This is a genomic window from Paraburkholderia hiiakae (assembly GCF_904848665.1).
GTDB classification, from domain to species: Bacteria; Pseudomonadota; Gammaproteobacteria; order Burkholderiales; family Burkholderiaceae; genus Paraburkholderia; species Paraburkholderia hiiakae.
Map to the genome: position 1 here is coordinate 288,358 of NZ_CAJHCQ010000002.1, position 112,570 is coordinate 400,927.

The window sequence follows — 112,570 nt, forward strand, 5'->3', positions numbered from 1 at the left end:
CGGTCAAGCCTGCCACGCTCTACGTGAACAAAGCCGACATTCGCGGCGACCTGCACGGCAACGCCACGTGGGGCGCGTCGCAAGCGGCCATCGCGAAGGCGGTGACGGAAGCGATGCTCGACGGCACGCTGCCGCCGCAAGCGGAGAACGAATGGTGCATTGTCACGGCGAACTGGGTGAACTGGTCGTGCGACGACCTCGACGCCGTGTACGAGAACAATTACGTGGCCTGCAAAACGGCCATCCGCGCAGCAATGAACGGACTGCCCAAGCTCGACGACATTGCGAAGATCAAGGATCAGATCAGCAATCCGTTCTACACGCCGAAGGCCAAGGCGGCTTGAGCCGCGCAATGCGTTACAGGTGACTACGATGCAATACGTGCAACTTGGCCGCTCGGGCCTGAAGGTGTCGCGCCTGTGTCTCGGCACGATGAACATGGGCACGCCCGAGTGGAAGCCCTGGATTTACAACGAAGAGCAGAGCGAACCGATCGTACGCCGCGCGCTCGAAGCGGGCGTGAATTTTATCGACCTCGCGGACTTTTATTCGACGGGCGTGGGTGAGGAAGTGGTGGGGCGCATCGTGCGGCGCCTCGCGAAGCGCGACGAACTCGTGCTCACGACCAAGGTCGGCTATCCGATCGGCAATGGCGCGAACAACCAGGGCCACTCGCGCAAGCACATCATGGAAGGTATCGATGGTTCGCTGCGCCGGCTGCAAACCGATTACGTCGACGTCTACATGCTGCACTACTTCGACGTGAATACGCCCGTCGAAGAAACCATGGATGCGCTCAACGATATCGTGCGCGCCGGCAAGGCGCGCTATATCGGCGTTTCGACGATGTTCACGTGGCAGTTCGCCAAAATTCTGCAGGCGTGCGAACGCTATAACTTCGCACGCCCGATCAATATGCAGCTGCAGCTCAACTGTGCGTATCGCGAGGAAGAGCGCGAGATGATTCCGTTCTGCCAGGACCAGGGCGTGGGCGTTTCGGTGTTCAGCCCGCTTGCGCGCGGCCTGCTTTCCGGCGACGCGAAGTCGGTGCGCAACCAGACCGACTTCTTCACCGGTCAGATGTACGACGATGAAGCCTCGCGCGATATCGCGCGTTCGGTGGCGGAGGTCGCGTTGGCGCGCGGCGTGTCGTGCGCGCAGATCGCGCAGGCCTGGGTGCTGGGGCACGCGGGTATCTCGTCGATGCTCGTGGGCGCGGACACTGTCGCGCAGTTCGAGAGCGCGCTCGCCGCGCTCGACACGCAACTCAGCGCCGACGAGCTTTACGAACTCGAGCGTAACTACACGCCGTGCGACGTGATCAACGACTACGTGAGCGCACGCATTCCGCGCGTGCCGCGCGCGTCGCGACGCCTGGAGATCGCAGCATGATCGAAGGACTCAAGGAAACGCGCCTGTGGCGCACGTCGAGCTTCATCGACGGCGAGTGGGTCGCCAGCGAAGTGACCTATCCGGTCATCGACCCGGCCACCGGCGCACCGCTCGCGCAAGTGGCGCGCGCCGGTGCGCGCGAAGCGCTGCAGGCCGTGGCGGCGGCCTCGCACGCGTTCCCCGCATGGCGCGATGCCACGGCGGCGGAGCGTAGCGCGAAGGTGCGCCGTTGGGGCGAGTTGATGCAGGCGCATCGCGAAGACCTCGCGCGCATCATGACGGCCGAGCAGGGCAAGCCCTATGCGGAAGCGCTGGGTGAGGTGGCGTACGCGGCGAGCTTTCTCACGTGGTTCGCGGAGGAAGCGCGACGCGCCTACGGCGACGTGATTCCCGCGCCGAAGAAGGGCGCCCGTATCGTCGTGACGAAGGAGGCCGTGGGTGTGGTCGGTGCGATCACGCCGTGGAATTTCCCGCTCGCGATGGTCACGCGTAAAGCGGGTCCCGCGCTCGCCGCGGGTTGCACGATGGTGCTCAAGCCTTCGGAAGAGACGCCGCTTTCGGCGTTCGCGCTCGCCGAACTCGCGGTCGAGGCGGGCATTCCGCGCGGCGTGTTCAACGTCGTTTCAGGCGATGCGCCTGCCATCGGCGACACGCTCATGGCCTCGAAGGCCGTGCGCAAGATCTCGTTCACGGGGTCGACGCGCGTGGGCAAGCTGCTCATGCGTGCGGCGGCCGATACGGTGAAGAAGGTCTCGCTCGAACTGGGCGGCAATGCGCCTTTCATCGTATTCGACGACGCCGATCTCGATGCCGCTGTGGAAGGCGCGATGGCCTCGAAATTCCGCAACACGGGGCAGACCTGCATATGCGTGAACCGCTTCTACGTGCAGGCCGGCGTGCACGACGCATTCGTCGAGAAGCTGGTTGCGGCTGTGCGAGCGTTGCGCGTGGCGGGCGGCATGGAGGCGGGCGCCACGCAAGGGCCGCTCATCAACGGCGCGGCGTTGCGCAAGGTCGAGGCGCACGTGAGCGACGCGCTCGAGAAGGGCGGCGCCATTGTGTGCGGCGGCCACGCGCATGCGCTGGGTGGCACGTTTTACGAGCCCACGGTCATCACGGGCGCGCACGGCGGCATGATGCTCGCGCATGAGGAGACGTTCGGACCCGTGGCCGCGGTGTTCCGCTTCGAAACCGAGGAGGAAGCGATCCAGGCGGCGAACGATACCGAGTTCGGCCTTTCCGCGTACTTCTACGCGCGCGATATCGGCCGCGTGTGGCGTGTGGCGGGCGCGCTGGAAAGCGGCATGGTGGGCATCAACGAAGGCATTCTCTCGACGGAGGTCGCGCCCTTTGGCGGCGTGAAGGAGTCGGGGCTCGGGCGCGAAGGTTCGAAGTACGGGCTCGATGAGTACCTCGAAACGAAGTATCTGATGATGGGCGGGCTCGGCTGATTTTCCGCGCCGTTACCACGCAGTTAGCACGCTTGTCAGATTTCGGCGAAAGCCGCCGCGCGAGAGCGCGGCGGCTTTTTTGTCCCAAAGCAGGCGCCTGGCTCCTGGAAAGTGATCGAATCGGCAGCGGTGAGCGATTTGAACACCGCTGACGAGCGCGAAACTGGGCGTACCCCAATTACCCCTGCGAAGCCTGTGCCCGGCGACCTGTTGAAATGCCTGGCCATGCCGACAATGCAATATCGGCCAAACGCCTCAATGTCTCAGAGCAAGCTCCATCACATGCTTGCGCGGACATGCCCTGCACGACGGCTGCGTAAAAGCGTGCGAGTGCGACGGTGTCGGTCCCGGTTGCAAGTTCTCCCTCGGCGAGCGCGCGGTCAAAGCGTTTCTTGATCAACTGTATTGCGAGATCGCGCCGTGCAGCGACTTCGCGCGCTGCGGCCTCGCTTTTGTCGCCATGCTGAAGAACGGCAGTTGACACCATGCACCCCCGTGGCTTGCCGGGGTCAGTAAAACCCGCCGCGGCATCGTGCAAGTAGAACGCTATAGCGTCATAAGCCGATAGATGCCCTTGCAGCGCGCCAAGTCGATTTTGGTTCTCACGCTCACTGTTACGGTCGAGTGCCTGTTTAAACAGATCGTCCTTTGAACCGAACGTCGCGTAGAGCGACGGAGGCGTGATGCCCATGGCCTCGGTTAGGTCGGCTATCGATGTGCCCTCGTATCCTCGCTCCCAAAACAGTCGCGCTGCGATATCGAGCCCGACATCGCGGTCCAGCGTCCTGGGCCGGCCACGCTTTCGAGGTGATTCACTCATTTTGTATCGAAGCCTATAAAAATCATTGACAGCGCTCTTCGCCGCTCAATATTATAGCGATCACTAGCCAATTGGTTGACAACGGAGTGATCAATGTCTGGAAAACTTTCAAACAAGGTTGCCCTTATCACGGGAGGCTCGCGTGGGATCGGCCGTGCAGCAGCGCTGGCCTTTGCACGAGAAGGTGCCGCGCTGATCGGTGTGCACTATGGCGCCAACATCGATGCGGCCGCGGCAACGATCCGGGAGATCGAGCGCCTCGGTGCAAAAGCGGTCGCTATCAAGGCCGATCTGAGAGGCGGTAAGGAAGCGACGGACAGCCTTTGGGAACAGTTCTCAAGGGCTGCTGTCGCCGCTACCGGTGAGCCTCGGCTTGACATTCTTGTCAACAATGCTGGTGTGGCACCTGCCGTTTCTCTAGCGCAGACCAGTGAGTCCACCTTTGATGAGTTGTTGACGATCAACTTTAAGGCGCCGTTCTTCTTGATCCAGGCCGTTGCCGATCATATCCGCGATAACGGACGGATCATCAACATTTCGACGGGCTTTACGCGTGTCGCGGCGCCGACACATCCCGCCTACGCGGCGTCGAAAGGCGCAATTCAAACACTAACGCTGGCGCTTGCACCCGAGTTCGGTCGTCGCGGCATCACGGTCAATACGGTAATGCCGGGCGTCACGGAGACCGACATGAATGCGGACTGGATCACGATTCCCGAAGCACGCGCCGGCGCGGAAGCCCTGTCGGTGTTCTCGCGTGTCGGTCAACCCGCCGACGTGGCAGACATCATCGCCTTCGTCGCGTCGCCCGACGCCCGATGGATCACGGGACAGGTCATCGACGCGACGGGTGGTGCCCGGCTCTAAAACTTGGGGTTGCCGCGGAGCGGAACGCCCCGTTGAGTGCGATAGTAGATTTTGGCGGTGCCGTTGCGAATTCGTTGAGTTTTAGTGCGTGAAGGGAGGACCTGCGCACGTCCTGACTGGACGCGTCGCCGGCTACGGGCTCGGTGCGGTGTACGGCCACGGCGTTAAGGGGTTACGCTACCCGGAGCCACTGAACGGATGACATGAAAACGAAGACCCGCAAGTTGAGAACGTATGGGCCTTTCGTCTTTTGCAGAGAGGGGGGCATGAACGTGAACGGTGCGATCAGCAGAATCGGAGCGATCCTGGCTATGGTCGTCATGAGTAGTAGCCCGAACCATGCGAACGCGCAAACGGGCGTCGACACTCGGGCCGGCGCGACTGTGCAAAGGGCAGCGTACTCGACGTCGCGGCTTCAGAACAGGCCGGATAGTGCGGTGACTCGTGACGTCCGCAACGCCCTCTGGCGCACACCGAACCTGGATGCTTCAGGGATTCGGGTCAGGGCGCGCCTCGGCGTCGTTACGCTCACGGGATGGGTGCCGGACCGAAGGCAGATCGCGCTCGCCGGCAACGTGTCAAGGTCAGTGCGCGGAGTCAGGTCAGTGTCGAATCAATTGACCTTGCGAAACAGGCGTTAAACAACGTCTCGCGAAAATGAGGCCGTGCATCATGGGTAGTTCTGTCGCGGTAGAGTCGAGATGACAAACAAACGGCAATTCAGGTAGGTTTGGTTATGCCGGCAAGGAGTAAAACGGCCTCGCATGAGTGTAACTACGCCACCGTCTTACTTTTGGCCGCTGGTGTTCAAATTTTGGCAGCGGTCGTGGTCGATCGCTGACCGCTCATGCAGGCCGTTACCCGGCGAGACTGCCGGAAGGGACGCTTAGGCCTGACAAATTGTTCCGCACCCATTCTTCGAGCGAACAAGCCCCGAGACCTCGCTGTGCGTTGAACGTCTGGCCCATGTCCCACGCCACGCCGCGCCCCTGAGCGAACACGACACGGTACTTGCGCAGCCCGTCCTGTGGCGCTTCAGCCAGTTGCCGCTCCAGTTCCGGAACGGTCCATTCGTTGCGATGAACCTTGACACCTAACACGCCGTCGACCGTATCGGCCACTTCGCGATACGTGATCGTGTCGCCGGCGATGTGCACGACCCGGTTCGCGATGCGTGGCTCAGCGAACACGATTTCTGCCGTCAATGCGGCGATGTCATCGGCCGTCGTCACGGTCACGGCATTGTCCCAGCTTCCCAACGCGTTCACGGTATTTGCCGCCAGATCGACGACGCCGAAGGATTGCTCGAACAGGAAGCTCGTGAACATGCCTGTCGAAACGATTACCCATTCGGTGCGCGACTGTGCCCGAAGAAGGTCGCGCACGTCGAGCTGTTCGTCAAACAGGTCCTGCGCGCTGCCCCTGCCGATGATGTCGTAGTCGACGCCGAACTGCCACGGGAAGTACCGCTTGACGCCGGCATCCAATGCCGCGCGCGCGATCTTGCGTTGCACGCCCGGGCCGCCTACGAATCCTGTACATGAGATAACGGTATCGAACCGGCTGAAGAGGGTGGCGAGTTCGTCGCTCGTTTGCACAGAGAGGTCGGCCTCGACGAGTTCGATACCCAGCGAGCGTAGTTCGGCCACGTCCTTCTGTTTTGCCGGTTCGCTGGACGCGATCGTCGACGCTCGAAGCAGTACCGCGATAGTTACGTTGGTTGCATGTCCGGCACGTCGAGAGAGCGTGCGCAGCATAGCCATGCCGAGTTCGCCGGCGCCCAGAACCAGAATTGAGGTGTCGTTCAACATATGCGTGAGCCATTGGGAAAAAGCGTTGCGGGAATGGGCCGTCGCCGATCGCGTCATAGCGTATGCAAGAGCGGCCCTCGAACGATTCGCAGTGTAGTGGCGCGAACGCTGCCCATTGTTCGCGGAGCCTGAATACACAACGCAACAGGCAAGAACGGCACCATTTGGCCGCACGATCCAAACGGCCGTATCGGACGGCACCGGATTGGTAACATGGAGGCCGATGTCTGCCAGATCAGGCAGACGCATTCGCCGCGCGGGCCGCACATGGACAAACTTCAAGCGATGACCACGTTTGTACGGGTCGTTGAGGGACGAAGCTTCAGCAAAGCTGCGGAGACCTTATCGATGCCTCGTTCGTCGGTTACGACGATCGTGAAGAATCTGGAAGCCCATCTGGGCACGCCACTACTGCGCAGAAGCACGAGAAGCCTGAGTCTTACCGAGGCGGGCGCGCGGTACTTCGCGTCGTGTCAGGCCATCCTCGCGGAGGTCGCCAACGCGGAGAGCCAGTTATCGGCCACGGTCACGGCGCCGCGCGGACGGGTGCGAGTCGATATGCCCGGTGTCATCGGGCGATCGATCGTGTTGCCGCGGTTGCATGAGTTCGAGACCCGCTATCCGGACATCGAACTGGTGCTCGGCCTGAGCGACCGGCCATCGGACCTCATTTACGAAGGCATCGATTGCGCGATTCGCACCGGTGCGCTCGCGGACTCGACGCTGGTCGCGCGCAGGCTCGGCCAGCTTGCGTGGCTGACCTGCGCATCGCCTCGATATCTCAAGCGCTACGGCGAGCCGGATTCCGTGGCCGCGCTCGGCGCTCACCATGTCATCAACTACCTGTCGAATGCGAGCGGGCGGCCTCTGGAATGGCGCTTCAGCGTGGACGGCGAAGACGTGGCAATGACGATGCGCAGCCGTTTCTCCATCAATGAAACGGAGGCCTACGTGCAATGCGGTCTGGAGGGCCTCGGCCTGATCCAGCTATCCGAATTCGCGGTGTCCGCGTATCTTCGGAGCGGGCGGCTGAAGGAGGTACTCGCAGAGGCGAGATGTTCTCCCGTGCCGGTCTCCATTGTCTATCCGCAGGGCCGCGCCACGGTCGCGATCAGAACGTTTGTCGACTGGATCATCGAAATCGCAAAGTCCGGTTTGACGCAGTGACCTGGCGTTGGCGGATCGATGCAGAAGGGAGCAGTTGCAACGGCGGATCGAGTTGAGACCGTCGCTGAGCGTCGCCTCGAAGCGCACCGCGCCGCAATGGCACTCGCCAGCGTATTTGTTCGTATCACTAATCATGTAGTTTGCTATTCGAATCAAGCGCGCTGCGCAAAGTCGCAGCGTCAACCGGCCCGTGCGTTGATGTCGAGAACCGCGTCGGCGAACGCTGCTGGCGCCTCCTGCGGAAGGTTGTGGCCTGCATTCGGCACGATGCGGTTCTCATGACGTCCCGTGAACCGCTTTGAACTGGCCTCTCTTCCCGCGGGTGGGTGGACGCCATCGGCATCTCCCTCGAGCGTGATCGTTGGCACGGTGATCGGCGGCATGGCGGCGAGGCGTCGTTCGATCTCGTCGAACCGAGGGTCGCCTTCGACCAGGCCGAAACGGTGCCGATAAGAATGGACGACCACGTCGACGAAATCGGGACTATCGAACGACGCCGCCGAGCGGGCGTAGGTGTCGTCGTCGAATCGCCAGGTCGGTGACCAGAGTGACCACAAGAGCCGGCAGAACGCGCGCCGGTTTTCAGTCAAGCCAGCCCGGCCGCGCTCGCCGTGCAGGTAGTACTGGTACCACAGCCGGTGTTCCTGTTCGGGGTCGGCTGGCTGCAATGCGGCGCCGATATTCTGGATGTTGTAGCCGTTGACCGAAACCAGCCCCCGCGCTCTCGACGGGTAGAGCGCCGCCACGATGCATGCCGCCCGGCCGCCCCAGTCGTATCCCCCGAGGATGGCCTGGTCGATCCGAAGGCCATCGAGTAGCGCTAGCAGATCCGCGCCGAGCGCTGCCTGCTGGCCCGAGCGAAGCGTCGTAGGTGAAAGGAAACGCGTTGGGCCGTATCCGCGCAGGTAGGGTGTGATGACGCGCGCGCCATGGGATATCAGGCGTGGCGTCACTTCGTCGTACGCGTGGGTGTCATAGGGGAAGCCGTGTAGGAGGACGACCGGCCATCCGTTCGCGTCGCCGTGTTCGTGGAAGGCGATGTCGAGCAGTTCGGTTTCGATATGTTTAAGCATGGGGCGCTCCTTCGCGCTCAGTTCAATGATGACGCACGCGTAGCAAACGGCGTGCTCGATGCCATGTCAAAGCCCGAGACAAACCGCACCGGCCGCGACGACCACGCAGGCGAGCCAGCGCGTTCCACTCACGGCTTCCCGCAAAAACAGTCGCCCGATCAGAACCGCGAATACCACACTGGTCTCGCGCAACGCCGACACCGCGCCCATCGCACCTGACTGCAGCGCCCAGATCACGATGCCATACGCCGCGATGGACACGAGGCCACCGGCCAGCGACGAGGCGATCGACAGTGGCTCGGCACGGACCGGCGTCCATAACGGCGCGAACCCGCGCGCCGTGACGAACAGTAACGGCATCGCCCAGTAGAACAGGAACATCCATGCGGTGTAACTGAGCGGCTGGCCGTTGGACACGCGCACGCCTATGCCGTCGATCACGGTATAGAGCGCGATCGTAGCGCCGGTCGTCAGCGCCGCCAGCGCACCCGCGCGCGACACGCAACGCCCCTGCAGTGCGATCGCGATGATGCCGCCCGAAATCATCACGATCCCGAGCACGTGCAAGGGGCCGATCGCCTCGTGTGCAAAGAGCGCCGCGCCGAGCGTGACGAGCAGCGGCGACGAGCCTCGCGCAATCGGATACGCCAACGCCAGATCGCTGCGGCGATACGACCGCACGAGGCTCACGTTGTAGAAGATATGCACGAGCCCCGAAGCGACGATGTAGGGCCACGCGGCGCTAGCCGGCCAGGGCGTGGACAGGACGCCGAACGTGGCAACCACCGCGATGGCGATGCTCATCCAGGTCATGGACAGAAACCGGTCGCGGTTGCCGTGGAGCATCGCGTTCCAGCTTGCGTGGAGCAGCGCTGCGAAGAGCACGATACCGCCGGTATAACTGAGCATGAGGGCGCGGGGCAGGTTTCATGAATGGTCTATCAAGAAGAATATCTATCTTGCGACGGGCGAGCAAACCAGATAAATTGATCAGTCACGTTAGATAAACTATTTCGAATGAAGCCGGTGTTGCCCCCACTCAATGCCCTGCGGGCCTTCGAGGCCGCAGGTCGGCTCGGCAGCTTCAAGGAAGCCGCCGCAGAGCTGCACGTGACGCCGGGGGCGGTGAGCCAGCACGTGCGCCTGCTGGAGGAGTGGCTTGGCGCGTCTCTGTTCGAGCGGCACAACCGGCGTGTGGCGCTCACGGCGGCGGCAAAGGCATATCTGGAGGAAATCGGCCCGTTGTTCGAACAGCTCTCGCAGGCAACCGCGCGGTACGGCATGCCGCGAACGGTCTCCCGGACGCTATCCGTGAGCGCACCCGCGACATTCACATTGCGCTGGCTGGTGCCGAGGCTGGCGAGATTCCGGGCCGAACATCCCGACGTCGACGTTAAGGTGGAAACGTCGAACGAGCCGCTGGAGAGTTTGAAGGATGACTACGACGCCATCATCCGGGGTGGTCCGGACACGTTCTACGGCTATTCGATGCGGCCTTTCTTGTCCGAGGAGCGCCTTCCGGTGTGTAGTCCTACGCTTTTGCAGCGCGTGCCGCTCCGCGCGCCTCGCGACTTGCGAGAACACACCTTGTTGCACACCTCGAGTCTTCCGCGGCTTTGGCCTGACTGGCTGGCGAGCGCGCGGGTTCCCGAGCTGAGGCCGGCCGCCGCTTTGACGTTCGACCATTTCTATTTGACCTTGCAGGCAGCGATCGACGGAATCGGCATCGCGATGGGCCCAACTGCGTTGGTAGCCGACGATCTCGCCGCTGGCCGGCTCGTCGCACCGTTCGCGCTTCCGCGCCTGCCGTCGCGCAGCTATTGCACTTACGTTGCGGACGAGAAGTCTGGCGATGAGTTGGTCGCGTTGTTCCGTTCGTGGCTCGAGCGGGAGGGGATGGGTTCATGAACGCGCAGGGGCGCCGCTCGATGCAGGGAAAAGTCGGTTATCGCGGCGATCCGCCGCCGGAATCGGCGTCGCAAATATGCGACGCCTGGCAGACTTTTTCCGCGCATGCGCTACGGGATAGGCGCTCCATTTCTCTGCCAACCGGGGAAAAGCGCGTGGCAGCCGTTCGATCGTTGACGCACCCGATTGGGGTTGGGGCCGATGTGACCATAAGCTAATGGCTACAATCGGTGCTCCTACTCCATGATGCGATCGATATCAAGCGAATGATTCAGCCGCATTTTCCCTGCCCTGTGCCGCACATTACATTCATATAATCTGGCGCGCGCTCGCGTTTGGCGCGCGAATGCTTAGTAGCGGATGGCGTAGTGCACCGGCTCGTTCGTGGGCCCACAACAAGACTGTGACAACAGGAGAAACTGCATGAAGGCTCTTCAAGTATTCAAGCTGGCCGCGGCGACGGCTCTCGTGGCTGCGTCCCTGCACGCCTATGCGCAGGACGACGCGGCGAGCGGCGCGACCGCGGGTGCCCAGCAACAGGCCACCCCGTCGCACGCACTGTCGAAGCAGGAGAAGGCTGCTAACCGCGCGCTCAGCCGCAAGGTCCGCTCCGCGCTCGCCAAGGACAAGAAGATCGACGTTGCCAGGATCACCGTGCGCGTGCGTGACGGCGCCGTGGTTCTGCAGGGCTCGGTGCCTGAGCAGGCGCAGATCGAACACGCCACCGAAGTCGCCACGGGCGTGCAAGGCGTAACGTCGGTCAAGAACGCACTGACGATCCGCCCGAACGAGTCCTGATCGTCTCCCACGACTGCCATGCGCCCGCCCGGGCGCATGGGCTGACACCCGGAGACAAGTCTCCGGGATCTTCCTTGACCCGTGTGCGAGTGCCGTGAAAGCGGCGATGGTTGGCTCCTATATTTCCACATTAATCAAAATGTAAAATGATGGACAAGGAGATGGCTCGTTGGGCTTCGAAAGTTCTGGGAGCCGTGGCGGACGCACGGACTGTTGACCGGCCCCCTGCCAACGGGGAGATGCAAGGTGATCTCGATGCGCATGCAACGAAAGTGGCGCACGGCGATCACGCGTGGGGCAAGGAAGGCAACGGATTGTCCGAAATGTAAGTGCGAAAGCCATGCCTCGCAAAATGCGATGTATATCGAAACCCGTCGAATATCCGTTCCGGGGCGATTTACATGAATTTCCTGCAATGCGTGAATCACGCAACCTTCGATTGGCGACGCGAATTCATTACTGCTAATGCCAAAAAGCGAAATAAATCGTTGCGCACAATGCGCTTAATTATCTGCGATCGTTTTCCTACACTTGTTATGAACTGGTAGTGGTCTGCTTTACACGTACCACTGCGAACAGTTACGCGATTTTGATCGCCGCGAGCCGCGCGTATAACGACCCCCAAGGAGAAATATGAGTGGACCGTTTGCGCCGGAATTCCAGTCCAATCAATGGAGGAGCGAATTATGAACAAGACAACCAGCACATTGATCGCGGCCGTTGCCGCATTCACGCTGTCCGCCGGTGCGTATGCACAGGCCAACAATACGCTGGCAACCCCGAGCGTTGTATCGCCCGCTGCTGCCAATACCAATGCAACGAGCGGCTACGGCACGCCAGGCGCCACCAACTCGGACAGCGGCATGAGCGCCGCGTCGCCGAATAGCACGAACAATAGCGCAACGTCGCTCACTAACGCGCCCGGCAGTAACAACACGCTGGCGACCCCGACCACGGCGTCGCCGGCTGCCAAATAACAGCAGCCTCTCGCCGTAAGAAAGACCGCTGCCCTCATGGGCAGCGGTCTTTTGTTTTCCCCCTGGTCCCACGGGCAGAGCGCAGCCTCGCCCGGACCGCGGGAAAAGGTGGTCGGGTTGCGAGTCTTCGTCGTCCAGCGCTCAAGTCTGTCCCCAAGCTGCCGTAATAGCAGACTTCGGAATATTCTCGATGCATCGTGACACATCCCGGGACTCAGCCTTCACTGGATCTTGCTGCGCTTATCGAAACCGTCCAGCGGAACGAGCGCGCGTCGAAGTCCTTCCAGGACGTGGAACTGCGCCTGATCGGCGCGCACGACTGGTCCGCCTTTCTCGAAGGGATATTCGTCTATCTGCCCGAGGTGTTTCGGCTCGCTTCCTCCGGGATCTGGCTCGACGCCCGCACGCCGCTCCTGCGCGACCTGCTGGAAGCCGGCTGCCCGCGCGCCGACCTCGAAGCGAACCTGAGATCCGGGCTGCAGGGCGGCCTCGCGCTGTCGCGCCTGTGCGCGGGCAACCAGCCGTGGCTTGGCCTCGTGAGCGAAATGAGCGATCTCGAGCCCGCGGTGAGCGAGACCTTCTTCGGCGCGCGAGCGGCGCAGACGGCGACTGGTAGTGCGATCGTCTTGCCGCTTCTGAACCGCACCCATGTGCTCGGCTACCTGTGCCTCGCAAGCGATGACCCCGCGCGCTTCGACGCCAGCATGGGCACCGACCTGCTCATGCGCTTCAGCAGCGTGGCGGCGGCGAGTCTCGACAACGTCGCTCACCGCGAGCATCTACGCAAGACCGGCGTGACCGACCCGCTCACGGGCCTCTCGAACCGCCGCTATTTCGACGAGCGTCTGCATCACGAGATTCGACGCGCGAGCTCGCACGCGGCGCCCATGTCGTGCCTCTTCATCGACATCGATCATTTCAAGCAGATCAACGACACGCACGGCCACGCAACCGGCGATCTCGCACTGGGCGCCATCGGCACTTGCCTTAAGCAGCAGGTGCGCGTGGGCGATACCGTGTCGCGTTACGGCGGCGAAGAGTTCGTCGCGCTGCTGATGTGCGAGCTGCCCGACGCGCTGGCTGTTGCGGAGCGAATCCGGCATGCGGTCGAGGCGCTCGACGTGCTCGACGACGAGGGCGAGCGCATTGCGCTCAGCGTGTCGATTGGCGTGGCGGCGTATCAAATGAACGCGCTCGCCGCGAGCCCCGAGGTGCTGGCGCGCTCGCTGCTGGACGAGGCCGATCAGGCCATGTACCGGGCCAAGCACCAGGGGCGCAACCGCGTTTCCCTGCTAGAGGCGTAAAGGCATCGACGTTCGCAAACGTGACATCGACACTCGCGGCGACATGGGCATGACCCGAGGCCGCGCTGAAACGTAAGTTTTCAAAATCCTGCACTATTTGCGGTAGCAGTGGTTTCAGACGCCCGTTGAGCTGTACAGCGACCAGGCAAAGCGAAATCATGTCTACCGACCTTTTGATGACCGTTGCCTGTCTGGCCTGCGCGATCGCGATGTTTCTGATCGGCCGGCCCCGTTCGGACGCGGTGGCGCTCATCATGATCGTCGCGCTCTCGCTCTCGGGCATCGTGAGCGTGAACGAGGCGCTGGCCGGTTTCTCCGACCCGAACATCGTTCTCATCGCGGCCCTCTTCGTGCTCGGCGACGGGCTGGCGCGCACGGGCGTCGCCCAGCGCGTGGGCGACTATCTCATCGCGCGCGGCGGGTCCAACGAGCGCCGCCTCGTCGTGTTGATCATGGCCGTTGTTGGCGTCATGGGCTCGGTCATGAGCTCGACGGCCGTCGTGGCGATCTTCATTCCCATCGTCATTCGCATTGCGCGGCAGTCGGGCGTGTCGCGCGCGCGCATGCTCATGCCGGTCAGCATGGCCGCGCTCACCAGCGGCATGCTCACGCTCGTCGCCACGACGCCGAATCTCGTCATCAACAGCGCGCTCGTCTATCACGGCTACCAGGGCTTCAGTTTTTTCGGCATCACGCCGCTGGGCCTGCCGATTCTCGCCGCGAGCATTGCCTGGATGCTGTTCGCAAGGCGCTTTCTGAACGGCACCGGCGGCGCAGAGGCGAGCACGCGCCCGTCGCTGAACGACTGGGTCGCGCGCTATTCACTCGAAGGGCGCGCATTTCGCCTGGAGGTGGGCCCGGATTCCCCGCTCGTGGGGCAGACGCTCGGCCACACCGGGCTCGACGACGACCCCGTGGCGCACGTCGTCGCGATCGAGCGGCGCACACGCATGGGCGCGACGGTGCTGCCCGCGACCGCGGACAGCAGCATTGCGCCCGGCGATGTGCTGCTGCTCGATGTGGAGTCCGCGAGCTTCGACGTAGAGACGTTTTGCGTGCGCTATGCGCTCGCGGTGCGCCGCATGTCGGGCGCGTACTTCACGGACCAGACCCACGACGTGGGCATGGCCGAGGTCATCGTGCCGCCGGACTCGTCGCTCGTGGGCAACGTCGCGCGCAGTTCCGCCGCGCTGCGCCGGCACGGCGTGACGGTCGTCGGCCTGCGGCGCGCCGACGCCGCGCTCGTGCAGGATCTCCAGGCCACGCAGCTGAAAGTGGGCGACACGCTGCTGGTGGTGGGGCCGTGGATCGATATCTTCTCGATGCAGTCTGTCGAGCGCGATATCGTGTGTCTCGCCATGCCGGTCGAAAGCGACGCCTACGTGCCCGTGCCGCACAAGGCGCTGCACGCGCTCGCCATCATGGCGCTCGTCATCGCGATGATGCTCACGCCGCGCGTGCCGAACGTGCTCGCGGGCCTGATCGGGTGTCTGCTGATGGGCGCGTTCGGCTGCGTGAGCCTCGACAGCGCGTATCGCGCGATTCACTGGCGCAGCCTCGTGCTGATCGTCGGCATGCTGCCGTTTTCCATCGCGCTGCAACGCACGGGCGGCATCGACATTGCCGCCGACGCCGTGCTGCGCGTGGCCGGCAACTGGGGCGCGCATGGCCTGCTGGGCGCCGTTTTCCTGCTGACGCTCGTGATCGGCACCGTGATTTCCGGCACGGCGACGGCGGTGCTGATGGCGCCCGTGGTGCTCGCGATGGCGGCGCACCTGCATGCGTCGCCGTATCCGTTCGCGATGACGACGGCGGTTGCTGCCTCTGCGGCCTATATGTCGCCGATATCGACACCTGTGAACGCGCTCGTCAGTACGGCGGGCGGCTATCGGTTTCGGGAATTTTTCAAGGTGGGCTCGCCGGCCGCACTCGGTGCGCTCGCGATCACCGTACTGCTGGTGCCGCTCATCTGGCCGGTTTTCCCGCGCTAGCGCGAGGGTAGGCAGGCCGCCCGTACGCGAGGCATTGACCGGACATGGCGAATTTCTTGACGAGAGCGTGGGCCCTCCGCTGGATCAAGCGGCTTTTCCTTTTCGTGCTGATCGCATTCGTGTGCATTGCCGGCGTGCGGTTGTACGACGCGCAGCGCAAGCCGCCGTTGAGCCTGTGGCACACGTATGTGCCGGAAGACATGCACGCGCACGAAATCGATCATGCGACGTGGGAGGAATACATCGCGAACGAGAACCGCCTGTTCGACGCGGTCAAGAAGAACGTGACCGACAAACTACCGGCAGACGAACGCGTGCCCGCCAATCGCTATTTCTCGGGCAGCCCGATTTATCCCGGACACTTTCGCACCGACTGGAACCGCTCGTACACACTCATGCCGCAGGGCTCGCCGCGCGGTGTGGCCGTGCTGCTGCATGGACTGACCGATTCACCGTACAGCCTGCGGCACATCGCGCAGCGCTATCAGCAAGATGGCTTCGCCGTGGTAGGGGTGCGCTTGCCGGGGCACGGCACCGTGCCCTCGGGTCTGACCGAAGTGACGGCCGAAGATTGGGAGGCGGCCACGCGTCTCGCCGTGCGCGAAGCGCGGCGCCTCGTGCCGGCGCCGGCGCCCCTGCATATCGTGGGGTATTCGAACGGCGGCGCACTCGCACTGCAATACTCGCTCGAGGTGCTGGATGACCCGAGCCTGCCGAAAGCGGATCGCCTGATCCTGCTTTCGCCGATGATCGGCATTACGGCCTTCGCGCGCTTTGTGGGGCTCGCGGCGTTGCCTGCGATCCTGCCTGCGTTTGCGAAAGCCGCGTGGCTCGACATCGTGCCGGAATTCAATCCGTTCAAGTACAACTCGTTTCCGGTGAACGGCGCGCGCCAGTCATGGCGGGTCACGCGCAAGATCCAGCAGGAAGTGGCGGACGCGGCGCGCAACGGCAAACTGGCCGCGCTGCCGCCCACGCTCACCTTCCAGTCCGTGCTCGACTCCACGGTCAGCACGAGCGCGATCATCAGTTCGTTGTATTCGCAACTGCCTGCGAATGGCAGCGAGCTTGTGCTCATCGACATCAACCGCACAGCGCAATGGAGCCCGCTGCTGCGCGCTTCGATGCGTGACGCGTTGCACCGTCTCTCGCCAGTGCCGCCGCTGCGCTACCGGCTGACCGTGCTCACCAACGCCTCCGCCACCTCGCCGCAAGTGGTCGAAGAGAGCACGGCGCCGAACGAGACAACGGCGAAAGTCGAACCCACGGGGCTCGACTATCCACCTGACGTCTATTCGCTTTCACACGTGGCCCTGCCGTTTCCGGTGACCGATTCGCTGTACGGCCGCACCCCCGATCCCAACGACGACGTGGGCATCCAACTGGGTGCCCAATCCGTACGCGGCGAAACCGGGGCGCTGATCGTGGGGACTGGGTTCCTCACGCGGCTCTTGTGGAACCCCTTCTACGGGTACATCGTCGAGCGCATCGACTACCTGGCGAGCCATGGGCCGTGAAACGCGTGATCGACACGCGCCGGGCCCGACCTCGGCCCGCCTTGGGCTTATGCGCGCGGTGCCAATTCGACTTGCGCGGTCATCTGCTCGCCGTCGCGCGCAACGACGATCGACACGTTGCTGCGTGCCCGCGCAATCATGCTTTGCAACTGCTCGACGTTGTCCACCTCGATGCCGTTGACCGCGATGATCACGTCGCCGGCGCTGATGCCAGCCGCCTTGGCCGGTCCGCCCGCTTTCACGACGAGCACGCCGCCGTCCACGCCGACTTGCTGCGCTTCGTCGCTGGTGAGCGCTCGCACGGCCACGCCAAGACGCGGATGCGAATTGTGGGCCAACGTGGTGCCGTTGCCGCCGCCCTGCACGATCTGATCCTTGATGTGCATGGCTTCGTCGATGGGAATGGCGAACGAGAGGCCCTGGAAGCCGCCCGTGCGCGAATAGATCATCGAATTGATGCCGATGACTTCGCCGTTCAGGTTGAAGAGCGGGCCGCCCGAATTGCCCGGGTTGACGGGCACGTCGGTCTGGATGAGGTGCGTCGGGCTATCTTCCGAGAGCTGGCGCGACTTCGCGCTGATGATGCCCGAGGTCACGGTGTTGTCGAGACCATAAGGCGAGCCGATTGCGACAACCCAGTCGCCCACCTTGCTGTTCGCCGGATTGCCGATCTTCACCGTGGGGAAACCCGTGCCGGCGATTTTCAGCACGGCCACGTCGCCCGCCTTGTCGGTGCCGATGACGCGCGCGGGGAGCTTGCGGCCGTCCGTGAGCTTGACCGTCACGTCGTCCGCGCCTTCGACGACGTGATTGTTGGTCAGGATGTAGCCATCCTGGCTCACGATGAAGCCCGATCCCAAGGCGCCCGAATGGCCGTCTTCGGAGTCCGGGTTTTCCTTGACGACCTCGACATGGACCACAGCCGGACCGTACTGCGCGACGATCGCCGAGAAGTTCGGCGCCGTGCTCTTGACGTCGTCTGTCTTGGGCACGGGTGCGGACAACGTCGTTTTCGTGATGCCGCTTTCGTCTGCGCTGGCGTGCTGATGGCTGACGACCCAGGCGCCGGCAAGCGCCACCGCTACACCGGCGATCAGGCCCCGGCGCCGATATTTGATGGTACTCATTGCTATGGTCTTCGAAGAGGTTGATGAAGGTGCGCGTAAGGTACTTTTTGCTGCTTAAACGTGACTTAAAGGAAAGAAGGATCTTTTGACCGCTCGAAGAGTCGATGTGCACGCAACGAAAATGGGGACGCGGTTCGCTGTGGTTCGGAATCCTCGCCAGCCAGCGCGCAAGTCTTCTTCAAAGCGGCTAGTCTTTCGAAGTGGCGCCCGATCGCGCCCCGAAGAGGCTTTATTGGGGGCCGGATAAGACGCGGCGGGACGTTGATAGATTGCTAACGTCTCATCAACGCAACGTGGTTCGTCATCCAAACCATTTCCATGAAACAGGATCTCGTCACGTTCACCTGCGTGGCCGTCATCGCCGTCATCACGGGATGGGTGCTGTATATCGGGCGCCCGGTGCTGGTGCCGATCGCATTCGCGATCATCACGTCGTACGTGATCTACGGGCTCGCCGAAATCCTGCGGCGCGTGCCCCACGTGGGCACGCGCATTCGCACGGGCGTGCGCTACTGGAGTGCCGCCGCGCTCATACTCGTTGCCGTGTGGCTCGCAACCGAACTGCTGCTATCGGACACGGACCGCATGCTCGCCGTGGCGCCCAAGTACGAAGCCACGCTGCTCGCGTTGCTCGCTAAAATCACCGCGCTGTTCCATCTGGAAACCGAGGCTTCGTGGGGCGCATTCCGGCGCGAGTTGCTCGCAACCGTCAACGTGCAGTCGCTTCTCACGTCGCTCCTCGGTTCGCTCTCTTCGCTCATGGCAACGACGCTCGTCGTCTTGTTGTACACGGCGTTCTTCATGGTCGAGATGGGGCGGTTCCGCCGCAAGCTCTCTGCGGTCATGCGCGGCAAGGCCGACATGGAGCCCGTGATCGACGCCATCAACGCGAAGATCGGCACGTATCTGGCGTTGAAGGCGCTGCTCGGTGTGGTGCTCGGTATTCTCAGCTGGATCTGTATGCATCTGGTTGGGCTGGAGTTCGCGCCGCTCATTGCCATTCTCATCGTGTTGCTCAACTTCGTGCCGTATGCGGGCTCGCTCATCTCCGTTGCGCTTCCCGCCTTGCTCGCCGCGCTTCAATTCGGCCAGTGGAACGAGACGATCACATTGCTCATTGCGCTTTCGGCGATCAACTTCGTGATGGGCAATGTGCTCGACCCGTGGTTGATGGCGGGGTCGCTGAACCTGAGCCCCGCGGTCATCCTCATGAGCCTCGCCGCATGGACGGCGATCTGGGGCATTCCCGGCGCATTTCTCGCCGTGCCGGCGACCGTGGCGCTCACGATCATCTTCTCCGCGTTCAGTTCCACACGGCCCCTGGCCTTGCTGTTGACGCAAGACGATGTGATTAGGCATGCAGAATAAACGCGTAGCTTACTTTAACAGGTGATCTATGGCTTCCAGAATCAACCGCCGCGGCAACGCAATCGGCCCGGTTTCCGCGTGCCTGTGCGACAAGGCGCTCGCAGCGTTCGCAAATCGCCGCATCAGCGCCGATCTTGCCCGGCGCGGCTTTTTGATCGGCATGGGCGCATCCTTGTTGAGCGCCGTCTTACCTGAGTTCAGCAGTGCGCAGCAGCCCGGCGCCGCGGCGCCCGCCCAGCCCACGACCTTCACGAACTTTCGCCTGTTCGACGGCAAGTCGGCCGCGCTGCAGGACGGCATGTATCTCGTGGTTGATGGCAACCGCATCTCGCAGTTGCGCCGGGGCTCGCCTGACGCCCAGAACGCGTCGGGTGGCCGCGTGATCGACTGCGGCGGCAAGGTGATGATGCCTGGTCTCATCGACATGCACTGGCATTCGCTGCTCGCCGCGCTCCCTATCGCCGCCATCATGCAGTCCGACTTGAGTTTCGTGTACCTGGCCGCGGGTGCAGAGGCCCAGCGCACGCTTTTGCGAGGATTCACGACCATTCGCGATGTTGGGGGGCCCGCGTTCGCCTTGAAGCAAGCCATCGACGCCGGCATGCTGAGCGGCCCGCGCATTTATCCTTGCGGCGCGATGATCACCACGACGGGCGGGCACGGGGACTTTCGTCTGCTGACTGACGTGCCGCGCACGAGCAGCCAGATCAGCGAGATCGAGCGAACCGGTGCTGCCGCCATTGCCGACTCGGCTGACGAAGTGCGCCTGCGTGTGCGCGAGCAGTTCATGATGGGCGCTACGCAGATCAAGATCGTGGGTTGCGGCGGCGTCTCCACGCCGCGCAGCCCGCTCGACATGCTCACGTTCACCGAGCCGCAACTCAGGGCCGCAGTGGAAACGGCATCCGACTGGGGCACCTACGTGCTCGTGCATGCCTACACGCCGGAATCGGTGAAGCGTTGCGTTGCCGCCGGCGCGCAATGCGTCGAGCACGGACACCTGATCGACGACCGGACTGCCGAACTCCTGGCGAAGAACGGCACATGGTTGAGTACGCAACCGTTTACCAGCGAAGAGGATGTTGCGCCGTTGGCGCCGTCGAGCCGGGAGAAGTTTCTCGAGGTGACCGCCGGGACCGACAACATGTACAAGCTCGCGCACAAGCACGGTCTCAAGGTGGCGTTCGGCACGGATCTGATCTTCTCTCAGGCGCTGGCCACGCGGCAAGGCACGATGCTCGGGCACATGACGCGCTGGTATTCGAACGCCGAGGCATTGCGCATGGCCACGGCCACGAATGGGCAATTACTCGCGCTGGCGGGCGAGCGTAACCCGTATCCGCACAAGCTTGGCGTGCTGGAAGAGGGTGCGTATGCGGATCTGCTGGTCGTGGCTGGCGACCCGCTCCAGGATATGACGCTGCTAGCCAACCCCGATCAGAACCTGAACCTGATCATGAAGGATGGGCGGGTTTTCAAGGATGCGTTGAAGGCGTGACGCTGTGGGGCGCGCGCCCCGCGCGTCACCAAAGCCCGTAAGAGACCCCGGCATCGCGATCGCGACGTGTCTCTGCCTCAACGGACGCTGGTGAAATCGTCGTTCGCGTGCGGCGAACGCAGAACCAGTCCAGCAGGCGAAATGGAAGCCAGGTGGTCGCGGGGGCGTTGCGAAACCCCCGCGGATCGCGTATCGGCCACACGATTTCTGTATCAAGATGTCACGGCGTGGGGCCCCATCAACCGGGCGTATTGGCCTGCGTGGCGCAGCCATCATGGCATGGCCCTACAACCCGCGGCGGGGGTCGAAATCCCGTCTGTCCAAATCCGCCATCTGGCCGATTACGCCGGTTGAACTTCGCGGCGAAGTAGCTCATATTCAAAACGACTATTTGTTACAACCGTCCAACGATCCGCGAAATACAGTAGCAACTACAGCGAATCCTTCGAATCCGTGTCGCCTGGTTGCCTGGGCTGCGACGCGCACCAGCCGCCGGTAGCAAACCCGAAACTATCCTGTCAACGCTTCCATGCCTGCAATGTTCAACGAACCTGGCCGAGCCAAGTCTGGTCCGTGGGGATGTCCATACTGCGGGACCGGTTTTAAGGCGCCACTGATGATTTGCCCTCAGTGCGGCGCGAAGCAACTTTCCGCTGGCCCGCGCATGTCGCCGGCGAGCGAATCCGCCGCGCCCGAATGGCACGATGGTTTCGCGCGCCACGCGCGCACGGAGTGGAACCCTCCGGCATTCAGTTTCAGCGGCGCGCCGCGCGACAGCGATTACGAACTGCGCGATGAAGCGCCCGCCGCGCCACGTTCGTGGTTGCCCTTCTATGCCATCGGCAGCGTGGTTTCGATCGCGTTCCTGCTGACCGCGTACTTCATTTCGCATCGAGCCGAGCGGGAGCCGACCCCGGGCGCCCAGATCGTCGAGGGAGCGATCCTCGGGCCGCAGGCCGCATCGGCCGTGCACGGCACGTTGCCGCAAACGGTGCGCAGCGTGTCGCCGGTGGCCAGCGTGAAGCCGCCCCCTGTATGGGCGCATGCCGCGCCGCCGGCTATCACCGCTCAAGCGCCACTGCCACATCAAGCGCCGCAGGCGCGTACCGCAATGGCGCATACGGAGACCGCGCCGCCGAGCGTTGCTGCGCGAAAGACCAGTGCTGAAGAGCGCGCACTCGCTGCCGCGACGATCAAGGCAGAAAGGGCCAACGAAGAGAAGGCCAACGCAGCGAAGGCCGCCACATACGCGCGCGCCGACGTCGCGCGAAATCTGGCAAGCGCGCGTGCGAGCCTCGACAAGAACAGCCTTGGGCCTGCGCGCAGCGCGATCAATTCCGCGCTCGCGGAACAACCGGGCAACGGCACCGCGCTGCAAATGCAGGCCGAATTGACTTCGCGAGAAGATCAGCGCGATTCGTTACTTGGCTACGCACGGCTCTGCGCACGCGACGGGCGGTGGGTGTGCGCCTGGCATAACGCGGGGCACGCATTGACCGTCGATTCATCGAGCGGCGAAGCGCGGGAGATCCTCTCGCGTTCGATCGCGGCGCAGGGCGCGGGCAACATGGCACAGGGCGCAGGTACCGCGCCCACGGTGAGGCAGGTGGATGATTCGGGTCCGCCGGGCCCGCCGATCGATCCCAACTGACGACTTCCGCAGCGTAGGTCTGGATGCGTGACGCCAGTCATGCACCCGGATTAGCTGCGCATCGCGTGGGGCTCGCTGGGTTGCTCGCGGCGTTGTTCGCTATGGTGCTCGACCAGCCAGTTGCTGAAGTTGCGAACGCGTAGTGTGTCCTGCACTTCGGGCCGCACGTCGAGCCAGTATCCCGAAGGTCCCACCACTTCCACCTCGCTCAGTTGTACGAGCGTGCCGTTCTCCAGTTCGGGCGCGATCATGTGCCGGTCGGCAACGGCAATGCCAAGACCGGCCACTGCCGCGTGTATCACCTGATCGAGCGTGCTGAACTCCAGTTCCCCGCGCGGCGCGATCTGCACGTCGAGCGCCGCGGCTTCGAGCCACGCTTCCCAGATCAGCAGACGCCTGTCGATATCGAGGATGTAGAGCCACGGATGCTGCGCGAGGATCTCGCGCAGCGCGTTTTGATCGGCGGCGGCCCGGGTGAACTCGCGCGCCGAGCCGACGAGCACGTGATGCTCGCGCATGAGCAGCGTGCTCTGCCCACCCGGCAGCGGTTCCATCCCGAAGCGGATCTGGCAATCCTCGTTGCGCTCCGTGCCGTGCAGCGGCCCGTATTCGTTGGTGATGGAGATGCGCAGATCGGGGTGGCGCACCTGAAAGTCGCGCAGGCGCGGCGTGAGCCAGCGCGTGGCGAGCGTGGGCGCGGCGTTCAGACTGAGCAGGCTGTTCGAAGGATCGGCGCGGATCGTGTCGAGCGTGTGGGCGATGCTGTCAAACGCGGCCTGGAGCGTAGGCAGCAGACGCTTGCCCGCGGCCGTGATTTCGAGCCGGTGATGATGCCGCATGAAGAGCGGCGTGCCGAGATAGTCTTCGAGCAGGCGAATCTGGCGGCTGATCGCCCCCTGGGTCACGTGAAGATTCTGTGCGGCCCTGGTGAAGCTGAGCGTGCGGCTCGCCTCCTCGAATGAACGCAGTGCCGATAAAGAGGGAAGGCGGCGCATGCAAGCCTCGCGATGCAGAGCGCCGACGCATGTTCATTCGCGCCGGCGCATTTTCAATGATAAGGACTACGATAGGAATGTTAGAACGCGTGCGTGATACCCACGCGGGCAACGGCCTGGTTGTCGGTGCCCGACGGGTTGAAGCCCGTGATCTGTGCGTTCTCTGCCGCGCCCGCCGCGTGCTGGTACACGCCCATCGCATAAACCGACGTGCGCTTGGACAGCGCGTACTGGCCGATCAGGTTGACCTGGTGATACTTCGGCGAGCTGTCGGTGGCGTGGTCCTGGCCCACGGTATAGGTGTAGCCCGCGCCCACCGTGAAAGCGGGCGTCACGGCGTAGGTGCCGGCCACTTCGAAGTTCTGGAAGTGCAGGTCGCCGCTGCCGGTGGCCGAGGAGAAGTCCACGTTCGAGTAGTTCGTCATCAGCTTGAGGCTGCCGATCACATACGACGCGCCGGCCGAGAGGATGCCCTGGTAGCGCGCGTTGGCGAGCGCGTCGCCGAACACCGAGTTGACGAAGCTGCCGCCGCTGCCGTAACCCGCCACCGCCGTGATCGGATCGTTCACGCGCAGGTAGCCCACGCCCGCGCTGAACGAGCCGAGCGTGTAAGCCGCCGCCGCGCTATATGAGGCATTGTTCGAGAACTGGCCCGCCTGGCCGCCAAACGAGTAGTGGCCTTCGAACTGGAAGCCGGCGAGCACGGGGCTCACGTATTTCACGGCGTTGTTGACAGGGAACCCGTTGTCGAGGTTGTCCATGTCGTTCGGGTGTGCGAAATACCAGCCGCCGTAGTTGCCGTTGAGCGAATACGGTTCGATCAGATCGACGGTGGCGTCCCATTGCTTGCCGAAGGTGACCTGGCCATATTGATCCGATTTGAAGCCGACATAGGCGTTACGCGAAAACGCCAGACCTCCTCCGAGTCCCCCCGTCGCGGCATTGAAGCCGCTTTCGAGCCGGAAGATCGCGGAGTAGCCGCCGCCCAGGTCTTCGGAGCCGCGCAGACCCCAGCGGCTGCCAGCGGGCACGCCGCTTTGCATCTGCACGAGCTTGCTGCCCGTGCCCGGCACGAGCTGGCCGTTTGCTCCGTTCGCCACATTGCTGGCATAGTCCACGCCGAGGTCGATGAGCCCGTACAGCGTTACGCTGCTTTGCGCGTGCGCGCCCGCTGCGGCGAGCGCCAGCGGCAGCGCCGCGAGAATCTTCTTTTTCATTTAAGTCTCCTTATCATGCAGCCGCGTTGCGCGGCTGTCGTCTTCTAGCTCAAATCGGGTTGGTTTTGTTTATCTCGTGCGGAGCATTGCGCTTACGCGCCGAGCGACTTCTGCACCTTCGCCGCTACCTCTGCAGGCACCCAGGTCTTCCACATCTCAGGGTGCTGCTTGAGGAACTTGAGCGCTTCGTCCTGGGCATCGACCTTATGCTCGGTCATGTCGAGGATCGTCGTGTTCAGGAAGTCGATGGGGAAGCTCACCTTCGAGAAGAAGGCCATCACGTCGGGCTCAGCCTGATAGAACGGTGTCGAAACGCCGATCTTCAACTGCGAGACCAGATACGACGAGGCGCATTGCTGCGCGCTGTTGGCGTCGCGCAGCGTCTTCCAGCACGCTTCGTTGAACGGTGGCATTTTGAGCTGAACGAACTTGTACTTCGCCATCAGCGCGGCCGGCTCCCAGTAGTAGGTGAGAATCGGCTTGCCGCGCGCGTAGGCCGAGGAGATGGCCGCGTCGAGCGCCGCGCCCGTGCCGGGGCGGAAGTTCGTGTAGGTGTCGTCGAGCTTGAGCAGCTTGAGCAAGCGCGTATTCACGCGCTCGCAGTCCCAGCCCGAGGGGCAGTTGAGGAAGCGGCCGCGATCGGGTTCCTCGTCGTCCACGAAAAGGCCCTTGTATTTGGGCAGGTCGCTCACGGATTGAAGGTCGGGCGCGCTTGCCTTGATACCGCGCTTCGCGTCGCCGTGCACGACGTAGTCCGGTACGTACCAGCCTTCCTTCGTGCCGCCCGGCAGCGTGTCGCCCACGAGCTTGACCGAGCCCGCCTTGACCGCGCCCGCGATGATCTCCGAGCGGCCCGTCCACTGCTCGGCCCAGACCTGCAGGTCGTTGCGCGAGAGCGCCGTTTCGGTGGCCGCCGTGCTGCCGGGCACGGTGTCGGTCTGGCAGCTATAGCCGTTCTTGAGGATGTAGCGCAGCACTTCGCTCGTGAAGTTGCCGCTTTCCCACGTGATGCCCGCGAAGCGCACGGGCTTGCCACTGCTGCACCAGGTGTCCGCGGCGTGCGCCGGCAACGCGGCGAGGGCGAGCGGCGCCGCGAGGCAGGCCGCGCGCAGGAGGGACGTCAAGCTTTTCATTGCATGTCTCCGTTTTATTGAAATGATCAGGAATGCTTTATATGGAGGCTGGCACCTCGTTCATGCCATGGCCCGTTGTGCTTCAGTCGTAACGGCTGTCGTGTGCGCGTGTGGCGGCGAGCATGGCTTCGTCGAGTTCGATGCCAAGGCCCGGCGCATCGCTCAGCTCGATCCAGCCATTCGCGTCGATGTCGATCACGTGCTTGATCGGGAAGTCGCGCCGCGCAGGCGTCCATTCGGGCGGGTCGTACGGAAACTCGACGAACGGCGCTTGCGCCGCTCCCGCCACGACATGGAGGTTCGCTGCGAGGCCAATGCCGTTGCCCCACGTATGCGGCGTGAACACCTTGCCGTGCGCTTCGATTTGCGCCGCGAGCCGTCGCGCGCCTTCCATGCCGAGCGTGCAGACGACATCGGGCTGATAGACATCGAGACAGTCGTGGGCGAGGAGTGCCGCGAATTCGTGCGCGTCGCGCGTCATCTCGCCGCCTGCGATACGTATGCCGAGTCCTTCCGTTCGCATGCGCAACTGCGCGTGGCCCGCGTAGTCGCCGCGATGCAGCGGTTCTTCGACCCAGTACACGCGATACTTTTCGATCTGCCGGATCACGGCGAGCGCTTCGTCGGCGTGCCACGGCGCCTGGGTGTCCCAGGGCATGCGCCAGCCCTGATTGCAATCCACCATGAGTTCGATGGCGTCGCCCGCCGCTTCGCGCACGGCGGCGAGCGCGGCGAGATCGTCGGCGAGGGTCGGTCGGCCAAAGCGCACCTTGAGCGCCGGGAAGCCGCGCGCGACGGCATGCTCGGCCCACTGCGCCATGCCTTCGAGCGAGCGATGCACGCCCGAAGACGCGTACGCCCGCACCCGCTTCGAACGGCCGCCGGCCATTTGCCAACAAGGCTCGCCGCGTATTTTGCCGGCGAGGTCCCAAAGCGCGACGTCGAGCGGCCAAAGGCGGCCTGCATGGAAGCTGAGATTGTCGAGCACCGCCGAGTGCCGCGCCAGATCGAGCGGGTCTGCGCCGATGAAGAGGTCGCGGTAGTCGTCAAAGCCGTACATTGCGTCGCCGGAGCCGATGCCCACGCGGCCTTCGTCGTCTTCCACGCGCACGATCGTCGCCGGGAAGGCGTGTCGCGGGCGGCTGTCCCACGAGGCGGGGAACGGCGGGTCGAGCGGCAGCCGGTGCTGGCTCACGGTGATACGGGCGATGCGGTTCGTCATGGCGCGTGGGGCGCCGCCCGTAAGGGCGCGACATTGCGCAACTTTCGTATGAAGGTACGCATGCGGCGCGCCGTGGGGCGGGCGATTGTCTCCTTGGCCTTGTCAGGCGTTACGGCATCCTAGAGGGTCAATTTCACGCACTCAATGAAGTCAATTGAAGTAAATGACAGCCTTCATTTCCGCGAATTGGGCGCGATAATGACGCAGCCGCCGCGCCGTGCCGCGGCGTGCTTTTCTCCTTCGGGAAAACCATGAATGGCTGGATGCCTACGCTCTCACGCAGCAGCGAACCCAAGTACCGGGCGATCGCCCAGGCCTATGCGCAGGCCATTCACGGCGGCCAGATGCTGCCCGGGGAAAAGCTGCCCGCACACCGGCTGCTCGCGAAGAAGCTCCATGTCACGACCGGCACGGTGAGCCGCGCGTATGCGGAGCTGGAGCGCGGCGGCCTGGTGGTGGCGCGCGTGGGCGACGGCACCTATGTGGCCGAGCCCGACGCCGACGGCGCGCGCATGCAGGACCGTACGCGCCCCGCACCCGAGTCCAGCGAGCGCGCTGCGGCGATCACGCCGGGTGTGCCGGGCGTCTATGCACCGGGGCGCCTGATCGATCTCGGCCAGAACGTGCCGATGCCGACCGACGAAGCCTTCCTGCTGACACAGACCTTGCGCGAACTGGCCGCCGACGAGCGGCTGGCGGGCGAGCTGCTGCTTTACCAGCCCGAAGGCGGCCGCCGCTCGCACCGCGAGGCGGGTGCGCGCTGGCTCGCGCGCATGGGCTGCACGGTGGCCGCGGAGCGCGTGCTGGTCACGCAGGGCGCGCAGCACGGCCTTGCCTGTGTGTTGCGCGCGGTGCTGCGTCCAGGCGACACGATTTTCGCCGAGGCGTTGAGCTATCCTGGCATCGTCGCGCTCGCACGGCAGTTGCGGCTGAATCTCGTCGGCATCGAAATCGACGAGGAAGGCATCGTGCCCGCCGCGCTCGAGCGCGCGTGCGGCCTGCTCGCGCCGCGCGCGCTCTTTTGCGTGCCGACGCTGCACAACCCGACCACGGCGACGCTCTCCGAAGCGCGCCGCGCGATGATCGCCGAGATCGCCGTGCGCCATCACCTCGTTGTGATCGAGGATCTCGTGCCCGCCGCCTTGCTCGATGCGCCGCCCACACCGCTCGCGGCGCGTCTGCCCGAGCATGGCATCGTCATCAGCAGTCTTTCGAAGGCGGTCGCGCCGGGCTTGCGCATTGGCTATGTGCAGGCGCCGCAGGACTGGGTCGGCAAGATCCTCGCGGTGATACGCAGCGATTGCTGGATGACCTCGCCGCTCGCCGCGGAGATTGCGGCGCGCTGGATCGTGGACGGCGAGATCGATCGCCTCGTCGCGCAGCAGCGCGCGCAGGTGGACGCGCGCCACGCGATCGCCGCCGAGGTGCTGGCGGACTGGACGTATCGGACCGATCCGGCAAGCCCGCATCTCTGGCTGCCGCTCGCCGAACCCTGGCGCGCCGCCGAATTCTCGGCGGCGCTGCGTCAGGCCGGCGTGCTCGCGAAAACGGCGGACAGCTTCGTGATCGGGCGCGGATCGGCGCCGCACGCGGTGCGCTTGAGCCTGGGTGGCGCGCGCAGCCACGAGGCGCTGCGCGAGGGGCTGGAGTTGCTGGCGCGCACGTTGCGCAACGGGCCGGAAGGGCTTTATTCGGCGTAACGTCGCGCGGCTTAGCGTTGCGAGCTTTTACTCCGCGATGAACGAGACCGTGCGCTTGCGCCGTTCATCGACCGACAGCGAGAACACATCGGGCCGCGCATAGTGCCCCACGACATCGAAATCGTAGCGGGCGCGCGTGAGTTCATCGGTATCGATCTCCGCGACGATGAGCGCGGTTTCACCACGCAACGGTCCCGCCAGCACGTCGCCGAGCGGCCCGACGATCAAGCTGCCGCCATTGATGAGCGGCCGGTTCTCGTCCCAGCCCGGCACCTCGACGCCGAGTGCCGCAGGCGAGGGCTGCACCTGGCACGCGCTGATCACGAAGCAGCGCCCTTCGTGCGCAATGTGGCGCATGGAGCACTGCCAGATGTCGCGCTCGTCCACGGTGGGCGCGCACCAGATCTGCACGCCCTTCGCGTACATCGCCGTGCGCAACAGCGGCATATGGTTTTCCCAGCAGATCGCGGCGCCCGCCAGGCCGGATTCCGTGCGAACGGTGGGCAGCGTCGAGCCGTCGCCTTGCCCCCAGATGAGCCGCTCGGTGCCGGTGGGCATGAGCTTGCGGTGCTTCGCCGCGAGCCCCTCGTCCGGGTTGAAGAACAGCGCGGTGCAAAAGAGCGTGCTGCCATCGCGCTCGATCACGCCGATCACGAGCGACGCGCCGCAACGCGTCGAAAGCTCGGCGAGCGCTTCGGTTTCCGCGCCGGGCACGTCGATCGCGTTCTCGTAGTAGCGCGCGAATGCCTCGCGGCCTTCGGGCAGGCGGTAGCCGAGGCGCGTGCCGAATATTTCACCCTTCGGATAACCGCCGAGCAACGCCTCGGGCATCACCACGAGCTTCGCGCCCGAAGCACGGATCTGCGCTTCGAACGAGAGAATCTGTTCCAGCGTTTGCGCTTTGCCGGCGGCGGACGAACCGATCTGCAGCGCGGCGACTTTCGACTTGGCCATGACGGCGTGCTCCCAGGGGTTTGGACAGCTCACATCTTTCCACGGCGATAAAATCGCGAGAACGTATATCGATACTATGTGATATGAACCAGTTTGATATCGCAGGCGTGGACCTGAATCTGCTGAAGATCTTCGAGGCGCTGTTCGAGGAGGGCGGGGCGAGCCGCGCCGCGATTCGCCTCGACATGACACAGTCCGCCGTGAGCGCGGCGCTCAGGCGCCTGCGTGTGCTCTATGCGGACACGCTCTTTGTACGTACCGGACGCGGGCTCGCACCGACCTCGCGCGCGCAGGAGCTCAAGCCCGTGATCAGCGAAGCGCTCGACCGTTGCCGCCATAGCCTCGCGATCGCCTCGCCCGGCGCGACCACGTTTCATGGGCGCGCGGTTTCGATCGGGCTCTCCGACGACTTCGAGGTGGCCATTGGCCGGCGCATCATCGAAACGCTGGAAGCGAGCGCGCCAGGCCTGCGCATTATCTTTCGCCAGACGCACAGCCAGATCGTCGCCGACGCGCTCGCGAATCAGGACATGGATCTCGCGGTCGCGGCGGGCGGTTTTGCTTCGCGCGGGCTGAGCCACCGGGTGCTGGGCGAGGGCAGCTATGCGTGCCTCGTGGACGACGCGCCGCGCACGCCACGGCGCTTGACGCTTGGCGACTACGTGTCGAGAGGGCACATTCTGGTGTCGTCGGGCGGCGTGGTCGGGATCGTCGACGAGGGGCTCGCCGCGCGCGGCCTGAAGCGTAATGTGGTGGCCTCTACGACGCATTTCGCCGCGTTGCCTTTCCTGCTCAAGGGCACCCGCAGCGTCGCCACCATTCCGCGCCACGCGGCCGAGGCGATCGCGCGCGTGGCGGGTCTGAAACTGCTTGCGTGTCCGATCGATCTGCCGCGCTATCCGGTGGAACTCGGGTGGCGCAACAGTTCGCTGCGCGACGCCGCCATCGTCAAGGTTCAAGCCGCCATCATTGCGTGCTTTCCGGCTAAACACTGATCGACACCCACGCGGCATTCGCGTTGAATGATCGGGCACGAGATTTGCATCCAACCATTGATTTCCCATACGGCGATAGCAACGATAACGACGATATCGACGGACTCGACAAGGAGATTCTCCGCATGCGCGCAATGCCTTTCCCCGACGGCTACACGATCGAGTCACATTTGCAAGAACCGCGCGACCTGCGCCGAGTGCCTATTCATCCCGATCACTGGTATCCCCTCGCCTGGTCGCGCGAACTCAAGCCTGGCAAGACGCTGGGCACGCATTTCGCAGGCGAGCCCATCGTGCTCTTTCGCACCGCGTCGGGCGCGGTGTACGCGCTCGAAGACCGCTGCGCCCACCGCCAGGTGCCGCTGCATGCGGGCGTGGTGGACGGCGAGTCGCTTCGCTGCGGCTACCACGGCTGGACCTACGATTGTTCGGGGCAATGCGTGGACGTGCCCTACCTCGGCCGCGAGCGCCTGCCCAACGGCGTGCGCGCCTATCCGTGCCGCGAGGCGCACGGCATGATCTTTGTTTTTCCCGGCAACGCCACGCTCGCCGAAGACCGTCCGCTGCCCGTGCTGGATTCGGTCACGGACAAGGCCTACAAGACGCGCCGCTTCGGTCAGGAGGTGAAGTGCCACTACTCGTTCATGCACGAGAATCTGATGGACATGAATCACCAGTTTCTCCACCGCCGCCAGATGGGCCAGATGCGGGCGCGCTCGCTCGGCCGGCGGCGCGGCGAGAACTTCATCGAAGTGGATTACACGTTCGCGCGTATGGCGGGCAAGCAGCCCGCGGGTGAGGCGCTCGTGTTCGGCGCGAGCAAGAACCGCGCGGACCCGGCCGATCAGAGCGTGATGACCATCCGCACGCAATATCCGTATCAAACGCTGAAAATCCGCTCGGGCGACAACTCGCTCCTCATGGACCTGTGGATCATTTATGTTCCGCTCGACGCGCAGCAGCGCACGAACCGGACCTTCGGACTCCTTTCGGTGCGCAGGCCTGCCGTGCCGTTCCTGCTCGACGCGGCGTGGCCGCTGCTGGTGTGGTTCACGGAGCGCATCTTCAAGGAAGATCGCACCATCGTGGAACTCGAACAGGCCGCGCACGACAACCAGGGCGCCGACTGGAATCACGAAGTCTTTCCCGTCATCAACGAATTGCGCGACCTGCTGCGCGAATGCGGCGCGCGCACCGTGATCCCCATTCGCGAGGTTAGCGAAGTCTGACGCGAGCGCGTCAGGCGGTTTTGCTGGCGCGCGGTTTCGCAGGCGCTTTTTTCTTCGCTTTGCCCTGGTTGAATTCGATCGCCGCGCGAATGAGCGCCTTCAGCGCGCGCTTGTCGACCTTGTCACCCTCGAGAAAGTCGATGGCGCGTCGCGCGTTGCCGTCGAGTCCGGCGTTGAAGAGCTTGTTCGGGTCGGCCAGGCTCGCGCCGTACAGGAACGTGAGCTTGACCTTGCCTTTGTGCGCATTGCCCACGGCAATCATGCCGTCCCGATACCACACGGGGCTGCCCATGTATTTCCATTCCTCGACGATCGCCGGGTCGGCTTCGAGAATGGCCTCGCGCATGGCGGTGAAGGTTTCGCGGCGCCAGTCGGTGAGTTCCGCGATTAGCTGGTCAATACGTTCCGATGGGGTCATTCGCGCTCCGTGCCTTGCATGTCTTCCCGTCGCCGGGCGATCAGGATCGTAATGTAGCACTCAGCGCATCAGGCGACGTGCGCAATGACCATGGGAAGCACGAAGGGCAGGACGAGCGCGGAAATCGTGCCGTTCATCGCCATGCCGAGCCCGGCGAACGCACCCGCTTCCTCGCTGATCTGGAACGCGCGGGCCGTGCCGATGCCGTGCGCCGCGACGCCAATGGCGAAACCGCGCGCGTCGTCGCGCCGGATGCCGAGCACGCCGAGGACGAAGGTCCCCATCACGGCGCCGGAAATGCCGGTGGCGATCACGATTGCGGCGGTCAACGCGGGCATGCCGCCCACTTTCGCGGAAATCAGCATTCCAATGGCGGCGGTGACCGACTTAGGGGCGAGCGAGGCGACCGTTGCGGGCTGGCAGCCGAACAGCACGGCGATCGCCACGGCCGAAACGACGGCCACGCAACTGCCGGCGAGCAGGCCGAACACAAGCGGAACGAAAGCTTCGCGCAGTTTGTGTAGTTGACGATGGAGCGGCACAGCGAGCGCCACGATCGCCGGGCCGAGCAGAAAATGAATGAGGCGCGCGTGCTCGAAGTACGCCTGGTAGGGAATGCCAGCTAACTTCAGCAGGCCGGTGAGCAGCAAGACCGCGATCGCGACGGGGTTTGCCAGCGGATTGCGGCGGCAGCGTTGGTGTATCCAGCATGCGAGCAGATAGACGCCAATCGTTGCGGCGATAGCGGGCACATCCGAACTTGTGAGCCACACGCCCATGAAGGCAGGTGCCGTATGTTCTGGCATGGTTGGTCTCCTCGCGCATAACGGGTGCAAATCCGCCGAAGCCGCCTATTGTTCGACCTTCGCGGACCGCATCGATTGTTTCGTTTTCCTTTCGAGTAACGCGCAGGTCACGAGTCCGCCTGCGGCGATCGAAAGCGCGGTGCTCACCACGATGGCAACAGCGATTGCGAATAGTTGACCTTTCAACACGCCGGCGAGCGCGAATACGCCTGTGCCAGCGGGGATGAACAAAAGCGAAAGATGATTCAGCAACCCAAGTGCCGGGCCCTCGATGTGGCGCTCGACCTGAGGCGCCGCTGAAAGCAGACAGAGGAGCAGCACGAGGCCGATGACCGGACCGGGAATGGGCACGCGCACGATCCAGGCGATCCATTCTCCTGCGCCTTGTAGCGTGACGAGCAGCGCGAACGTGCGCACGAATGCCAGGTCCGCCTTGACTGGCGCCGGGGCATCCATTGGGGCATGGGCGGAGGGGCGCATCGGGAAGCTCCGAAGGAACGCATCGAACGCAACGACACGCAGGCAGTATCCGCCCAGCCCGTGTGGACAAACATGGACGGGATCTGAAGAAATCGTTAAGTGTTGGTCGACGCGCCCGTTTCGATCCGGGCGCCGGCGCGCGGAGTAAAAGGGCGCCGAAGGTGCGCCAGATGTCCCGGGACAAATGCGAATAGACGTGCCGCAACCGCCAGCGACCCGGTTCAACAGAGGAGCGCATTTGCGCTCGCTCAGAATCCTGGACTTGTTTTGCAGATTTGTACGCGAACGCGGGATACGCTGGATGCCCGAAAACATGACGGGCAACTTATGACGTGGAACACGCTCGACGTACCGCTCGAAACCGGTTGGCAATGCACGCTTATTCCGGGGACGCAGTATTACGACTTGACGGGTTGGGGGCGCGGCTACCGGAATATGTCGGCCCGTCAGCTTTACCCAAACGCGGAGCGGGAGAACTTCTCCTATTCGTGGAATGCGCGGCCTCTGAGCGAAGTGGACAAGAGCGAGCTGTGGGAAAAGGACCGGCTCAGGCAACTCGCGGACGATACGGCCGCCTTTGCCCGACATTTCCGCCCGAACTGGGACTTGCTTACGATTACGGGTGAAAAGGCGCTGCGCGACGTTCAGGCGTTCCTTCGCGACAGCCTGAAACTGGCGCACTGGAACCTGCCGACTGACAACGCCGGAGTCAGGAAACAGCTATGCGATGCGGTGGTCTCCGGCCAGCTTGTGCCGGTGGTGAATCGCGAATACCGGGGCGTACCGCGCGTTGGACCGCCAGCCCACGCGCCGCAGCATTGGCCCGCAACGGGCGGGGGCGGTGGTTATGGGTACCCGCCAAAGGTCTTAACCGGCAGTGAATTCCAGGCGCTCAAGCGGGCCAATGGCGAGCTGCCCGCACTGGATTCGGTTGCCGGGGGCGTCGTGGGTGCGAGGCTGAGTCCGTTGCCTGACCTGGGCGCCCCGGCCACGGATGGCGATGGTTTTGGCTTGCTCGGCGGCGGTGAATCGGCGGCGGCCGCGTTGCTCGGCAGCGGTGACGCTGATTCAGATTATGGCGGCGCGTTTGATGGCGATCGGTTTAGCGACGATACGGGCAATAGCTCGACACCGCTAGGCGGAGGACAGGCGTTCGGATATAGCGGAGACGACGCTGGAGCATTTGGCGACGACCTGCAAACCGCGTGGCTCCCCTCTACAGGCGGCCCGCCGAATCAATGGGTTGAAAATGCATCAGGTAAGCAACAATGGCGCTTATACGACGGAGACGGTAACGCAGCAGTTGATATTGACTTCGGCCATGACCACGGTTTCGGCATTCCTCATGCCCATAACTGGGATGATGGCGTCAGAGATAACGGCAATGCTTTTTCTCTGCTTCCTTATTGACAGATATAGCTATGGACAAGCTGAAAGAGTTTGAATATTTCCACGACTGGAATCTTGAGGTCATCGCAACTCGCGATCGGCACAAACTTATTGTTGTGCTGGAATGTGGTGGGCAGCGTGCGGCACTTAGCTTCAACAAAACTAGCCGCTGTACCATTGAGCATTTCGGCGTAGCAAACAATATTGTCTTTGAGGTTAAGGTACTTAAATCAGGAGATGCCAATTACGATCTCGCGCTGTCCATGCTCTCGAAAAGCGAGCGTTTTTCGAAAATACCGGGACGCCAAATTGCGATGATCGTCGCGACAGCGGGTGCAGAATTGGCTGTCGAGTTTGATTCAATAGAAATTACGCTAGAATCGCCTAACGTAGGCTGAATTTCTAAGGCCGACTCTTGAGGGTCGGTTTTTTTTTGTGTCTGCCTGGCGTTCCTCAATCGCGCTGCCCCGCCGCACACGCTCCCATCATCGGGCCGCGGGCCTCAAGCAAACGAGTCCTACTGGGTTGCATAGAATATTGGCGGTCACTCTCACATCCATGCCGACACCGACCCACGCGAGACCGCACGGACACGACCGACCGCACGCCGCAGCGCAGACATGGGCGCTCGCGGTGGCTCAACTCGTTTCGTGGGGGACGATCTACTACGCATTCTCGCTTTTCGTCGTGCCCATGGAGAGCGCGATGGGCTGGAGCCGCACGGCGACGAACGCCGCGCTTTCAGTGGGTTTGCTGGTCTCGGGGTTCGCGGCCTACCCGGTCGGCACGCTGATCGACCGCGGCCATGGCCGGCGCGTCATGGTGGGCGGTACGCTGCTCGCTTCGGCGATGCTCGTGGTGTGGTCGCAGGCGCGCAATCTGCCGACGCTCGTCGCCGTGTGGTGCGGGCTGGGCGTAGCGATCGCGGCGACGCTCTACGACCCCGTGTTTGCAGTCGTGACGCGGGACTTCCCGCGCAGTTACGCGAGGAAAATCACGCTCATCACGCTCGTGGCGGGTTTCGCGAGCACCGTGTTCATTCCGCTCACACAAGGCTTGATCGGCGAGTTCGGCTGGCGGGGCGCGTTGCTCGCGCTTGCGCTCGTCAATCTGCTCGTCTGCCTGCCGGTGCACGGATTCGCGATTCATCGCGGCGAGCCGGGTGAGGATACCGCGAGGCAGAAAGCGGCGCGCGAGGTCAGCCGCGCCTCGGCGCGCAACGCCTTGCGCTCGCCCGTATTCTGGGCGCTGGCCGTTTGCTTCACGGCGTACTACTCCACGTTCGTCGCGCTCACGTTCCATCTGATCCCGTTGATGCGCGAGCGTGCCGTTGCGGGCACAACGGTCATTGTGACCATGGCGGCGATCGGGCCGGCACAGGTGCTTGCGCGTGTCGTGTGGTTCGCCGTCGGAAGACGCGCGCCACCGGGGCTCGTCGCCATCGTGGTGACGGCGGCATTTCCGTGCTCCGTCGTGATTCTGATGTGCGCAGGGACGTCGGCTGGGTGGTTGCTGCTATTCGCCATCGTCTACGGCGGCGCCAACGGCATGATGACTATCTTGCGCGGGACGATCGTGCAGGCGCTGCTCTGGACCGAAGGCTACGGCACGGTGAGCGGCCTGCTCTCGATGCCCGCGAACATCGCCAAAGGCATTGCGCCCATCGCGGGCGCGGCGATCTGGGCGATACGCGCTAGCTACGCGCCGGTGGAGTGGGTTGTGCTGATCGTCTCGTTGATATCGATGGCGGCTTGCGTGGTTGCCGTTCGCATGGCTGCGCCCCGCGTCAGCGATACAGAATCTGCCGCTTCAGGTCGCCCGAAATGACGCGCGCGGCCGGGGATAACTGCTGGAGCATTGCCGCGCTGCACACGTTCGTGTGGAAGTTGCGTTCGAGCACGCGATCGATTTCCACCGTCTGTCCGTCGCGGTGATAACGGGCGGTATAGGTTACGTCGCCGCTGCGCGTGTCGACGTCGGGCGGAATCGCGATGATAGTCGCGTCGGCCGGCAACGTTACCCGGTAGTGCTCGTGGAGCGCGGTGCCGCCGCAGGGGCCGTCGAGCGGCTGGCCGGCTTGCCTCAGCACATAGTCGGCAAAGCTTCTGATGGAGCCGTAGTTCGGCATGGTGGGGACGGCGAGCGCGGCGGGGCCCGGCATGATCGCCATATTGTCGATCGTGCTCTTCAGGTCGAAGCGCAGCGCGCCAGGCGCATCGCGCTTCATGGCGGCGACGTGCAGCGTGCCGTTGAGGCCGCTTTGCCGCAGCAGGTCATAGGCGATGCGCCCAGAGGTGTACTGCGCAAGCTGGCGGCCAGGACCGATGCGTGCCTGCCCGCTGAGTGTGATGGAGCCGGTGAGTTCGGCATCGCCGTCGTCGTGCACAGCGATGGCGTAGTCGGTCGCGGAGGTGCTGTTCGTGCCGTTCTGCGGCGGCGTGTGAAGCATCTCGCCGGTCGCTGTGTCGAGTGCCGGCTTGTCGCTCACGGCGAAAGGCAGGATTCCGAACGGTGCGAAGCCGTTGGTGGTATCGGCGAACACGCCGAACTCGGGCAGCCATGTAATGGCGTGGTTGAAGAGGATCCACGCCGGCGCGTTGGGCAGACGGTAGCTGTTGCCGAGGTTCACGAGCACGCTATCGGCATGGATTCCCTTGGCCGCGAGCAGCGCGATGAACAAGGTGACGTGATCCTTGCAGTCGCCATAGCCATTGCGCAGGACGCTGTCCGCGCTGTGGGGCACGACCGGGCCTGTGCCCACCCATGCCAGGAGGTAGCGGATATTGCGGCTGACCCAGTCGTAGATCAGCATGGCCTGCGCTCGCCGGTCGGAGACATTGGCCGTGATCTCGTCGGCGCGGCTCTGGATCGCGGGCGTAACCTGCGCTTGCGGGCGGGCGCCGTGCTCGTAGGCTTGGCCGACTTCGGCGTAATCGGCGAAATTCGTCGCGACGAAATACGGGCCGGCGTCGATCGCGGCGACGGAGTCGCCCTGGGCCGCGAGCGGACCCGAGGGCGGCGTGCGATAGCGATACACGCGAACGCGCCGCGCGCCGTTCACCGTGTCGCCGTCGGCTTGCAGGCCGTGCGCCTCGATGCGCACCGCCATGCCGGCGGGGGTATCGAGTGTCTCCTTCACGTCATCGAAGGCCTCGGTTGGCGGGTAGTCCACGATTTCGGCGAATTTGCCCGGAAACATCGTTTCGCGGTCCTGCAACGTGTAGCGAAGGCGCACGGTGTCGCCTACCGAGGTCGCGGGAAAGGCCACGATCCGCAGGTGCTCCGCGCTGAACAGCGGCGCGCTCACGGTTGCCGGGGCCGGCCGGTCGAATACCGCGCTGCCCAGGTCGGCGCTCACGCGCTGCCCGCCCGGATGCTGGGTCTCGGCCTCGTCGATCGTGAGGGATTGCGTGTCGGCGTTGTAGGGCACCGCGTATTCTGAAAAGCGGCGCAGCGCGGCGTCGCTCGATAGCACGACGCTCACCGTGACCCGTGTGGTGGCGTGGCCAGCATCGTCCACCGAAATGGCGCGCTCGAACTGGCTGACCCGGTATTCGGGAGCGTCGGCAGCCGGGGCGCTGGCCGCATGAGCCTGCGTCAAGCCGGTGAGTGCGACGCCAATGCATTGCATGAGAAGCAGTCGGCTGTGGGTTTTCACGCTAACCCCGTTATCGGTTTATTGGGCTAGCGCAGAGCATAGCAGCACGGTTCTGCCGATGCCGGGTTTCGCAAGCCGCGTGAGCGACGACGAAGCCGCGCAACTGGCGACGTTCGAGCGCAGCGGCGGGGCCGTGCAAGCTTCGCGCGGCCCCTTCAGCGACCTTCAGTGATCGTGCTTCACCTGCGCCATCACTGGCTGGCTCGCTTTGCGGCTCAGCATCAACGTCACCACCGCGGAAAGCGCGAGCGTCGCGCCCACGACGTACAAGCCCGCGGCATAACTCCCCGTCTGAGTTTTCAGCCAGCCGATCGCGACGGGGCCCACGAACCCGCCGAGATTGCCGATCGAATTGATCATGGCGATCCCTGCTGCCGCCCCAGCGCCGGAGAGAAACATGCTCGGCATGGCCCAGAGCGGCGCCTTCGCGGCGCTGATGCCGATATTCACCACCCCGAGCGCCAGCACGATCATCAGCGCGGTGCTGGCCTGCCCCGCGAAGAGGAAGCCCACACAGGCGAGCACACAGGGAATCACGACGTGCCAGGTGCGCTCTGTGGTGCGGTCGGAGTGCCGTGCCCAGAGAATCATGGCGACGACTGCGACGACGCTCGGAATGGCATTGAGCAGTCCGGTCTCAAACGAACTGAAACCATATTGCCGGATGATGAGCGGCGCCCACAGACCCAGCGTGTAAAGGCCCGCCGAGGTGCCGAAGTAGATCAGCGCGAGCGCCAGCACGCGCGGGTCGCGCAGGGCGCTCAGCGCGCCTGCCGTGTGGCCCGTGTGGCTCTCTCGCGCCCGCGCTTCATCGGCGAGCTTTGCCATGAGCCAGTCGCGCTCCTGCGGCTTCAGCCAGCGCGCTTTGGAAGGTGTATCGGTGAGGACCTTCAGGACCACGAAACCCAGCAGCACGGCGGGAACCGCTTCGATCACGTAAAGCAGTTGCCAGTTGGCGAGACCGAACATGCGCGGCAGTTGCATGAGCGCGCCCGAAACGGGGGAGCCGAGCGCCGTGGAGATCGGCGCGGCCGCCATGAACCATGCGGCGGCTGCGGCGCGTTGTTTGATCGGGAACCAGAGGCTGAGATAGAGGATGATGCCGGGGAAAAAGCCCGCTTCCGCCACGCCAAGCAGAAAACGCAGTGTGTAGAAACTCGTAGGCCCGGTCACGAATGCGGAGGCCGCCGAGACAATACCCCACGTGACCATGACGCGCGCGATCCAGATGCGCGCGCCTACGCGGTGCAAAATGAGGTTCGAAGGCACCTCGAACAGAAAGTAGCCGATGAAGAAGAGTCCGCCGCCCAGGCCGAACGCCGCGGGCGAAAGGCCAATCGCCTTATTCATCGTCATTGCCGCGAAGCCTACGTTGACCCGGTCGAGAAAGCTCACGAAATAGAGCAGCATGACGAACGGGATGATGCGCCACATGAGTTTGCGCGTGACAATTACTTCGGTGTCCGAATTCACGTGTCTCCTCCTTGGAGGGTTGACGAGGGCGCGCGTGTATTTATTGTGTCACGCCCCCGTGTCAGCTTGCTTTAGCGGCGCGGTAGCGCTCAGGCAGCGATGGCCGCCTTCTCGACGAGTTCGCACACCGCGGCCGTGACCTGCGCGGTAGTCGCCTTGCCGCCAAGATCGCCGGTGTGCAGCGCGGGGTTGGCCGTCACGGTCTCAATGGCCTGCATCACGTGAGCGGCGGCTTCGGTTTCGCCGAGGTGTTCGAGCAGCATCACGACCGACCAGAACGTGCCGATGGGATTGGCGAGCCCCTTGCCCATGATGTCGAAGGCGGAGCCGTGGATCGGCTCGAACATCGACGGATAACGCCGCTCGGGGTCGATGTTGCCCGTGGGCGCAATGCCGAGACTGCCTGCGAGCGCGGCGGCGAGGTCGCTGAGGATGTCGGCGTGCAGGTTGGTCGCGACGATCGTGTCGAGCGAGGCGGGGCGGTTGACCATGCGCGCCGTGGCGGCGTCCACCAGCTCCTTGTCCCACTTCACGTCCGGGAACTCCTTCGAGACTTGCAGCGCAATCTCGTCCCACATGACCATGGCATGGCGTTGCGCGTTGCTCTTGGTGATGACTGTGAGCAGCTTGCGGGGCCGCGACTGTGCAAGCCGGAACGCAAAGCGCAGGATGCGCTCGACACCGGCGCGCGTGAGGATCGAGACATCGGTTGCGGCTTCGAGCGGATGGCCCTGGTGCACGCGGCCACCCACGCCCGAATATTCGCCTTCCGAGTTCTCGCGCACGATCACCCAGTTCAGGTCTTCGGGGTTGCAGCGCTTCAAAGGCGCGTCGATGCCGGAAAGGATGCGCGTGGGGCGCACGTTGGCGTACTGATCGAAGCCCTGGCAGATCTTCAGACGCAAGCCCCAGAGCGTGATGTGGTCGGGTACGTCGGGGTCGCCCGCGGAGCCGAACAGAATGGCGTCCTTGCTGCGAATGGCGTCGAGGCCATCGGCGGGCATCATCACGCCGTGCTGGCGGTAGTAGTCGGCACCCCAGTCGAAGTTCTCGAACTCGAACGCGAAGCGCTGCGTGGTTTTCGCAAGGGCTTCCAGCACCTCCTTGCCCGCGGGCACGACTTCCTTGCCGATGCCGTCGCCGGGAATGGTTGCGATGCGATAGGTCTTCATGTCTCGTTCCTTTGGAGTGTGGCCAGTGTGAGTTCACTTTACCCAACTTCCGGTTCAAAAACCGGTGCTAGACTCAAAGCATCTTTAACCTGAATTCACAAGTGGCGACCGTGACCGACACCGTTCAACCTGCCGATCTGGGCTTTTTCTCCACGCTCGCCTCCTCGGGCAGCCTGAGCGCCGCCGCGCGCGAACTGGGCCTCACGCCCGCTGCCGTGAGCAAGCGGCTCGCGCAAATGGAGGAGCGCGCCGGGGTGCCGCTCGTGAACCGCACGACCCGCCGCATGATGCTGACGCCCGAAGGCGAGGTGTACCTGGAGCACGCGCGGCGCATTCTCGACGAGATCGACGAACTGGGCGAACTGCTGGGCGGCTCGAAAAAGCACCCTAAGGGGTTGCTGCGCGTGAACGCCACACTGGGCTTTGGGCGCAGCCATATCGGGCCGGCGCTTTCGCGTTTCGTCGTGCAGTATCCGCAGGTTTCCGTGCAGCTTCAGCTGTCGGTCATGCCGCCGCCGCTCACGGAAGATTCATACGATGTCTGCATCCGCTTCGGCGAGCCGCCCGATACGCGCGTGATCGCACGGCGTCTCGCGGCGAACCGGCGTTTGCTCTGCGCTTCGCCCGCCTATCTCGCGAACCGGGGCGCGCCCGCCACGCCGCACGATCTCGCGAAGCACAACTGCATCAGCATTCGCCAGGGCGACGAAGCGTATGGCGTGTGGCGGCTTTCGAGCGAGCGCGGCAACCCGCGTAAATCGGAAGCAATCCGAATCAATGGCAATCTCACGACCAACGACGGCGAGATCGCTGTGAAGTGGGCGCTGGACGGTCACGGCATCCTGATGCGCGCGGAGTGGGATATCAACGAATATCTGGCGGACGGGCGGCTCGTGGTCGTGCTGCCCGAGTACGAAACGCCGGGCGCGGACATCTACGCCGTGTATGCGCAGCGGCATCAGCTTTCCACACGCATTCGGGCGTTTGTCGACTTCCTTGCTATCGAACTGGGGAAGTCGCAGCGATATCCAGTACCCCGAAATGATTGATCCCGCTTCATTTCGCCACCGTCGCAATCACAGCGGCGAGGCGATGCGCAGCCTCTTTCATTTGAGCGCTGCTAAAGCCACCAAAGCCCAGGATCAGCCCCGGGCGCGCGGTGCCCGTGGCGAACATGGGCGACGCCGCGCGCACGGCGACCCACTCGTTCGCTGCGAGCCGCACAACCTGGTGATCGTCCAACCTCGCGGCGAGCCAGAGCACGAGATGCATGCCCTGATCGCCGGGCTCGATCCACGCTAAATCCTGGGGCAAAAGCGCTTCGAGCGTCTCGATCAGGCTGAGCCGCTGCTCCGCATAGACGTTGCGAACCTTGCGGACGTGACGTTCCAGGTGTCCCTCCGTCATGAAGGCGGCGAGAACGTGTTGATCGGCAGTGGGCGGATGACGGTCCACGAGCACGCGCGCGCCGCAGAACGCATCGACGAGATGGGGCGGCACGACGACATAGCCGAGCCGCAGTGACGGAAAGAGGATCTTGCTGAAGGTGCCGAGATACACCACGCGATCCGGCGCCAGCCCCTGCAGCGCGGGAAACGGATAGCCCTCGTAGCGCAACTCGCTGTCGTAGTCATCCTCGACGACCCACGCATGGGCCGAGCGCGCCCACGCGAGCAACGCCGCGCGCCGCGCCATGCTCAGCGGCATGCCGAGCGGATATTGATGCGAAGGCGTGACGAACGCCACGCGGGCCTTTGGCGCCATGCGAATGCCCGCCTCAACGTCGAGACCTTCGGCGTCCACGGGCACGCGGACCATGGCGTCGCGGTAGGGCAGGCTCTCGAGGATGGCGGTGACGCCACGGTAGGCCGGGTTCTCGACCCATGCCTGGTCGCGCGGCCCGAGCAACACCTGGCTTGCGAGGAAGAGCCCCTGCTGGGTGCCGCTGGTCACGATGATCTGATCCGCTTCGCACCGCACGGACCGGGATTTGCGCACATAGTCGGCGATGGCTTCGCGCAGCGCCAGTGCGCCAAGCGGATCGGCATAGCCGGTGGGCGAGGCCGGACCCCGCGCGCGTAAGCGGTTGCCGAGCCGCCGCCAGATATCGCCGGGCGCGGTCATGCCCGTTGGCACCGAAATGGCAAACGGCACCGGAGGAAGCGGCTTGAACTCGCGCCCGATTCTGGCGAACGCTTCGGCGCGTTCCGGCAGTCCGGCTTCCTCCGCCTGCCGTGAAGCCGCGCGGGGCTCGCGCGCGGGCGGCGGCTCGGCCAGCGCGAGCGCCACGCGCGTGCCGGCGCCGGCTTTCGATTCCAGAAAGCCTTCGGCTATCAGTTGTTCGTACGCCTCGACCACGGTGCCGCGCGCGACCTGGAGCGAAGCGGCGAGCGCGCGCGTGGAAGGCAACGCATCGGCGGGTCTCAGGTGCCCTTTGCGCACGGCTTCGCGCAGCGCCTCGGCCACCTGGCGGCTGAGATTGCCGGCCTCACGGTCCAGCGTGCCGAATGATGGCATTTCGACGATCTGCGCTGTTCTCGGCATGATTCTGGTTCACTGGAAATTAAATAAACTGGATCTACAGAATAAACCACTTTTGATGCAGACTCCGGTTGGTGGCAACGCTGGCCACGTCATCCATTCACCTTACGAGCAGGGACACACGCATGTACGTACCAGCCCATTTCGCCGAAAACCGCAAGGACGTCCTGCATGATTGCATTGCCCAACATCCGTTCGGCACGTTGGTCACGCAGGGGAAAAGCGGGCTCGACGCCAATCACATTCCCTTTGAACTTGCGGCGGCCGAAGGCGAACTGGGCGTGTTGCGCGCGCACGTCGCGCGGGCCAATCCGGTTTGGCAGGATGTGGCGAACGACGACGAAGTGCTCGTGATCTTCCGTGCGGGCGACGCGTATATCTCGCCGAACTGGTATCCGAGCAAGCACGAAGCGCACAAGCAGGTGCCGACGTGGAATTACGTGGTCGTTCATGCACATGGCCGCATCAAGATTCTCGATGACGAGCGCTACGTGCGCGGCGTAATCGCCCGCTTGACGCGCACGCACGAAGGCACGCAGCCCAAGCCATGGAAAATGGCCGATGCGCCCAAGGACTACACGGACACGCTCGTCAAGGCGATCGTCGGCGTGGAGATCGAGATCACGCGTCTGGTCGGCAAGAGCAAGCTCAGTCAGAACAAGGAAGAGCGCGATATTCGCGGCGCGGGCGAAGCACTCAAATCGAGCGGCGAGTCGCGCATTGGTGACGCCATGCTTGCCGCTGCCGACGAAAAGGCGCAATAGCGCACAAATGGGGGCCCCGTTATGGCAAACGATCCTCCGCTCGCACCAGGCTTCTCATTCGTCGATTCCGCGAGCACGCCATGGATGCCCTCACGCTTCGCTCACGGCGTGGAGGTGAAGAACCTCGGCAAGGCAGACGGCCGTGCCATGCAACTGGTCCGGTTCGCTGCAGGCGCAACGTTTCCCAGGCACCGCCATGCCGGCCCCGAGTTCATCTACGTGCTCGAAGGCGAGGCCGTGCAAAACGGCCGGCGGCTACCGGCGGGCTACGCGGGCGTCGCCGCACAGGGCACCGTCGACGTGGATTTCCATAGCGATACGGGCTGCGTCTTCCTGCTCGCCTACGACCTGGACCAGGCTTTCGACCAAGGCTGATTGCCGGGCGCTCTGGTGGGCAAACACGGGTAAACCACATTCCAGGCGCTTGAAGAAAATCTTCACAGGCCTATTCAACTAGTATTTAATAAACCGGCGCGGCAGTGAGCGACGGGTCACGCGCGTCGCCGTGACCTGACCCTGACGGTACGAGGCCGGAACGATGAATCCCCACGAATACGAAATCCACGATGCGCGCTTTCGCATGCTGCTGCAGCCCAATGCGCAGTTCGAGAAGCTCGCGGGCGGCTGCATGTGGGCGGAGGGGCCGGTGTGGTTTCCCGCCGGCGACTTTCTCGTCTGGAGCGACATTCCCAACAACCGGATGATGCGCTGGGTGCCCGGCATCGGCACGGGCGTGTTCCGCGCGAATTCGAATTTCAGCAACGGCAACACGCTCGATCGCGAATGCCGGCTGGTGACCTGCGAGCACGGCACGCGCCGTGTCACGCGCACGGAGCACGACGGGCGCATCACCGTGATTGCCGATCGCTTTGAGGGGCATCGGCTGAATTCGCCCAACGACGTGATCGTGCATTCGGACGGCTCGATCTGGTTCACCGACCCCGACTACGGCATTCTCGGCGACTACGAGGGCTATCGCGCGCCGAGCGAGATCGGCGGCTGCCATGTCTATCGCGTGGCGCCCGATACGGGCGTGGTGCAGCGCGTGGCCGACGACTTCACGAAGCCCAACGGCCTCGCATTCTCGCCGGATGAGTCGCGGCTTTACGTAGCCGACTCGGGTGCGTCGCATATCGAGAACGGCCCGCATCACATTCGCGTATTCGACGTGGATGCGCAAGGCGAGTTGCACAACGGCCGGGTGTTCGCGGAGGTGGCGCCGGGCGTGCCCGACGGTATGCGCGTGGACGAGCACGGCAACGTCTGGACGAGCGCGGGAGACGGCATCCACTGCTATGCGCCCGATGCAACATTGCTCGGCAAGATCCTCGTGCCGGAAACGGTCGCGAATCTCGTGTTCGGCGGCCCGAATCGCAATCGCCTGTTCATTGCAGCCAGCACATCGCTGTACGCGCTGTACGTTGGCGTGCGCGGCGCTTCCCAGGGAGACCGGCTATGACACTTCTCGACCCCGCTCAGCTTTCGGCCGCGCTCATTCTCCTCGATCGGCGCGACGACGTCGCCATCGCGCGCGGGCAGTTGATGCCCGGCTCGACACTCTATGGGGGCCACACGGTCGCGGGCATGATTCCGCCTGGCCACAAGGTTGCGCTGCGCGACATCGAGCAAGGCGAACCGGTGCGCCGCTACGGGCAGATCATCGGCTTCGCGAGCCGGCCGATCCGCCGTGGCGAACACGTGCATACCCAAAATCTTTCGATGGGCGATTTCGAGCGCGACTACGCGTTCGGCGTGGACGCGCACGAAACGGCCGCCGCCGCACAACCTGCCACGTTTCTTGGCATCCGGCGCGCGGATGGCCGCGTTGCCACGCGCAATTACATAGGCATCCTGACGTCTGTCAACTGCTCGGCTACGGTTGCGCGCGCGATTGCCGACCACTTCCGCCGCGATATCCACCCCGAAGCGCTTGAAGCATTCCCTAACGTGGATGGCGTGGTGGCGCTCACGCACGGCGAAGGATGTGCGCTCGCGGCGGAGGGCGAGCCCATCACAGTGTTGCGCCGCACGCTCGCGGGCTATGCGCGGCACGTCAACTTCTACGCAGTGCTGATCGTGGGTCTTGGCTGCGAGACAAACCAGATCGATGGTCTCGTGGAAGCCGAGCAACTGGAGCGCGGCGCGCGCCTCTCGACCATGACGATCCAGCAGACGGGCGGCACCGCGCGCACGGTTGCAGCGGGCATCGACCAGGTGCGTGCGCTGCTGGCCGATGCGAATCGCGTGACGCGCGAGCCGGTGGATGCGCGTCACTTGATGGTCGGCTTGCAGTGCGGCGGCTCGGACGGCTACTCCGGCATTTCCGCGAACCCGGCGCTCGGCGCAGCCGTCGACAGGCTGGTCACGCACGGCGGCACGGCAATCCTCTCCGAAACACCCGAAATCTACGGCGCCGAGCATTTGCTCACACGGCGCGCGGCGTCGCGCGAAGTGGGCGAAAAGCTGGTGGCGCGCATCCGCTGGTGGGAAGCGTATTGCGCGCGCATGGAAGCGAACATGAACAACAACCCGTCCGCCGGCAACAAGGCTGGCGGTCTCACGACGATTCTCGAAAAGTCGCTCGGCGCGGTGGCGAAAGGCGGCACGACGCGGCTCGTCGAAACCTACGAGTATGCGCAGCCCGTGCGCGCTCGGGGGCTCGTGTTCATGGATACGCCCGGCTACGACCCTGTGTCCGCCACCGGCCAGGTAGCGGGCGGCGCCAATCTCATCTGCTTCACGACGGGTCGCGGCTCCGCCTACGGCTGCGCGCCTTCGCCGTCGCTCAAGCTCGGCACGAACAGCGCGCTCTGGCGACGCCAGGAAGAGGACATCGACCTGAACTGCGGCCGCATTCTGGATGGCGAGCAAAGCGTGGACGAGACAGGCGCCGCGATCTTCGAACTGATGCTCGCGACGGCCTCCGGGCAACGCACGAAGAGCGAACTGCACGGCTACGGCCAGAACGAATTCGTGCCCTGGCATCTGGGGGCGGTCATGTAGCGCGGGAGCGATTCGGACCGGCGCCGCAACTCGATGGGTAAGCGACGCCATATTCAGAAGGAGTGCTTTCCATGAAGGAAAAATCGCGCTGGCTGGTCATTTTCTTCTGTTTTCTGGCAATTGCAGTGAACTACATCGACCGCGCCAATCTCGCGGTCGCCGCGCCGCACATCATGAAGGACCTTGGCATTGGTCCTGCTGCCATGGGGCTGCTGCTGAGCGGCTTCTTCTGGACTTACGCCGTGATGCAACTGCCCTACGGCTGGTTCGTCGACCGGGCCGGCGCGCGCATCGCGTTGCCATTCGCCGTGGGCTGGTGGTCGGTGTTCACCGCGGCCACCGCGGTCGCGGGAGGCTTCGCGGCGATGTTCGGCTGCCGGCTGATGCTCGGCGCGGGCGAGGCGGGCGCGTATCCATCGTGCGCAAAGCTCGTTAGCCAGTGGTTTTCGCGCGAACAACGCGCGCTCGCCACGAGCATATTCGACAGCGGCTCGCGTGTGGGCTCCGCGCTGTCGCTGCCGCTCGTCGCCGCGATCATGGCCGCATGGGGCTGGAAGGCGTCGTTTGTGATTACCGGTGCGCTCGGGCTCGTGTGGATCGTGGGCTGGGTCGCGCTGTATCGTGAGCCTGAGGCCCGCGCCGCACTCGATCAGCCGCGCGCCCCCGTGCCCGCCGCCGCCTCGATACGCTGGAGCGGGTTGTTCCGCTACCGCACCGTGTGGGGCATGATGCTGGGCTTCTTCTGCCTGAACTTCGTGATTTACTTCTTCATTACGTGGTTCCCGAGCTATCTCGTGGAAGCGCGCGGGTTCTCGCTCAAGTCGCTTGGCACGCTCGGCACTTTGCCCGCCATTGCCTCGATACCCGGAGGCTGGCTGGGCGGCTGGCTTTCCGACACACTGGTGAAGCGCGGCTGGAGCCTGACGGCCGCGCGCAAGACGTGCATTGTCGGCGGCATGCTGCTTTCGTCCGTAATCACGCTCACCGGCATTGTTCAGGATATCTATGTAATGCTCGCACTCTTCGCGATTGCTTATGGAAGCCTCGCGGCCGCCGCGGCCAGCATCTGGTCGCTGCCTGCCGACGTCGCGCCCACGCCACGGCACGTCGCTTCGCTGGCGGGCATCCAGAACTTCGCATCGAATCTCGCAGGTATCGCGCTTACGACGTTTACAGGTGTGATGCTGCAAATCACGCGCGGCTCCTTCACGATTCCGCTCGTTGTCGCCGGCGGGTTTTGCGTGCTCGGCGCGTTGAGCTATCTTGTGATTGTCGGACGTGTCGAGCCGCTGCAGGCGCCCGAGGCCAGCGGTGTCGACGAATCGGCTTACGCGCCGCGCGCCTGAGCGCCGCCTCTTACTCCGTTGCCATACAGGGTCACGTCCATGTCGAATGCCACTGCTGCAAAAAATTCAGAAGTCGTTATCGAGGCTCGTGCGCTGCATGCCTTCGTCGTCGCCATATGGTGCGCGGCCGGCAGCGAGGCGCGCGAGGCGACGCTGGTTGCCGACCATCTCGTCGAGGCGAATCTCGCGGGGCACGACTCACACGGTGTGGGCATGATCCCGCGCTATATGCTGGCGTGCCGCGAAGGCGAGCTCAAACTGAACGCGCACGCGCAGGTCGTGCGCGACGCGGGCGCGGTGCTCACGATCGAAGCCGCGCGCGGCTTCGGGCAAGTCACGGCGTTCGAAGCGATGGAGCACGGCATCGAGCGTGCGAAGTCGCTCGGCGTGTGCGCGCTCGGCCTGCGCAATGCCCATCACATCGGACGTATCGGGCACTGGGCGGAGCAATGCGCGCGCGCCGGGCTCGTGTCGTTCCACTTCGTCAACGTCGCGGGCGATCCGCTCGTCGCGCCGTTCGGCGGCATTGACCGGCGCTTCGGCACCAATCCGTTCTGCGCGGCATTTCCGCTCGAGGGGCGCACGCCGCTGGTGCTCGACTTCGCCACGAGCGCGATTGCCGCAGGCAAGGTGCGCGTGGCCTACAACAAAGGCGTGGATGTGCCGGCCGACGCGTTGATCGACAGCGACGGCCGCCCCACGCGCGACCCCGGCGCGCTGTTCAGCGATACGCAGCATGGCGCGCTGCGCGCATTCGGCGGCGCGGTGGCGGGGCACAAGGGTTCGGGGCTTGCCGCGATGTGCGAGATTCTGGCGGGCGCGCTCTCGGGCGGCTTCACGACGCGCGAGCAAACCATCGTCTCCACGCACGCGATCGTCAATTGCATGATGTCGGTGATCGTCGATCCGGCGGCGTTCGACGCGCCATCGCGCGAGTACGAAGCACTGGCGTTTGTCGAGTGGCTAAAGGCCACGCGGCGCGCGGCGGGTGTCGATGAGATCCTGCTGCCCGGCGAACGCGAGGACGCGACACGGCGTGCGCGCGAGGCGCACGGCATTCCGGTGGATGCGACGAGCTGGGCGCAGATTGTCGATGCCGCGCGAATGGCGGGCGTGACTGATGCACAAATCGCGGCGTGCGAGCGCAACTCGCGCTAACGACCTGCTAACGACGTGCCGCTCACTCGTCGCACTTCACCTCGTTGCTGGGCGCGACGATGATCACGGGATAGGTTCCGCGATCGAGTTCCACGCGCACGACGATAGCGGTGGTAGCAGGGTCGCTATTGTCGTACACGCTCACCTTCTCGTTCTTCAATAGCGTGACGCCCGTGCAGCCGGACGCGTGGCTGTCGTCGTCGGCGACCTTGCATTGAATCTCGTTGTCCTTGAGGTAGCGGATTCGGTCGCGCTCCGGCGTGGCCAGATAGTCGCGCACGCTTTGCGCCGAGCCCGCAACGCCGGTCACGTAACCGATTGCGCAATCGCGCTTCGAATTCGAATCGCCCGACGATGTTTGAGCAAGTGCGGGAGTGGCGGCCAGAGCGATGGCAGCGAGGACGCACGAGAGGGTGAGGCACTTCATGAGTGTTCTTTGGCCGCAAAAGTGGAATCGCCGATTTTAACGCTTTCGCCATTGCGCGATCAGGCCAGGCGCGCCGCTTGGCGGCTGGCAGGGAACCCGGTCCGGCGTATCGGCGTACCGCCAGCCTGGCGGTTGCGCCTGCCGCGGCTAGCGTAGCTCGCCTCAAGCGGCAAGCGCTGCATCGACCGCGGCCACGTATTGCTGGAAGCCGGCCTGCAACAGCACGGTTCGCACGCGCGCAAGCTCGGATCGCGCGGCTTCGTCGGCAGGCTCGTGCAGGGCGCGCGCGAGCGCGCGTCCGCGCGCCGCGAACAGGTCGGCCCAGGGCAGCGGTTCGCGCCGCGTGTAGTCCTCTAGTGCTCCCACATAGCGCAGCACGCCGGCCGGATCGCGAGCCGCCAGCATCGCTTCGATCGCGTCGCGGTAGAACCAGAGGTGGTTGTGGCCGACCGCGCCGAGGCGCAGAAGATCCTCGCCTTCTGCCAGGAGCCGCGTCCTTTCGTCATTTTCGTCGACTGCGAGGGAGAGGGCGCCCAGGGCCTTCGGCGCGCAGAACTGCGTGCCCACTTCGCGCGAGATCGCAAGCGCCTCACGAAGCGCTTTGAGGGCTTCGTCGCGGCATCCATCGGCGAGCCAGGCACGCCCCTGCATTTCCAGGTTCTGCGCTTCGAACCGGCGTGCGCCCAATTGCCGGATCACGCGCCTTTCCTGCTCCAGATGGACCTGTATCGCCTGCATATCGCCTAGCTCGTAGCTGGCGAACACGCCGAGCGTCTCGCCTAGCAATTGCGCGCGCGGCTGCCCGATCAGCTCAGCGGCGCGCACGGCGGCAACGGCGTCTTCACGCGCCTGCCGCGGGTCGTTCAGATAAATGCGGCTGAAGCCCTGCATCGACCGATTGGCGACTTCGATCTGGCCGCACCCGTGCTCGCGGCTCAACGTCACGCAATCGCTGAAATGGCGGAACGCGGTCCGCATCCGCCCTTGCGCGTACGCGGCGTCGGCGAGACCGCCTAGCGCGCGGGCCTCTGCCTCCGGCAGGCCGAGGCGCCGCGCATAATCGAGTCCGCGTTCGTGCTCGATGCTGCAGGCATCGATCTTTCCGAGCGGAAAATAGATGTTGCCGCGCAGATAGTGAAGGCTTGCGAGCTCGGCCACCCGGTCGTCGCGCTCCGCGATCCGCTGCGCAGCGTCGAGCAGGTCTAGCGCTTCGTCGAGACCTTCGCTCACACGCAGGCCTTCCGCGAGCCCGAGCTGGCAGCGGCACAGACTGGCGTCGTCGGGGGCGGCCGCCAGCGCCGCGCGCCAGGTAGTAATCGATCCCGCGATGTCGCCGAGGTCGCGCTGGAGCTCGCCCTTGCAACAGCTCAGGGTGTGGCGGTCCGCCTCGGTCTGCGCGATCTCGAGGCCACGCTCGGCGAGGCGCAGCGCGGCTTCGAGCAGGTGGGCCGTGCGCTGCGCGAGCGCGGCGGCCAGATAGGCCTGCGGCGCGCGTTCGTCGTCGGCGCGGTCGAGATGCTGGGCGTGCAGCGTGGGGTCGCCGTGCGCGAACCAGTCGGCCGCGCAGCGGTGCAGCTCGCGCCGGCGCGCGCGCAGCAGTGTCGAATAGGCGCTCTCCTGGATCAGTGCATGGGCGAACAGGAACTCCTCGCCTTCTGGCAACACGAGCGCATTGGCGAGCAGGCCGTCGCAGATGTAGCCGGGATCGTCGATGAGCCGCCGCAACAAGGCGATGTCGAAACGCTGGCCAATCACGGCGGCCGCCTGGAAGGCGAGGCGGTCGCGCCGCGCGAGCCGGTCCATCCGCGCGAGCACCAGGCTGCGGATCGAGGCGGGCACGGCGCTGCCGCTGCCTTCCTCGACGTTGCGCAATAGCTGCTCGAGGAACAGCGGGTTGCCGCCCGCGCGCTCGATGCAGGCGAGCGCGACACGCTGCGTCGCGTCGATGAAGTTGCCCGCGAGGCTCAGTGCCTCGTCCTGGCGCAATGGCCCGAGGTCGATCGTCGCGAACGGGGTGTTGCGGCAGCGCGCGCGCCACGTCGCATCGATCGGATCGCCTTCTACGCGCGAGGTCGTCACGAGCAGGCCCGGGCCGTTCGCGATGCCGGAGGCGAAGGCCGAGAGATAGTCGAGCACTTCGGGGTCGGCCCAATGCAGGTCTTCTACGACGATCAGCGTTGCGGCCTGCCTGCAGGCGTCGTCGGTCAGTCTCGCGGCGAGCGCCTGCTTGCCGCGCTTGCGCGCGCCGTGGTCCATCGCGTCGTAGAAGGCTCGCCACTCGTTGGCGAGCGGCAGGTCGAGGAGGTCGTGGAGAAACGCCTGCTGCTCGGCCTTGACGACGCCTTCATCGGCGAGACGCGCGGCGGCGGCCTGCCGCGCGTCGCTCGAAGCGCCGGCCGGCAGGCCGAGCAGGCTGCCGACGATCGTGTGCACGGGATCCTGCCCCTTGCCCACGCCGAAATCGAGCACAAGGCCCCGATGGATCTCGAAGCCCTGCGACTGCGCGTGGCGGCGCATCTCGTCGACGAGACGCGTCTTGCCAATGCCCGCTTCGCCACGCACATGAACGATGTGGCCGGCCCGCCTCGCGACGCACGCATGGACGATACCGTGAAACTGCTCGAGCTCGGCCTGGCGTCCGACGAAGCGGCTCTGACTCGCCTTCGCCGATTCGCTCGCCGGGTCGCTCGACATCGCGCGCAGCCGCCATGCGCGCACCGGCGTGTCGATGCCCTTGAAGCGCTGCTCGCCGAGCGCGTCGCAGACGGCGGCGTCGCCGAGCGCGCGCGCCACGTCATCGGAAAGCCAGGTCTCGCCGGCCGCCGCCGCGGCCTCGAGCCGCGCAGCCAGGTTCACCGGATTGCCGGTCACGGTGTAATCCCGCGCATCGACGCAGCCGAGCGCGCCGGCGACGACCTCACCGCTCGCGATGCCGATATGCGCCTGCAACGTCCGAGCCGCCTGCGCGCTCAGCTGCGTCAGCGCCTCATGGATGTCGAGCGCCGCGCGGGCCGCGCGCAGTGTGTCCGTCTCGTGCGCGCGGGGCGCGCCGAACAGCGCCATCACCGCGTCGCCGATGTGCCGGTCGGTCGTGCCGCCATAGGCAAGCACGATCCCGTCGACGAGCGCCGTGAAGCGGCCGATCAGCGCTCGCACCTCTTCCGGATCGAGGGTACGCGAGAGCGCGGTGAAGCCGCAGAGGTCCGCGAAGAGGATCGTGACCTGCCTGCGCTCGTCCGCGGGGATGTCCAGAGCGTCGGGTGCGTTCGGCGCCTGCGCCACCGGCAGAGCCGCTGCAGGCAGATCCCGCGCGGCGGCAGCGAGGATGCGTTTACGGTGGCCGAGCGACTGCACCCCGAGTTCCCTCAGGTCCGCGTCGGTCAGCTGCGCGAGCAGCGACAGATCGATATCGTTTGCCGCGAACGCTTGCGCGTACTGCTCAAGTCCCAGGGCGTGCAGCCATTGCTCGATATCCATGTTCGCCGCCTGGATCCAATGACGGTTGCCTGATGCGAACCGCCGCGAGCCTGTCGGGGATCGTGCCGATGAATATCCAGTGTAGACGCGCGCCACGGACCGCGTATGGCCTGCGTACGGCGTTTGACAGGCTTTCGATTGCGGACGGATACTGGATCGCTCCCCATCGCGCCTCGCGCATTCCACTGAGCATTCACGTGAAGCCGGGCAACACCGCTACCGTCGCCGACGCCCCGCCGCGCTCGCGTGTCGCGGCGCTGCCCGGCGATCTGGCGGCTGGGGCGGTATCGGCGCTTGTCATGCTGTGCTACGCGATGAGCCTCGGCACGATGATCTTCAGCGCCGATCTTGCCCGCTACGCGATGCTCGGCGTGCCCACTGCGCTCGTCAGCTGTGTCGTCACGGCGCTCGTGATTGCCTTGACAAGCTCAATGCGCCTGAACATCGGCGGCCCCGACAGCAATGCGGCTGCGTTTCTCGCGGGTGTGGCGGCAGGCGTTGCGAGCAGCGTGCGTGCGGACGGCGGCTCCCCGCAAACGCTCCTGCTCACCGTGCTGATCGCCATCGCGCTGTGTTCGCTCGTGACCGGCGTCGTGCTCTACGCGATCGGTTCTTCGAAGCGCAGCCGCTCGCTGCAGTTTCTGCCTTACCCAGTCCTCGGCGGTTTCCTTGCCGGCACCGGCTATCTGCTCCTCGCGGGCGCGTTCCGCGTCATGACGGGCGAGCCCCTGCACTGGCGCACGCTCGCGCTGTTGACACATCTTCATTGGCTCGCGTGGCTGCCCGCACTCGTCGTCGGCGTGCTGGCCACAGTCCTGATGCGCACCTGGAAGCACGTTGCAGCGCTGCCGCTCACGCTGGCCTTCGGGATCCTCCTTTTCTACGTTCTGCTGCGCGCCGCGGGCCTGTCGATTGACGAAGCGCGCGGCATGGGGCTGCTGCTGCCGCGCGTGGCGCTGCGGCTCACGGGGATTCCGGAGTTGCACTTGCGCGCGCAGCTCGCGCAGGGCGGCATCGACTGGACGGCGATCGCTGCCCACCTTCCGGAGAGCCTCGTGGTCACGTCGGTCTCGGCAATCACGATCCTGATGAATTCGACGGCAATCGGCGCGGCCACGGGCGAGGAAGTCGATCTCAACCGCGAGATGCGGGCCGCGGGCCTCGCCAATCTCGCGAGCGGGCTGTTAGGCGGAATGGTGGGTTATCAATCGTTCAATCGCTCGATGCTCAATGCGCGCGTTGGCGCGACGAGCCGGATGGCGGGCGTGTTCGCATCGCTCGCGTGCCTCGTCGTGCTGGCGGTGTCGCCCGGATTCGTCGCGCTCTTTCCCGTGCCGGTGCTGGTCGGCCTCCAGCTGTTCATGGGGCTGCGCCTCATCGTGCAGTGGGTTGTCGGCGCATGGACGAAGCTCGCCTGGTACGAGTACCTGCTCGTGCCCGTCATTCTCGGCACGATCGCCGCCTGGGGCGTGATTATCGGCGTAGGCGCAGGCGTGATCGCTGCGTGCATGATGTTCACGCTGCTCTACGGCCGGGTGAGTTGCATACGCATGGAGTTCGACCTTCGCACCCGGACATCGAATGTCGAGCGAAACATAGAGGATACCGAAGCGTTGCGCGGACTCGGCGCACAGGTGTGCGGTATGTGCCTGCAAGGGTTTCTTTTTTTCGGCACGGCCAATTCCATCCTTCAACGCATACGAGAGCGGCTCGCCGCGCGCGATCCCGTGCTGGTTCGATTCGTCGTGCTCGACTTCGCGTCGACTCAAGGCATAGACGCGTCGGTATCGATCAGCTTCGTCAAGCTGCGGCAGCTCTGCGCGACGATGGGCGCCGACTTGATTTTGACCGCGCTGCCGCCGCGCTCGCGCGATCTGCTGACGAAAACCGGTACGCTCAATCTGCGGATTCGTGAATTCGACACGCTCGATGCGGGCCTGGAATGGGTGGAAGACCAACTGCTCGGCGCTAGCGCGTTCGCGCCGAAGCTCGGTGACGACCTTAACGCGTTGCTCGCGCCGCATTTCACGGCCAGCGCGCTGAACACGCTCTCCAGCCGGCTCGAAGTGCACGATCTGCAAGCGGGCGAGGCGCTGTTTCTTCGTGGGGATCCGGGCGACGCGCTGTACATCATCGAGCGCGGGCGGCTCGCCGTTTCGCTGCCGCTCGGAACCGGGCGGTCGGTGCGGCTGCGCGTGTGTCTCCCGGGTACGGTCATCGGGGAAATGGCCATGTACACGCAGCAGCCTCGCAGCGCGGACGTGTTCGCCGAGGTGCCAACGCGGGTGCGCAGGTTGTCGCTGGCCGCGCTCGTTGCGCTCGAGCAGGACAATCCCCCAGCCGCTCAGCAGTTTCATCGCTTTCTGGTGAAGGTGATTGCATCGCGCCTCGCCCTCGCCACGGAGGCCCTGCGCGCGGCCTACTGAGCGGTGGGAGTCTGCCAGTCGCGTACGCGTTCAGTCACATCTTCATGCGGGTGATCATCAAGCGATATCCGGGACGTTTCCGGCAAGGACATACCGCCAACCAGTGCCAGCAGCGAGACAGCGATCAGGTAGAAAGCGGGAGAGATGTTGTTGCCCGTCGTTTCGATCAGCCAGGTGGCAACCAGCGGCGCCGTTCCGCCAAAGATCGTATAGGCCAGGTTGTACGTGATGGCTGAAGCGGTATAACGAGTCCGGGTCGGAAAGACCTCGGATAGCAGTGCCGCCGTGACTACACCCGACAACACCGCTCCGATCGCAAGCATGGCTGCGCCAACCAGGGCGGAGCGAAAATCCCCAGACCCTCCCAGCACGAAAGAAGGGTAAACAGCGGCGATCAGGATGGCGCATACCGTGAATACGGATTTTCGTCTTCCAACTGCGTCCGAGTAGAGGCCGGCAAGCGGGCAGATTGCCGCGGCGAATACCAGCGCAATCACCGTGATCAATAATGCGCTCGCCCGGCTCAGATGACCCACCACTTGCAGATACGTGGCGAAGTAGGTCGTAAATGTATAGAAGGAGAGCGCAGTCACGGACACAAAGGCCCCAAGGCGCAGAATCGCGCTTGCCTGGGTCTTGAGTGTTTCACGCAGTGGGGCGTGGGCCAGGTCGTGATCGTGTTCGACTGCGGCAAACGACGGTGTTTCGCCAAGGCGCGTGCGCAGATACAGTCCGACCAGGCCGATAGGTGCCGCAGCGATGAACGGGACTCTCCACCCCCAACTGCTCATCGCCTCTGCCGACAACATGGCGTCCAGTCCGGATGCCACAACGGCGGCGCTCGCGAATGACAGGAAGGTGGAGACCGGAAGAAAGCTTCCGTATCGCGCGCGCTGGTGCTTCGGCGCATGTTCCATCAGATACGCGCACGCGCCTGCGTACTCTCCGCCGGCGGAAAAACCTTGCACGCATCGTACTATCGCGAGCAGCGAGGGTGCGAGCATGCCGACCGATGCGTAGGTCGGCAGGAAGCCGATTACCGTCGTTGCACCTGCCATGATCAAAATGGTCAGCGCGAGCGTTTTCTTGCGACCTACCCTGTCTCCCACTACACCGAAGAAGATCCCGCCGAGCGGTCTGAATGCAAAAGCGACGGCGAAAACCGCGAAGGTCTTCATCAACGCGATCGCGGGGTCGCCATTCGGGAAGAATTGATGAGTCAGCAGCGTCGCCAAAAATCCGTAAACGGCAAAGTCGAACCATTCGACAAAATTGCCTACCGCAGCGGCGATGATCACCTTGCGAAGCGTCTTTGAGTCCACTTCTGGCTGATACGCTTTCATGTTCTGGCCGTCCCTTATGCGTTGAATAAGGTGTGCGTATCACCATGAATGGCAAAGCCACTTGAGGCGAGCGGTTTAACGCTGAAGTCGCACGGTATGTATTTGCACAGTTAATGCGACCATAAATGCCGTTCCTAGAACGAAGCCGACATGGTGACGCTCCTGAAGCGACATCCGACTGCGCTGTCGCGCGATGGCAAGACAAGGCCGCTTTTTGAATGGCTTTTTTCAGCGAAAGCAAGTTGGTTCCGGTCGATTGACAACTGCCTTTCGATTCATGGCGAGGGCGACTCGACACCGAGGTATCGCATTCGCCAGGCGCATGCCGTAGCCGATCCCGACAGGCAACCGATTCGCATACCTGATTTCATGCGAGCGCTAGCCTCAGATCGGTCGTAAGATAGCAGCGAGGTCAGTGAGTAGCGCGTCGACACGCAAGTCCGACTGCGCGGACTCGGATCTGTCTGCACCAAAAGACAGGTTATGGCACGCGCGGTAATGACGGCTCCAGCTGAAAATGTCAGACGAAACGCTCGAAACGGACTATCTCGTGGTCGGTGCGGGAGCCGCCGGGATGGCATTTGCCGACGCGTTGCTTACCCATTCCGACGCCACAGTGACCCTTGTCGATCGCCGCCACGCGCCCGGCGGACACTGGATCGACGCTTATCCCTACGTCCGCCTCCATCAGCCGTCCGCATTTTATGGGGTGAGTTCGGTGCCGCTTGGACGGGATATCGTCGATACGGCAGGGACGAATGCCGGCTACTACGAGCTGGCCGGGGCAGACGAGATTCGCGCTTACTTCGCGCACGTCATGCACGACCGCTTTCTGCCGGGCGGGCGCGTGCGCTACTTTCCCAGCAGTGAGTACCTTGGGGATGACCGTTTCGTGTCGCGGTTCGGGCAACGGTCATGGAAGGTTCGAGTGCGGCGCAAAATCGTAGACACGACCTATCTCGAAGGCGCGGTGCCCGCAACGAGCGCGCCCCCTTTCGAAGTGGCAGACGGCGTTTGCTGCGTGCCTGCGGGTGATATCGCGCGCATCACGCAGCGGCCTGAGCGTTTCGTTGTCATCGGTGCAGGCAAGACCGCCCTCGACACCTGCGTGTGGCTGCTCGAACAGAACGTGTCCCCGTCGTCCATCCGCTGGATCAAGCCCCGGGAGGCCTGGTGGATGAACCGCCGGTTCCAGCAGCCGCTGGCACAGCTTCCGGGTTCGTACCGCGGCATGGCGATTCAGCTCGAGGCCATGGCACAGGCCACTTCCATTGAAGATCTCTTTGCTCGGCTCGAAGCGGAGGAGGTCTTCCTTCGCGTTGACCGCGGCGTCGCACCCAGCATGTTTCGCGGAGCAGTGATCAGCGAGGGTGAACTGGAGCGCTTGCGCAAGATCGAGGATGTCGTTCGTCTCGGTCACGTACGCAGGATCGAGCGCGATGAGATCGTCCTCGACGGGGGAAGCATCCCGACAAGCGAAGCTTCGGTGCATATCCATTGTTCGGCGAGAGGGTTGGCGCGCCGTCCCCTGCGGCCGATCTTCGAGGCCGGTCGGGTGACAGTGCAGCCTTTCCTGTGGGGGTTCGTCTGCTACCAGTTCGCCATGCTTGGCGTGATTGAGGCCCTCGTGGCGAGCGACGAAGACAAGAACCGACTCTGTGCGCCGATCGCCTATTGGGATGAGAACGCGGACTACCTCAGCGCTTTCCTCTCGACTCTCGCGCACGAGCGCGCCCGGTTGGCCTGGCCGGCGCTGGCGGGCTGGGCAAAGGAAACCCGGCTTAATCCGTTCGGCGCAATCGGACACTATCGCGATGCGCCGGATGTTATCGACGCGCGCGAGCGCATCAAGCACCACGCGGCGACGGCGGCTGGCAACCTCGCACGGCTCCTCACGACGAACGCCCGTCAAGCGCAACAAGCCCCTCTCCGTTCGGAAGAGTGAAGTGCATATCGCTGATCGCTCTGGAGCGGGATATTTAGTTATCCGAATTGCTTCGCTTTAGCCTGCCTCGCGTGCCGCGCCGGCAGTCTGCCACTAACCCGCAAACCTGCAAGAAGTGCCAACCGGGATGCGGGTTCATGATACAAGATCAGGCAAACGCAAAAGGTCATCTAATGCTGTTTGCGTTAGACGGCGATCGAACCATGTCCCGGCGCGGTTTTCGAAGTGAGTGCTAGTCGCGCGCTGGCTATAACCGCTAAGATCGACGTGGAATTGACAGTGCCAAGCGACCATCAAACCAGAAACGCGCAATGGACCGAATCGACGCCATGAAGGTTTTCGTCGCCACGCTCGACGAGGGAAGTCTCGCGGGCGCGGGGCGCCGGCTGGGCCGCTCGCCCGCGGCGGTGAGCCGGGCCATTGCGTTTCTGGAGGAGCACACGGGCACGCCGCTCCTGTACCGCACCACTCGCACGCTCCGGCTGAGCGATGCCGGCGAGCGCTATGCGCTGGCGTGCCGGCGCATTCTCGCCGATCTCGAGGAGGCCGACCTGCTCGCCGCCGACGAGCGCTCCGCGCCGCGCGGGCTCCTCGGCGTAACGGCGGCGGTGGCCGTGGGCGAAGAGGTGCTGCGCCCGATGGTCGAGGAATTCATCGACCGCAACCCCGAGGTGTCGATCCGCCTGCACCTGCTCGACCGGCCCGCGAGCCTGATCGACGAGGGCATCGACGTGGCGTTGCGCATTGCGCATTTGCAGGACTCCACGCTCGTCGCCATTCCGGTGGGCGAGGTGCGGCGCGTGGTGGTCGCTTCGCCCGACTATCTCGCCACGCATCCGGCCATTAAGACGCCCGCCGATCTCGCGAGCCACCCGATCATTTCGATGACGCATTTCGGGCTCGACTCGTGGAGTTTCCCGGCGGCGCGCCAGACGGCGCTGCCCCAGGTCGTGCAGTTCTCGCCGCGCTTCATCGTGAACACGATCCGCGCGGCGCGGGCTTCGGCCGTGGCGGGGCATGGCGTCACGCGGCTTTTTTCCTACCACGTCGCCGAAGAGGTCGAGGCGGGCAGGCTCAAGATCGTCCTGCGCGACAGCGAGCATGCGCCGCTGCCCGCGCATCTCGTCACGCCGCACGGGCGCCTTTCGGTGCCCAAGGTGCGCGGTTTCGTCGATTTCGCCGCGCCCCGGCTGCGCGACTACTTCGAGCAGGCCCGGCGCATTACGGACGCCGATTGAGCGACATCGACCTGGGCGACATTCGCTCATTCATGCGCCGCGCGGAAGAATGACTTCCGTATCGCGGCGATTCTCTCGCCGTGCGATCTAACCTAAACTGGCTCCCATCTTCAGCAGGTGTTTCATTGCCTCGCTTGCAGGGAGTGGTAATGCATCAAGCCGTCTCGAATCCGTCCGCGCCTGCCGCCTGCAACGTCTGGCGGGGCACGCTCGCCGGGGCTAGCGCAAGCCTCATCGGCATTGGCCTCACGCGTTTCGCCTACAGGCCGCTATTGCCCGCCATCATCGGCCGCACGCTGTTTCCCGCCTCGACCGCCGTCTGCCTCGGCGTGGCGGCGCTCGTGCTCGCGCTGTGTGTCGATCTCCTCTCCGCGTTGAGGGCCAAGTGAATACCACCACCGTATCTTCTTCTCCCGCCGCTGCGCCGCGGCAGACAACGCCTCAGCCGCGCGGCTATTCGGAGCGCAATGCGCAGTACTGGCAGCGCAATCTCGTTGTGTGCGTGATCGGCTCGTTCACGACGCTCGTGAGCCTCAGCATGCTGCTGCCGTTCCTGCCGATCTATGTGCGGCAACTCGGCGTGACCTCGCAGTCCGCCGTCATTCAATGGTCGGGCGTTGCATTCGGCGCGACCTTCCTCGGCACGGCGGTTACCGCGCCAATCTGGGGGCGCCTCGCCGACCGCTATGGCCGCAAGCCCATGCTCGTGCGCGCGGCGATCGGCATGGCCGTGGTGATGTCGTTGATCGGCGTGGCGCACAATGTGTACGAGCTCGTCGCGCTGCGTCTGATCGCCGGTCTCGTGGGGGGCTATGCGTCGGCTTCCACCGTGATGGTCGGCACCCAGGCGCCGCGCGAGCGCGCGGGCTGGGCGCTCGGCATTCTGTCCACGGGCGCGCTCGCGGGCAATCTCATCGGGCCGCTGGTGGGCGGCGTGCTGCCAGGCTGGATCGGCATTCGTGGCACCTTTTTCGCCGGCGGCGCGATGATCGCCGCGGCGGCGCTGCTGACCATCTTCGTGGTGAAGGAAGAGTTTCATCCGGAAAGCGACGCGAAATCGCACGCCAGCAGTGCAGCGGCCGGTTCAGGCGGTAGCGCGCGCCGTCCCGACTATGCGGTCGTGGCCGCGCTGCTCGTGACCGCGATGATGGTGCTGCTCGCCAACATGTCGATCGAACCCGTCATCACGGTTTATATCGGCAGTCTGGGCGTGGGCGCGGCGCATCTCGCGCGCGTGGCGGGCGTGGTCATGGCATGCTCGGCGCTTGGCAGCATGCTCACGGCGGCGCGCCTTGGCGCCCTGGCCGACCGCTTCGGGAGCTGGCGCGTCATCATCGTGTGCCTCGTGCTCACGGGGCTCGCGATGGTGCCGCAAGCGTTCGTCACGCACTGGTGGCAACTCGCGGGCCTGCGCGTGGTGATGGGCATGACGATCGCGGGGCTCTTGCCTTCGATCGGCAAGCTCGCGCGGCAATCGGTAGACGAAAGCCAAACGGGCCGCTTGCTCGGGTATTTGCAATCGGCGCAATTCAGCGGCCAGGTGGTGGGCCCGGTGATCGGCGGTGTGATCGGCGTTCACTTCGGCCTGCACGCCGTGTTCTTCGTGACCGGCGCGCTGCTGGTCGCATGCGGTGGACTCGCGCACTGGGCGCAGCGCCGCGCTCACGCTTGAAACGGGAACGGATCCGGAGGGAACGCAACATGAGCACTCAAGTGGACGAACGGGCGTTGCTGCGCTCGCTCGGCATTCAAAAGCCGATCATTCAGGCGCCCATGGCGGGCACCAGCACGCCGGCGCTGGCCGCCGCCGTGTCGAACGCGGGTGCGCTCGGCTCGCTGGGCGTGGCCGCGATGAACGCGGAGAACGCGCGCAAGGCAATCCGCCAGACCCGCGAGCTGACGGCCAAACCGTTCAACGTCAACGTGTTCTGCCATCGCCCGGCCACGCCCGATGCGGCCGTTGAGCGCGCGTGGCTGGACTGGCTCGCGCCGGTGTTCCAGCAATACGGCGCAACGCCGCCGCAATCGCTCTCGGAGATCTACACGAGCTTCGTCGTGGACAAGGCGATGCAGAGCATGCTGCTGGAAGAGAAGCCCGCGGTGGTGAGCTTCCATTTCGGCCTGCCGCCCGATGCGGTGATCGCCGAACTCAAGCACGCGGGCATCCGTTTGTTTGCGAGCGCAACGAATCTCGATGAAGCGGCCGCGGCCGTGGAGGCAGGCGTGGATGCGATCGTCGCGCAGGGTGTGGAGGCGGGCGGCCATCGCGGCGTGTTCGACCAGAACGCCCGCGATGACGGCCTCGGCACGTTCGCGCTCACGCGCCTGCTGGTGAGCGAATTCGACGTGCCCGTGATCGCCGCGGGCGGCATCATGGATGGCGCCGGCATCGCCGCCGCGCTTGCGCTGGGCGCGCAGGCGGCGCAACTGGGCACGGCGTTCGTGGCCAGCCCGGAGAGTGCGGCCGACGAGGGCTATCGCGCCGCCTTGCTCGGCGACGCGGCGCGGCATACCACGTTCACTTCGGCTATTTCGGGGCGCATTGCGCGCGGCATCGTCAACCGGTTTACCGCGCTTGGCGAGGACCCGAAGGCGCCGCGCATTCCGTCCTACCCGATCACCTACGACGCGGGCAAATCCCTGATCGCGGCTGCGAAGGCCAAGGGCGAATTCGGCTACGGCGCGCAGTGGGCGGGCCAGGCCGCGCCGCTCGCGCGCGCGTTGCCGGCGGCGGAACTGGTGGCGCAACTGGAGCGCGAGACGCGCGAGAGCATCGCGCGGTTGCAGTCCGTATGGGGTTGAGCGGGATTTAACGGCTGCAAACGGAAACGGAAACGGAAACGGAAACGGAAACGGAAACGGAAACGGAAATATTGGCACGCGCGATGGATGCGCGTGCCAATGTTTCGTTACCCGGCGGGAAAAACGCTTTCAGGCGGACACGATCTGCGCGATCACCACGAGTTCGACGGGCAGGTTGAGTGGCAGTTGCGAATGCGAGAATGCGGAGCGCGCATGTCCGGCCTTCTCGCCGAGCACGGCCGCGAAGAGATCCGACGCGGCGTCGAGGACGGCAGGCTGTTCGAGAAAGCCTTCGGCGCTGCTCACGTGGCCTTCCATGCGCACGATGTGATGCAGACGCTCGAAGCTGCCCAGGTGGCGCTTGATCTGCGCGAGCACGTTCAAGGCAGCGAGCTGCGCGGCCTCGCGGCCTTCTTCGAGCGTCAACTCTGCGCCCACGCGTCCGGTGCAGCGCAGCTTGCCATCGGCAAGCGGCCCCTGACCGGAGATGAAGAGCAGATTGCCCGCCTCGGAAACGGCCGTGTAGTTGCCGAGCGGTTGCGGCGCGGTGGGCAGGGCGAGACCGAGATCGGCAAGTTTTTGTTCGACGGACACGACGTTCTCCTCGAGTGGTGATGAGCATTCGGCTCATGTTGGAGCCTTCAGAATAGAGCTAAAACAACAGGCGCGAACAGGAACAGTCAGGAGAAAACGGGCATGCAACGCAAATTCGACGATCTGCTGCTGGGCAGCATTGAACTGTTCTGCCAGGCGGCGGAACTGGGCAGCTTCACGCTGGCGGCCAATGCGGCGAGCGTCACGCCCGCGGCGGTGAGCCGCTCCGTGGCGCGGCTCGAAGAGCGGCTCGGCGTGCGCCTCTTCGTGCGCACGACGCGCCAGATCCGCCTGACCGATGCGGGGCGACGCTACTTCGAGCAGTGCCGCCAGGCGCTGTCGCAACTCGTGGACGCCGAGCGCGAAGTCACGGGCGAGCAGACCACACCGGCTGGCGTGCTGCGCATCAGCATGCCGACGCCCTACGGGCACTATCGCGTGCTGCCGCTGCTGCCGGCGTTTCGCGAACGCTATCCAGAGGTGCAGGTCGACACGCACCTGAGCAACCGCAACATCGACTTCGCCGACGAAGGCTTCGATCTCGCGATTCGCGGGCGTGCGCCCGCCGATTCCAACCTGGTGGCGCGCAAGCTGGAAGACGCGGAGATGGTGGTCGTGGCAACGCCCGCTTATCTGAAGCGTGCGGGTACGCCGAAGACCGTGGCCGATCTGCAGTCGCACGAATGCATACAGTTCGAACTGCCAAGTAGTGGGCGGCATCTCGCCTGGACGTTCGAGGGCAATGCCAATGAGGATGGCGATGTGGTCACGAGCGGAAGTTATGGAACCTCCGGCGACGCGCTCGCCGGCGTGACCCTCGCGCGCGCGGGGGCGGGGCTCTTTCAGACGTATCGCTTCGTGGTGGCGGACGACCTGCGCGAGGGCCGGCTCGTGGAGGTGCTGCGCGACGAGGGTGGACGTACCCGTCCGTTCATTCTGCTCTATCCGCACGCGCGCTATTTGACCTCGCGCGTGCGGGCCTTTGTGGATTTTCTGGTCGAGCAGTTGGCGGCGCCGGCTGCCGCGCCGCGCGCGAAGCGCGCGCAGTAAGGGGCCGCGAGAACAAATCGCAAGCGGCACAACATTGCAGCGCGATCAACGGAATAGCCTCGCTTCTGGATCGTTTACGCAAAACGCGGGGCGCGCGAAGCATGGTGGGTTCACCGGCCGCGCGAGTCTTCCTGGCGTTCCGGATCGTCCCCGCGAGAAGGAGGTGTCAGATGGAAGCTTCTCGCTCGTTGTCTGCATGTCGTTCATACATCGGCAGGAACCGCGCGGCGTTCGTGCCGCGACTGCGTCACCTCGCGTTGGGCGCGGGGCTCTTCGCCCTTTCGCTGGGCGCTGTTCGCGCCGACGCCCAGCAAGCGATCCTGCCGCCGGCATTCGCGACTTCGTCGACTGTGCCGTCCAATGGCGATGTCAATCCGTACGGCATCGCGTTCGTACCGGCCGGCGTGCCGTCGTGGAGCACGCTCAAGCCCGGCGACGTGGTGGTGTCCAACTTCAATGCGCAATCGAATCTGCAAGGCACCGGCACGACGATCGTGAAGATCGTTCCCAATAGCCAGCCGGTGACCTTTTTCGCGGGACACAACCTCGGTCTCACGACGGCGCTCGCCGTGCTGAGAAGCGGCTTCGTGCTGGTGGGCAACGTGCCGACCGCCGACGGCAAGAACGTCATCGCGCCGGGCTCGCTTCTCGTCATCAATCCGCAGGGGCGGCTCGTCAAGGAACTGAAAGATGCGCGGCTGCTCGACGGCCCCTGGGACCTCACCGTGATCGACGGCGGGCAAGTCGTGAAGGTCTTCGTCTCGGACGTGCTGAACGGCACGGTCGCGAGAATCGACCTCGCGATCGGCGAGAACGGTGTGACGGAGTTGCCGAGCTCGACGATCGTCGCATCGGGCTATCTGCATCGCACCGATCCAGCGGCGCTGGTCGTCGGCCCGACGGGGCTCGCCTACGATGGCCAGCGCGACGTGCTCTATGTCGCCTCGACCGGCGACAACGCGGTGTTCGCCATTTACGGCGCGGCGGGTGCGAGCCATAGCGGCGGAGTGGGAAGGCTGATCTATCAGGACAACACCCACCTGCACGGACCGCTTGCTCTTGCGCTTGCACCCAACGGGCATCTCGTCACGGCCAACGGCGACGCCGTGAACGCCGACCCGCAACAGCCGAGCGAAATCGTCGAATTCACCGTGGATGGACAATTCGTCGCGCAAATGTCGGTCGATCCCACGGCGGGTTCTGCGTTCGGGCTGGCATTTGGCATGGACAGCCAGCACCACTTGCAGTTTGCCGCCGTGGACGACAGCACCAATACGGCAACGGTCTGGACGTTGCGTCCGGATAACTGATAAACAACACCGCAGCGTCATTGGCCACGCCCCGCTCCGACACTTCGGAGCAGGGCGGCCAATGTCGATTGCCTGGCGTACCGAAATAATGTCAGGGCTTCACGGTGTGCCACATGTCTTTGAAGCCATCGCCGTTCATCTGTCCGGCGTGTGTGTCCTTCGCGTAGCGGTAGAGGGGGTGGCCCTTGTAGGTCCATTGATGCTTCCCGTCTGCGGAAGCGATCAACCCCCAGTCGCCGCTGGCCTTGTCGTAAGGGTCGGCGAGCGCGGCCGGCCACATGGTTGCGCACGCACCGGCGCAGGCGCTTTTGCCCTGCACGGTATCCTTGTCGAACGTATAGAGCGTCATGCCGTCGTCGTCTACGACCATGCCGTTGGCCACTTTCGGCGCTTCCGCGAACACCGCGATGGGCAGAACGCAAGCCATGGCGCACAACAAGATTCTGATCATGATTTCAGTCCTCTAAAAAACCCCGCCGGGATACGTGATAAACGGCTGACGGCGGGCTTTCTTCCATTTTCGATTCGCCATTGGGAACAGCCTCGCGGCTCGTGACATCTATTTCCTCGAAGGCTGGTGAAGCGGCCGCCGCTCATCGAGGAGCGTCGTATGAACCCCATCAGGATGCTGCGAACCGCATCGTCGCCGCGGTGCTGGCCAGGCTGCGGCGTCTTTAGGACGCAACTAGCGCGGTATTCGCATCGCCGCCCGCTCGCCCATTCGTTCGCTGCCGCACAAACGCGGGCAGATCGCGCACGTTGAGCAGCCGGGCCGAAACCGGATGCGGCATACTGCAAACCGCACCACGCATTTGCCTTCACAGAGAGCCGCGATGATCTTTCGCCAGCTTTTCGACCCTGTGTCGTCCACCTATACCTACCTGCTCGGCGACCCCGAAAGCGGCGAGGCGCTGCTGATCGACCCTGTCTACGAGCAGGTGCCGCGCGACCTGGCGCTGCTGCAGGAACTGGGCCTGCGTTTGCAAACGACGCTCGACACCCATGTGCACGCCGATCATGTGACGGGCGCGTGGCGCTTGCGCGAGCGCAGCGGCAGCGAGATCGCGCTCGCCGACGTGGTGGGCGCGCAGGGCGTGAGCCGCCCGCTGCGGCACGGGGATCGTATCGCTTTCGGCAACCGGTATCTGGAAGCGCGCGCCACGCCCGGCCACACCAGCGGCTGCCTGACCTACGTGCTCGACGACGCGAGCATGGCCTTCACCGGCGACAGCCTGTTGATACGCGGCTGCGGCCGCACCGATTTTCAGGGCGGCAGCGCGGAGCAGCTTTTCACTTCTGTGCGCGAGCAGATCCTCACGCTGCCAGGCGACTGCTTGCTCTACCCGGCGCACGACTATCGCGGCATCACAGTGACGAGCGTGGCCGAAGAGCGGCGCTTCAATCCGCGCCTGGGTGGCGACGTCGATCTCGGCGACTTCGCGGGCTACATGCACAACCTGAATTTGCCGCATCCCAAGCAGATGGCCGTCGCGGTGCCCGCCAACCTGCGCTGCGGCAAGCCCGAAGGCGAGGCGCCGAGCCAGGAAACGCCCGACTGGGCGCCGCTCACACTGCGTTTTAGCGGCGTGTGGGAAATCGAGCCCATGGCGCTGCTGGAGCATGCGGCCGCGCTGCAGATCGTCGACGTACGCGAGGCGCCCGAGTTCATCGACCGTCTCGGTCATCTGCCCGATGCGAAGCTCGTGCCGCTCTCGCAACTGATGGCCCGCATCGACGAGCTCGATCGCGACCGGCCGGTCGTGGCAGTGTGCCGCTCCGGCGTGCGCTCCGCGCAGGCGAGTGTATTGCTGACCAAGGCGGGCTTCGGCAAGGTGGCCAATCTCGCTGGCGGCATGTTGCGCTGGAAGGCCGAGGGATTGCCTGTCGCGCCGTGCAGTCCTTGATGACGCCCTGGAGGAGACGAACATGACAGCCCACGACTTCGCCGAATTTTCCTGGGACGAACAGGAGGACGTCAAGGCTGTGCTCGCCAGCCGGGGCCTCGACCTGCGCGAGTTCCGGATCTCGGACCACGAGAAAACCGCTGCTGCCGGCGAGCGCGCGGCGATCCGGCAGGTCTCCGTCACACGCATCGCCAACGGCAAGACGGCCACCTACGACACCGACCACTTCGCCCCGTGGATCACGGATTTCGACGAAGCGCTGCAGGCCGGCGAGTTCGACGACTGAACCCGGTGAGCGGGCGCCGGCAACACCGGGAGCGCGTACCGTCCTGCGCGCATGGCTGGCGTACACTCGTGCCCTTGGGAAAGGAACCGGGAACGAGGAGCGAGGCTTGCCATGACGAACGCGACGGTGACTGAGGGCCGGAACGATCACTGGCTAGTCGCGCGGCGCGATGCGCAGACGGGCATCGAGAGTTTGCGCGCGCATTTCAGCGGCCACGCCTACGATCCCCACGATCACGACGACATGCTGATCGGCTATACGGAGCAGGGGGTGCAGCGCTTTCAGTGTCACCGGTCGCTGCATACGAGCGTGCCGGGCCGGGCGATCCTGATCGAGCCGGGTGCGCTGCACGACGGCCACGCGCCCGAACCGGGCGGCTTCACCTACGCGATGTTGTATCTGCCGCAGCCGTGGGTCGAGCATGCGGCGCGCAGGCTGAACATCGCGGGCCTGGCAGGCGTGGAAGCCGCTTTCGGCCAGACGCTCGTTGACGATCCGCGCCTGACCCATGCAATCCGCCACGCATTTCTCGCGCTATACGGCGAGGAAGGCCGGCTCGCGCGCGACGAGGCGCTCGACCGCTTGCTGGAGCAGCTGGGCGGCCATCTGCTTGCTACGACCGCAGCGGCGACTCCGGCGCCGCCCGCGCTGGCCCGCGTGCGCGATCTGCTGCACGCGCACATGGGCGCGAACATCGGGCTCGACGAACTCGTCGATAGCTCGGGCATCGACCGGTTTCGTTTGACGCGCCTGTTCCAGCGCGAGTTCGGGACGTCGCCCCATGCGTACCTGGTGCGCTTGCGTCTGCGCGCCGCGCGCAGGCTGCTGGCGGCGGGGCGCACGCCGGCCCAGGTCGCCGCGGAAGTCGGATTCGCGGACCAGAGCCATTTGGGACGCTGGTTTCGCCGCGCATACCGCATGACGCCGGCCACCTACCGGCGCATGTGCGAGGACAGGTTGGACTAAAGGTCTGCGCTACCGGCTCAACGCGGCCTGGGCCCGTTGCAGCCACTCGCTGTTGTGCTCGCGGGCGTGGCGCGGCCAGTGCTTTGCGTCGTGCACGATATCGGCGTAAAGCTCGCGCGAGCGCTGGCGGTCGGCGTCGCCGGGCTGCTTTGCCAGCCAGTCGGCGAAGAGGCAACGCGGGGCGGCGTCGCTCGCGCACGAGAGCGCGGCTTCGAACGCGGCGCGCGCGCCCGCTGCGCCATTGGCGGCGAGTGCCCGTGCATACAGCAAGGCCGGATCCGGCTGCTGGCGGGCGACTGGCTGCACAGCGAACAGCTTTTCCAGCGTCTCTTGCGTGGCCGCGGCATTGCCGTTGGCAAACTGCGCGCGCGCGAGGCCTTCGAGCAAGGCGGGATCGGATGCGAACGGCCCCGTGGCCGCCGCCTGGTAATGCTCCAGCGCTTCGGCGGCATTGCCCGCGTCGAGCAGCGCCGCGCCCAGCCGCATCCGGTGCGCGACGGTCGGCGCGCGGTCGAAATCCGTGCGCGCCTCGCGCACCGCGCGGTTCGGATCGACCAGTTGCGAGAGGGCCCGGCCAGTCGCCCTCGCCCCGCGCGACTGGCGCAGGCTCGGCAAATAAATCACGAAGAAGTAGACGAGGCTGCCAAGCCCGGGGAAAAGAAACAGGATCAGCAGCCAGTACATGTTCTGCTGGTTGCGAATGGCATGCACTGCAAAGAGCAGGGCGATGATGACGTAAAGGCTGATTCCGAAAATGCGCATTGACGAAAGGGTCCGTTGTGGTGCGTTGCCGGTGTGTGGTTGTGCGCGTCGTCGAATTGACCTGAAGCTCGCAGATCAATGGCGACGTTTGTGCAGTTTGCGCTGCAGCGACTCCATCCTTTCAATGATACCCGCCGGCAGCTTGCGTTCCCTCGCAATCGCCACACTGTCGCGGCCTTTCGGATCGGCAATGGACGGATCGGCTCCGGCGTCGATCAGCATGGCGAGGGTCGCGAGCCGTTTGAGCCGCGCGGCATAGAAGAGCGGCGTTTCGCCGTGCGCCTTGAGGTTCAGCTCGGGCCGCGCCTCCAGCAACGCGCGGCAGACCTCTTCGTCGTCGCGCCATACCGCGGCCCACAGCGAATAGCTGGCGTTGGCGCCTTGCTTGAGAAGGAACTCGACGAGCGGGAAATTTTCTCCACGCGCCACGGCGTACCAAAGCGGCGTGGCGCGAAAGTCCCCCTCGTCCTCGTCCATTGGCACCGCCCGTTCGAGATCCGCGCCTGCGCCGAGCAGAACCTTGACGGTGGCGATGCCGTTCGACTCGAGAAGCGCGGCGCTGCTGCCCGGCTTGACTGCGCACGCCCGGTGCAACGCAGTGTGGCCTTGCGGATCGCTCGCTTCGACGAGCTCGGGCGCGGCTGCGCATAGCGCTGCCACCGCTTCCCGGTCCCACATGCGGGCTGCGGAAAATAAGGCTGTCCTCGATGGCTTTGTCATGATTCCGCCGCATTGGAGCAACCGCCAGATTGTTGTGAATTCTAGCCGTGTCGTTCGATGAGCGCTCTTTTGTTGGTTCGCGTCATTTATGCGACTACAAAAAACACACGTTGCGCGTGCATCGATTTGTGCAAGAGCTTGTTGCGTCTTCTGCCTCTAATGCGTGCGCAGCCCGAGCCGTTATTCGCAGTTACTCTCGCAGTGCGTGCCCGCAATGGCGGGGTGCCGCTTGCTCAGGCACGCTCCTCAAAATATTAGAAGACCGCAGAATGATGAAGCTTTCTTTTGTGCAAAGGCTCTGGTTGCCGCTGGTTCTAAGCCTCGTGTGCCTGGCAGGGGTATCGATTGATGATGCGTGGCAGACGCGGGCAACGCGCCTCGAGGAGCGCAAGGCGGATTTGAAGCACGCCTCGGAGATCGCGCTGAGCGTAGTGAAGTCATACGGCGAGCGCGCCAACGCCGGCGCACTGTCGCAAGAAGACGCCCAGAAGCGCGCGATGGACGCCGTCAAGAACATGAAGTACGGCGAGGGCGGTTACTTCGGCATTATGAATTCGCAGTACGTGCTACTGATGAATGCCGCGAGCCCGCACCTGGTCGGCAAGAACGTCGGCGACTTTCAGGATTCGAACGGCATCTACCTGTTCAAAGAAATTGTTTCCGTCATCAAGCAAGAAGGTCAGGGTTTCGTGTCCTATTCCTTCAAGCGTCTCGGCACGAACGACGTTGCGCCCAAAATCTCCTATAGCGTGACCTACCAGCCGTGGGACTGGATTCTCACGACGGGTCTTTACGTCGACGATATCGATGCGGCATTCCGGGTGACGCTCTATTGGAGCCTCGGCATTCTGGCCGCGATCGCACTGGCGCTTTCGGCGGTCGTGGCAGTGGTCAATCGCGGCATTCTGCGCTCGCTGGGCGGCGAACCCGCCTACGCGGCGCAAATCGCCAATCGCATCGCCAGCAATGACTTGACCGCCGTGGTCGAGATCGCAGCGGACGACCGCTCGAGCCTGCTGTTTTCGATGAAGCGCATGCAGGAGCAACTCACGCAGACCATCGACACAATCAAGCATTCGGCGGATTCCATCGCCACCGCGACCAACGAAATTGCCGTTGGCAATCAGGACCTCTCGCAGCGTACGGAAGAGCAGGCCGCGTCGCTCGCGCAAACGGCGGCGAGCATGGAGCAACTCACGTCCACGGTTTCGCAAAACGCCGACAGCGCCCGCGAGGCGAACCAGCTCGCCGCGCAAGCCGCCGAAGCCGCGGAGCAAGGGGGCGCCGTGGTCTCGCGCGTCGTGCAGACCATGGTAGACATCAACGCCAGCTCGGACCGCATAGCGAGCATCGTCGGCATTATCGAGAGCATTGCGTTCCAGACCAATATTCTCGCGCTCAATGCGGCGGTGGAAGCGGCGCGCGCCGGCGAGCAGGGGCGCGGCTTCGCGGTGGTGGCTTCGGAGGTGCGTTCGCTCGCGCAGCGTTCGTCGGCGGCTTCGAAGGAAATCAAGGAGCTGATTCACGAATCGGTCGAACGCTCGCACGCGGGCGCGGCGCACGTACACGAGGCCGGCGAAAAGATGCGCGTGATCACGCAGGAAATCCGCCGCGTGACCGATGTCATCAGCGAGATCACGGCCGCGTCGGAGGAGCAAAGCAAGGGCATCGGCCAGGTCGGTCAGGCCGTCACGCAGATGGACGAGGTCACGCAGCAGAATGCGGCGCTCGTGGAGCAGGCCGCGGCGGCGGCAAGTGCGCTCGCCGCGCAGGCGAACGATCTCAAGGGCTCCGTTTCGATGTTCAGGCTAACCGGCTCGGCCGATATGCCCGCGCGGCATGCTTTACAGGGGTAGGCGCCGCCGTTCGCAACCGCAGCCGCTGGCAATTTGCAGACACGGGCCGACCAGAGGCAAAATACGCAACTCCAGCGGATGTAAAGACGCTATACGCGGCGGATTGGCGCTATAAGCGGCCGCACGCGCAACAATCAAAAAATTGAGCTTACGGGGTAGTCAAGATGATGGGACGGCTTCTGGTGGTGGTATCGATGGTCGGCGTACTGGCCGCTCTGGCGGGCTGCAATACGGTCGCCGGTTTTGGGCAGGACATCACAGACTCCGCCCGCGCCGTCCAGCGTGTTCTGTGACCGTTGCTTCGGGCGGCGTAATAGCCGCCCGGTCGAAGGTTACGGTTGAGGTGGGCAAGCCCTGTTGAGTGAACACGGAACGTGGATACGTTTCGTGGTTTCAATCGTTAAGTTATCCTGTTTAAATTAAAAGCGGCGCTGCCGCTGCTTTAGGTTTCAACATAACGACGCATCGAGTTGGCGAGCTATTCTGGCTGAATAAAAGCCATTTTTATTCAGAAATATAAAAGGCATAAATAATGCCGCCGCTTATGGAAATCCCGTATAAATCGGCGGGACCCGCGAAAGCTTCGAGAAGGGTTTGAATCACTAGAATCCCCGAAACGATCGAGGCGGCCAGCATCGCGCCGCCGGCCCATTCTGATGGAGACACTCAATGCAACCCAGTTCTGGCGCGCTGCGTCAAGTCGCACTCGCTGGTGGTCTGCTGTTTGCCATGGCGCTTCATGGCGCTCATGCCGCCGACGATGCCGGCGACAAGATCACGATTATGGTCGGCGGTATTACGAAGCTTATTTACCTGCCCGCGCGCCTCACCGAGCAACTGGGTTATTTCAGGGACGAGGGGCTGAATGTCGAGTTGCTCTCGCAACCCGCGGGCGTGGATGCCGAGAACGAACTGCTCGCGGGCGCGGTGCAGGCCGTTGTGGGCTTCTACGATCACACCATCGACTTGCAGACCAAAGGCAAGGACGTCAAGGCGATCGTCGTGTTCGGTCAGGTGCCGGGCGAAGTGGAGATGGTGTCGTCGAAAGCGGCCGGCACCGTCAAGTCGATGGCCGATGTGAAAGGCAAAACGCTGGGCGTCACGGGCCTTGGCTCCTCGACCAGCTTTCTCACGCAGTATCTCGCGAGCCAGCATGGCATCGCCTCCAGCGCCTACACTATGTTGCCGGTGGGCGCGGACGCGAGTTTCATCGCCGCCATCAAGCAAGGGCGCATCGACGCGGGCATGACGACCGAGCCGACCGTTTCGGCGCTGCAGAAAGCCGGCGACGCGAAGGTGCTCGTGGACATGCGCACGGTGGAAGGCACGCGCGCCGCGCTCGGCGGCACCTATCCCGCCGCAAGCCTTTACGTGCAGGACGCGTGGGCCGAGTCGCACAAGGCGCAGGCGGTGAAGCTTGCGCATGCGTTCGTGCGCACCATGCAGTTCATTCACACGCACAGCGCCGAGGAAATCGCCGCCCAAATGCCCGCCGACTATCAAAAGGACAAGGGGCTTTATGTGAGCGCACTCAAGGCCTCGCTGCCGATGTACACCGCGGACGGCAAGATGCCCGCCGACGGACCGGCGACCGTACTGAAGGTGCTCTCGAGTTTCAATCCCTCGGTCAAGGGCAAGCACGTGGATTTGTCCGCAACGTATACGAACGAATTCGTCGGCGCGAAATGAAGGACGCCCAGTGCCGCCGTCCTGCGCGCGCCGCACGGCGGCTTTGTCTCTGAGAGAGCGTGACATGGTGCATAGTCTGCGTGCGCGATTGCTGTTGTGGCTGCTGGTGCCGCTCGCCGCGTTTGTCGTCGTGACGGGCGGCGTGTCGTATGACGCCGCACGGCAGACTGCGGATCTCGTGCAGGACCACTCGCTGCTGAATTCGGCGCGGACGATCATCGAAGACGTCGACTGGGACAACGGCTCCCTCAATGCGTCGATTCCGCCGGCGGCGCTGGAGCTGTTCGAATCGCCCTGGCAGGATCACGTTTTCTACAAGGTGCTAGCCGGCAATGGCCGCTTGCTGGGCGGCGCGCAGGACTTGCCGCTGCCGCGCGCGGATACAGCCGAGGTGCCTGTGTTCTACGACACCACATATGCGGGGATGCCGATCCGCGCCGTGGCCTACGAGCGCATGCTCTACGACTCGGGGCGTGCCGAACGCGTCATGGTGATCGTCGGCAAGACGATCGCGTCGCGCGAGGCGATGATCAACGCGTTGTGGAGGCCGCAACTTGCACGCCAGTGGTTCATGCTGGCGCTCGTCGCGCTGCTCGTGCCGCTCGGCCTCACGCTCGAACTGCGGCCGCTCATGAAGCTCAAGGACGACGTTGCCGATCGCGAGCCCCAGCAACTGGAGCCGATCCGCCCGGACCATTTGCCTTCGGAGCTGAGGCCGATCGTCGAAGCGATCAACCAGTGCATCGCGCGGCTCAAGGTGCATGCCGCCATGCAGCGCCAGTTCATTGCCGACGCCGCGCACCAACTGCGCACGCCGCTCACGCTACTCACCACGCAAACGCAATTCGCGAGTCAATGCGACGCGCGCGATCCCGCGCTTTACGACGCACTCAAAGGCGTGCGCCGCACCAGTCAGAAAATGGCGGAGTTGACGAATCAACTGCTTTTGCTCGCGCAGGCAGAGTCGATGGCGCAATCGTCGCGCAGCCAGACACGTGTCGATCTTGCCGAGGTCGTCTCTTCGGTGCTCGAAGAGATGGTTCAGGCCGCGGAGCGGCGCGGCATCGATCTCGGCGCGGAACTCGCCGACGATGTGCACGTGGCGGGCAACACGGGCCTGCTCGCTTCGCTCGTGTCAAATCTGATCGACAACGCCATTCGCTATACGCAGCCCGGCGGCCGCGTGACCGCCATCTGCCGCAGCGAAGACAGCGAGGTCATGCTGCAGGTGGTGGACAACGGCCCCGGCATTCCAGCCGAGGCGCGTGCGCACGTGTTCGAGCGCTTCTATCGCGTGGCGGCGGACACCGAGGGCACGGGCCTCGGTCTTGCCATCGTGCACCAGGTCGCGCGCTCGCACGGCGGCTCGGTGAGCGTGGCCGCCGGGGCCGCGCGCGTGGGTCTGGTCGCGACGGTGCGTTTGCCTGTCTGGTCCGGATGAGAAGAGGTGAGGAGGGACCATGAAGCTGCTGCTCGTAGAAGACAATGCCGAACTCGCGCATTGGATCGTCAACCTGTTGCGCGCCGAGAATTTCACGGTGGACTGCGTGGTCGATGGAGAGGCCGCCGACTCGGTGCTGCTTACGCAGAGCTACGATCTCGTGCTCCTCGATATGCGCCTGCCCCGCCTGAGCGGCAAGGACGTGCTCAGCCGTTTGCGGCGCCGGCGCAATAACGTGCCCGTGCTCATGCTGACCGCGCATGGCTCGATCGACGACAAGGTGGCGTGTTTCGGCGCCGGCGCGGACGACTACGTGGTCAAACCGTTCGACAGTCGCGAACTGGTTGCGCGTATCAAGGCGCTGATACGGCGGCAGACAGGCGAGAAGTCGGGTTGGCTCACTTGTGGCGACCTGCAGTACGTTTGCGACACGCGCGAGTTCCGCCACAAGGACGCGCCGCTCACGCTACGCCGGCGCGAGCATTCCATACTCGAAGCACTCATGCTGCGCCAGGGCCGTGCCGTGCCGAAGCATGCGCTACTGGAGCGCATCTGCAGCCTGAGCGACGAACCGAGTGTGGACGCGATCGATATCTACATCCATCGCCTGCGCAAGCATCTGGCGGAGTCGAGCGTGCAAATCACCACGCTGCGAGGCCTCGGCTACATCCTTCGCGCGAAGGAGCCGGTGCCGGCCTGAGCAGGCCGGCTTTGTTGCCGGTATTGGTGAATGTACTTAGGAATACAGATTGTTCGTGAAAGAATCGCGAAGGATTCACCTCTCTACTATTCGTCTCACCCGCTGAGTGATGCCAGCGGGTCCATGAAAACTTCAACACATGCATTCCTGGAGACGATCTTGAAGAGAAGGCACCTTGCATTCACCGTGACGGTTGGCGCACTGGCGGCGAGCGGCGCACACGCGCAATCGAGCGTTCAACTCTATGGTCTCATCGACCTGAGCGTCCCGACGTATCAGTCGCACGCCGACGCCAACGGCAATCACGTGATCGGCATGGGCATTGGCGGAGAACCGTGGTTCAGCGGCAGCCGCTGGGGCTTGAAAGGCGCTGAAGACATTGGCGGCGGCACGAGGGTGATCTTCCGGCTCGAGAGCGAATACCGCGTGAGCGACGGCCAGATGGAAGACCCGGGCCAGATCTTCGACCGCGACGCCTGGGTGGGCGTGGAGGACGACCGCTTCGGCAAGATCACGGCGGGCTTCCAGAACACCATCGCGCGCGACGCCGCGGCCATTTACGGCGACCCGTACGGCAACGCGAAGCTCACGACGGAAGAGGGCGGCTGGACCAACGCGAACAACTTCAAACAGATGATTTTCTACGCCGCGAGCGCAACGGGCACTCGTTATGACAATGGCCTCGCGTGGAAGAAGGTGTTCGACAATGGGATCTTCGCGGCGGCGGGCTATGCGTTCGGCAATTCCACGAGCTTCGGCAACAATGCGAACTATCAGTTTGCACTCGGCTACAACGCCCCGACCTGGACGGCCTCGACCTTCTATAGCCACGTGAACAACAACGGCAACACGAACCAGGCGTTCTCGGTGGGCGGCAACTACACGATCGGCATCGTGCGCGCCAATGCGGGCTATTTCCGCTACTGGGGCAATCAGGGTGCGCTCGGCCAGCGTCAGGACAATGCGTGGACGGTGTCGTTCAAGCTCGTGCCGAAGGGCGCGTTCGACTACGAACTGGGCTATCAGCAAATGCGCACGCACAACGCCGCGTATAACGTCGATGGCGATATTCCGAACGCCAACATCGGCGCATTCGATCCCACGAGCGGGCTGCACAACGGCTTCAAGGAAACGCTCTACGGCTCGATCTTCTATCACCTGTCCAAGCGCACCGAAGTGTATCTGGCGGGTGACTACATGAAGCTGCACGGCGGCTACACGGTGGGCACGACCTTCGGCGCGACCAACCAGGTCGAAGTGACGACGGGCGTGCGCACACGCTTCTGAGCCGGCTTCTCAACCGCGCTCATGGCACAACGGGCTCGATTCGTCAGGCGAATCGAGCCCGTTGTTCTTTCCGCGGCATCAACCCGCGTTCACGCAGGCCACGCTCGGCGCCGTATAGGCAGAGGGGTAAGGCGACTCCGGTCCGCTAACGAGCCGCAAACGCTGCGTGGCGAGGACATCGGCCTCCACTTGCTCGCGGCGCGTGAGCACCGCGGTTTCGCCAGCAGGCTGTGACTCGTTCACGCTGCAAAGCAGATTCCTTCCGCTCGATAACTGCACAGACGTCTGATAAGCGGACCCCGGCGGCGCGGCCAGCGCGCAGGCACTCCACAGCGCCGCGGCGCAAACGACGGCGCATCCTGGCAAGACGATCTTCATGGCTCGCTCCTCAAAGTGCGGTGATTCATCTTCGGCCAACGATCGGCGTCGTTCCAGAGCGAATTCTGAAAATGACTCTTGCCATGAGCTCAAGGGTCGTGCCGTTCGTAAGGGCGGCGGGTGCGATCGGTCAGCAGGCAGGCCGAGATTTCGGCCTGCGGCTCGGGCCGATTCTGAAATTTCGGAGCGGTGGGATGCCCGGGGTGGGGGGTGTTCATGGAAATGGCAAATAAATCAACAGGTTGCAGGTCGATCGCCACGCGGGAACGCGCTGGCACGGCTACTGCTTTATAGACACCCGGCGGCCTATCCCTCGATAGCCCGCACCCCTTATTAAACAAGCACCGGAGACGCGACGCAGTCCGGTCGCGAAAACGAAGGAGACATCCCGTGCAGAACAGCGCATCCGCCGCCTCGCAGGTGACCCAGGCAGTCCCTGAGACATCCGCCACGACCCCAACCCGCTTCTGGCCCGAAGGCTGGTGGAAGCTGATGGAAATCCGCATCGGCATCATTCCGCTGCCGATCTACGTGATCCTGTTTGCGCTCATCGCGGGCTTCGCGGTCACCGGCAAGGTGCCCGGCGAGATCTCGATGGCCATCGCCGTGCTCGCCTTCTGCGGCTTCACGTGCGCCGAACTCGGCAAGCGCCTGCCGCTCCTGCGCAATATCGGCGCGGCGGCGATTCTCGCGACCTTCGTGCCGTCGGCGCTCGTGTACTACCACGTGCTGCCCGCGCCCGTGCAGCACCTCACGGTCGAGTTCACGAAGCAGACCAACTTCCTGTATCTCTTCATCGCCTCGATCATCGTCGGCAGCATTCTGAGCATGGACCGGCGCGTGCTGATCCAGGGCTTCCTGAAGATCTTCATTCCGCTCGCGGCCGGCACGGTTGCGGCGACCATCGTGGGTACGGCGGTTGGCGCGGCGCTCGGCCTTGGCGTCAAACACACGCTGCTCTATATCGTCGTGCCGATCATGGCGGGCGGCGTGGGTGAAGGCGCGATTCCGCTCTCGGTGGGCTACTCGGAAATCATGCACGTGGCGCAAGGCGACCTGTTCGCACAGGTGCTGCCGCCCGTGATGCTCGGCAGCCTCATCGCCATCATCCTCTCGGGCATGCTCGACATGCTGGGCAAGCGCATGCCGCATCTCACCGGCAACGGCCGTTTGCAAATTGGCGCAACCGATGAACTGGGGTCGTCGAACGACGAAGTCCGCGGTCACGTGGATGTGAGCCACATCGCCGCAGCGGGTATCACGGCGATCACGCTGTACCTCATCGGCCTGATGGCGAACAAGCTGTTCGGCCTGCCCGCGCCGGTGGCGATGCTGTTCCTCGCCGTGCTCGTGAAGCTCGCGCGCGCGGTTTCGCCGCCGCTGCAGGAAGGCGCGTTCGTGGTCTACAAGTTCTTCTCGACTGCGGTCACGTACCCGCTGCTGTTCGCGATCGGCGTGGCGATGACGCCGTGGGACAAGCTCATGGCCGCGTTCACGCTCGTCAACGTCGTGACGATTGCCGCGACCGTGGTCACGCTCATGGGCACAGGCTTCGTGGTGGGGCGCCTGATGAAGATGTACCCTATTGACACCGCAATCGTGAACGCGTGCCACAGCGGCCAGGGCGGCACCGGCGACGTGGCGATCCTCACCGCCGCGAACCGCATGCAACTCATGCCGTTCGCGCAGATCGCCACGCGTATCGGCGGCGCCATCGTCGTGACCGTGACGCTCATCCTGCTCGCGCATTTCGGCGCATGACGCGCTGCTGTGCGCCCCTCGCACGCGCCTTCGCGATGACGGCGCCGGTGGAACCGGCGCGCGGTGTCCGCTGAACCCGCCGTCTGGCGGCAGCCAATCGACGAGGGTGAACGTGCGCATGCGTTACAAGGGCATTCCATGGTGGGGATGGGCGGCGGCGGCCGTGCTGTATGTTGGCGCGGCCGCCGCCGCGGTGGAGTTCGCCTGGAATCGCGCGATCGACGCGCTGGCCGACGTGGGCGAGCATCGGCTCGATCTCTACGCGGCGAGCCTGAAAAGCGAGCTGGGACGCTTCGAGATGGTCCCCGCACTCGTGGCGCGGCAGGACAGCGTGCGCGCGTTGCTCAAAGCTTCGCCCGATGAAGCGCGCGGCATGTTGCCCGCGGTCGATACCTACCTCGAAGCGGTCAACGACGATGTCGGCAGCGGCGCCGTAGACGTGATCGACGCGCACGGCACGGTGATCGCCGCGAGCAACTGGAACCAGCCGGTCAGCTTCGTCGGCACCAACGTGTCGTATCGCCCGTATTTCAAGGACGCGCTCGCGCAGGGCCGCGGCCGCTTCTTCGGCATTGGGACGAACACCGGCGTTCCGGGGCTGTACTTCGCGAATGCGATCCACGATGGCGACACGGCGATAGGGGCGGCCGCCGTGAAGGTCAGCGTCGACGCGCTCGAATCCGCGTGGCGCACGCCTGGCGAAGCGGCGATCGTCGTCGACAGCAACGGCGTGATCGTGATCTCGACCCAGCCCGAATGGAAATTCACCGCCATGCGAGCGATCACCGAGCCGCAGCAGCGCGATATTCAGGCGTCGCGGCAATACGCGGGCCGCATTGTCGAGGCGCTGCAATTCCGGCGCGTCGGCGACTGGAATGAGAGCGCGTGGATCGGCATCTTCCCCGACCCGCGCCGCGCGGGCGACACCGCCCGCTTCCTCGTGATGTCGCGCCCCGCGCCGCAAGGGCAGGACACGATCATGGCGCTGCTCGACACGGCGGGCGCAAGGCGGCAGCAACGAATCGCGTTCGCGTTCGTGACGGGTGTGTTTCTGATCGCCGCGCTCTACGCGCTGTATGCGGTGCAGCGCCGCCGCGTGATCGTGGAAAAGCTCAAGGCGCAAGAAGCCTTGCGGCGCGCGAACGACCAGCTGGAAACGACCGTGGCGCAGCGTACCGCCGCGCTCACGCAGGCAAACGCGCAGATGCAGCGTGAGATCGCCGAGCGCGAACGCACCGAGCAGCGCCTGCGCGCCACGCAGCAGGAGATCGTGCATGCCGGCAAGCTCGCCGTGATCGGCCAGATGGCTGCGGGGCTCACGCACGAGCTGAATCAACCGCTCGTCGCGATCCGCACGCTCTGCGACAATGCGCGCACCTTCTTCGAGCGCAATCAACCCGCACAGGCGATCGCCAATCTCGAGCGCGTCGGGCGTCTCGTGGACAGCATGGCAGTCCTGACGAGCGAACTGAAGGCGTTCGCGCGCAAGCCGGAAGTGGAGCGCGTGGCGGTGTCGCTTGGCGAAGCTATCGCCCATGCGAGGCTCATCTACGAGTCGCGGATCCGCGACGAAGCGGTGCGGCTCGACGTGCGGATCGCGCCGGGCACGACCGTCTACGCGGAATCGAGTCAACTGCAACAGGTGATCGTCAATCTGCTAGGCAATGCGCTCGACGCCGTGCGCGACGCGAGCACGCGCGTGATCGCGATGGAGGCCGGCGAGGCCGACGCACAAGGCCGTGTACGCTTTACCATCGACGACACCGGCCCCGGCATCGCGCCGGATGTGCTGGCGCACCTGTTCGAGCCGTTCGTGACGACCAAGCCGCGCGGGCAAGGCCTCGGGCTCGGGCTTGCGATCACGTCGCGCATTGTCGAAGGCTTTGGCGCGAAAATTACCGCAACGAATCGCGACGAAGGCGGAGCCCGCTTCACGATCGAATTCGCGGCCGCCGAGCCGCAAAGGACAGAACATGGCAGATGAGATTCGCGTGCTGGTCGTTGAGGATGACGAAAATGTCCGCATCGGCGTCGAGCAGGCGGTGGCGCTGGCGGGCTTTCCCGTGAGCGCGTATGCATCGGCGGCCGACGCCTATGCCGACGTCGCGCCGGGCGCGCCGATTGTGATCGTCTCGGACGTGCGCATGCCCGGCATCGACGGGTTGCAATTACTCGATCACGTGATGGCGATCGACCCGCAAATTCCGGTGTTGCTGATCAGCGGGCATGCGGATATTTCGACGGCGGTCAGTGCGATGCGCGTGGGTGCCTACGACTTCATCGAAAAGCCGTTTTCGTCCGATGTGATCGCGGGCCGCGTGGCTCGCGCGGTCGAGAAACGGCGGCTCACGCTCGAAGTCGAGGGGCTGCGCGCGACGCTGCACAACTGGCAGGGGATCGAGGCGCTGGTGCTCGGCAAGTCGCCGGCCATGGCGGAAGTCCGCAAAAAAATTCTGCGCCTCGCGGATACGTCCGTGTCGGTGCTGATCACCGGCGAAACGGGCACCGGCAAGGAACTGATCGCACGCAGCCTGCACGACTTCAGCGCGCGGCGCGACGCGCATTTCGTGGCACTGAACTGCGGCGGACTGCCCGAGCAGGTGTTCGAAAGCGAACTGTTCGGGCACGAGGCGGGCGCATTCACGGGCGCGATCAAGAAGCGCGTTGGCAAGATCGAATGGGCGAACGGCGGCACGCTCTTTCTCGACGAAATCGAAACGATGTCGATGCCGCTGCAAATCAAGATGCTGCGCGTGCTGCAGGAGCGCGTGGTCGAGCGGCTTGGCGCGAACGAACTGATTCCGGTCGATTGCCGGATCGTCGCCGCTTCGAAGGCGGACCTCGCCGAAGTCTCTGCCGGAGGCGGCTTTCGAGCCGATCTGCTGTACCGCTTGAACGTCGCGCAGATCGAACTGCCGCCGCTGCGCGAGCGGCGCGAGGATGTCCCCCTGTTATTCGAACATTTCGTGCTCGCGGCCGCGCGCCGCTTCGGCACGCCGGCGCCGGTCGTGACCGCTGCACAGGTGTCCGAACTGATGACGCACGCGTGGCCCGGCAACGTGCGCGAGCTGCAGAATGTCGCCGACCGCTTCGTGCTCGGGCTGACCGGCGACAACCTGCTTTCCGCGGGCGCGGCTACGGTGAAAGGGGAGACGCTTGCGGACCAGCTCGCGTACTTCGAACGCATGTTGATTGAGAGCGCCTTGCGACGCCATCACGGTAACGTCGCGGATGCGAGCACCGAACTTGGAATGCCACGCAAGACCCTCTATCACAAGCTGCGTCAGTTGAAGATCGCGGCCCGCGATTCGCTGGGTGAGGAAAAGGACGATAAGGATGACTGAGCACTCCACTACCGGAAGTTGAACGGTCATCGACCTTTTTTTGTCGGCGGGCGACGACGGCGGCTCCGCATTTCGCCGCCGGCAACTACCCACCCAGCGCGATGATCGCCATCGTCAGCACGACGCCCACCAGCGTCATCGCGAACCCCGCTCTCATTGCGCCCCCGCCGGTGTAGCGTCCAAGCGCGAAGCCCGCGCCGAAAAGCATCGCGAGCGTGAGCGCGCGGGAGATGATCAGCGCCGTTGCGTGATCCTTGAGGACGAGAAACGGCAGCGCAACCGGAAACGTCGATACGACGACAAGCAGAAAGATGCCGAGTGCGCCGAGATAATCCCCACGTGCGAGACGCGCGCGCGGTGGCAGCGTGGGCATAGCGGCGAGGCGTGCGCGAATCTGCTCGAGTTCGGCGTTCTCGATCAGCGGCTCCAGCGCCTTCGGTAACGCGTCGCGCAGTACACGTACGGCGGTGGCGTGGTCACGCTCGCGTTTCACAGTCAATGCGAGCTTCAGGCGCTGTCCGCGGTCCGCAAGCGTGCGCACGAGAAACATCACGGCGTCGGCGAGGCCCCAGGCGAGATTGCATCCGAGGGCGGAAAAGAACAACTTGCGCCCGACGTCTTCGTCCACTGAAACGGCCTTGACCGCGCCGACGAAGGTCAACGCCATGAACAGGCCAAAGCACAGCTCGGTGACGCGATCGACGGTATTCAATATCGGCTCGCGCGTTTCGGGTTCGTCTTGTCCGGTCGGCGTGACAGTGCTCATAGGACCTCTTTGCAGGGGTGAGGCTCGAACGGCTCCTATTCGTAGCTCAATTTCCGGCATGAGCAATCAAACCGGACGACGACACCGGCAGACACGCGCACTCAATGGTACGTTGTCGTCGTCGATTGCAGCTTCGTCAGCGTGCCGTTTCTGAACCGGAACCAGCCTTCCGGGCCTTGCATCACGACTTCATCGGGTTGCCAGAACACGCGCTTGACGGTCATGTGCGCGTTCACGTGTTGCACAACTGGCGGACGGCGGCGAAAGTCGTACAGCACCGGGCCGTAATTGGTCTGCACGAGCATACGCGTAACCGTGCTGTTGTCGCGGCCGATTTCATCGAAATGGGTGAGTGTTTTCGCGTCGAAGCGATCGAAAATATCCTTGTCGATGATGGCGACGAAATCGCGGTCGTCACGCACGAATTGCAGTGTGCCGGAAGGGGTGGTGAATGAGCCGGCGGTGTCGCTTTGCGCGTGCGCGCAAGTCACGAAAGAGGTGGCCGCGAGCGCAGCGAGTAATAGTCGTTTCATATTGCATTCCAGATAGAGCGGCAGCGCCAGTAACGGAGCGTGACTCATAAAGGTTCTTTCAAGGCATTTTCGCAGAACAACATCATGGACGCGAGAGCGCCGCAAGCAGCCGATTCTTCACAATAGCCGTGGCGCGCGGCTGGCGGCCGAACTCGTACCAGGCCACGTGGCGGCGCCACGTGGTGCCGGGAATCGGCTTGACGACCAACTGCGGGTCGTCGGCCCATGCGGCGTGCCGCAGGCTCGGCACGATCGAAACCCCCACGTTCTGCCGCACCAGGTCGGCAATCGCAGCGATCGAATTCATTTCCAGCACCGGATTGACCTCCACGCGCAGGCGGCGCAGCAGGCTGGTCACATGCCTGCCGGTGAGCGACGCCGCTTCGAAGCCGATGAACGGCAAGCGCTTGAGCAGCGAGGCCGCGGATGCGTCGGCGGGACCGACTGCGGGATTGGCGAGCAGCACAAGCGGCTCCTCATAGAGCGACTCCCACGATTCGGGCAGCGTGGTGGTACGCGGCTCGCTGATGATTACCGCGGCGTCGATCTCGCCCGCGCGCACCTGACGCTCAAGTTCCGGACTGCTGCCATGGGTGAGGCGCACCTTCAGCGCGGGGTAGGGAACCTTGAGCTTGATGACGTTGGCGGCGAGAAAGCCCATCGACGAGACGGTCGCGCCAATCGTGACCGTGCCTTCGATGCTGTGCGTGTCGGCCACGCCGCGCAGCAGCGAGTCGTAGGCCGCCACCACCGTGCGCGCCTGTTCGAGGATCGAGCGGCCCGCGTCGTTGAGCTGGATGCTGCGGCCGCTGCGGTCGAACAGCTGCCGCTGGCACACGCGCTCCAGCGTGCGCATTTGCGCGCCGACCGCCGCGTGGGTCAGCGCCATGCGATCGGCGGCGGCCGCCATGGTGCCGTGCTTCTCGATCGCCAGAAAGGTCCGGAGCATCCGGATTTCGCTCATCTTCCGCCTCCTCGGGCGAGTGTTTGGCATGTCCTGCCGTGCCCGCATGATCGCACGAAACACAAAAAAATCTTTCCTTTCAGTAAATAAAATAACGCTTTTTATTTTGTTTTTCTCGCCCGAGAATCGGCTCATTCAAGTTCACTCGTTTCTCGCGTGGGAGTCACTCGATGCCGCAAATCCAGCCGTTTCCATTCGTTAGCGTGTCCGGCAAGCCGTATGAGCGCGGGGTGCAATATGGCCGCGCCGTGGCCGATCGCGTTCGTCTGAGCGCGTCGCGCTACGGCCAGACGCTGCGCAATATCGGCTATAGCGAAGCGTCGCAAATGGCGCTGATCCGCTCGCTCGAACAGGCCATCGGTGAGTTCCAGCCGGCGTATCTGGACGAAATGCGCGGCATTGCGGCGGGCGCGGATGTGCCGTTCGAGGACATCGTCATGATCAATGCCCGCACCGAGGTGCTGGCAAAGGCGCGCGCAGAAAAGACCATGCCGTCCGACGCCGAAGACGAAGACGGCTGCACCGGGGTGCTCGTGCTGCCGTCACGTTCGGCAACCGGACAACTGATCCACGCGCAGAACTGGGACTGGAAAGCCGATTGCGTCGATACCGGCATCGTCCTGCGTGTGCGCGGCGACGACGGGCCCGACTATCTCACCTTCGTCGAAGCGGGCGGCCTCGCGCGCAGCGGCCTGAACGCAGCGGGTGTGTCGATCACGGCGAACTACCTCGAATCGGATCGCGACTTCACGCAGATGGGCGTGCCGCTCTCGCTGCTGCGTCGCCGCGTGCTCGAAGAACCGGTATTCGCCAATGCGCTGCGCACGATCGCCACCACGCCGAAGTCGTGCTCGAACAACATCATGCTGGGCATGGCCGAAGGCTTCGGCATCGATTTCGAATGCGCGCCGGACGAGGCCTTTCCGATCTGGCCCGGCGACGATCAACTGATCGTGCACGCGAACCACTGGATGAGTCCGGTCGCGCGCACGAAGCTGCGCGACACCGGCTGCGAGAACTCACCCGACAGCTACTACCGCGACTGGCGCGTGCGCCAGTTGCTAAACGCGGCGCCGAAGGTGGACCGCAACGCGGTGAAGGCCGCGCTGTTCGACGCCTTCGGCACGCCGCATTCGGTTTGCCGCCCGCCGCGCCTCGGCACGCGTCATACGCTGAGCGCAACGGTCGCGATGATCGTCATGCTGCCGGCCAGCGGCGAGATGGACGTCGCGCCAATGCCGGCGCTCAACCGCGTATTTACGCGCTACAGCCTGCAGCACGAACCGATTATCGAAGTCGCTTGAAGCGCAAAAGACGCCCTATCAGAAACGAATCAGGAGGAGAGACCGATGTCCGACGTTGCAGAACAGCCGCTCGCGGCAGTCACCGCGCATGCCGAAGCGCTCTATGACCTGGGTTCGACCACGGTGTACGCTAGCCGGCACGATTCCCGGTTCCCATACACGCTATACGTACCGCCCGAAGTGACGACGCCTGGCAACGACGTCGAACTGGTTGTGGTGATGCACGGCACCGGCCGGCAATTCATTCAGTACCGCGATGCATTCGCGAGCTTCGGCCGCTGGAACCGCTGCATCGTGCTGTGCCCGCTCTTTCCCGTAGGCGTGCGCGGCGACGGCGACCGCAATGGTTTCAAGCGCCTCGTGGAAGGCGACATCCACTACGATAAAGTCCTGCTCGACATGGTGAGCGAAGTCGGCGAACGCTACGGCAAACGCTTCGAGAAGTTCGCATTGTTCGGCTACTCGGGCGGCGGGCAGTTCGTCAACCGTTTCGCCTACGTTCACCCCGAGCGCTTGTGGGCGGCCACTATCGGCGCGCCGGGCAATGTGACGCTGCTGGACGCGTCGAAGGATTGGTGGCTGGGCGTGGGCGGCTTCGAGCGGCATTTCGGCAAGCCTTTCGATCTCGCCGCGCTGCGTCGTGTGCCGGTGCAAATGGTGGTGGGCCGCGCGGATCTCGAAACGTGGGAAATCACCGTGCGTGACGACAGCCCGATGTACCTGCCGGGCATCAACGACGCGGGCAGAACGCGCCCGGAACGGCTCAGAGCGCTCAAGGCATCGTTCGAGGCGGCCGGTATTGGCGTACGCTTTGACGAACTCGAGAACATCGCGCACAGCGGCCTGCAGGTGGTCGAGGTGGTTCAGGACTTCTTCGCGCAAAGCCTGCGCACGATGCGCACGGGAGCCTAAGCCGATGGACACGGTCAGCGAAGCCAGAAAGATCCGCAAAGTCATCATCACGACCGTGGCGGGCGGCACGTTCGAATGGTTCGACTTCGCGGTATACGCCTATTTTTCGAGCTTGATCGCGCGGACGTTTTTCTCTGGCGTGAATCGCGGCGAGTCCTTGCTGCTGACGTTCGCGACGTTCGCGGTCGGCTTTCTCGTGCGGCCGATAGGCGGCGTGGTGATGGGCATGTACGCCGACCGCGCGGGGCGCGTAAAGGCGCTCTCGTGGATCATGGTGGCGATGTCCGTGGCCTCGCTGCTGCTGGCGCTGACGCCGGGCTACGCCACGCTCGGGCCCGCGGCGCCCATTCTGGTGGTGATCGGCCGTCTGGTGCAGGGCTTCGCGGTGGGCGCGCAGTTCGCGCTCTCGTCGGTCACGATCTACGAGGTGGCGCCGCCTGGCAAGAAGATGTACTACGGCAGCTTCAACATGGTCTCGCTCGGCGTGGCGGCCATGCTGTCCTCCGGTTTCAGCTACCTGCTCACAAGCCATCTCTCGCATGCAGCGCTCGCCGCGTGGGGATGGCGCGTGCCGTTCCTGATCGGTGCGCTCGTTGGGCCGATTGGCTTCTATCTCCGCCATCATATTGGCGAGTCGGAAGATTTTCAGCGCATGCAGGCGCGCCCCGCCGCGCAGGCGCCGGCGCTCGCGCGCGCACGCCAGTTCGTGCGCGAAAACGGCGATGCGCTTGTGTGCGCGATGGGCGTGATGATCGCTGGCACCTCGCTCAATTACGTGTGGAACGCCTATTTGCCGAACTATGCGCAGTTCCAGCTGCATCTCTCGCTGGGCTCGACGCTGCGGGGTGTGTTCGTGACGAGCCTCGCGATGTCGATCCTTTCGCCCGTGTTCGGCAAGCTCGCCGACCGCATTGGCGCATATCGTCTGTTCTGCTTATTTATTGCGGGATGGATGGTGTGCGTCTTTCCGCTCTTCTGGTATCTGCTCGCTCAGCCGAGCGAGTACAGGCTGATGTTCGTGCAGATCGTCGGCATGCTGTTCCTGACGCTGCAAGGCGCCGCACACCCCGGCATGCTCGTGAAGATCTTTACGGTGCAAGGCCGTTCCACAGGCGTGGCGATCGCGTACAACACGGCAGTGATGCTGTTCGGCGGATTGGCGCCTTTTTATATCTCGGTCGTGGCGCGATTTACCGACGCCAGATTCATTCCGCCGGGCTATCTGTTCGGCACGAGCCTGCTTGCCATCGTGCTCGTGCTGCTTACGCGCACGGGGCGGCGGGTGTTGCATGACGACCGCGCGCAGCAGAGCTACGAGGCACAGACGTCTTCAGCCTGATTGCGTCACGCACAACGCGCGGCTAGGCGAGCAGGTCCTCGTAGAACGCGCCGAACGCGCGCGTGGGGTGAGCGATCTGTATTTCGAGGATCCACAACCCGGCGGCCGGCACCGTTTCGAAGTCGCCGAGGTCGCCGGCCCGGTAGATGGCGTGCGGGAAGTCGCTCACACGATGGCCCTTGATATCGACGTTCAGGCGCCAACCGTAGGCGCTCGCCCGTGCGGCGGCGAATGCGTAGAGCGCCTTGCCGCTGCAACCCGTGCTGCGCCAGTGGATGGCCACCTCGTCGTAGATGATCTTGGCGTCGCGTGCGCAGCGCCGCATTTCCAGGTCGCTGCCGGTGACGAAGGTGGCGCCCGCGTCGCCTTCATGCTGGTTCCACACCACGCCAAGGTCGATGAAGAAGATGTCGTCCGCGCCCAGAACGGGGTCGCCTTCGGAGCGCTCCTTGAAGATGCGCAGCGTGTTCTCGCCGAAGCGGATCAGCACGGGATGCCAGATGCGATCCATGCCCAGCGCTTCGAGTATGGACTTGCTTTGCGCTGTGGCTTCCGATTCGCGCATGCCTGGCCGGATGGCCGCCGCAATCTGCTCGATCGCCTTCCAGGTCATCACGCGTGCGTGCGCCATGGCGGCGGCCGAGAATTTCCCTCCCACCGCTTCCTTGCTGCCAGTGTTCACCTGATGTCGCTCCAGTTGTCTTGCCGCCCATTGCACGCCCATGACATAGGGGACCGGGACGGTAACGCTATATTCTCGCGTATATTTCGGTTCGTTGACAACCGCAACGATTTACCGCTCGCGGGGAGCAAGCCCGTCGACGGTAAACGGACGAAGCGTCCGGCACGCGGAACAGTGTCCGCGGGCCGGGCGCTTCGGGGTAACGCTTTTCGTGCGACCAGGTGGCCGCTCAAGTTCGGTCAGTTCGGCACGTAGCCCGTGGGAAGCGTCGAATTGGCGCTCGCCACCGTCGCATTCTGCGAAATCACGTACACCGGCGACTCAGTCAGACTCAGCGAAAGCTGGCCATTGGTGTAGCTCTTCGTCGTGGGGTTGCCCATCTCGTCGAGCACGGTGACCGTGCCGCTCGTGCCGGGCGCATCCACCGCGAGGCTGTAGGCCACGCTATAGGTCGAGCTGTAGCCGCTGCTCGCGCTCCACACGCTGTTGTTGTGCGTCCAGAGCGCTGTGATGACCGCGCCGTTGTTCAACTGCCGGAACGCGTAGGCGTAGACACCCGAGGGCGTGCCGTTCACCGGACCGAGCGTGTTGGTGCCGTCGAGAATGCGCGTCATCGCCGCGACGGCCATTGCCGCTGGCTTGGGACTGATGTCCTGCGCGCCGTATTGGCCCTGGGCGTCGGCGAGATCGAAGAACGTGCCATAGCCCACGAGGCCTGGGAAGTCCGCGCCATAGAAGATCCAGGTTTGATCGGCGCCCTCGCCCAGAATGATCACGTGGCTGCGCGCCACCAGCGCGCCTTGTGCGTACAGGATGTTGGCAGTCGGATAGTTGGCGCCATACGACGAGCCGTTGTCATAGCTGATGCCCAGTTCCGTGGTGAACAGCTTCATGCCCGGCTTGTAGTCGGCGGCCATTTCGCTGCGCAGCGCGCGCATTTGCCCGATCAGCGAGCCGGATGCGTTGGCCGGATCGGTCGCGAGACGCTCCGGCGGATACGAAGGCGAGGTGCCGTTGATGTCGTAGTAGCCGTGCGTCGTCACGCCGTCGATGTACTGCGCGTAGCCGAGCGGTGCGAGCGTTTTGAGCTGGTCGGCGGTGCCGGAGGGCGCTGTATCGGTCGGGCCCATCACGACAGCGTGAGGGTCGGTCGAGTGGATGCCCTGATAGACGGTCTGATAGAGCTGCACGAACTGCGCGTTCGTGCCCTGCCATTGCGCATCCGGTTCCCAGGTGAGCTGGTAGTAGTTGGCCGACTGGTTCGGAAAATAAGTCGTCCGAATGATGTTCGATTCCGTGCCGACCCGAGCCATGTAGTTCTGGTAGTACGCGAGATCGGTAGGCGGCAGCGATTCGTCCTCGAACGCGCCCGTCGGGCTCGCCCACGCGGGAATGCCGTCCAGACGCACGAGCCGCATCACCTGGCCCGTGGTGTAGAACGGGTCGAGGTTATTGGCGTTCGGGTTGAAGGTGTTGGGGCCGTTCGGCTCCATGTTGTACAGCTCGCGATGGTCGTACGTCCACGAGATGCCGAGCGAGGAGAGTACGGAGGTGTTGTCGTCCTCGCCTTGCATGCCGAAGCGATGCAAGTCCTGATGCGCATACGTGACGCTCGGCACGATGTTGGCCAGATTGGGCAGCACGCCGAAGGTCGCGGTCCCAGCGGGGCGGGTGCCGAGTTCGGGGAGCTGACCGCCGGCGGTGGCGAGCGTAGCGGACACCGCGAAGTAGCCCGCGAGCGTGGACGTGCAGGAGAGCGTGGTCGTCAGGGGGCCTGCCGTCACGGGCAGGCGGCCACTTGCGGCCACGTTGCCGAACTGGTCGGCAATCGACCAGATCAGCGTGTCGGCGGCAGGGGCGTTGGTCGTGAAGGCGACAGGGAACGCCGTGGCCGAGGCGAAAATGCGGCCACTTTGCGTGGTCGGCGTATCGGCCGAAACGAGGACGCTGCTGGAACTTGCACTCGATGTCGAAGCGGAGCCGCAGGTCATCGTCCCAGGCGTGAGCGCGGTCGAGCCCGCGTTCGCCGTGTCCGCGGCTGCGGCTGCATTGCTGGTATTGGCGCCGCTTGCATTCTGCGACGTGGCCGAGGCATTGGTTGCATCCCCGGAACTTCCGGAACCGCCGCCGCCGCACGCCGCGAGGAATAGCGACGAGGACAGCAAGAGATAAAAGAGTTTCATCGTTATTGAAAAGGCAAAGCGACGCCCAGCCGGCGACGGCGCGCGCTGCGCGCTCAGAGGCTGGCTAAGGTCTGAAGAATGAGTTTTGGCAGACGCGGCACAACGGCTCGATGAGCCCTGCGCCCGCCACGTGCGCCGCGCGGCTCGCGCTATCCGCGCGAACGTGCGTATCTGTCCTTCGCTTTCGCGTGGGTAAATATTGCGCCCTCGCTACGGCTGCCCGTCGGGAATTTCGGCCCTGCGCTGGATCCCTGGAGGAGGGGAGACGTGCGCAATATTTTCGGACGAGACTACAAAGTCACTACTTGAAGTCAGACGCGCGGCGGATGTTACCGATAATTCCCCCTGGCATGTGAAAATCAGACGTAACAAAATGTCACACGAATTCACATGAGTTTCAATTACCGAAACTTAGTGAATTTCCGCCAATAGCAAGGTATTAATTACCTCAAGAGAAGCCGGTAATGCTTGCTGCATCGATTGCGTGTTTCAGTTGCTATTTCCGGCTATATCGGCAGTTCTGGGGCGGGCTGAAGACCGAGAGTGTAATTAATTCTTTGGTCTATATTTCCCTTTTAAATCCCTTTCTGATTTAATTCGGGTCGGAATTTAATTGACTCTGCTGCGGCGGTTATGCGAATCGATCCCTATAGCTTCGGGCTGTTCATTTCGGTCGAGGAGGAAGAGGCGTTCGGCGTGACAGGCGTGTTTGTTTTCATAACGGGCGCAATGGCGCTCGTGATGGTTTGCATCGGCCTGATGCGGCGGCGCACGCCTTGCAAGTCGCTGGAGAGCATTTCGCACTGAGCGCCCTCAACCCGCCGCCTGCTCCCGTGCATACTGCGCCGGCGGCACGCCCACGTGCCGCGTGAACGCCACGCTGAACGTGCTGGCCGAGCTGTAGCCAACACGCAGCGCGACCTCCGCCACGCCCTGCGCTTCCCGGCGCAGCAGGTTTCTCGCGATCGCCATGCGCCAGCCGAGCAGATACTCCATCGGCGCGACACCCACCGCTCGCCGGAAGCGCTCGAAAAACGCCGAGCGCGACAGCGCCGCTTCCTTCGCGAGCTGCGCGACGGTCCAGGGCAGGGTGGGGCTTCCATGCATACGCCGTAGCGCCGGCGCGAGGCGCGGGTCGCCGAGACCGCGCAGCAGGCCCGGCGTAGCCGACGCGTCCCCCGTCGAGCGCAACGCTTCGATCAGCAGCACCTCCAGCAGGCGCGCGAGGATGACATCGCGCGCGGGCCGCTGCGCGCGCGACTCGTCGCGCACGAGTTGTACGAGCGTGGCGAGCCGCTTTTCGCCACGAACATGGACGAGCTGCGGGAGCAGGGAGACGAGCAAGGCCGCATCGGGCGAGCCGAACACGCAGTAACCCACGAGCATCTGCACGTTGGGCGGCCCGCTCGGGTTGCCAAGCCGGTATTCGCCGCTGAGCTGCGCGACGGGGGTGGTGTCGGTGGTCTGCGTCGTCGCCGGATCGAGGCTCGACACCGTGAAGCCGTGGGCCTCCGGGATCAGGATGAAATCGTCGGGTTCGAGCGTGACCGGCTCCTGGCCATCCACTTCGAGGCGGCATGAACCTTCGAGGATCGCGCAGTAGAAGGGCTGCCCGGCATCCACGCGCCGAATACGCCAGGCACCGGCGCCGCTCACCCTTTTCGAGAGCGAGGCGCCCGGCTGGAGCAGCGCGACCACTTCGGCAAGCGGGTCGATCATGACCGGACTCCTGCAAATGAAGCATGGAGTTCTGATTGTAGCAAGTCCAGTTACGGCGGCTTATCGACCGGGTAGTGCCAACCCACTTGCAGGAGCCTTCATGAAAACCGTCTTGCCGCTGCTCGCCGTGTACGCCGCGAGCAAAGCGGCGGTCAACGCGTTTACGGAGTCGCTTGCGCACGAACTCGCGCCGTTCAATGTGCGCACATGCGTCGTGCTGCCGGGCCGCGCGCCGTACCCGCTTTAGCGATCTACCCGCTGCTGCCACTGCGCCGGATAGCGGTCGCCCACCACCTGGATCTCTTTGAGCGCCGCTTCGATGGCGGCGAGATCGCCAGCGCTCAACTCGATACTGGCCGCGCCCACGTTTTCGTCGAGCCGGGAAAGCTTCGTGGTGCCAGGAATCGGCACGACCCACGGCTTTTGCGCGAGCAGCCAGGCCAGCGCGATCTGCGCGCGCGTCGCACCTTTGCCCTCCGCAAGACGGCCTAACACGTCGACGAGACCCGCATTGGCCTTGCGATTCTCCTCGGAAAAGCGCGGCACGATCGCGCGGAAGTCGCTCTGGTCGAACGACGTGCGCTCATTGATCGCCCCGGTCAGAAAGCCCTTGCCGAGCGGGCTGAACGGCACGAAGCCAATGCCCAGCTCCTCCAGAACCGGCATCACCTTGTGCTCCGGCTCGCGCCACCAGAGCGAATATTCGCTTTGCAGCGCGGCTACGGGCTGCACGGCGTGGGCGCGGCGAATAGACTGCTCGCCCGCTTCGGAAAGGCCGAAGTGCTTCACCTTGCCTTCCCGGATCAGATCCTTGACCGTGCCCGCCACGTCTTCCATGGGTACGTTCGGATCGACGCGGTGCTGGTAGAAGAGGTCGATGCGATCGGTCTTCAGGCGCTTGAGCGACGCCTCGGCGACGGCGCGGATGCGCTCGGGCCGGCTGTCCATGGGCTTCTTCGAGTCGCCGTCCTGAAAGCCGAACTTCGTGGCGATTACCACCTGGTCGCGAATCGGCGCGAGCGCCTCGCCGACCAGTTCTTCGTTGACGAAGGGCCCGTAGACTTCGGCCGTGTCAAAGAACGTGACGCCGCGCTCGAACGCCGTGCGGATCAGACGGATCGCGTCCGTCTTTTCGGTGGCGGGCCCATAGCCGAAGCTCAGCCCCATGCAGCCGAGGCCCAACGCGGAAACTTCGAGGCCGTTCTTGCCGAGTGTGCGCTTTTGCATGTCTTGCTCCTTTAATGCGATTGGACGAGCGGCCCCGGTGTTCACGCGGGAGCCGCCTTCTACCCGACCCAGTTTAGGTTGCTGCATGCCGCTCAACAATCCCGCTAAACTTGCATGAGGTATTGAGCGAAATTCATAAATGGTGCGTACCGGCTTATCCGAACTGACGGCTTTCGTGATGATCGCTGAACAGCGCAGCTTCAGCGGCGCGGCGCGCATGCTGGGCGTTTCGCCGTCCGCGCTCAGCCACACCGTGCGCAACCTGGAGGCGAAGCTCGGGGTGCGCCTCTTGAACCGCACCACGCGCTCCGTGGCGCTGACCGAAGCGGGCGAGCAACTGCTCAACCGCGTGCGGCCCGCCATGGCCGATCTCGAAGACGCCGTGAACGACGTCGCGACCGCGAGTGACCGGCCTTCGGGATCGATCCGCATCAGCGCGTCGGAATCGGGGGCGCGCCCGCTCATTCGACATGTGTTGCCGGGGTTCCTCGCCCGCTATCCGGACATCCGCGTGGAATTCGTGGTCGACTCGCGGCTCGTGGACATCGTGGCCGGCGGGTTCGACGCTGGCGTGCGCGTGCTCGAAGACGTGCCGCGCGACATGATCGCCATCCGCTTCACGCAGGACATGCGCTTTGGCGCGGTAGCCTCGCCCGCGTATCTGACGCAGCATGCGCCGCCGCGCGCGCCGCACGACCTGGAGCGGCACCGCTGCATCCGCTTTCGCTTCGAGAGCGGCGCGCTGTTCCGCTGGGATTTCGCGCACCGAGGCAAGAGCGCCAGCATCGACGTGGACGGGCCGCTCACGCTCGGCAATCTCAACCTGATGGTCGAGGCGGCGCTCGCCGGGGTTGGCGTGGCGTGGGTACCGGAATCGCTCGTGGGCGAGCATGTGGCCGCCGGTCGGCTCGTCCACTTGCTGCCCGAGTGGGGGCCGGTGTTTTCAGGGCTCTGCCTTTACTATCCGGCCAATCGCCATCCGCCCGCGGCGCTGCGCCTCTTCGCGCAGGCCGTGCGCGAGTGGGCCGATACGGCCGATGCCGCACCGCAGCGCAAGCCGCAAACGCGATGAAATGAATCGGCCTGCAATGTATTGTGTCCCGCGCCCGCGCCGATACAGTGGGATACAAAGCCTCTCGCGGCATACGGTATAAACCCACCATACCCTGCACACGGAGTCCGAACATGCACGCCGATGGTTTTGCGGGCGGCGCGGCGATGAGCGCGCTGCACTGGCCGCGCACGCTGTTCGCGCGCCTCGCCCTGATCCTTTGCGTCGGCCTCGCGCTCGCGCAGTTGCTGTCGTTCAAGCTCACGATGACCGAGCGCAACGACGCCACCGCGAACATGATGACCAATTACATCTCGCGCGAGGTCGCCATCTCCGTGGCGCTGCTCGACCATCTGCCCGCAGCGCAACGCGCGGCGTGGCTGCCGCAGCTCGCGCGGCGCACCTACAGCTTCATTCTCGGACCCGGCACGCCCGGCGAGCCGCCCGACGCGAGCCGCTCGAAGAACGTGGCGTCGGCCATCGCGGCGGGCCTCGCCGACAAGTACGCGCTCACCACCAATTCGGTGCCCGGCAACGGTGAACGTCTGCAGATCCATTTGCGGCTTTCCGACGGCTCGCCGCTCACCATCGATTACCGCCCGGGTCCCGCGCTGCCCTTGTCGGGCTGGCTGCCGGCTGTGCTCGTCGCCCAGCTCGTCGTGCTGGCGGCGTGCTGCTGGTTCGCGGTGCGCACGGCCACGCGGCCGCTGCACGAACTCGCCCGCGTGGCCGACGCGCTGGGTCCGGACCTGAAGGCGGAGCGCCTGGAGGAAGAAGGCCCTTCCGAAGTGGCGCGCGCGGCGCGCGCGTTCAACGCCATGCAGGAGCGCATATCGGCGCACGTGGCCGAGCGCATGCAGATACTCGCGGCCATCTCCCACGATTTGCAGACGCCGATCACGCGCATGCGCCTGCGGGTGGACCAGATGGACGACGACGCGCAAGCGGGCAAGCTCGCCCAGGACCTGCACGAGATGGAGCAACTGGTGAAGGAGGGCGTGGCCTACGCGCGCACGCTGCACGGCACCGGTGAAGCGCCCGCCCGCGTCGATCTCGACGCGCTGCTCGACAGCCTGGTGTGCGACTACGTGGATGCGGGTTCGCCCGTGACCTTCGAGCGCCGCCTGAACGTGGCGATCGTCACGCGTGTGCAGGCGCTGCGCCGCATCGTCGGCAATCTCGTGGACAACGCGCTGAAGTACGGCAGCACGGCCGCCATCGAAGTGAGCGCGTCGCCGCGGGACAAGACCGTCACGATCTCGGTGCTCGACAGCGGCCCCGGCATTCCCGAAGAAGCGCTCGAAAAGGTGTTCGAGCCGTTCTACCGGCTCGAAACCTCGCGCAATCGGGGCACGGGCGGCACGGGTCTCGGCCTCGCGATCTCGCGCCAGCTCGCCGTGGCGATGGGCGCGCAGCTTACGCTGCGCAACCGGCCCGAAGGCGGACTGGAAGGACGGCTCGTGCTTGGCGGCGCGGATGCGTGAAATGCGGCGCGCCGTGCGCGCTCGCCCACGTCGCTTAAGCGAGCGGAATGAAGACGTTGAACTGGCCTTCCTCGGGGTGGCGCGAGCGATGACCCTTGCCCACGGTGTCTTCGCACAGCACGACCGTGCCCGGCTCGCAATGGCGCGTGTCGCCGTCGCTCGTTTCGAACTCGACCCAGCCGGTCATCCAGATCACGAACTGACGAACCGGCGTGGTGTGCCAGTCCGCCTCCTTGAGGCCCGCCGGCACCCACCCAAAGCGCACCGCCTTCGCCTGCTCCCACGTCGAAAGATAAATGGGCGGGATGTTGGGAAAGAGCTCCAGCGGCGTGAGCGGGATATCGATGTCCTCGAAATGGGACTCGCCCTGGGCGTCGGCGTAGATTCGCAGACATTTCATGGAGACCTCCTGGAGCCGTTCTCTGCGTTTCGCTCGCTACAGCAAACGAGCATAAACAATGCCGGTTTGTTGCTGGCCCGGCTGCGGTCATTGCCGGGCATTTCAGGTCATTTCAGGTCGATGAGCAGCGCGCCGAATCTGCGCCAGCGCACATTGTCGTCCCGAATCGCGCGCCGCGGGTCCGGTTTGTACGCGCCCCGTCGTCGTGCCCTGTAGCGATTTGCGCCCGCATTGCAATATGTTGTGTCCGCCCGCGCGGTGGATACCGTGCGATACAGCGCCGCGCGCGCCTTGCGCTATAAATCAGGCAACCAGATCAAACGAGCGGAGAGCAATATGAGCACGTCGAAGGGCACGTCTAGCTGGAAGGGTTCCTGTCATTGCGGTGCGGTACAGTTCGAAGTCCGAACGGCGATCGAGCCGGCCGGGCGTTGCAACTGCAGCCTGTGCCGCCGCAAGGGCGCGCTGATGAGCCCGCTGTTCGAGGCTCGCGAACTGACCATCCTCGCGGGCGAAGACGCGCTCACGCTTTACCAGTTCAATACGCGCGTGGCGAAGCACTATTTCTGCAAGCACTGCGGCATTTATCCGTTTCATCAGACGCGCAAGGACCCGGCGCGCTGGCGCGTCAATCTCGGCTGCCTGGAAGGCGTGGATGTCTATGCGCTCGAAGCATCGGTTGCCGACGGCGCCAGCCTTTCCGTGATGGAGGACGCATGAAACGCCTGCTCGCTATCCTGTTCTTCGCGGCGAGCGGCCTGGCTGCGGAGATTGCCCATCCGGTGTACTGTTCGTGCATCGCGGAAACCCGTTCACGCCTCGCGCGCAAGGAGAAAAAGAACCAATGACGGAAAAGATCGATCACGTCCTGATCGTCGATGACGATCGCGGCATACGTGAACTGGTCGGGGCGTACCTCGAAAAGAACGGCATGCGCGTGTCGCTGGCCGCGAACGGGCGCGAGATGCGCGCGTTGCTGGAGAGCGGCGCGCCCGACCTGATCGTGCTCGACCTCATGATGCCCGGTGACGACGGCCTCGTGCTATGCCGCGAACTGCGCGCGGGCAAGTTCCGCGCCGTGCCCGTGGTGATGCTCACCGCGCGCAACGAGGAGACGGATCGCATCGTCGGCCTCGAAATGGGCGCCGACGACTATCTGCCCAAGCCCTTCGCCGTGCGCGAACTGTTCGCGCGCATCCGCTCGGTGCTGCGCCGCACACGCATGCTGCCGCCGGGCATGGAAGTGAGCGAGTCGGCGCAATTGCTCGCGTTCGGCGACTGGCGGCTCGATACCACGGCGCGCCATCTGCTGGATGCCGAAGGCACGATTGTCGCGCTGAGCGGCGCGGAATACCGGCTGCTGCGCGTGTTCCTCGACCATCCACAGCGCGTGCTCACGCGCGACCAACTGCTGAGCCTCACGCAAGGCCGCCAGGCCGATGCGTTCGACCGCTCGATCGACCTGCTCGTGAGCCGGCTGCGCCAGCGCCTGCGCGACGAGGCGCGCGAACCGCGCTACATCAAGACGCTGCGCAGCGAGGGGTATGTGTTTTCCTCGGCGGTGAGCACAGTCCAGGCCCCGGAGTAAGGGCGGCCAGGGTCAGGGCTGGCCGAATTAGTCGAATTAGCCGAAGAAGCGCAGCAGTGCTTCGCCAACCGCTGCGGGCTGTTCCTCCGGCAGGAAGTGGCCGCAGTGGGCAATCGTCGCGCCTTGCACTTCATCGGCGTAATTGCGCAGCGGACCAGCCATGTCCGCAATCGAGCCCTGGTCGGCGCTCAGCGCGAGAACGGGCATCCGCAATTTGCCGCGCGTGCTCAACTCGCGATTCTGGCGCGCCGAAACATCGGCCGCGCGGTAGTAGGCCAGTCCCGCGCGCAATCCGCCTTCCTTCGTGAACACGCGCAAATATTCGTCGATATCGGCATCCGTGAAGGTTTGCGGATTCGCCGTCTTGCGGCGCAGAAACCAGTCCAGGTACGCGCGCTCCTTGCCGGCTATCAGCAACTCCGGCAGATCGGCAATCGCATGGAAGGCGAAGTGCCAGGTGCGCCACGCGCGTTCGGGCGCCACGGGCAACGCTTCCGGCAGGGTGATGCCGGGGATGCCGGCGTCGAGCAATGCGAGTTTCGACACTTCATCGCCAAATAGTGCAGCGTAGGGATAAGCGACCCATGCGCCGACGTCGTGGGCGGCGAGGTGGTAGCGACGTGCTTCGAGCTTGCCGAGCAACGTGTGCAGGACGGTTGCGAGCGATTGTGTGTCGTAGCCGCCAGGCGGGCGGTCCGAGTCGCCCTGGCCGGGCAGGTCAGGGACGATCACGCGGTAACGCTGCGCGAGGCGCGGCATGACCTTGCGCCACGCGAACCCGCTCTGCGGATAGCCGGCTAGCAGCACCACGGTCTCGCCTTGTTCCTTTCCGCCGATGACGTAGTGCAGCCGTGTGCCTTCGACGGTCGCGAAGCGATGCTCGAAGCCGGGCAGGATTGGGTCGGCCAGCGAGGCTGGACCGTGGTCGATCATGCGTGAGGGCGTACTCATGACGTGAAGCTCCTGTGGGTGTAGAGGAACGCAGGCATAGATTGGAAATAATCATTTCCAAATTAGCCAAAAAAATTTCAACGCAGCAAACGCATGGCTTCTTCGGCCGCGGCTAGCATGTCGCGCTGTGTGCGACCGGATTTGCCGATCAACCGAAAGCCATGGAGCAGCGCGAGCAAGGTGCGCGCCATGGCCGGAACATGGATTTCCGGTGCAACGGAGCCGTCTTTCTGGCCTTGCTGGAGGAGTTCGCGCAGCATCTCTTCGGTACGCCGCATGGCGGTTTCGATGCGCGTGGCGATTTCGTCGTCGAACGTCGCGAGTGCCGTTGCGCTCGAAACGACCAGGCATCCGCGTCGGCCCTCGCTGCCATGGGACGATTCGGCGTAGAAAAGGAGGATGACGCGGATCTTTTCGTTTGCTTTGGACTGCCTGGCGAGGCGATGGCGCAATTCGGCGTTGCGCGTCGCGACATAGTGATCGAACGCGGCGAGAAAGACACCGCGCTTGTCGCCGAACGCCTTGTAGAGGCTGCCTGCGGTCAGGCCCGTTGCTTCGCTGAGATCGCCTACGGAGGTGGCGTGGTAGCCGCGCTCGCGGAATACGCGCACGGCGCCGTCCACGACGGTTTCCATGTCGAATTCGCGCGGCCGGCCGGGGCTGCGGGCCACGGATTGGGGTGGGTGATCGGATGCCATGGTGCGATTATAGGAAATGTTCATTTCCTAATCAACTACCCCATCTAATCCACCCTCACTCCACACTTTCCCCCCGCCCCTTATGCTGCGCCGCCAGCCTTTCCTGGTGCGTCGGCGGCACGGGATCATAATGGCTCAGTTGAATGCTGTAGTTCCCATGCCCGCCCGCGAGCGAATTCAGCCGCGACTGATAATCGTTGAGTTCGGCTAGCGGCACCTTCCCCGCAATGACCATGGCCTGCCCGCCCATCGTGCGCGTGCCATGCACCTGCCCGCGCCGTGCGGAAAGATCGCCGATGATGTCGCCCATCGCGCCCTCGGGCGTCATCACTTCGATATCGACAATCGGTTCGAGCACGATCGGCTGAGCCTTCAAAACCGCATCGATAAACGCCTTGCGCCCTGCGGTTACGAACGCCACTTCCTTCGAGTCCACCGGATGGTGCTTGCCGTCATACACAATCACGCGCACGTCCTGCATGGGAAAACCCGCGAGCGGCCCGCTGTCGATCACCTGCAAGACGCCTTTTTCCACCGCTGGCATGAACTGCGAAGGAATCGCGCCGCCTTTCACGGCATCCACGAACTCGAAGCCCGCACCGCGCGGCAAGGGCTCAACGCGCAACATGACCTCGCCGAACTGGCCCGCGCCGCCGGTCTGCTTCTTGTGGCGGCAATGCCCGTCGGCTTTGCCGCCAATCGTCTCGCGCCATGCAATCGTCGGCGGACGCGTCACGACTTCAAGTTTGTACTGATCGGTTAATCGTTCCAGCATGTAGCGCAAGTGCAGTTCGCCCAGCCCACGTACAACGGTCTCGTTGGTGCCCTCGGGGTGATCGATCTGCAGACAAGGATCTTCCGCCGCGAGCTTTTGCAGCACTTCCCACACGCGCTGCTCGTTGCCCGGACGCGCCGGCTCGATAGCGAGACCGTAAATCGGCGTGGGAAACGCTGGCGGCGTGAGGTGGATGTTGCCGTCTTCGGGTGCGTCGTGCAGCACGGCGTCGAAGCCGATATCGTCCGCCTTCGCCACCGCGCAGATATTGCCGGGCCCCGCGCGTTGGACCTCCGTATGTTCCTTGCCCTGCAGCATGAGCAGATGCGCCACCTTGAACGGCTGCCGCGCGTTGCCGATATAAAGCTGGCTGTCACGCGTCACCGTGCCCTGATGAATGCGAAACACGGCGACCTTGCCGATATACGGGTCCATCACGATCTTGAACACATGCGCGAGTACGTGTTTATCGGCGTCCGGTTCGGCGCGCACGGGCTCCTTGCCTTCCTTGCCGTCTACCTCGCGGTAAAACAGCGGCGGATTGCCTTCGGTGACATTGGGCAAGAGCTTCACGAACACGTCGAGCAGTTGCGCGATGCCCGCACCCGTCGTCGTCGAGGTGAAGCACACCGGCACGAGATGCCCTTCGCGCAACGCGCGTTCGAACGGCTCGTGCAGTTGCTCGGGGCTAATGGCTTCGCCCTGTTCGAGATACAGTTCCATCAACTCGGGATCGAGTTCGATCACCTGGTCGACTAGCGCATTGTGCGCGGCTTCCACCGAATGAAAATCGGCCTCGCCCGCGGGGTTGAAAAAGCAGTCCACCACTTCGCGGCCGCCTTGCGCAGGCAGATTGATCGGCAGGCAGGTCTTGCCGAAGGTCTCCTGTATCTGCGCGAGCAGTCCCGGCAAATCGACCTTTTCCGCGTCGATGCCGTTCACGATGATCATCCGGCACAGCTTGCGCTGCTGCGCGTACGTCATCATGCGAGTCGTCGTCATTTCGATGCCGGTACGCGCGTTGATGACAATGGCCGCTGTTTCCACCGCGGGCAGCGCGCTCATCGACATGCCGGAGAAGTCGGGGTAGCCGGGTGTGTCGAGCAGGTAGATTCGCGTGCCCTGGTGGTCGAAGTGGGCGATGGCGGAATTGAGGGAGTGGTGGTACTTGCGTTCGAGGGGATCGAAATCGCAGAGGGCGGTGCCGCGATTCACGCTGCCTGGGGCGTGCAGCGCGCCGCCCTGGTGCAGGAGCGCTTCGGCAAGCGAGGTCTTGCCGCAGCCGGCATGGCCGACCAGAGCGATCGTGCGGATGGCTTCGGGACTGTAATCCATGGCCGCCGTCGTCCGTTAGTGGATGTTCGGCAATTATTGGCGATATTTCCGCGCTCTGCCAATCCCAAGCAGAAAATAGCGTGCACGAACGCGCGCAACGCACTGTCCGGCCATCTTCGCTGCGCTGCAATATTCAGGTGAACTGTAGAAGACGTTTGATGCGTGAAACTGAGGGGACGGATCACTCAACGTTCGCGCGGCGTACCGCCTCGCTCGATCAGCGCGTTGAGCAACTCGATTGGCAGCGGGAAGACGATGGTGGAATTCTTGTCGGCGGCGATGGTGGTGAGCGTCTGCAGATACCGCAATTGCATGGCCTGCGGCTGCTGCGCGAGACATTGCGCGGCCTGCAGCAATTTTTCGGACGCCTGCAGTTCGCCTTCCGCGTGAATCACCTTTGCGCGGCGCTCGCGTTCGGCTTCGGCCTGGCGTGCGATCGCCCGGATCATCGTTTCATTGATGTCCACGTGCTTGATCTCGACGTTCGATACCTTGATGCCCCACGCGTCTGTTTGCGCATCGAGCGTTTTCTGGATGTCGGCGTTCAGTTGCTCGCGCTCGGCGAGCAGGGCGTCGAGTTCGTGTTTGCCGAGCACGGCGCGCAGCGTGGTTTGCGCGAGCTGGCTCGTCGCCTCGACGTAGCGCGCGACCTGAATCACGGCCTTTTCCGGGTCCACCACGCGAAAATAGACCACGGCGTTGACCTTCACCGAAACGTTGTCGCGGGTGATGACATCCTGTGCGGGCACGTCGAACACCACGGTGCGCAGGTCCATGCGCACCGCCACCTGCACGACAGGAATGATCAGCACGAGGCCCGGCCCCTTGACCTTCCAGAAGCGCCCGAGCATGAACACGACGCCGCGTTCGTACTCCTTGAAGATGCGGATGGACGATAACGCGATCAGCAGCACCAGCGCGATCAGAAGACCTGTGAAGCCGAACGTGAAGCCGATCATGAACGTTCTCCTTTGTCGTGTGCCCTGTCGTGTACGGCGCCGTGCAGCGGGGCGACGGTGAGCGTGAGGCCGCTGCGCGAGCTCACGCGCACGCGGCTGCCGGCGGCGAGCGGCGTGGCGCAGGCTACGTGCCAGCGCTCGCCGTGCACGCGGGCCCAGCCCGTGGAAAGTGCCGCGTGGCCGGGTCGCGGATCGGGCTGCAGGCCCTCGTCGATCACTTCGCCAATGGCGCCCACCATGGCCTCCGCGCCGGTCACCACCGGGCGCCGCCGCGCGCGCAGAGCCACGCTGGACACGACGGCGACGAACGCCGCGCCGCCGAGCGCCAGGCCCGCAATGAGCGGTATGGGGATGCCATAGCCGGGCGCGCCGGTGTCCATCAGCATGAGCGCGCCGATGGCGAACGCCACGATGCCGCCAAAGCCCAGCACGCCAAACGTCGGCAAAAAGGCCTCCGCGATGAGGCATGCGAGCCCGAGCAGCACGAGCCCGAGACCCGCGTAGCTCACGGGCAGCAATTGCATGGCGAACAGACCCACGAGCAGGCAAGTCGCCCCCGCTATGCCTGGCAGCACGAAGCCGGGGTTGGCGAATTCGAAGAAGAGCCCGTACACGCCGATGGTCAGGAGAATCAGCGCGACGTTGGGGTCGGCGATGATCGAAAGGAAACGGTTGCGCCAGTCGGGCGTGACGACTTCTAGCGGCGCGTGCGCGGTGGCGAGGCGCAGCGTGCCCGCCGTGGTCGTGACGGTGCGGCCGTCGAGCTGGCGCGCGAGATCGGCAGGGTCCTGCGCGATCAGGTCGATCACGTGCTGGTCGCGCGCCTCTTCGTCGGATAGGCTCACCGCCTCGCGCACCGCGCGCTCGCCCCACGCCGCGTTGCGCCCGCGCAGTTGCGCGAGGCCGCGAATGTAGGCGGCGGAGTCGTGCATGACCTTGCGGGCTTCCGTCGATGCGTTGTCGTCGGCGCGCGGGGCCGATGCGCCGGAGGCGGCCTCCGGGAGGCCTGCTGGGCCACCTGCAGGGCCACCGCCGCCGCCCACGCCAAGCTGTACCGGCGACGCCGCGCCGAGATTGGTGCCCGGCGCCATGGCCGCGAAATGGCTTGCGTAGACGATATAGGTGCCCGCGCTCGCGGCGCGTGCACCGCCGGGCGCGACGAACGCCGCGACCGGCACCGGGGAGGCCAGGATCGCCTTGATGATCTGCCGCATCGAGGTGTCGAGGCCGCCGGGCGTATCCAGTTCGAGGATCGCAAGCGGCGCGCGCTCGCGCGCGGCACGCTCCAGCGAACGGACGATGAAATCGGCGCTGGCGGGTCCGATCGCACCGTTCACGGTCATGACGACGACGGGTGGGCTAGCCGCAGCGAAGGCCGCTGGCAAAGCGAGCGCAGCCGCCAGCGCTGCCCACGCGACGAGCAAGGCGACGAACACGACGGCACGAGCAAGCCGCGCCGTGAGCGGATGGTGCGGCTGAGCGGGCGGCGTGTCGTGCACCGCGGCATGCGAGGGGCGATGATCGCGCATCGGAAGTCCGGAGCATGGCGCACGTTCCGGTTCACAGATGGGGCAGGAGCCGATACCTCAAGATTAGGCGCTTTCCGCGCAAAGCGCGAACCGGCCCGACTGGCTGGAATACGCGCCGAACGTTGCGCCGCACACTTAAGCGCTCACGCGCTCGCCCGCCACGGACAACAACGCACGGCGGACGTGAAACACATCAGCGCCGTGCCTGCGGCCTCGGAGGGTTACGCCGCGTACGGCCATGGCAATGTCGACAAGGCGTGGGCAGTCACCGACGACACCGCCGCCTTCCTCGACGTGGCCGGCGTCACACCGCCGAACCAGGCCGCGCCCGCGCTCATCAACGCACTCACGGGTGTCGACCAGAACAAGGGCAAGGTGACGGGCAAGTCAGTTGCGTGCGCAACTGAATGGCAAGACGACTGTGGAAGTGCACACGGAAGCGTTCGGCGACGAAGCCTATGCCGCCGCCTGGTTGCGCAGCGCGGATGGCCGCTGGAAGGCATTGTGGACGGAGCCGCGGCTCGGATCCACGGACGGTCACTGGCAGCTTTACGATCTCGCAAAGGACCGCGGCGAAACCACGGATGTCTCGATGCAGAATCCCTCGGTGATCCAGAGTCTCGTGAACCGGTGGAACACGGATATGAACAACGTGGGCGGCGTCGAACCGTTGCGTCCGCAAGGTTATTACTGAGGGCGCGGCAATGCGCTATCGGCTAACACTCGCGGCGCTCGGCAACGAGCGCAAGACCGGCTTGGCGCATCTGCAAGGCGGTTCGCTCGTGTTCGGCAGCACGGTGGGCTTACCTGGACGAGCGCCCCGCGCCCGGCCGACGCAGTCCGGAGCGGGAATACGCGGAGAAGGCCGGCCGCGAGCGCGCGGACCTCGACACAGCGCCCACGGCGAGCTACTGGCAAGGCGCATCTCCGGTGCTCAACACCGCCGAGGACGGCCATGCCGGCCCCGTTCCCGCGGGTACGGACGCTTGCTGCAGTCAGGCGCTAATTAGTACCAGCGGCGCTGAGCTTCTGCGAGCAGCTCGCAGTATTCGAGGTGACGGTTCAGCGCTTCGGCGCCGAGACGACGCAGTGCAGCCAGAACTTGAGTCACTTTTTCGACGATTGCACCCATGATTTCCTCTTTGCTAGGGTTAGTGCCTAAGGGATAACCCTTATTATAGAGATCTCGGGGCAGAATGCAAGGCTCGAGGACCCTAAGTGTGTGGTGCAGCAACACTTTTGATTTGCCCCTTATTGGTGTGCTAGCGGGCAGTCCGCACGCGGTAAGGCGCCTTCTTGTATCGCACTGTGTCTGGCCGCCCGTGCGACAAGCGCGCTTGCAAAAACGGGCGCGCGCGCAAACAAGCCAGATACATCGCGGCGTTCAAATGTCTCCTACGCAAGGTTGATACACAACAGTGCGCAACCCGTCACCCAACGTCAGGAGAAACACCGTGAAGCTCGCTCAATCGCTCGCCGCCGCCGCTCTTGCTGCCCTCGTTGCCGTTCCCGCGCTCTCGTTCGCGCAATCGAGCCAACCGGTAACCCGCGCCGAAGTGAAGGCCGAACTCGTGCAACTCCAGAAGGCGGGCTACAACCCCGCCAGCGACAACACGCAATACCCCGCGAACCTGCAAGCCGCGCTCTCGCGCGTGAGCGCTGAGAATGGCGCAGCGGCGGCGGCATTCGGTGGGGTGGGTGAGGGCGCATCCGCGGCAGGCAGCCGCACGCACGCTCGCGCCGTATCGAATGCCCCCGGTGCGAATGCGGCCGATCAGGATGTCGTTGGCCTCGAACCGATCTACGCTCACTCGTAATGCGCGCGGCATCATGCCGCGAAGTTTGCCGCATACCGGCAAGCTTCGCGGCTTTGCCGCGTCTATGCCTGGCGCGCGCTTCCCCCCTGTTCCCAATTGCCCGACTTGCTGCTGGTACCATGTGCTTGCGTGCCCGCGCGGCACTTGCGAACGTTTGAGTTCAAGACGCGTCCATGCGCGTCAACGCGCCATTCGCGCATACACCCCGAAGCTCGCACGAGGTCAACATGCCGGGAACCCAGATCCCCATTTCCGCTCGCCCACGCATGATCCTGTTCAGCGCGCGCCAGTACGACGTCGATACGTTTGCCGAGGCGAACACCGCTTTCCAGTACGAATTGCACTACCAGGAATCGCACCTCGACGCCGATACCGCCGTGATCGCCGACGGCTATGACGTGGTGTGTCCGTTCGTGAACGATACGGTCGACGCCGCCACGCTCGAGCGCCTCCACAAGGGCGGCACGCGACTCGTGGCGCTGCGCTCGGCCGGTTTCAATCACGTCGATCTTGCGGCGGCGCAGCGCCTTGGCATCACCGTCGCGAGAGTGCCCGCGTATTCGCCGCATGCGGTGGCCGAGCATGCCGTCGGGCTGATCCTCGCGCTGAACCGCAAGCTGCCGCGCGCCGTGTCGCGCACGCGCGAAGGCGACTTCTCGCTCGCGGGGCTGCTCGGTTTCGACCTGCATGGGAAGACGGCCGGTGTGGTCGGCACAGGCATTATCGGCCGGTGTTTCGCGCGCATCATGGCGGGCTTCGGGATGCAGGTGCTCGCCCATGACCCGGGCACGCCGGCCGCCGACTTGCTGGCGCTCGGCGCGCGCTACGTACCGCTCGACACGCTGCTTGCGCAGTCCGACGTGGTGAGCCTGCATTGCCCGCTCGTGCCCGCAACGCGTCATTTGATCGATCGCCACGCGCTCGCGAAGATGAAGCGCGGCGCCATGCTCATCAACACCGGGCGCGGCGGGCTCGTGGAAAGCAGCGCGCTCGTGGATGCGCTCAAGAGCGGCCAGCTTGGACACCTCGGCCTCGATGTGTACGAGGAAGAAGGCGGCCTGTTCTTCGAGGACCATTCGGATGCGCCGTTGCAGGACGACGTGCTCGCGCGTCTCCTGATGTTTCCGAACGTGATCGTCACGTCGCACCAGGCGTTTTTCACGCGTGAAGCGATGAGCGAGATTGCGCAAACGACGCTGCGCAACGTGGAGGCCTGGCGCAACGGCTCGCCGGCCAATCTCGTGGACGCGCCGCACGGCTAACGCGCAACGCATACAGCAACAGGCAAAAAAGGCGAAGCGGGGCGCGCGCAAGCAGCCCCGCTTTTTTGCTTTCTACTACTACACGATCATGCCTCGACGACTGCCAGCGTGACGTCGATGTTGCCGCGCGTCGCCTTCGAATACGGGCAGATCTGATGTGCCGCTTCGACGATGCGCTGTGCCATCTCGCGATCCACGCCCGGCAGCGTCACGTTCAGGCGGCCGCGCAGTTTGAAGGCGTCGTCGGCGTTGACGAGGTCGATCTCGGCGTCGACCGACACGTCGCGCGGCAGCGTCGCGCCGAGCTTCGTGGCGGCGCGGCCCATCGCGCCGATGAAGCACGCCGACCAGCCCGCCGCGAACATCTGCTCCGGGTTCGTGCCCGGTGCGCTCGAGCCGGGCGGCGAAAGCTTCACGTCCAGACGACCATCCTCGCTGCGGGCCGCGCCGTCGCGGCCGCCGGTGGTGTGGGTCGTGCCGGTGTACAGCACTTTTTCTGCCTGGGTCATGGTTCTTGGCTCCTGAGGTTAGCTTCGTGAGGACAATGATTTAACTGCCGCGATACAGCTGCTGGAGCGCGGCGAGCTGGCCGTCGTGCTGCGCCTGGACCAGTTCCTGGCGAACCTGTGCACGCGTGATCTTTGCATTCGCCGCATTGCTGGCGGGCGTCCATGCCTGGCTTTGCTGCGTTGCGCTCGACTGAGCGGGCATGGCGGCGAACACCGGAGAGGCTGCGAGGACTGCGGCGCTGGCGGCGAAGGCGAGAGCGAGCTTCGATACGTTCATGACTTTCTCCTGGGAAGGGTTTGGAAATCCGTCCGGTCATCAGCAAGTTCCGGCGTTGATGCATTACAACCGCCGGACGTATCTGCCGTGTTTCATGAACGCCGCGTTTTGCAAGGGTATGTGTCTGGACCAGGCGCTTATACATTGCGATACAAACGCGCCGCTCGTTCAATCCCGTCCTCACCGCGATCGATCCTGCCGCCCCGACGTTTTTTGATTCGTTTTGTGTACACGCTCTCAGCAGACACATTGGGATACATGGCGCTTTTCCTGCTCGGATATAAATTCACCGGGGCGTTTATGCCTGCCGCCGCGAGCGCGATCGACCGATCTGCTGCCGCTGGCTAATCAACGAGGCCAAGCCGTTTGGGCGCGGCCTGCATGCACAACAAGGAGAAGTGGTCATGTCAGATCCCGTCAACGTCCGGCGCCGTCGCCTTCTCGGCACGTCGCTTGCCGGCCTCACGCTCGCGGACTTCGCATTCGGCGGTCTCGCGCACGCACAGTCGACTGGCGGCACGGATGGCAACACGCGCACGGGCAACGGCGTATCGTTCGGCCCGATCAAGCAGATCAACGCGGGTCTGCTCAATGTGGGCTACGCCGAAGCGGGACCGAAGAACGGCCCGGTGGTGATCCTGCTGCACGGCTGGCCGTACGACATCCATAGCTATGTCGAGGTTGCGCCGATGCTGGCCGCGTCGGGCTATCGCGTGATCGTGCCGTATCTGCGCGGCTACGGCAGCACGCGCATTGTCTCGGACGACACGCTGCGCAACGGCCAGCAGGCCGTCACCGCTGTCGATCTCGTCGCGTTCATGGACGCCCTGAAGATCGATCAGGCCGTTCTGGGCGGCTACGACTGGGGCGCGCGCACGGCGAACATCGTCGCGGCGCTGTGGCCTGAGCGCGTGAAGGGGATGGTTTCCGTGAGCGGCTATCTGATCGGCAGCCAGGAGGCGAACCGCAAGCCGCTGCCGCCGCAAGCCGAGTTGCAGTGGTGGTACCAGTTCTACTTCTCGACCGAGCGCGGCGCGCAGGGTTACACCGCGAATCGCGATGCGTTCAACAAGCTGATCTGGCAACTCGCCTCGCCGAAGTGGAACTTCGACGACGCGACCTACGAGCGCAGTGCAGCGTCGTTCCAGAATCCCGACCATGTGGCCATCGTGATCTCCAACTACCGTTGGCGCCTGGGTCTCGTGCAGGGCGAAGCGAAGTACGACAGCCTCGAGCAGCGTCTCGCCGCCGCGCCCGTCATTACCGTGCCGACCATCACGCTCGAAGGCGACGCCAACGGCGCGCCGCATCCCGCGCCGGCCGCTTACGCGAAGAAGTTCACGGGCAAGTATCTGCACCGCAATATCGACGGCGGCATTGGCCACAATCTCCCGCAGGAAGCGCCCAAGGAGTTCGCGCAGGCCATCCTCCAGGTCACGCATCTGTGATCGGGGCCGCGATGCGAGCGCGTTTCTTCAGGCGTCACGCGCTCCTCGCGGGCGCGCTGCTCGCGAGTCTGGCGCAGGGTCCCGCCGCATGGGCCCAGCAAGGCGCACAAGCACAGTCGCAAGCGCCCCGGCAGGCGGCTTCGCCGATCTACGGCGTGACGATTCCACCCGGCTACCGCAAGTGGGAAATGATCGCGCCGGCCGAGGAGGCCGCGCCGCTCGCCGAACTGCGCGTGGTGCTGGGCAATCCGGTTGCGATCAAGGCCATCGAGAATTCGACGCTGCCGTATCCCGACGGCACGATCCTTGTGAAGCTTGCGTACAAGCGTAAGCAGTCCGATGATTTCGCGCCGGCCACGGTGCCGGGCCAGCCCACGACCGTGCAGGTCATGGTGAAGGACTCGCGCCGCTATGCGTCGACGGGCGGCTGGGGGTATGGGCGTTTCATCAACGGCGTGCCTGCCGACGAGGCGCAACATCAGACCTGTTTTGCGTGCCACGCTTCGAAGGTGAAGGATCGCGACTACGTGTTTACGCGATTCGCGCCTTGACGGGATGCGGGGGCTCTTGATTCATGATCGGTGACATAATCCCGCAGTTGTCTTCAAACTGATCGGGAGAGCCCCATGCAGCGGACATACCGTGGAAGTTGCCATTGCCAGTCGGTGAAGTTCGAAGCACGAATCGATTTCAGCAAGGGCACGGGAAAATGCAACTGCAGCTTCTGTGGAAAACTCCGGCTCTGGCTTGTGCAGGTCCGCCCGGAAGACTTCGTTCTA

At 64.4% G+C, this 112,570-nt stretch carries 103 protein-coding genes and 3 pseudogenes (2 of these 106 running past the window's edge); 64 read left to right on the forward strand and 42 right to left on the reverse strand.

Annotation, left to right across the window (positions count from 1 at the left end):
- The 3 genes in view from fae to JMY28_RS05240 are tightly spaced (at most 28 nt apart) and all read left to right on the forward strand, a layout consistent with a single transcriptional unit that may run on beyond the window.
- Positions 1-344: the 3' portion of a formaldehyde-activating enzyme gene (gene fae / locus JMY28_RS05230; protein WP_158761135.1), read on the forward strand. It extends 178 nt beyond the left edge of the window; only the last 344 of its 522 coding nucleotides appear in the window; its start codon lies off the left edge, out of view; its stop codon occupies positions 342-344.
- 28 nt (positions 345-372) lie between these two features.
- On the forward strand, positions 373-1,392 hold the full coding sequence (locus JMY28_RS05235; RefSeq protein ID WP_201694836.1) for an aldo/keto reductase: 1,020 nt from the start codon (positions 373-375) through the stop codon (positions 1,390-1,392).
- Positions 1,389-2,843, forward strand: coding sequence for an NAD-dependent succinate-semialdehyde dehydrogenase (locus JMY28_RS05240; RefSeq protein ID WP_201694837.1), 1,455 nt, complete (start codon positions 1,389-1,391; stop codon positions 2,841-2,843). Before JMY28_RS05235 ends, JMY28_RS05240 begins: the two co-directional genes overlap by 4 nt.
- A 178-nt stretch (positions 2,844-3,021) precedes the next feature.
- Here JMY28_RS05240 and JMY28_RS05245 read toward each other — a convergent pair whose 3' ends face one another.
- The gene (locus JMY28_RS05245) at positions 3,022-3,663 is read right to left on the reverse strand and encodes a TetR/AcrR family transcriptional regulator (protein ID WP_201694838.1); all 642 of its coding nucleotides are present in this window, start codon (positions 3,661-3,663) and stop codon (positions 3,022-3,024) included.
- A 93-nt stretch (positions 3,664-3,756) separates the two neighbouring features.
- On the opposite strand from JMY28_RS05245, the gene JMY28_RS05250 reads away from it, so the two are divergent.
- Complete coding sequence (locus tag JMY28_RS05250) at positions 3,757-4,530, forward strand: SDR family oxidoreductase (protein WP_201694839.1); 774 nt, start codon at positions 3,757-3,759, stop codon at positions 4,528-4,530.
- Positions 4,531-4,850: 320 nt separating this feature from the next.
- Positions 4,851-5,171, forward strand: coding sequence for a BON domain-containing protein (locus JMY28_RS05255; protein ID WP_236596743.1), 321 nt, complete (start codon positions 4,851-4,853; stop codon positions 5,169-5,171).
- A gap of 216 nt (positions 5,172-5,387) precedes the next feature.
- On the opposite strand, the gene JMY28_RS05260 is transcribed toward JMY28_RS05255, so the two are convergent.
- Entirely contained in the window at positions 5,388-6,341 is a 954-nt protein-coding gene (locus JMY28_RS05260) for an aromatic alcohol reductase (RefSeq protein WP_201694841.1), read from the reverse strand.
- Positions 6,342-6,554: 213 nt separating this feature from the next.
- On the opposite strand from JMY28_RS05260, the gene JMY28_RS05265 reads away from it, so the two are divergent.
- Positions 6,555-7,508: a LysR family transcriptional regulator gene (locus JMY28_RS05265; RefSeq protein ID WP_236596702.1), complete on the forward strand. Its 954-nt coding sequence runs from the start codon at positions 6,555-6,557 to the stop codon at positions 7,506-7,508.
- A gap of 179 nt (positions 7,509-7,687) precedes the next feature.
- Here JMY28_RS05265 and JMY28_RS05270 read toward each other — a convergent pair whose 3' ends face one another.
- Positions 7,688-8,581, reverse strand: a complete 894-nt coding sequence (locus JMY28_RS05270; RefSeq protein WP_201694842.1) for an alpha/beta fold hydrolase — start codon at positions 8,579-8,581, stop codon at positions 7,688-7,690.
- Positions 8,582-8,647: 66 nt separating this feature from the next.
- Positions 8,648-9,490 (reverse strand): DMT family transporter, encoded by an 843-nt coding sequence (locus JMY28_RS05275; RefSeq protein ID WP_201694843.1) that lies wholly within the window; start codon positions 9,488-9,490, stop codon positions 8,648-8,650.
- Positions 9,491-9,598: 108 nt separating this feature from the next.
- Between JMY28_RS05275 and gcvA the strand changes: the two genes are divergently transcribed.
- The 6 genes from gcvA (at position 9,599) to JMY28_RS05305 (ending at position 17,076) form a co-directional block, all read left to right on the forward strand.
- Positions 9,599-10,489 carry a transcriptional regulator GcvA gene (gene gcvA / locus JMY28_RS05280; RefSeq protein WP_201694844.1) on the forward strand — a complete coding sequence of 297 codons (891 nt, stop codon included), beginning with the start codon at positions 9,599-9,601 and terminating at the stop codon, positions 10,487-10,489.
- 423 nt (positions 10,490-10,912) lie between these two features.
- Positions 10,913-11,287, forward strand: a complete 375-nt coding sequence (locus JMY28_RS05285) for a BON domain-containing protein (RefSeq protein ID WP_201694845.1) — start codon at positions 10,913-10,915, stop codon at positions 11,285-11,287.
- 686 nt (positions 11,288-11,973) lie between these two features.
- A complete protein-coding gene (locus JMY28_RS05290; protein WP_201694846.1) occupies positions 11,974-12,264 on the forward strand; it encodes a hypothetical protein in 291 nt (96 codons plus the stop codon).
- A gap of 197 nt (positions 12,265-12,461) precedes the next feature.
- Positions 12,462-13,568: a GGDEF domain-containing protein gene (locus JMY28_RS05295; protein WP_201694847.1), complete on the forward strand. Its 1,107-nt coding sequence runs from the start codon at positions 12,462-12,464 to the stop codon at positions 13,566-13,568.
- A gap of 158 nt (positions 13,569-13,726) precedes the next feature.
- On the forward strand, positions 13,727-15,559 hold the full coding sequence (locus tag JMY28_RS05300; protein WP_201694848.1) for an SLC13 family permease: 1,833 nt from the start codon (positions 13,727-13,729) through the stop codon (positions 15,557-15,559).
- Positions 15,560-15,615: 56 nt separating this feature from the next.
- A complete protein-coding gene (locus JMY28_RS05305) occupies positions 15,616-17,076 on the forward strand; it encodes an alpha/beta hydrolase (protein WP_236596703.1) in 1,461 nt (486 codons plus the stop codon).
- A 47-nt stretch (positions 17,077-17,123) separates the two neighbouring features.
- Here JMY28_RS05305 and JMY28_RS05310 read toward each other — a convergent pair whose 3' ends face one another.
- Positions 17,124-18,203 (reverse strand): S1C family serine protease, encoded by a 1,080-nt coding sequence (locus JMY28_RS05310; RefSeq protein WP_201694850.1) that lies wholly within the window; start codon positions 18,201-18,203, stop codon positions 17,124-17,126.
- A gap of 318 nt (positions 18,204-18,521) precedes the next feature.
- On the opposite strand from JMY28_RS05310, the gene JMY28_RS05315 reads away from it, so the two are divergent.
- The 3 genes from JMY28_RS05315 to JMY28_RS05325 all read left to right on the forward strand — a co-directional run bounded on the left by JMY28_RS05315 (position 18,522) and on the right by JMY28_RS05325 (position 22,720).
- Positions 18,522-19,571, forward strand: coding sequence for an AI-2E family transporter (locus JMY28_RS05315; RefSeq protein ID WP_201694851.1), 1,050 nt, complete (start codon positions 18,522-18,524; stop codon positions 19,569-19,571).
- Between the two features lie 28 nt (positions 19,572-19,599).
- The gene (locus JMY28_RS05320; RefSeq protein ID WP_236596704.1) at positions 19,600-21,069 is read left to right on the forward strand and encodes a metal-dependent hydrolase family protein; all 1,470 of its coding nucleotides are present in this window, start codon (positions 19,600-19,602) and stop codon (positions 21,067-21,069) included.
- A 616-nt stretch (positions 21,070-21,685) separates the two neighbouring features.
- A complete protein-coding gene (locus tag JMY28_RS05325) occupies positions 21,686-22,720 on the forward strand; it encodes a hypothetical protein (RefSeq protein ID WP_201694852.1) in 1,035 nt (344 codons plus the stop codon).
- A gap of 50 nt (positions 22,721-22,770) precedes the next feature.
- Here the strand turns inward: JMY28_RS05325 and JMY28_RS05330 are convergent, their stop codons facing one another.
- From JMY28_RS05330 to JMY28_RS05345, 4 genes are all read right to left on the reverse strand, one after another.
- The gene (locus tag JMY28_RS05330; protein WP_201694853.1) at positions 22,771-23,715 is read right to left on the reverse strand and encodes a LysR substrate-binding domain-containing protein; all 945 of its coding nucleotides are present in this window, start codon (positions 23,713-23,715) and stop codon (positions 22,771-22,773) included.
- 80 nt (positions 23,716-23,795) lie between these two features.
- Complete coding sequence (locus JMY28_RS05335; RefSeq protein WP_201694854.1) at positions 23,796-24,932, reverse strand: porin; 1,137 nt, start codon at positions 24,930-24,932, stop codon at positions 23,796-23,798.
- A 92-nt stretch (positions 24,933-25,024) separates the two neighbouring features.
- Positions 25,025-26,065 carry an ABC transporter substrate-binding protein gene (locus JMY28_RS05340; protein WP_201694855.1) on the reverse strand — a complete coding sequence of 347 codons (1,041 nt, stop codon included), beginning with the start codon at positions 26,063-26,065 and terminating at the stop codon, positions 25,025-25,027.
- 82 nt (positions 26,066-26,147) lie between these two features.
- Positions 26,148-27,287 carry a mandelate racemase/muconate lactonizing enzyme family protein gene (locus JMY28_RS05345; protein ID WP_201694856.1) on the reverse strand — a complete coding sequence of 380 codons (1,140 nt, stop codon included), beginning with the start codon at positions 27,285-27,287 and terminating at the stop codon, positions 26,148-26,150.
- Positions 27,288-27,550: 263 nt separating this feature from the next.
- On the opposite strand from JMY28_RS05345, the gene ehuR reads away from it, so the two are divergent.
- Positions 27,551-28,987 carry a MocR-like ectoine utilization transcription factor EhuR gene (gene ehuR / locus JMY28_RS05350; RefSeq protein WP_236596705.1) on the forward strand — a complete coding sequence of 479 codons (1,437 nt, stop codon included), beginning with the start codon at positions 27,551-27,553 and terminating at the stop codon, positions 28,985-28,987.
- Between the two features lie 27 nt (positions 28,988-29,014).
- On the opposite strand, the gene JMY28_RS05355 is transcribed toward ehuR, so the two are convergent.
- Positions 29,015-29,941, reverse strand: coding sequence for a carbon-nitrogen hydrolase family protein (locus JMY28_RS05355; RefSeq protein WP_201694858.1), 927 nt, complete (start codon positions 29,939-29,941; stop codon positions 29,015-29,017).
- Between the two features lie 83 nt (positions 29,942-30,024).
- On the opposite strand from JMY28_RS05355, the gene JMY28_RS05360 reads away from it, so the two are divergent.
- Positions 30,025-30,936 (forward strand): LysR family transcriptional regulator, encoded by a 912-nt coding sequence (locus tag JMY28_RS05360; protein ID WP_201694859.1) that lies wholly within the window; start codon positions 30,025-30,027, stop codon positions 30,934-30,936.
- Positions 30,937-31,061: 125 nt separating this feature from the next.
- Complete coding sequence (locus JMY28_RS05365) at positions 31,062-32,165, forward strand: aromatic ring-hydroxylating oxygenase subunit alpha (protein WP_201694860.1); 1,104 nt, start codon at positions 31,062-31,064, stop codon at positions 32,163-32,165.
- 10 nt (positions 32,166-32,175) lie between these two features.
- Here the strand turns inward: JMY28_RS05365 and JMY28_RS05370 are convergent, their stop codons facing one another.
- The 3 genes from JMY28_RS05370 to JMY28_RS05380 all read right to left on the reverse strand — a co-directional run bounded on the left by JMY28_RS05370 (position 32,176) and on the right by JMY28_RS05380 (position 33,869).
- Positions 32,176-32,583, reverse strand: a complete 408-nt coding sequence (locus tag JMY28_RS05370; RefSeq protein ID WP_201694861.1) for a DUF1801 domain-containing protein — start codon at positions 32,581-32,583, stop codon at positions 32,176-32,178.
- A 68-nt stretch (positions 32,584-32,651) separates the two neighbouring features.
- The gene (locus JMY28_RS05375) at positions 32,652-33,389 is read right to left on the reverse strand and encodes an LrgB family protein (protein WP_201694862.1); all 738 of its coding nucleotides are present in this window, start codon (positions 33,387-33,389) and stop codon (positions 32,652-32,654) included.
- Positions 33,390-33,434: 45 nt separating this feature from the next.
- On the reverse strand, positions 33,435-33,869 hold the full coding sequence (locus tag JMY28_RS05380; protein WP_236596706.1) for a CidA/LrgA family protein: 435 nt from the start codon (positions 33,867-33,869) through the stop codon (positions 33,435-33,437).
- 327 nt (positions 33,870-34,196) lie between these two features.
- On the opposite strand from JMY28_RS05380, the gene JMY28_RS05385 reads away from it, so the two are divergent.
- The 3 genes from JMY28_RS05385 to JMY28_RS05395 all read left to right on the forward strand — a co-directional run bounded on the left by JMY28_RS05385 (position 34,197) and on the right by JMY28_RS05395 (position 37,085).
- Complete coding sequence (locus tag JMY28_RS05385; RefSeq protein WP_201694863.1) at positions 34,197-35,279, forward strand: hypothetical protein; 1,083 nt, start codon at positions 34,197-34,199, stop codon at positions 35,277-35,279.
- A gap of 11 nt (positions 35,280-35,290) precedes the next feature.
- Entirely contained in the window at positions 35,291-35,656 is a 366-nt protein-coding gene (locus tag JMY28_RS05390; protein ID WP_201694864.1) for a hypothetical protein, read from the forward strand.
- Positions 35,657-35,891: 235 nt separating this feature from the next.
- Positions 35,892-37,085 (forward strand): MFS transporter, encoded by a 1,194-nt coding sequence (locus JMY28_RS05395; RefSeq protein ID WP_328809373.1) that lies wholly within the window; start codon positions 35,892-35,894, stop codon positions 37,083-37,085.
- On the opposite strand, the gene JMY28_RS05400 is transcribed toward JMY28_RS05395, so the two are convergent.
- The 3 genes from JMY28_RS05400 to JMY28_RS05410 all read right to left on the reverse strand — a co-directional run bounded on the left by JMY28_RS05400 (position 37,045) and on the right by JMY28_RS05410 (position 41,561).
- Positions 37,045-38,916, reverse strand: coding sequence for a DUF3857 domain-containing transglutaminase family protein (locus JMY28_RS05400; RefSeq protein ID WP_201694866.1), 1,872 nt, complete (start codon positions 38,914-38,916; stop codon positions 37,045-37,047). The genes JMY28_RS05395 and JMY28_RS05400 overlap by 41 nt on opposite strands.
- A gap of 165 nt (positions 38,917-39,081) precedes the next feature.
- On the reverse strand, positions 39,082-40,350 hold the full coding sequence (locus JMY28_RS05405) for an MFS transporter (RefSeq protein WP_407945477.1): 1,269 nt from the start codon (positions 40,348-40,350) through the stop codon (positions 39,082-39,084).
- Positions 40,351-40,478: 128 nt separating this feature from the next.
- Positions 40,479-41,561, reverse strand: a complete 1,083-nt coding sequence (locus tag JMY28_RS05410; protein ID WP_201694868.1) for a tartrate dehydrogenase — start codon at positions 41,559-41,561, stop codon at positions 40,479-40,481.
- Positions 41,562-41,671: 110 nt separating this feature from the next.
- Here JMY28_RS05410 and JMY28_RS05415 point away from each other — a divergent pair, with 110 nt between their 5' ends.
- Positions 41,672-42,610: a LysR family transcriptional regulator gene (locus tag JMY28_RS05415; RefSeq protein WP_201694869.1), complete on the forward strand. Its 939-nt coding sequence runs from the start codon at positions 41,672-41,674 to the stop codon at positions 42,608-42,610.
- A 7-nt stretch (positions 42,611-42,617) separates the two neighbouring features.
- On the opposite strand, the gene pdxR is transcribed toward JMY28_RS05415, so the two are convergent.
- Positions 42,618-44,105 (reverse strand): MocR-like pyridoxine biosynthesis transcription factor PdxR, encoded by a 1,488-nt coding sequence (gene pdxR / locus JMY28_RS05420; protein WP_201694870.1) that lies wholly within the window; start codon positions 44,103-44,105, stop codon positions 42,618-42,620.
- A 122-nt stretch (positions 44,106-44,227) separates the two neighbouring features.
- Here pdxR and JMY28_RS05425 point away from each other — a divergent pair, with 122 nt between their 5' ends.
- The 6 genes from JMY28_RS05425 to JMY28_RS05450 all read left to right on the forward strand — a co-directional run bounded on the left by JMY28_RS05425 (position 44,228) and on the right by JMY28_RS05450 (position 50,373).
- A complete protein-coding gene (locus JMY28_RS05425; RefSeq protein WP_201694871.1) occupies positions 44,228-44,866 on the forward strand; it encodes an FMN-binding negative transcriptional regulator in 639 nt (212 codons plus the stop codon).
- 21 nt (positions 44,867-44,887) lie between these two features.
- Positions 44,888-45,241, forward strand: a complete 354-nt coding sequence (locus JMY28_RS05430) for a cupin domain-containing protein (RefSeq protein ID WP_201694872.1) — start codon at positions 44,888-44,890, stop codon at positions 45,239-45,241.
- A 163-nt stretch (positions 45,242-45,404) separates the two neighbouring features.
- On the forward strand, positions 45,405-46,325 hold the full coding sequence (locus tag JMY28_RS05435) for an SMP-30/gluconolactonase/LRE family protein (protein WP_201694873.1): 921 nt from the start codon (positions 45,405-45,407) through the stop codon (positions 46,323-46,325).
- A complete protein-coding gene (locus tag JMY28_RS05440) occupies positions 46,322-47,869 on the forward strand; it encodes a UxaA family hydrolase (RefSeq protein WP_201694874.1) in 1,548 nt (515 codons plus the stop codon). The genes JMY28_RS05435 and JMY28_RS05440 overlap by 4 nt, the downstream gene beginning before the upstream one ends.
- Positions 47,870-47,940: 71 nt before the next feature.
- Positions 47,941-49,215 carry an MFS transporter gene (locus JMY28_RS05445; RefSeq protein ID WP_201694875.1) on the forward strand — a complete coding sequence of 425 codons (1,275 nt, stop codon included), beginning with the start codon at positions 47,941-47,943 and terminating at the stop codon, positions 49,213-49,215.
- 39 nt (positions 49,216-49,254) lie between these two features.
- Entirely contained in the window at positions 49,255-50,373 is a 1,119-nt protein-coding gene (locus JMY28_RS05450) for a malate/lactate/ureidoglycolate dehydrogenase (RefSeq protein WP_201694876.1), read from the forward strand.
- A gap of 22 nt (positions 50,374-50,395) precedes the next feature.
- On the opposite strand, the gene JMY28_RS05455 is transcribed toward JMY28_RS05450, so the two are convergent.
- Both JMY28_RS05455 and JMY28_RS05460 read right to left on the reverse strand, forming a co-directional pair.
- Entirely contained in the window at positions 50,396-50,800 is a 405-nt protein-coding gene (locus JMY28_RS05455; RefSeq protein WP_201694877.1) for a hypothetical protein, read from the reverse strand.
- 162 nt (positions 50,801-50,962) lie between these two features.
- Entirely contained in the window at positions 50,963-54,277 is a 3,315-nt protein-coding gene (locus JMY28_RS05460) for an adenylate/guanylate cyclase domain-containing protein (RefSeq protein WP_201694878.1), read from the reverse strand.
- A gap of 197 nt (positions 54,278-54,474) precedes the next feature.
- Between JMY28_RS05460 and JMY28_RS05465 the strand changes: the two genes are divergently transcribed.
- Positions 54,475-56,703 (forward strand): SulP family inorganic anion transporter, encoded by a 2,229-nt coding sequence (locus JMY28_RS05465; protein ID WP_201695191.1) that lies wholly within the window; start codon positions 54,475-54,477, stop codon positions 56,701-56,703.
- Here the strand turns inward: JMY28_RS05465 and JMY28_RS05470 are convergent.
- Positions 56,697-58,046 (reverse strand): MFS transporter, encoded by a 1,350-nt coding sequence (locus tag JMY28_RS05470; RefSeq protein WP_201694879.1) that lies wholly within the window; start codon positions 58,044-58,046, stop codon positions 56,697-56,699. The two genes, JMY28_RS05465 and JMY28_RS05470, sit on opposite strands and share 7 nt — an antisense overlap.
- Positions 58,047-58,563: 517 nt before the next feature.
- Between JMY28_RS05470 and JMY28_RS05475 the strand changes: the two genes are divergently transcribed.
- The 5 genes from JMY28_RS05475 (at position 58,564) to JMY28_RS05495 (ending at position 64,031) form a co-directional block, all read left to right on the forward strand.
- Positions 58,564-59,991 (forward strand): NAD(P)-binding protein, encoded by a 1,428-nt coding sequence (locus JMY28_RS05475; protein WP_201694880.1) that lies wholly within the window; start codon positions 58,564-58,566, stop codon positions 59,989-59,991.
- A 311-nt stretch (positions 59,992-60,302) separates the two neighbouring features.
- Positions 60,303-61,229, forward strand: coding sequence for a LysR family transcriptional regulator (locus JMY28_RS05480; protein ID WP_201694881.1), 927 nt, complete (start codon positions 60,303-60,305; stop codon positions 61,227-61,229).
- Positions 61,230-61,378: 149 nt separating this feature from the next.
- Positions 61,379-61,618 (forward strand): hypothetical protein, encoded by a 240-nt coding sequence (locus JMY28_RS05485; RefSeq protein ID WP_407945468.1) that lies wholly within the window; start codon positions 61,379-61,381, stop codon positions 61,616-61,618.
- Positions 61,615-62,901, forward strand: coding sequence for an MFS transporter (locus JMY28_RS05490; RefSeq protein ID WP_201694882.1), 1,287 nt, complete (start codon positions 61,615-61,617; stop codon positions 62,899-62,901). Before JMY28_RS05485 ends, JMY28_RS05490 begins: the two co-directional genes overlap by 4 nt.
- Before the next feature lie 29 nt (positions 62,902-62,930).
- The gene (locus JMY28_RS05495; protein WP_201694883.1) at positions 62,931-64,031 is read left to right on the forward strand and encodes an NAD(P)H-dependent flavin oxidoreductase; all 1,101 of its coding nucleotides are present in this window, start codon (positions 62,931-62,933) and stop codon (positions 64,029-64,031) included.
- Between the two features lie 129 nt (positions 64,032-64,160).
- Here JMY28_RS05495 and JMY28_RS05500 read toward each other — a convergent pair whose 3' ends face one another.
- On the reverse strand, positions 64,161-64,625 hold the full coding sequence (locus JMY28_RS05500) for a RidA family protein (RefSeq protein WP_201694884.1): 465 nt from the start codon (positions 64,623-64,625) through the stop codon (positions 64,161-64,163).
- A 102-nt stretch (positions 64,626-64,727) separates the two neighbouring features.
- Between JMY28_RS05500 and JMY28_RS05505 the strand changes: the two genes are divergently transcribed.
- Both JMY28_RS05505 and JMY28_RS05510 read left to right on the forward strand, forming a co-directional pair.
- Positions 64,728-65,675 (forward strand): LysR family transcriptional regulator, encoded by a 948-nt coding sequence (locus tag JMY28_RS05505; RefSeq protein WP_201694885.1) that lies wholly within the window; start codon positions 64,728-64,730, stop codon positions 65,673-65,675.
- A gap of 170 nt (positions 65,676-65,845) precedes the next feature.
- Positions 65,846-66,985: an NHL repeat-containing protein gene (locus JMY28_RS05510; protein ID WP_236596707.1), complete on the forward strand. Its 1,140-nt coding sequence runs from the start codon at positions 65,846-65,848 to the stop codon at positions 66,983-66,985.
- A 91-nt stretch (positions 66,986-67,076) separates the two neighbouring features.
- Here JMY28_RS05510 and JMY28_RS05515 read toward each other — a convergent pair whose 3' ends face one another.
- On the reverse strand, positions 67,077-67,436 hold the full coding sequence (locus tag JMY28_RS05515; protein WP_201694886.1) for a COG4315 family predicted lipoprotein: 360 nt from the start codon (positions 67,434-67,436) through the stop codon (positions 67,077-67,079).
- 382 nt (positions 67,437-67,818) lie between these two features.
- Here JMY28_RS05515 and JMY28_RS05520 point away from each other — a divergent pair, with 382 nt between their 5' ends.
- From JMY28_RS05520 to JMY28_RS05530, 3 genes are all read left to right on the forward strand, one after another.
- A complete protein-coding gene (locus JMY28_RS05520) occupies positions 67,819-68,889 on the forward strand; it encodes a rhodanese-like domain-containing protein (protein ID WP_201694887.1) in 1,071 nt (356 codons plus the stop codon).
- Between the two features lie 22 nt (positions 68,890-68,911).
- Positions 68,912-69,175: a hypothetical protein gene (locus tag JMY28_RS05525; protein WP_201694888.1), complete on the forward strand. Its 264-nt coding sequence runs from the start codon at positions 68,912-68,914 to the stop codon at positions 69,173-69,175.
- A gap of 111 nt (positions 69,176-69,286) precedes the next feature.
- A complete protein-coding gene (locus JMY28_RS05530) occupies positions 69,287-70,141 on the forward strand; it encodes an AraC family transcriptional regulator (RefSeq protein ID WP_201694889.1) in 855 nt (284 codons plus the stop codon).
- Between the two features lie 9 nt (positions 70,142-70,150).
- Here the strand turns inward: JMY28_RS05530 and JMY28_RS05535 are convergent, their stop codons facing one another.
- Positions 70,151-70,903, reverse strand: a complete 753-nt coding sequence (locus JMY28_RS05535; protein WP_201694890.1) for a hypothetical protein — start codon at positions 70,901-70,903, stop codon at positions 70,151-70,153.
- Between the two features lie 75 nt (positions 70,904-70,978).
- A complete protein-coding gene (locus JMY28_RS05540) occupies positions 70,979-71,581 on the reverse strand; it encodes an ankyrin repeat domain-containing protein (RefSeq protein ID WP_201694891.1) in 603 nt (200 codons plus the stop codon).
- 314 nt (positions 71,582-71,895) lie between these two features.
- Between JMY28_RS05540 and JMY28_RS05545 the strand changes: the two genes are divergently transcribed.
- The 5 genes from JMY28_RS05545 to JMY28_RS05565 all read left to right on the forward strand — a co-directional run bounded on the left by JMY28_RS05545 (position 71,896) and on the right by JMY28_RS05565 (position 78,596).
- Positions 71,896-73,479: a methyl-accepting chemotaxis protein gene (locus JMY28_RS05545; protein WP_201695193.1), complete on the forward strand. Its 1,584-nt coding sequence runs from the start codon at positions 71,896-71,898 to the stop codon at positions 73,477-73,479.
- A gap of 669 nt (positions 73,480-74,148) precedes the next feature.
- On the forward strand, positions 74,149-75,168 hold the full coding sequence (locus JMY28_RS05550) for an ABC transporter substrate-binding protein (protein WP_201694892.1): 1,020 nt from the start codon (positions 74,149-74,151) through the stop codon (positions 75,166-75,168).
- A gap of 64 nt (positions 75,169-75,232) precedes the next feature.
- Positions 75,233-76,609, forward strand: coding sequence for a sensor histidine kinase (locus JMY28_RS05555; RefSeq protein WP_201694893.1), 1,377 nt, complete (start codon positions 75,233-75,235; stop codon positions 76,607-76,609).
- Between the two features lie 19 nt (positions 76,610-76,628).
- On the forward strand, positions 76,629-77,309 hold the full coding sequence (locus JMY28_RS05560) for a response regulator (RefSeq protein WP_201694894.1): 681 nt from the start codon (positions 76,629-76,631) through the stop codon (positions 77,307-77,309).
- Between the two features lie 123 nt (positions 77,310-77,432).
- Complete coding sequence (locus JMY28_RS05565; RefSeq protein WP_201694895.1) at positions 77,433-78,596, forward strand: porin; 1,164 nt, start codon at positions 77,433-77,435, stop codon at positions 78,594-78,596.
- 78 nt (positions 78,597-78,674) lie between these two features.
- Here JMY28_RS05565 and JMY28_RS05570 read toward each other — a convergent pair whose 3' ends face one another.
- Complete coding sequence (locus tag JMY28_RS05570) at positions 78,675-78,974, reverse strand: hypothetical protein (protein WP_201695222.1); 300 nt, start codon at positions 78,972-78,974, stop codon at positions 78,675-78,677.
- 89 nt (positions 78,975-79,063) lie between these two features.
- Positions 79,064-79,234 carry a hypothetical protein gene (locus tag JMY28_RS05575; RefSeq protein WP_201694896.1) on the reverse strand — a complete coding sequence of 57 codons (171 nt, stop codon included), beginning with the start codon at positions 79,232-79,234 and terminating at the stop codon, positions 79,064-79,066.
- Between the two features lie 232 nt (positions 79,235-79,466).
- On the opposite strand from JMY28_RS05575, the gene JMY28_RS05580 reads away from it, so the two are divergent.
- The 3 genes from JMY28_RS05580 (at position 79,467) to JMY28_RS05590 (ending at position 84,079) form a co-directional block, all read left to right on the forward strand.
- Positions 79,467-80,735, forward strand: a complete 1,269-nt coding sequence (locus JMY28_RS05580) for a 2-hydroxycarboxylate transporter family protein (protein WP_201695194.1) — start codon at positions 79,467-79,469, stop codon at positions 80,733-80,735.
- A gap of 118 nt (positions 80,736-80,853) precedes the next feature.
- Positions 80,854-82,719, forward strand: a complete 1,866-nt coding sequence (locus tag JMY28_RS05585) for an ATP-binding protein (RefSeq protein WP_201695195.1) — start codon at positions 80,854-80,856, stop codon at positions 82,717-82,719.
- On the forward strand, positions 82,709-84,079 hold the full coding sequence (locus tag JMY28_RS05590) for a sigma-54-dependent transcriptional regulator (protein ID WP_201694897.1): 1,371 nt from the start codon (positions 82,709-82,711) through the stop codon (positions 84,077-84,079). The genes JMY28_RS05585 and JMY28_RS05590 overlap by 11 nt, the downstream gene beginning before the upstream one ends.
- Positions 84,080-84,164: 85 nt before the next feature.
- Here the strand turns inward: JMY28_RS05590 and JMY28_RS05595 are convergent, their stop codons facing one another.
- The 3 genes from JMY28_RS05595 to JMY28_RS05605 form a co-directional block, all read right to left on the reverse strand.
- On the reverse strand, positions 84,165-84,845 hold the full coding sequence (locus tag JMY28_RS05595) for a VIT1/CCC1 transporter family protein (RefSeq protein WP_201694898.1): 681 nt from the start codon (positions 84,843-84,845) through the stop codon (positions 84,165-84,167).
- 101 nt (positions 84,846-84,946) lie between these two features.
- Positions 84,947-85,378: a hypothetical protein gene (locus JMY28_RS05600; RefSeq protein ID WP_201694899.1), complete on the reverse strand. Its 432-nt coding sequence runs from the start codon at positions 85,376-85,378 to the stop codon at positions 84,947-84,949.
- A gap of 82 nt (positions 85,379-85,460) precedes the next feature.
- A complete protein-coding gene (locus JMY28_RS05605; RefSeq protein ID WP_236596708.1) occupies positions 85,461-86,342 on the reverse strand; it encodes a LysR family transcriptional regulator in 882 nt (293 codons plus the stop codon).
- Positions 86,343-86,512: 170 nt separating this feature from the next.
- Between JMY28_RS05605 and JMY28_RS05610 the strand changes: the two genes are divergently transcribed.
- The 3 genes from JMY28_RS05610 (at position 86,513) to JMY28_RS05620 (ending at position 89,897) form a co-directional block, all read left to right on the forward strand.
- On the forward strand, positions 86,513-87,646 hold the full coding sequence (locus JMY28_RS05610) for a C45 family autoproteolytic acyltransferase/hydolase (RefSeq protein ID WP_201694900.1): 1,134 nt from the start codon (positions 86,513-86,515) through the stop codon (positions 87,644-87,646).
- A 219-nt stretch (positions 87,647-87,865) separates the two neighbouring features.
- A complete protein-coding gene (locus tag JMY28_RS05615; protein WP_201695197.1) occupies positions 87,866-88,558 on the forward strand; it encodes an alpha/beta hydrolase in 693 nt (230 codons plus the stop codon).
- A gap of 4 nt (positions 88,559-88,562) precedes the next feature.
- Positions 88,563-89,897, forward strand: a complete 1,335-nt coding sequence (locus JMY28_RS05620) for an MFS transporter (RefSeq protein ID WP_201694901.1) — start codon at positions 88,563-88,565, stop codon at positions 89,895-89,897.
- 22 nt (positions 89,898-89,919) lie between these two features.
- Here JMY28_RS05620 and JMY28_RS05625 read toward each other — a convergent pair whose 3' ends face one another.
- A complete protein-coding gene (locus JMY28_RS05625) occupies positions 89,920-90,579 on the reverse strand; it encodes a M24 family metallopeptidase (protein ID WP_201694902.1) in 660 nt (219 codons plus the stop codon).
- 239 nt (positions 90,580-90,818) lie between these two features.
- Positions 90,819-92,762: a hypothetical protein gene (locus tag JMY28_RS05630; protein ID WP_201694903.1), complete on the reverse strand. Its 1,944-nt coding sequence runs from the start codon at positions 92,760-92,762 to the stop codon at positions 90,819-90,821.
- A 633-nt stretch (positions 92,763-93,395) separates the two neighbouring features.
- Here JMY28_RS05630 and JMY28_RS05635 point away from each other — a divergent pair.
- Positions 93,396-93,569: a hypothetical protein gene (locus JMY28_RS05635; protein WP_201695223.1), complete on the forward strand. Its 174-nt coding sequence runs from the start codon at positions 93,396-93,398 to the stop codon at positions 93,567-93,569.
- Between the two features lie 6 nt (positions 93,570-93,575).
- On the opposite strand, the gene JMY28_RS05640 is transcribed toward JMY28_RS05635, so the two are convergent.
- Positions 93,576-94,481 carry an AraC family transcriptional regulator gene (locus JMY28_RS05640; RefSeq protein WP_201694904.1) on the reverse strand — a complete coding sequence of 302 codons (906 nt, stop codon included), beginning with the start codon at positions 94,479-94,481 and terminating at the stop codon, positions 93,576-93,578.
- A 109-nt stretch (positions 94,482-94,590) separates the two neighbouring features.
- On the opposite strand from JMY28_RS05640, the pseudogene JMY28_RS05645 reads away from it, so the two are divergent.
- Positions 94,591-94,716: pseudogene (locus tag JMY28_RS05645) on the forward strand (SDR family NAD(P)-dependent oxidoreductase); the annotation flags it as partial.
- Positions 94,717-94,724: 8 nt separating this feature from the next.
- Here JMY28_RS05645 and JMY28_RS05650 read toward each other — a convergent pair.
- The gene (locus tag JMY28_RS05650) at positions 94,725-95,708 is read right to left on the reverse strand and encodes an aldo/keto reductase (protein WP_201694905.1); all 984 of its coding nucleotides are present in this window, start codon (positions 95,706-95,708) and stop codon (positions 94,725-94,727) included.
- A gap of 139 nt (positions 95,709-95,847) precedes the next feature.
- Between JMY28_RS05650 and JMY28_RS05655 the strand changes: the two genes are divergently transcribed.
- Complete coding sequence (locus JMY28_RS05655) at positions 95,848-96,780, forward strand: LysR family transcriptional regulator (protein WP_201694906.1); 933 nt, start codon at positions 95,848-95,850, stop codon at positions 96,778-96,780.
- Positions 96,781-96,893: 113 nt separating this feature from the next.
- Positions 96,894-98,243, forward strand: coding sequence for an ATP-binding protein (locus JMY28_RS05660; protein WP_236596710.1), 1,350 nt, complete (start codon positions 96,894-96,896; stop codon positions 98,241-98,243).
- A gap of 34 nt (positions 98,244-98,277) precedes the next feature.
- On the opposite strand, the gene JMY28_RS05665 is transcribed toward JMY28_RS05660, so the two are convergent.
- Positions 98,278-98,643: a cupin domain-containing protein gene (locus JMY28_RS05665; protein WP_110383838.1), complete on the reverse strand. Its 366-nt coding sequence runs from the start codon at positions 98,641-98,643 to the stop codon at positions 98,278-98,280.
- 336 nt (positions 98,644-98,979) lie between these two features.
- Between JMY28_RS05665 and JMY28_RS05670 the strand changes: the two genes are divergently transcribed.
- From JMY28_RS05670 to JMY28_RS05675, 3 genes are read left to right on the forward strand one after another with little or no spacing between them, the layout of a single operon-like run.
- Positions 98,980-99,363: a GFA family protein gene (locus tag JMY28_RS05670; protein WP_201694907.1), complete on the forward strand. Its 384-nt coding sequence runs from the start codon at positions 98,980-98,982 to the stop codon at positions 99,361-99,363.
- Positions 99,360-99,491 carry a hypothetical protein gene (locus tag JMY28_RS39305; protein WP_268960617.1) on the forward strand — a complete coding sequence of 44 codons (132 nt, stop codon included), beginning with the start codon at positions 99,360-99,362 and terminating at the stop codon, positions 99,489-99,491. The genes JMY28_RS05670 and JMY28_RS39305 overlap by 4 nt, the downstream gene beginning before the upstream one ends.
- Positions 99,488-100,231 carry a response regulator gene (locus JMY28_RS05675; RefSeq protein WP_201694908.1) on the forward strand — a complete coding sequence of 248 codons (744 nt, stop codon included), beginning with the start codon at positions 99,488-99,490 and terminating at the stop codon, positions 100,229-100,231. Before JMY28_RS39305 ends, JMY28_RS05675 begins: the two co-directional genes overlap by 4 nt.
- A 36-nt stretch (positions 100,232-100,267) precedes the next feature.
- Here JMY28_RS05675 and JMY28_RS05680 read toward each other — a convergent pair whose 3' ends face one another.
- The 5 genes from JMY28_RS05680 to JMY28_RS05700 all read right to left on the reverse strand — a co-directional run bounded on the left by JMY28_RS05680 (position 100,268) and on the right by JMY28_RS05700 (position 106,478).
- Positions 100,268-101,182, reverse strand: a complete 915-nt coding sequence (locus tag JMY28_RS05680; protein WP_236596711.1) for an alpha/beta fold hydrolase — start codon at positions 101,180-101,182, stop codon at positions 100,268-100,270.
- A 77-nt stretch (positions 101,183-101,259) separates the two neighbouring features.
- Positions 101,260-101,904: a TetR/AcrR family transcriptional regulator gene (locus JMY28_RS05685; protein WP_328809375.1), complete on the reverse strand. Its 645-nt coding sequence runs from the start codon at positions 101,902-101,904 to the stop codon at positions 101,260-101,262.
- Between the two features lie 31 nt (positions 101,905-101,935).
- Positions 101,936-103,990, reverse strand: a complete 2,055-nt coding sequence (gene fusA, locus JMY28_RS05690) for an elongation factor G (protein WP_201694909.1) — start codon at positions 103,988-103,990, stop codon at positions 101,936-101,938.
- 185 nt (positions 103,991-104,175) lie between these two features.
- Positions 104,176-104,949: a slipin family protein gene (locus JMY28_RS05695; protein ID WP_201694910.1), complete on the reverse strand. Its 774-nt coding sequence runs from the start codon at positions 104,947-104,949 to the stop codon at positions 104,176-104,178.
- Positions 104,946-106,478 carry an NfeD family protein gene (locus JMY28_RS05700; protein ID WP_201694911.1) on the reverse strand — a complete coding sequence of 511 codons (1,533 nt, stop codon included), beginning with the start codon at positions 106,476-106,478 and terminating at the stop codon, positions 104,946-104,948. The genes JMY28_RS05695 and JMY28_RS05700 overlap by 4 nt, the downstream gene beginning before the upstream one ends.
- A gap of 264 nt (positions 106,479-106,742) precedes the next feature.
- On the opposite strand from JMY28_RS05700, the pseudogene JMY28_RS05705 reads away from it, so the two are divergent.
- Positions 106,743-107,172, forward strand: a pseudogene (locus JMY28_RS05705) (arylsulfatase); the annotation flags it as partial.
- Positions 107,173-107,321: 149 nt separating this feature from the next.
- A pseudogene (locus tag JMY28_RS38860) lies at positions 107,322-107,456 on the forward strand (formylglycine-generating enzyme family protein); the annotation flags it as partial.
- 28 nt (positions 107,457-107,484) lie between these two features.
- Here JMY28_RS38860 and JMY28_RS39310 read toward each other — a convergent pair.
- A complete protein-coding gene (locus tag JMY28_RS39310; RefSeq protein ID WP_266232470.1) occupies positions 107,485-107,610 on the reverse strand; it encodes a hypothetical protein in 126 nt (41 codons plus the stop codon).
- Positions 107,611-107,932: 322 nt separating this feature from the next.
- On the opposite strand from JMY28_RS39310, the gene JMY28_RS05710 reads away from it, so the two are divergent.
- Complete coding sequence (locus tag JMY28_RS05710) at positions 107,933-108,295, forward strand: DUF4148 domain-containing protein (RefSeq protein WP_201694912.1); 363 nt, start codon at positions 107,933-107,935, stop codon at positions 108,293-108,295.
- A 227-nt stretch (positions 108,296-108,522) separates the two neighbouring features.
- Positions 108,523-109,557: a 2-hydroxyacid dehydrogenase gene (locus tag JMY28_RS05715; protein WP_201694913.1), complete on the forward strand. Its 1,035-nt coding sequence runs from the start codon at positions 108,523-108,525 to the stop codon at positions 109,555-109,557.
- Between the two features lie 86 nt (positions 109,558-109,643).
- On the opposite strand, the gene JMY28_RS05720 is transcribed toward JMY28_RS05715, so the two are convergent.
- Both JMY28_RS05720 and JMY28_RS05725 read right to left on the reverse strand, forming a co-directional pair.
- Entirely contained in the window at positions 109,644-110,066 is a 423-nt protein-coding gene (locus JMY28_RS05720) for an organic hydroperoxide resistance protein (RefSeq protein WP_201694914.1), read from the reverse strand.
- Positions 110,067-110,106: 40 nt separating this feature from the next.
- Positions 110,107-110,343 carry a DUF4148 domain-containing protein gene (locus tag JMY28_RS05725; RefSeq protein WP_201694915.1) on the reverse strand — a complete coding sequence of 79 codons (237 nt, stop codon included), beginning with the start codon at positions 110,341-110,343 and terminating at the stop codon, positions 110,107-110,109.
- 404 nt (positions 110,344-110,747) lie between these two features.
- Here JMY28_RS05725 and JMY28_RS05730 point away from each other — a divergent pair, with 404 nt between their 5' ends.
- From JMY28_RS05730 to JMY28_RS05740, 3 genes are all read left to right on the forward strand, one after another.
- Positions 110,748-111,791: an alpha/beta fold hydrolase gene (locus JMY28_RS05730; RefSeq protein ID WP_201694916.1), complete on the forward strand. Its 1,044-nt coding sequence runs from the start codon at positions 110,748-110,750 to the stop codon at positions 111,789-111,791.
- An 11-nt stretch (positions 111,792-111,802) separates the two neighbouring features.
- Positions 111,803-112,342 carry a cytochrome P460 family protein gene (locus JMY28_RS05735; RefSeq protein ID WP_201694917.1) on the forward strand — a complete coding sequence of 180 codons (540 nt, stop codon included), beginning with the start codon at positions 111,803-111,805 and terminating at the stop codon, positions 112,340-112,342.
- A gap of 75 nt (positions 112,343-112,417) precedes the next feature.
- A protein-coding gene (locus JMY28_RS05740; RefSeq protein WP_201694918.1) for a GFA family protein crosses the window boundary here: on the forward strand, positions 112,418-112,570 show its start. Its footprint extends 255 nt past the window's final position; only the first 153 of its 408 coding nucleotides appear in the window; its start codon is at positions 112,418-112,420; the stop codon falls past the right edge of the window.

Excerpts from the sequence above, each read along its gene's own strand:
- JMY28_RS05235 (WP_201694836.1), top strand. The coding sequence starts at position 373 with ATGCAATACGTGCAACTTGGCCGCTCGGGCCTGAAGGTGTCGCGCCTG.
- JMY28_RS05240 (WP_201694837.1), top strand. The coding sequence starts at position 1,389 with ATGATCGAAGGACTCAAGGAAACGCGCCTGTGGCGCACGTCGAGCTTC.
- JMY28_RS05245 (WP_201694838.1), bottom strand. The coding sequence starts at position 3,663 with ATGAGTGAATCACCTCGAAAGCGTGGCCGGCCCAGGACGCTGGACCGC.
- JMY28_RS05250 (WP_201694839.1), top strand. The coding sequence starts at position 3,757 with ATGTCTGGAAAACTTTCAAACAAGGTTGCCCTTATCACGGGAGGCTCG.
- JMY28_RS05255 (WP_236596743.1), top strand. The coding sequence starts at position 4,851 with ATGAGTAGTAGCCCGAACCATGCGAACGCGCAAACGGGCGTCGACACT.
- JMY28_RS05260 (WP_201694841.1), bottom strand. The coding sequence starts at position 6,341 with ATGTTGAACGACACCTCAATTCTGGTTCTGGGCGCCGGCGAACTCGGC.
- JMY28_RS05265 (WP_236596702.1), top strand. The coding sequence starts at position 6,555 with ATGGAGGCCGATGTCTGCCAGATCAGGCAGACGCATTCGCCGCGCGGG.
- JMY28_RS05270 (WP_201694842.1), bottom strand. The coding sequence starts at position 8,581 with ATGCTTAAACATATCGAAACCGAACTGCTCGACATCGCCTTCCACGAA.
- JMY28_RS05275 (WP_201694843.1), bottom strand. The coding sequence starts at position 9,490 with ATGCTCAGTTATACCGGCGGTATCGTGCTCTTCGCAGCGCTGCTCCAC.
- gcvA (WP_201694844.1), top strand. The coding sequence starts at position 9,599 with ATGAAGCCGGTGTTGCCCCCACTCAATGCCCTGCGGGCCTTCGAGGCC.
- JMY28_RS05285 (WP_201694845.1), top strand. The coding sequence starts at position 10,913 with ATGAAGGCTCTTCAAGTATTCAAGCTGGCCGCGGCGACGGCTCTCGTG.
- JMY28_RS05290 (WP_201694846.1), top strand. The coding sequence starts at position 11,974 with ATGAACAAGACAACCAGCACATTGATCGCGGCCGTTGCCGCATTCACG.
- JMY28_RS05300 (WP_201694848.1), top strand. The coding sequence starts at position 13,727 with ATGTCTACCGACCTTTTGATGACCGTTGCCTGTCTGGCCTGCGCGATC.
- JMY28_RS05310 (WP_201694850.1), bottom strand. The coding sequence starts at position 18,203 with ATGAGTACCATCAAATATCGGCGCCGGGGCCTGATCGCCGGTGTAGCG.
- JMY28_RS05315 (WP_201694851.1), top strand. The coding sequence starts at position 18,522 with ATGAAACAGGATCTCGTCACGTTCACCTGCGTGGCCGTCATCGCCGTC.
- JMY28_RS05320 (WP_236596704.1), top strand. The coding sequence starts at position 19,600 with ATGGCTTCCAGAATCAACCGCCGCGGCAACGCAATCGGCCCGGTTTCC.
- JMY28_RS05325 (WP_201694852.1), top strand. The coding sequence starts at position 21,686 with ATGATTTGCCCTCAGTGCGGCGCGAAGCAACTTTCCGCTGGCCCGCGC.
- JMY28_RS05330 (WP_201694853.1), bottom strand. The coding sequence starts at position 23,715 with ATGCGCCGCCTTCCCTCTTTATCGGCACTGCGTTCATTCGAGGAGGCG.
- JMY28_RS05335 (WP_201694854.1), bottom strand. The coding sequence starts at position 24,932 with ATGAAAAAGAAGATTCTCGCGGCGCTGCCGCTGGCGCTCGCCGCAGCG.
- JMY28_RS05340 (WP_201694855.1), bottom strand. The coding sequence starts at position 26,065 with ATGAAAAGCTTGACGTCCCTCCTGCGCGCGGCCTGCCTCGCGGCGCCG.
- JMY28_RS05345 (WP_201694856.1), bottom strand. The coding sequence starts at position 27,287 with ATGACGAACCGCATCGCCCGTATCACCGTGAGCCAGCACCGGCTGCCG.
- ehuR (WP_236596705.1), top strand. The coding sequence starts at position 27,551 with ATGCCTACGCTCTCACGCAGCAGCGAACCCAAGTACCGGGCGATCGCC.
- JMY28_RS05355 (WP_201694858.1), bottom strand. The coding sequence starts at position 29,941 with ATGGCCAAGTCGAAAGTCGCCGCGCTGCAGATCGGTTCGTCCGCCGCC.
- JMY28_RS05360 (WP_201694859.1), top strand. The coding sequence starts at position 30,025 with ATGAACCAGTTTGATATCGCAGGCGTGGACCTGAATCTGCTGAAGATC.
- JMY28_RS05365 (WP_201694860.1), top strand. The coding sequence starts at position 31,062 with ATGCGCGCAATGCCTTTCCCCGACGGCTACACGATCGAGTCACATTTG.
- JMY28_RS05370 (WP_201694861.1), bottom strand. The coding sequence starts at position 32,583 with ATGACCCCATCGGAACGTATTGACCAGCTAATCGCGGAACTCACCGAC.
- JMY28_RS05375 (WP_201694862.1), bottom strand. The coding sequence starts at position 33,389 with ATGCCAGAACATACGGCACCTGCCTTCATGGGCGTGTGGCTCACAAGT.
- JMY28_RS05380 (WP_236596706.1), bottom strand. The coding sequence starts at position 33,869 with ATGCGCCCCTCCGCCCATGCCCCAATGGATGCCCCGGCGCCAGTCAAG.
- JMY28_RS05385 (WP_201694863.1), top strand. The coding sequence starts at position 34,197 with ATGACGTGGAACACGCTCGACGTACCGCTCGAAACCGGTTGGCAATGC.
- JMY28_RS05390 (WP_201694864.1), top strand. The coding sequence starts at position 35,291 with ATGGACAAGCTGAAAGAGTTTGAATATTTCCACGACTGGAATCTTGAG.
- JMY28_RS05405 (WP_407945477.1), bottom strand. The coding sequence starts at position 40,350 with ATGTGGCGCATCATCCCGTTCGTCATGCTGCTCTATTTCGTGAGCTTT.
- JMY28_RS05410 (WP_201694868.1), bottom strand. The coding sequence starts at position 41,561 with ATGAAGACCTATCGCATCGCAACCATTCCCGGCGACGGCATCGGCAAG.
- pdxR (WP_201694870.1), bottom strand. The coding sequence starts at position 44,105 with ATGCCGAGAACAGCGCAGATCGTCGAAATGCCATCATTCGGCACGCTG.
- JMY28_RS05425 (WP_201694871.1), top strand. The coding sequence starts at position 44,228 with ATGTACGTACCAGCCCATTTCGCCGAAAACCGCAAGGACGTCCTGCAT.
- JMY28_RS05430 (WP_201694872.1), top strand. The coding sequence starts at position 44,888 with ATGGCAAACGATCCTCCGCTCGCACCAGGCTTCTCATTCGTCGATTCC.
- JMY28_RS05435 (WP_201694873.1), top strand. The coding sequence starts at position 45,405 with ATGAATCCCCACGAATACGAAATCCACGATGCGCGCTTTCGCATGCTG.
- JMY28_RS05440 (WP_201694874.1), top strand. The coding sequence starts at position 46,322 with ATGACACTTCTCGACCCCGCTCAGCTTTCGGCCGCGCTCATTCTCCTC.
- JMY28_RS05445 (WP_201694875.1), top strand. The coding sequence starts at position 47,941 with ATGAAGGAAAAATCGCGCTGGCTGGTCATTTTCTTCTGTTTTCTGGCA.
- JMY28_RS05450 (WP_201694876.1), top strand. The coding sequence starts at position 49,255 with ATGTCGAATGCCACTGCTGCAAAAAATTCAGAAGTCGTTATCGAGGCT.
- JMY28_RS05455 (WP_201694877.1), bottom strand. The coding sequence starts at position 50,800 with ATGAAGTGCCTCACCCTCTCGTGCGTCCTCGCTGCCATCGCTCTGGCC.
- JMY28_RS05460 (WP_201694878.1), bottom strand. The coding sequence starts at position 54,277 with ATGGATATCGAGCAATGGCTGCACGCCCTGGGACTTGAGCAGTACGCG.
- JMY28_RS05470 (WP_201694879.1), bottom strand. The coding sequence starts at position 58,046 with ATGAAAGCGTATCAGCCAGAAGTGGACTCAAAGACGCTTCGCAAGGTG.
- JMY28_RS05475 (WP_201694880.1), top strand. The coding sequence starts at position 58,564 with ATGTCAGACGAAACGCTCGAAACGGACTATCTCGTGGTCGGTGCGGGA.
- JMY28_RS05480 (WP_201694881.1), top strand. The coding sequence starts at position 60,303 with ATGGACCGAATCGACGCCATGAAGGTTTTCGTCGCCACGCTCGACGAG.
- JMY28_RS05485 (WP_407945468.1), top strand. The coding sequence starts at position 61,379 with ATGCATCAAGCCGTCTCGAATCCGTCCGCGCCTGCCGCCTGCAACGTC.
- JMY28_RS05495 (WP_201694883.1), top strand. The coding sequence starts at position 62,931 with ATGAGCACTCAAGTGGACGAACGGGCGTTGCTGCGCTCGCTCGGCATT.
- JMY28_RS05505 (WP_201694885.1), top strand. The coding sequence starts at position 64,728 with ATGCAACGCAAATTCGACGATCTGCTGCTGGGCAGCATTGAACTGTTC.
- JMY28_RS05510 (WP_236596707.1), top strand. The coding sequence starts at position 65,846 with ATGGAAGCTTCTCGCTCGTTGTCTGCATGTCGTTCATACATCGGCAGG.
- JMY28_RS05515 (WP_201694886.1), bottom strand. The coding sequence starts at position 67,436 with ATGATCAGAATCTTGTTGTGCGCCATGGCTTGCGTTCTGCCCATCGCG.
- JMY28_RS05520 (WP_201694887.1), top strand. The coding sequence starts at position 67,819 with ATGATCTTTCGCCAGCTTTTCGACCCTGTGTCGTCCACCTATACCTAC.
- JMY28_RS05525 (WP_201694888.1), top strand. The coding sequence starts at position 68,912 with ATGACAGCCCACGACTTCGCCGAATTTTCCTGGGACGAACAGGAGGAC.
- JMY28_RS05530 (WP_201694889.1), top strand. The coding sequence starts at position 69,287 with ATGACGAACGCGACGGTGACTGAGGGCCGGAACGATCACTGGCTAGTC.
- JMY28_RS05535 (WP_201694890.1), bottom strand. The coding sequence starts at position 70,903 with ATGCGCATTTTCGGAATCAGCCTTTACGTCATCATCGCCCTGCTCTTT.
- JMY28_RS05540 (WP_201694891.1), bottom strand. The coding sequence starts at position 71,581 with ATGTGGGACCGGGAAGCGGTGGCAGCGCTATGCGCAGCCGCGCCCGAG.
- JMY28_RS05545 (WP_201695193.1), top strand. The coding sequence starts at position 71,896 with ATGAAGCTTTCTTTTGTGCAAAGGCTCTGGTTGCCGCTGGTTCTAAGC.
- JMY28_RS05550 (WP_201694892.1), top strand. The coding sequence starts at position 74,149 with ATGCAACCCAGTTCTGGCGCGCTGCGTCAAGTCGCACTCGCTGGTGGT.
- JMY28_RS05555 (WP_201694893.1), top strand. The coding sequence starts at position 75,233 with ATGGTGCATAGTCTGCGTGCGCGATTGCTGTTGTGGCTGCTGGTGCCG.
- JMY28_RS05560 (WP_201694894.1), top strand. The coding sequence starts at position 76,629 with ATGAAGCTGCTGCTCGTAGAAGACAATGCCGAACTCGCGCATTGGATC.
- JMY28_RS05565 (WP_201694895.1), top strand. The coding sequence starts at position 77,433 with ATGAAAACTTCAACACATGCATTCCTGGAGACGATCTTGAAGAGAAGG.
- JMY28_RS05570 (WP_201695222.1), bottom strand. The coding sequence starts at position 78,974 with ATGAAGATCGTCTTGCCAGGATGCGCCGTCGTTTGCGCCGCGGCGCTG.
- JMY28_RS05580 (WP_201695194.1), top strand. The coding sequence starts at position 79,467 with ATGGAAATCCGCATCGGCATCATTCCGCTGCCGATCTACGTGATCCTG.
- JMY28_RS05585 (WP_201695195.1), top strand. The coding sequence starts at position 80,854 with ATGCGTTACAAGGGCATTCCATGGTGGGGATGGGCGGCGGCGGCCGTG.
- JMY28_RS05590 (WP_201694897.1), top strand. The coding sequence starts at position 82,709 with ATGGCAGATGAGATTCGCGTGCTGGTCGTTGAGGATGACGAAAATGTC.
- JMY28_RS05595 (WP_201694898.1), bottom strand. The coding sequence starts at position 84,845 with ATGAGCACTGTCACGCCGACCGGACAAGACGAACCCGAAACGCGCGAG.
- JMY28_RS05600 (WP_201694899.1), bottom strand. The coding sequence starts at position 85,378 with ATGAAACGACTATTACTCGCTGCGCTCGCGGCCACCTCTTTCGTGACT.
- JMY28_RS05605 (WP_236596708.1), bottom strand. The coding sequence starts at position 86,342 with ATGAGCGAAATCCGGATGCTCCGGACCTTTCTGGCGATCGAGAAGCAC.
- JMY28_RS05610 (WP_201694900.1), top strand. The coding sequence starts at position 86,513 with ATGCCGCAAATCCAGCCGTTTCCATTCGTTAGCGTGTCCGGCAAGCCG.
- JMY28_RS05615 (WP_201695197.1), top strand. The coding sequence starts at position 87,866 with ATGCACGGCACCGGCCGGCAATTCATTCAGTACCGCGATGCATTCGCG.
- JMY28_RS05620 (WP_201694901.1), top strand. The coding sequence starts at position 88,563 with ATGGACACGGTCAGCGAAGCCAGAAAGATCCGCAAAGTCATCATCACG.
- JMY28_RS05630 (WP_201694903.1), bottom strand. The coding sequence starts at position 92,762 with ATGAAACTCTTTTATCTCTTGCTGTCCTCGTCGCTATTCCTCGCGGCG.
- JMY28_RS05635 (WP_201695223.1), top strand. The coding sequence starts at position 93,396 with ATGCGAATCGATCCCTATAGCTTCGGGCTGTTCATTTCGGTCGAGGAG.
- JMY28_RS05640 (WP_201694904.1), bottom strand. The coding sequence starts at position 94,481 with ATGATCGACCCGCTTGCCGAAGTGGTCGCGCTGCTCCAGCCGGGCGCC.
- JMY28_RS05650 (WP_201694905.1), bottom strand. The coding sequence starts at position 95,708 with ATGCAAAAGCGCACACTCGGCAAGAACGGCCTCGAAGTTTCCGCGTTG.
- JMY28_RS05655 (WP_201694906.1), top strand. The coding sequence starts at position 95,848 with ATGGTGCGTACCGGCTTATCCGAACTGACGGCTTTCGTGATGATCGCT.
- JMY28_RS05660 (WP_236596710.1), top strand. The coding sequence starts at position 96,894 with ATGCACGCCGATGGTTTTGCGGGCGGCGCGGCGATGAGCGCGCTGCAC.
- JMY28_RS05665 (WP_110383838.1), bottom strand. The coding sequence starts at position 98,643 with ATGAAATGTCTGCGAATCTACGCCGACGCCCAGGGCGAGTCCCATTTC.
- JMY28_RS05670 (WP_201694907.1), top strand. The coding sequence starts at position 98,980 with ATGAGCACGTCGAAGGGCACGTCTAGCTGGAAGGGTTCCTGTCATTGC.
- JMY28_RS39305 (WP_268960617.1), top strand. The coding sequence starts at position 99,360 with ATGAAACGCCTGCTCGCTATCCTGTTCTTCGCGGCGAGCGGCCTGGCT.
- JMY28_RS05675 (WP_201694908.1), top strand. The coding sequence starts at position 99,488 with ATGACGGAAAAGATCGATCACGTCCTGATCGTCGATGACGATCGCGGC.
- JMY28_RS05680 (WP_236596711.1), bottom strand. The coding sequence starts at position 101,182 with ATGAGTACGCCCTCACGCATGATCGACCACGGTCCAGCCTCGCTGGCC.
- JMY28_RS05685 (WP_328809375.1), bottom strand. The coding sequence starts at position 101,904 with ATGAACATTTCCTATAATCGCACCATGGCATCCGATCACCCACCCCAA.
- fusA (WP_201694909.1), bottom strand. The coding sequence starts at position 103,990 with ATGGATTACAGTCCCGAAGCCATCCGCACGATCGCTCTGGTCGGCCAT.
- JMY28_RS05695 (WP_201694910.1), bottom strand. The coding sequence starts at position 104,949 with ATGATCGGCTTCACGTTCGGCTTCACAGGTCTTCTGATCGCGCTGGTG.
- JMY28_RS05700 (WP_201694911.1), bottom strand. The coding sequence starts at position 106,478 with ATGCGCGATCATCGCCCCTCGCATGCCGCGGTGCACGACACGCCGCCC.
- JMY28_RS39310 (WP_266232470.1), bottom strand. The coding sequence starts at position 107,610 with ATGGGTGCAATCGTCGAAAAAGTGACTCAAGTTCTGGCTGCACTGCGT.
- JMY28_RS05715 (WP_201694913.1), top strand. The coding sequence starts at position 108,523 with ATGCCGGGAACCCAGATCCCCATTTCCGCTCGCCCACGCATGATCCTG.
- JMY28_RS05720 (WP_201694914.1), bottom strand. The coding sequence starts at position 110,066 with ATGACCCAGGCAGAAAAAGTGCTGTACACCGGCACGACCCACACCACC.
- JMY28_RS05725 (WP_201694915.1), bottom strand. The coding sequence starts at position 110,343 with ATGAACGTATCGAAGCTCGCTCTCGCCTTCGCCGCCAGCGCCGCAGTC.
- JMY28_RS05730 (WP_201694916.1), top strand. The coding sequence starts at position 110,748 with ATGTCAGATCCCGTCAACGTCCGGCGCCGTCGCCTTCTCGGCACGTCG.
- JMY28_RS05735 (WP_201694917.1), top strand. The coding sequence starts at position 111,803 with ATGCGAGCGCGTTTCTTCAGGCGTCACGCGCTCCTCGCGGGCGCGCTG.